The sequence below is a fragment of the Paenibacillus sp. BGI2013 genome, assembly GCF_002843485.1.
GTDB lineage: Bacteria > Bacillota > Bacilli > Paenibacillales > Paenibacillaceae > Paenibacillus > Paenibacillus amylolyticus.
The window spans coordinates 519,044-634,386 of the sequence record NZ_PJFA01000003.1 but is presented as its reverse complement, the minus strand read 5'-3'; the positions used below and the strand labels follow the sequence as shown (position 1 = coordinate 634,386).

The window sequence follows — 115,343 nt, the reverse complement described above, 5'->3', positions numbered from 1 at the left end:
AAACAGGACAACAGTCGCTCCTCCGAGGACAGCACTTGGAATAATGGTTGCAAAAGCAGCTACTTTGGGAATAAGTCCGAGAAAGACCAGTATACCTCCGGCTGCAACAACAACATTGGTCGTTTTCACTTTGGAGAGCTGAACCAAACCAACATTCTGAGCAAATGTATTATATGGAAAAGCATTAAAGATGCCGCCAAGGACAAACGCAAGACCTTCTGCGCGATATCCCCGTGCCAGATCGTTTTCGTTGATCGGTTGATCACAGATTTTGCTCAAAGCCATAAATACACCTGTTGATTCGATGATAACCACCGTACCTACAATAATCATTGTAATAATGGGGCCGATTTCGAAGGTAGGCCATCCAAAGTAAAAGGGTTGAGGTAAATGGAACCAGGAGGCTTCCTGTACAGAGGCAAAATTCACTTTTCCCATGATGGCTGCGATGAGGGTTCCCACAATAATACCAAGGAGAACAGCCAGGGATTTTACAAAACCGCGAGCATATCGATTCAGGATTAGAATGAACAGTAATACACCAAATGAAAGCGCCAAATTGTCCAAACTTCCGAAATTCTCGCTGTTTGCTCCACCCGCCATGTTTTTAATGCCGGTTGGGATTAGCGCAAGACCGATAATGGTTACCACTGTACCGATCACAACTGGCGGAAACAATTTGACGATTTTGCTAAAAAATACGGCAAAGATGACGATAAATAACCCGGCTGCGATGATCGACCCATATATGGCAGGAATTCCGTATTGCGATCCAATCGCAATCATGGGTGTCACCGCTACAAAAGAACTTCCGAGCACCGCTGGCAAACCTATACCCAGATACTTCCCTTTCCGAGCCTGAAGCCATGTTGCAATCCCACACGTTAACAGGTCAATGGATACCAGATACGCCAACTGCTCTGCAGTCAGATTTAGTGCTCTGCCCACAAGCAAAGGCACCAGAATTGCTCCCGCATACATCGCGAGTACGTGCTGAATTCCCAGTGAAAAAACTCTCATCTTTTTGGTTTCTTTCATCCCACGTTGCCCCCCTGAAATTAGAATCAACCAAACCGCTGCAAAATCATGTTATGTTGATTCACATTATATAAACTATTCAGGGAAGTTCCATGATTCATAACATAGAATTGTGATAAGAGATAAAGAGCCCAACTAAAATTGGGCGTGTTATACAAAAGGTACTCTCAAACCGTTTGTATCGTGTTATATTAGTTGACGCAGAAAAACGAAAGTACTCTTTACACTCAGAAGCAATGAAACATGAACGTGAGAGGTAACTTCAGTGATTCATGTAAATTCATGTTAATGCATAATGTCAGAACATCATTTCTTTCATATTCTCAGCTTGTCGTGTTAAGAGGTTTGATGTTAAAACGTTGCTCCATTACCTCTCCGTTCTGGTGAACCCTCTCCGTAAAAAACACTTCTTCTCTGTTCATCAGAACAACGGATGAAGCTCTGGTCCCATAGTCGAATTTCTCACTTCTAACAAAGATGGGAGAAAGCAAACGTTCCCACTCCAATGGAACACCTGTATGGGGCAAAAGCTCATCCACTGAAGGGTCTGCCATTTGCAGCAAACCTAATATTTCTTCTGTCAGGGTAGCTTCGTCCTCCCCTTGGATGATTTTCTCCAGCCCTTCTTTTCCACGCTTCACCTTGGGCCAATCCGTATTAATCAAGTGATTACTAATCCCGTATATTCCCGGTTTCAACTTCATCACAACATTACCTACATTAGAATAATAATAGAGGTCGTCAAGATCACCCACTAACAAATTGTAGCCAGGATAATCATTTCGGCTTTGCTCCGCATGTTGCATATACTGCTCAGGTGTGGACGTTCCCTTTAAAAAATCAGCAACCAGATCTCCTCTTGAGCCCTTGGCATGTACATCTTCATTCGGATCACGATAATTCGTGGTAGCAGCCAGACGCCCCTCTGTGGTTACGCCCATCCAGGTTCCCATTTTCGACAAATCCCGGCCAGCCAATATATGAGGATGATCTTCCCAATAGTGTGCTTGAGCCGTAGGTCTGTGATAGAATTCATCCCTATTTGATCCCAATATAAGCGGATACTTTGGATCCATGTTGTAAGCAAATAAAATTAAACACATGGGAATCTTCAACTCCTATATTCGTTAAACCTCTGATTTCGCGCCTTTATATAGCATAATCAACTACAATTACATCTTCCACCCAACCATCGAGGGAAGCTACAAATGCCTGATGAGCAGGATGTGGACCATAGGCGCGCAATGCCTCCTGATCTTCAAACGTCACTCTCAATCCAATCGTGTAACCTTGGATACGATCCGTTTCTTCCGTTGCATTGATCCCTGCGGTCAGCCCGACAATCCCCGGGATTTGTTCCTGTAACGTGAGCAATTGATCCACCCATTCCTGCTGTTTAGCTAGTGTGGTTTTATCGTTAAATTTAAAAACAACCAAATGTTCAAACATCTTGTTATTCCTCCCATATCCATCCGAATATTAATGCAATTTCGTTAAATGAAGTCAATTCAACAATTCCAATCCACCCATCATATAAGGGACCACTCTGTTGGCTAATTCAGCCGGAGATTCCTGCCCGCCTTCAATATTCCATCGATACGTCATTCCATAGATCGACCAACTTAGTGTGGTTGCCGTAATTTTCAGCGTTTTGGGATCTACATCACCCGCTACTTTGCTCAATAATTCAAGAAGGAATTGCTCCAGTTGAGTCTTGATGTTCTCTTCAATAATTGGTGCAACTGTCTCATATTTTTTGATGCAACCATTACTTGAGACGTGATAATCACATAATGAAAATATAAGCTGCTGTATGGTTTCGGCTGATAACCGGGCATCCGGGTCCACTCTTTTCGTCACGTATTCCATAAAAGCATCCGCTAAAAAGGCTTCAAGCAGTGCATATTTATCCTGAAAATGGGCGTAGAATGTAGCCCTGTTAATTGTGGCTTGTTCCGTAATGTTTTGAATCGTAATGCTGTTGAAATTTTTAATATTCAATTGGTTTAAAAACGCATCAAGAATTAATTGACGCGTGCGGATTACACGCGAATCATTCGAGTTTGGAGACAATACACCAGACATGTCCCAATCCTCCTTTGTACACAAAATATTTGGTTAGACTCCTTCATTATAGATAAGTGTTATTTGTTCAACAAGTGAAAGTAAGTGCAAAGACACCATACAATAATCCGTGTCTTTCGCTTAAGCAACAAAATGCTTCGATTGTTGGTTGAGCATGCCTATACACCTTGTTAAGATTGCACTCGTACCCGCTTGAAGGTGCATAATAATGGAGGTGCTTAGTTTGAGTAATCAACAACATAACGTTATTTCTACAGAGTTTCTGTTCCAACCATACACTGTTCAAAAGTTAACCCTATCCTCGCGCATCGTCATGTCCCCCATGGCTCGTGCCTTCTCCCCGGATGGTGTGCCAGGTCCCGATGTAGCTGCATATTATCGTAGGCGTGCCGAGCATGGTGTTGGACTCATTATTACCGAAGGTGCGACCATTAAGCATCCATCTGCATCAAGTGAGCCTAGAATCCCTCATATGTATGGAGAAGCAGCTCTTCAAGGCTGGGCTGAAGTGGTCGAACAAGTCCATGAAGCCGGCGGCAAGATTTTTCCGCAGATTTTACACATGGGAATCGTTCGCCCTTCCGAATCTCAGCCTCACCCCGAGGCTGAATCACTTAGTCCATCGGGAGTTGATATGGAAGGTACTCAAGTAGGTGAGTCAATGACGGAGGCAGAGATCGCAACTGTGATTCAAGCTTATGCCGATGCAGCAGCCAATGCACAAAGCATTGGTTTTGACGGAATTGAGCTTCACGGTGCACACGGTTTTCTGATCGATCAATTTTTCTGGAAAACAACGAATAGGAGAACAGACCGCTATGGCGGTGACCTACAGAAACGAACTCAATTCGCGGTTGAAGTTGTAATGGCAGTTCGTGCTGCGGTAGGTCCTGATTTCCCTATCGCGATGCGGATTTCCCAATGGAAGATGAATGATTATCAAGCCAGACTGTTCGACACCCCCGAACAACTGGAACAATTCCTTCATTTGCTGGTTGACGCAGGTGTAGATATCTTCCACTGCTCGACACGACGCTTCTGGGAGCCCGAGTTTGAAGGATCTGAGCTTGGATTTGCAGGTTGGGTGCGAAAGCTAAGTGGTCAAACCACCATTACCGTCGGTTCTGTGGGTATGCCAGATGAGCCTGAAGCAGGAGCAGATAAAGCAACACATCCAGGTATGAGCGAGCTTATGAAGCGTTTCGATCAACAGGAATTTGATCTGGTGGCTGTGGGACGTGCGCTTCTTGGTGACCCGGCATGGGCAGTTAAAATACAGGAAGGCCGCGTATCTGAAATTCACCCTTTTACACCTGAAGTACTCGCTACGTTACACTAAGAACAATACCTTATTGTTCCAGAGATTTTTTCTCCACTATATATAGGTTTGAACTCATGAATCAACTATACTTAGCAAAGGGCTCGCTTTCCCTCCGGGATTGCGGGTATTTTGTTTTTAGAGATATCTGTCCGACCAAACACTTCGAGCAATAGCAATATCATTCAAGAAAATTCCTTCTTTGCAACCTATAATGATCTTAACTTACCAGAAAGAAGGTGCATCATGACTCGGGAAGTCCGGACTGTCGTATTTGATACCGATCTACAGCTAGAAGCTTATCAATTTGAAGGCATTATGCAGAAGTTTCCCAATCATTTTCATGACTATTATGTCATTGGATTCATTGAGGAAGGCAAACGACACCTCGTCTGCAACAACGAAGAATACATTCTGAATAGTGGTGACATGATTGTTTTTAATCCACATGATCCTCATGCCTGCGAACAGGTCGATGGCAGAACCCTCGATTATCGCTGTATCAATGTCCAGCCTGAGGTTATGCGAGAGTATGTGAGAGAGATTACCGGACAAGCTTACTTGCCACGGTTTACATCCCCCGTTCTCTACCAAAGTGAACTTGTGGGTTCCCTGCACGAGCTGCATCAGATGATTCTGGAAGAGCAATCGGATTTCTGCAAAGAAGAATTGTTACTCTTACTACTGGATCAATTGCTGCGAGATTATTCGGATGCTGAACCACCTGTTTCCACACAGGATGTTACCTTGGAGATCAGACGCATATGTGATTACATAGAAGCTCATTACATGGAGAGCATCTCGCTGAACGAGTTAGCCGATTTGACGGAGATGAGCAAGTACCACCTGCTGCGTTTATTCACCCGCCAGAAAGGAATATCACCTTACCGTTACCTGGAAACGATTCGCATTAATCAAGCCAAACGTCTGCTGGAACAAGGTCTGCTTCCGATTGAAGTAGCTGCACAGACAGGATTCAGTGACCAGAGCCATTTCACGAATTTTTTCAAAAAACTGATCGGCCTGACACCCAAGCAATATAGACGTATCTTCAATCATGATTCAGAGTTGAAACGAACCACCACTAACATCGTATGACAAGTCATCTTGATCATCAAAACACTAAAGCCTCTACCGGACATCTACTCGCTTTGTTTACTATACTGATCTGGGGAACTACCTTTGTCTCGACCAAAGTTCTGCTGATTGACTTTACTCCAGTGGAGATTCTATTTTTCCGTTTCCTGATCGGGTATTTGATACTGTTATTGATCTATCCACGTTCACTGCGGATCGCCTCATTCAGAGAAGAATGGTTATTTATTGGAGCAGGACTATGTGGGGTGACGTTATATTTTCTTATTGAAAATATTGCTCTGGTGTACACAACAGCTTCCAACGTGGGTGTTATTGTCTCCATTGCCCCGTTCTTCACTGCCGTGCTCGCACACTTCTTCTTAGATGGTGAGAAGTTAACTCGCCGCTTCATTATCGGATTCGGGATTGCCTTGAGCGGCATCCTACTCATCGCACTGAACGGCAGTTTCATTCTGCAACTGAATCCGATAGGTGATCTGCTTGCTTTCATAGCACCTGCGGTATGGGCGATCTACTCTGTGCTAATGCGGAAAATTGGGCAGCTTCGCTATCACTCCATTGGTGCGACTCGCAAAGTGTTCTTCTATGGCCTGATCTTCATGCTGCCAGCTCTTTTCCTGTTTGAATTCCACTTGGAACTCGGACGCTTCACAAACATGACCAATCTCTCCAATATTCTCTACCTCGGTCTGGGTGCCTCCGCGTTGTGTTTCGTGACCTGGAACCGGACTGTAAGTCTTCTTGGAGCTATTAAAGCGAGTGTATATATCTATCTCGTGCCTGTCATTACTGTTGTGTCATCTATACTGATTCTTCAAGAGCAGATAACCTGGGTGATTGTACTCGGTGCGTTCTTAACCCTATTTGGCTCTTACATTTCAGAACAAAAAGGACACAAGCATAACAACAAAAACACTAATCCGCATAGCGGTTAGTGTTTGCTTCATTTTTCACTGATATAACTGGACATCGTGGTTGACCACCGTTAACATGCAGCAGAAGTCATTCATTTTATCTTATTCAATTGAGACAGCAGAATCTCCAGTTCCTCTTGCTCCAGATGACGCCATTGCCCCCGCTCCAGTTGATCCAGCGTAATATTCATAATTCGTACACGCTCCAGCTTCAGGACTCGGTACCCCAAGGCTTTGCACATTCTGCGGATCTGCAGGTTGAGACCCTGTGTCAGAATAATACGAAATACATTGTCACTTTGCCTATACACTTCGCAGGGCTTGGTCACCACGTCCAGAATTTCAACGCCTTCAGACATGGACTTTACGAATTCGTCAGTTATGAGTTTGTCTACAGTCACTACATATTCTTTATCATGATTATGCTCCGAACGCATCATCTTGTTCACAATGCCTCCGTCATTCGTAAGCAAAATCAACCCCTCAGATGCCTTATCCAGCCTGCCTATCGCAAATATGCGAGAAGGATAATTCATATATTGAATGATGTTCCCCTCCACATGTTCTGCTGCTGTGCAGACAATACCGATGGGTTTGTTCAGAGCAATGTAGACAGGTTCGCTGTCATTACGAGGAATCTCCTTCCCATCAATGAGTACCACATCGTGAGGTTCAACTTCGGCCCCTTTTTCACATACCCTGCCATTGATCGTTATTCGTCCGGCCGCAATTAAACGGTTCGTTTCCCTGCGGGAGCAGAATCCCGTTTCACTTATGTATTTGTTAATTAACATGTGTCACCGCTTCTCATCTATAGTATTGCCACTGGTGCTTAGAGTACTGGTACGTTCATTCGCTTCGTGCAATCAGTTAGTACCTTGTACTGATTTTCATTCCACATCATCTCATTTATACTGAAACGAAGCAATGATTGGTTATAAAAAACACATACAACGTTACATAGGAAAGCCAAATTACACTCTGGAAGGAGTTTCTCATGTACAAAGTTACTCGATTTACAGTTGACCCCGATGATCCAAACCAAGACTCTGGCATGTGGATTGGTGGAGAAACTGCATACATTTCCGACTGGCCACTCAACCCTGAGGGGCAGCCTTTATTACATCTGTTCTCCATCAATTGCAATACACTTTCACAGCAGGTCCATATCCCTTCTTTACCACAAGATAAATATATCTCGGTCTTCTCGACCTACTCCGCTTCCGAATACTTTCTGGATCAGGTAACCTATACGGGAGATGAGCTGGAATGGAACGAGAATATTGTTGCCGGATGCACTTATGTCTCGGTATCTTCGCATCCACTCACTTCCGTATGTCCCGTTCCACCCATTCCGTTAAGCGGCGTACATTTGATTGAAATGGAGTTAGACGATCATGAGTTCCCTGCATTTTCATTTTTCTCTCCCACTGTAACAAACTGTGTGAAAGGAATTGACCATTTGCTAGAAGAACATCAACTGGTTTGTCAAATATATTCCGGAGATTTTCCTGAGCCTTATCGGGATATATTGGGTCTTCCCGATGCAAACGGTTATTTATTTTTGCGAAGTGGTCCCGCGTCTGCGCACGCACCATTCGATGGAATTTTCTTTGTGCAAACTGCTTAATGGCGATTCGTTGAGGTCAGGTATCATCATATAAAACGGCTAATCAGAACGTTTCCCGTCTACTCAGACAGGGAACGTTTTTTATATATGCACGTTTTACTATCCTCGATCAATACAGATGGAAAACCCTGTTAAAAGGTCATATGAATTAAATCATATCTACCCTTTCGACACGAAATCGTTTTAGAAAAAATTTAGTACAAGAAATATTTCTCTTCATCAAAATTTAACATTATTTTACAACAAAAAGCATGTACATTTGGACAATTATGGTATAAGTTATATATGAAATAAACATAAATTACATAATATAAAATTTATATCCAACTAGGAGGCAGGCTTTTGAAAAGAATATTCGCTCTAAGCTGCGGTTTTTATCTGTTAATCGGCATAACCAGCGTTGTGCTCGGTGCACTTCTTCCTGTTTTATTGTCACATTATGAGCGCGGTTACAGTGATGGCGGATTTTTGTTATTTCTGCAGTTTCTTGGATTTCTTGTCGGTGTCATCGCAGCTCCTGCCCTGACAGCCCGTATCGGAAGAAAAGCGATGCTGACCCTAGCTCTGATCTGTATTGTAGCCGCCTATATAGTACTCGGTTTTCTGCCATCCTGGTCTGTAGTTCTTCTTCTCACAATTATCGTAGGTTTCGGTTCAGGTATCATCGAACCCTCTGTAGGTGCATTCACGATCGAATTCACTGAGAATCAAAAGGCGGTCGCCATGTCCAAGCTGGATGTCTTCTTTGCTCTTGGAGCACTTCTCATCCCGGCTGTCGCTGCTTTATTCATCTGGATAGATCTGTGGCATCTTACTTTTTATACGGTGGCCGTGTTGTCACTAGTTCTCATGCTGCTGTGGATTACTATGCCCCAGCCAGCCGCACTGTATCTGGAACAGGCTGGCGAGAATACAGTGGCACATGCAGCAGGTAAAGCCCAATATTCGAGAAAACATCTGGGTCTGCTGACAATCTTCGTCATCTTCTTTTTCATCTACATGGGATTGGAACTGGGATTGATGAACTTCCTGCCCTCCATTCTCGTAGAACGATTGCACCTTCAGGAATCTGTCGCATCGCTGAGTGTCTCCATCCTGTGGATTGCGATGATCATCGGTCGTCTTTTCTCCGGGAAAATAGCGGAAGCCGTCAACTATATGCCATTCCTGATCTGGAGCACGGTTGGCACGCTTTTGTTTACTGTCGCTATGGTATTTGTAACTGGACAGTGGGCAACGTATGTGCTGATCTTCGGAACCGGTCTGTTCATGTCGGGGCTGTTCTGTATCGCACTAGTCTACGCAAATGTTCTGATTCCCGGTATGACCGAGCGGACAACCAGTATCATGATCGCATCGGGTGGTATTGGAGGTGCCATCTTGCAGTATGTGACTGGATGGAGTATGAGTACAGGGCCTGTCGTGAATACGATCTGGATTTTGGCCGGATTCTGTCTGATCTTGCTGCTCACATTGATGGTCTCTCATCTATGGACTGTAGAAAATAATGCAGTACGTACTGCTCTCGCACAACATAGTAAGGAAATGTAAACATCGTTTCTTAAGGGAGGTGATGCCCGCATCATCCGGATTGTTGAGCTTCGTTCGAGCTAGTACACCATTATATTGGAGGAAATCGTATGCAAACTTTAACCAACAACCGCTTCATAGCCGGAAAAGGGATTAAGTTGATTGACGATTCAGGTGTTGAATACCTGGATGGCGTGTCGGGAACATTCAATCTGTCACTGGGCTATAATCACCCACATGTTGTCAGCAAAATTCAGGAACAAGTCGGCAATCTGACGCATATGTCTTCCTCCTTCACCGAACCGTACGTAAATGAAGTACTTGATCACTTAATCGAATATGCTCCAAACGACATTAATGCCGGATGGATGCGGGATATCACTGGTTCAACTGCCAACGAATGTGCAACCAAAATTGCACAGAAGTATACCGAATCAACAGACATCATCAGCCTGTATCTGTCCCATCATGGGCAGACCCAATTTGCCACTGGGATTTCGGGGAATGCCTTTAGACGGAAACGCTTCCCCAATTCGGCTGTGGCTAACGCTGTCCATGTACCTGCCCCATACTGTTATCGTTGCCCATTCAAATCCTCAAATGGAGACTGCGGCTATCAATGCGTTGAAGCTATATCTGATGCGATAGAATATGCAAGTTCCGGCTCAGTCGCCTGCATGATTATCGAACCCATTCTCGGAAATGGCGGCAATATCATTCCTCCTGCCGGATATTTCAAACGACTGCGTAAACTGTGTGATGAGTACAATATTATTCTCATTGCTGACGAAGTACAGACAGGAATCGGTCGTACCGGAACCATGTTCGCCAGCGAACTGTTTGATATCCAGCCTGATATGATTACCCTTGCAAAAGGTCTTGGCGGGATCGGCGTACCTGTTGCTGCGGTGTTAATGCAATCCCGGCTGAACGTGCTCGAAAAGCACGAACATTCCTTCACCTCAGGAAGTAATCTGATCTCCGTAACTGCTGCCAAATCCACCTTGGAAGTGGTATCCGAACCCGGGTTTCTGGATGCGGTGAAACGCAAAGGTGAAATTTTGGGTGAGTTGCTGCATGAATTGGCTATGAAATACCCAAGTATCGGTGAAGCTCGTGGTGTCGGGTTAATGTGGGGGTTGGAAATTGTAGGTGACGGTAATGAACCGGATACGCTCAAAACCAATGCCATTGTTGACCGTGCTTTTACAGATGAGCATCTGATCTTGAGAAGTTCAAGATATGGATTTGGCAACGTTGTTAAGGTTCGGCCTTCCCTCACCACAACTGAAGACGAACTGGTTGAGATTGTAGAGCGGCTGGATTCGGTGCTTGCCAGCGTTCATTAGTGAGTAATTCATATTACACTCGAACACTACGCAAACAGAACAACCTTTCGATCGCTGTTATCCCCGGATTTTTTGATTCCCCTTTTCCCAAGGGAAAAATCCGTTGATAAAGGCGAACGCTCCGCTTCTACATGTTTGTTCTGTTCTCTTCGTTATCGTGTAATCTGAAATACAATTTTATTACTATAAGGAGGTTATATCATGCTTGCATTGGTATACAAATCGGCTTGGGATGTGGCGCTTGAGGATCGGCCTGTCCCGGAAATCACAAGAGATAATCAGGTGTTGGTTCGTATTCGAGCAACTGGTGTATGCGGTACCGATCTCGGTATTGTAAGCGGCAAATATCATGCGGTCCCTTCTGTCATTCTCGGTCATGAGTCTGCTGGGGAAGTCATTGAAGTTGGCTCTGCGGTTACGACATTACAACCGGGCGACCGTGTTGTAGTCGACCCTACCTATTATTGCGGACAATGTGACATGTGCAGAACAGGCAGACAAAATCATTGCACACATAAGTCTGTTACCGAGACAGGTGTGAGTGCTGACGGAACATTTACAGATTATTATGTGACCGAGGATCGTTTTTTGTACAAATTGAAGGATCATGTGAGCTATGAAGAAGCAACTTTGACGGAACCACTCAGCTGTATGCTGACCGGGATTAATCAGATTCATTTACTCCCGAATTTCAGAACAATCATCCTCGGCGCAGGCCCGATTGGCATTCTGTACAGCTACGCGCTCGCCTCTAAAGGGGTTACCGGCTGTCTGGTCGACATCTCCGAAGAACGCTTGGCTATTGCCGGTTCCATTGCACCTGATCGTTGGGAAGTTCATTCATCCTTCGAAAATGCCATAGAATCACTGTCACCCGAAACCCAGCAGGTCGATATGATCGTTGATACAACGGGCGTTGTGGGCACACAAGTACTTTCCCAACTCGCCAGCGGCGGTTACCTGATGCTGGTTGGTCTGAGAGATGGAAACACATCCTTCAATCCCAAGGAAGTTGTGGACCGCAGTCTGAAAATTATTGGTTCCATCGATTCTCTGGGAACATTTGCAACCGCACATTATATGATTGAACAAGGGATTATTCCGGCAAAAAAAATCATCACCCACTCCTTCCCGTTGGAGGATTACGAAGAAGCATTCCGCACACTTGGCTGCGATATTCAGGGACGCACACTTCAAGCCTCATCACATGCCATTAAAGTTGTGCTGCAATCCAGCGGTTCCAGTTTCTAAAGTGGAAGGTTAACCATGAATGGATTACATTAGAGATATATGTATACACAATCCTGGAGGAGGAATACAACATGGCAGCGAACAAAGAATCTAACGGACTGGGAGCCCATGATATCATTCAAGCGGTCATTTTTGACATGGATGGTGTACTAATTGACAGCGAACCGATTTATTTCGAGATTGAGCGCAGCTCTTTTACCCATTTTGGAGCAAGGGTGACTGATGAAGAACATCATACCTATGTTGGAGTTACGCTGGAATCCATGTGGCAACAAGTATTGGACAAACATCAGCTGACAGCTACGCTGGAAGAAATATTTGCTTATCATCAGCATAATGTGATGCAAACCATGCTTGCCCATCCGAATCTGACGGCAATGCCTTCCGTGGAACGCTGGTTAAGCTGGCTGCATGAGCAACACATTCCCATAGCCGTAGCTTCTTCCTCTCCACGTGCACTGATCGATCTGATCATGGACAAAACCGGACTTGGGCAATACTTTGAGGTGCGAATGACAGGTGAGGAAGTTACAAACGGCAAGCCGGCCCCAGATATTTTCCTGACCACCGCTGAGATGATTGGTGCATCCCCTTCAAATTGTCTGGTGATCGAGGACTCGCGCAATGGTGTCCAAGCCGCCAAAAGTGCAGGCATGCGCTGCATCGGATATCGTAATCCGGGATCAGGCAATCAGGACTTGTCCAAAGCCGATCTTCAGATTTCCAGTTACGATGAGTTATGGACATTGAAGAATACACTGCCCTTTGAAGGCAGATTGCCAAGTTTGTCAAAGTTTCGCTGAGAAGATCGTAATTTCGGAATGAGGATTTAGAAAAAAAAAAATCCAAACGGCTTCAATTCATTTGAATTGGAGCTGTTTGGGATTTGCTTGCTGCAATGGGTGTTACATAAGAACACATGCTGTAATTTCAACTAAACCGAAAGATCGAGACTTCTACCCAGATTGGGATGAGGAGCAGGTATTGACTTCAACATTTCCGCCATCTGCTGGCCTTGCTGCTGTGCCATGTCTTTTGTAATCGACATCACTTGCAAGCTTGCCGACTGCACTACTGAAGCTTGGCTCATCGCCATTGATAATGCTGCAATATCCATGTTCTGCACTCCTTTCACTTTCTGATTACATAGATGTACTTATTATATATCGGTTAGAAGGGAGGAATTGTTAAAAGGTCGATCAAAATGTTGATCCGACCACGTAAGAAGCTTTATTTCTCCATCTACAGTAATTTTCCAGCTATCATCATTAACGGAGCATAAAAAGGGGATGCCATAAGTCATGAGCATGACTGAGGACATCCCTTATTAAAGTTATTTTATTCTAATGAACCTGGCACACGCTATTCGCTCAGATTTGCACAGGTCTGTGGTGTAACGAATCACAGAGACGTTATTTCGTCGATTGGGTTGTTTTTTAGGTTCTGACACCCTGATATGATGAAATAACGTTACTGAGGTTCGTTTAAGTTTGCCATTCACATCGAATCTACCTATTAATACGCGTCAGATTCGTTAGCGCTTTGAGTGAGGTGGAAACTCACTTTGGAGCGGCCCATTACTTGTGCATTAATAACTGTTCGACGTACTCAACGCAAGTTTGTTTATTTTAACTTCCGGGTTACTTACCACCTGTTGAATCATGGAAATAAAGTGTTTTTGAATCTGTTCAACGGTAGATGGGTCATACACATTGGCATTGTACATCAATATGATCTTCATATTTTCATGAGGCTTGATGATCAAAGTAAAATCAAAACTATTGTGTTCTGTACCCCCAACATTCATAATCTCAAGCGGTGTTTCACCTTTCTGACCCAGACTCTCCATTCGGTTCTCTACCGGGAAGTTCTGATACACAACAACATGGTTAATCAGAGATTGTTTTTGCTTGGTCAGATTTTGAATATCATATAACGAATACGTATCATATGCATGTGACTCCACAGCTTGTGCCTGATTCCTTTTCATTAGAGATATAAATGACTCATCTGCCTTAGCCTGGATACGAACAGGAATCGCATTAATAAATAATCCAATCATGCTTTCGATCCCAGGAATGACAGGTGGTCTGCCCGATACCACACTTCCGAATACAACATCGTTGCTTTCATTGTATTGCTGCAACAATACACCCCAGGCAGTCTGCACTAACGTATGGAGAGTTACATGCTGCTGTTCTGCAATCTGTTTCATTTGCTCGACCAGTACATCATTCAAATAACAGTTTAACGTTCTGGAATCCTGTCTTTCATGTTTCGGTTTGATTTTTTCTCCAGGCAGTTTCGTTTGCCCCTTATAACCATCCAAGTAATGACTCCAATAGGTTATTGCACCTTGATGATCTTGCTGTTCCAACCATTCAATGAATTGACTATAAGGTGTTAATAGAGTCACTTGAGGCTTTCTATTCTCCCGAATCGCAAAGTAATTCTCGAATATTTCCTTGCTTACCAGAGACATACACCAGCCATCCATCAAAATATGGTGAAAACTCCATATGACGCGGTATTCCTCAGGCTTTGTTAGTAAAACAGACATACGTATTAGCGAATCTCGTTGTAAGTCAAATCCTCTTGCCTTGTCTTGCTCGATATACTCGTCAACATACGTTTTACGTTGTAGCTCACTTGTGCCAGCTACAACTTCATAGTTAAATTCAAATTTCTTCTCTTGATACACGATTTGAAGAGGGATATCCACGAAATCACTGTAAAAATTAGTTCTTAATATCGCATGCCTTTGCATTAATTGATCCAAACTTTGCGCAAAAGAGGTAACATCCAAATCTCCACGCATATCAAACATGATTTGTACAAAGTAAGCGCCCGAAATTGGATTCCGTTCACTTTCGTACAACATTTCCTTCTGTAATGGTGTAAGTGGATACACATTTTCGATTCGACCGATGTGCCCAGTTTGTTCCACGATTTGATCCAATTGATCAATGGTTAATGACTTGCATGAAATATCACTTGGGGTAAGCTCGGTTTGTCCCTTCGTTACACAATGTTCAACGACTCTATTAAGACCTTCCTTATAGAGACAAGCCAATTGCTCCATCGTTTCCCGGCGATATTGTTTTGAACTATAGTTAATGGACAGCGACAACCGGCCCTCTCTAACAATGCCATTGATATTAAGAACAAAAGGTCTCTTGTTGTTTTCACTTACGGAGGGCCCGCTGGAATAAGGCGAAAATTTAATGCCATCTTGGCCCGAATCCTGATTCACCTGTCCCATATAGTTGAAACTAATTTCGGGATTTTTCTCTAACTTGAATGCTTCATATCCATGTGACAAATACCTCGAAATCCCGTAACCAATGCCCTTGGTTGGGATCTTGCGCAGTCCTTCCTTGACGGTCTTAATCTTCCTTGATAAGTCAGCCCCGGACTCCATCGTAATCATAACGGGGTACATACTCGTAAACCATCCCACTGTACGCGTAATGTCCAGCTCCGGCAGGATGTCTTCTCTACCATGGCCTTCCAGATTTACGAGGATTTCTCCCATGCCTGTCCACTCATGAACAGCCATTCCTAATGCCGTTAGCAATATATCATTAATTTCCGTATGGTACGCATGATGTGTTTGCTTTAATAATTGCTCGGTTTCCGTTGCTGTCCAATGAATGGTAATCGTTTCACTATCTTTGCCAATCGTCTCATCACAATCCATATCTTTAGGCAGCGGGCTTAGCTGGGCCTGCTCCACACGACTCCAGTATGAATTCTCTTGCTTCATCGAAGGGCTGTCTGCAAACGTAGACAATTGTTCTGCCCATTGTTTAAACGAGGTCGTTTTTTGAGGAAGCCGGATTTCTTCACCTCTTAAGAACTGGTCTTGCCCTGTCTGGATATCTTCATATAAAATACGCCATGAAACCCCGTCTACCAACAAATGATGAATGGCAATAAGCAGGTGATCCCCTTCAGCACATTGGAACAACCCAAGTTTGATCAAAGGTCCGTGAGACAGATCCATACCACTCTGAATTTCTTTTGCTTTATTTTCAATGAACGATGCAGGATCTGCTTCTGTTTTGAGGTCAACGATTTCAAGGCTGTATAATCCTTCTTCGTCTGCCCCTCGGTTCCACGCTTCATATCCGCCTTCAGGAGCTTGTCGATAAAGGATGCGGAGAGCATCATGCTGTTTCACGATCTTATCCATGATGCTGTGAATAAAGCGAACATCAAACCCTTTTTCACGAAAAAACATCATTTCCTGATTGTAATGATGTGCGTCCACCATATTTTGATCAAAGAACCAGCGCTGAACAGGTGTCAGCATCACTTGCCCCGTAACTTCCCCTTGGTCAGAAATAGTGCTCACAGATGTCACGTGTTCACTCAACTCCGCTACTGTCGGATAGGTGAAGAAATGCTTCATTTCCACTTTATACCCTGCTTGAAGCAGTCGTGAGGAAACTTGAATACATTTAATCGAATCGCCCCCGAGTTCAAAGAAATGATCTGATGTGCTAACCTTTTGAACACCAAGCACAGCTTCCCAGGCAGCGACGATTGCTTGTTCTACAGCGTTCTGCGGCGCCATATACTCGGTCCCTTTTTGCATATGTTCTTGTGGAGATGGCAATGCCTTACGGTCAACCTTCCCATTGGAAGTTAACGGTATATACTCTAATTGAACAAAATAAGACGGGATCATATAATCCGGAATTTCATGAGATAATGCCATTCTGATTTTCTTCGCTGTCAGTGAGCTGTCGCCTTTCCAATACGCACACAACTGCTTCGAACCATCCTCATGCTCACGGGCAATAACGACTGCTTCCTGAATGGAGTCTATTTGCAAAAGCGCAGTTTCCACTTCGCCAAGCTCAATTCGGTAACCTCGAATTTTCACTTGATGATCGATTCGTCCCAGATATTCAATATTTCCATCCGGCAGCCATCTTGCGGCATCTCCTGTGCGATACATCTTCCCTTTTGTAATCCAGGGATGATCAACAAATTTCTCTGCGGTTAAATCAGGCCGGTTCAGATAACCTCTGGCAAGGCCCTCACCTGCTACAACTAATTCTCCCTGAACACCGATCGGTTGAATGCGTTGATGTTTATCCAAAATATAGGTCTGCAACGTCGGGATTGGTTTGCCAATATTGCTCTTTCCAGCATGTATTTCAATGTCGGTTATTTCCTTATACGTTACATGAACCGTTGTTTCGGTTATCCCATACATATTAATTAACTGGATAAATGGATATTTCAGCTTCCATTCCTTCAATAACACGGGATTGAGGGCTTCTCCTCCAAAAATCACTTTTCTTAATTTCAGATCTGTTGCATGACCTGCCAGTTCTTCCTGAAGTAGATGATAGAAATACGTTGGCGTTTGATTCAATATCGTCACTTGCTCGTTTTTTAACAATTGTAGAAATTGTTCCGGACTTTTTGCCGTCATTTGAGGTACGATAACCAATTTTCCGCCATAGAGCAATGCCCCGTACATTTCCCATACCGAAAAATCAAAACAAAAGGAATGGAATAATGTCCATGTATCTGATGCATTAAAATCAAACAAATTTTTACTATTGAACAACAATCGCACCACATTTTTATGTTCAATACATGTCCCTTTTGGTTTACCTGTCGTTCCTGAGGTATAAATTACATATGCCAGGCCTGTCGGTGTAGCAGTAATTCCTAAATTGGAATAATCTTCATGATAGGACTCAGGTAGATCCAGGCAAACGACCTCTCCTGCAAAAGAGATGCGTTCTTGCAAATGACTTTGCATTAATAATACATGTACACCCGAATCCTCAAGCATGTAGTTTATACGATCCTCCGGATATTCAGGATCAATCGGCACGTATGCGCCACCCGCTTTCAAAATCGCAAGGATTCCTACAACCATGTCTAGCGAACGATCAGCGATGATCCCGATTAACTGATCATTTTGAATGCCTTTAGCCTTCAACGTTCTTGCCAATTGGTTGGCTTTCTCGTTCAGCGTTTGATAGGTTAAATGTCGATCATCATATACAACCGCAACGTTTTCGGGAGTTCTTACTGCTTGTTCCTCAAACAGTCCATGAATTGTCTTGTCCATTGGATATTCAGCCATAGAATCATTAAACTGTTCCAAAATTTGTGTTTTCTCCTGTGTTGTGGTCAAGTCAATGTCATGGATCGGAATATTCTGATTGTTGACCACTTGCTCCAACATCTGAATCAAGTGACCTTGAATGCGTTCTACGCTTGCCCGGTCATAGACATTAGCATTGTAATAGAACATACATTTCATGGATTGGCCTGGTTTGATAATCAGGTTAAAGTCATAATTTGTTTGTTCATCTGCTTCTACATTCGTAATCCGAAGAGCTGTCTCTTCCTGATCCCCAAACTGTTCCATAATGCCCTGTACAGGATAATTTTCGAATATCAGGATATGATCAATCAAATTTTGCTTTTGCGATGTTTCCGCTTGAATCTCGTATAACGGATACGTGTCATGTGGATGCGAAGCGACAGCTTGTTCCTGATTCCGCTTCATAACCGCTGCAAATGTCTCGTTACCTTGAGTCTGAACGCGTACAGGAATGGTATTGATGAATAAACCAATGATTCGCTCAACTCCAACAATCGCCGCAGGTCTGCCCGACACCACGCTTCCGAATACAACATCCTCACTGCCGTTATATATCTGTAGCAACATTCCCCAGGCTGTTTGCATAAACGTATTCAGCGTCACCTGATTCTGACTGGCCACTTGTGCGATTTGTCCGGTTAATTCCTGACTTAATGTACAAATCATATGCTCTGAATGATATTCATCACTCTTCGTAATCGAATGTTCTTTTGGCAAAGTGGTCTGCTCATCATAACCTTGCAGATAGTCACGCCAGTATTTCAGGGATTCTTCATGATCTTGGTTGTCCAGCCATTCAATATAGTGTTTGTATGGAATCGTACTCTTTGCCTCCAGTTTTCGTTGTTCCTGAATAGCAAAGTATCCATCAAACAACTCCTGGATTACAAGAGACAGGCACCAGCCATCCATCAAAATATGATGATAATTCCAAATGAAACGATAGGTTTGGTCATGCGTTTGCAAGATCGAAATACGCATTAACACATCCTGAGACAGGTCGAAACCTTTTATTTTATCTGCTCTTGTATATTCTGCCACGTATGCTTCACGATCTTTTTCATTCATCTCACGCAAATCTTCGTATGTTAGCCCATTCCGTTTATGACGGTATACCACTTGCAGAGGTCCATTATTCCATTTGCTATGAAAATTTGTTCTGAGAATCGAATTACGCTGCATCAACTGATCCAGACTCTTCGTAAATGCTTCCACGTCTAACGGACCATGAAGATCCAGCGTAGTTTGAAGGAAATACGCTTCAGACTTTGAATGAAGCAAATGATGAAAGAACATCCCATTTTGCATCGGTGACAAAGCATATATATCTTCGATTTCACCAATGTGTTCCGATTCTTGAACAAATCCTTCTAATTCTTCAATGGTAATTCCTTTTAACGTTAGATCACTTGGTGTACATTCCCGCTTCTCTTTTGTCACACAATGCATCACGATTTCTTGCAGATGATCTCTAAAATATGTTACCACTCGCTCCATCGTTTCTTTTTGATATTGGGTGCGACTATACCGAAGTGACAACGTCAATTTGCCTTCCACAATTAAGGCATTCATATCGATAAGAACATTTCTTCTGTGATTGTCGCTTGCTGTTGCTCCGCCTAGATAGGGAGAGATCTGCATCCCGCTATTCTGAAGATCCTGATCAAATTGACCCAAATAGTTAAAACTAATTTCAGGATTCAAGGTAAAGGGCGTTTCTTGCTGATGTGCACTTAAATATCGTAAAATACCATAACCAATCCCTTTTTTAGGGATTTGACGAATCATTTCTTTGTTTGTTTTGATGAAAAGAGACATATTTGAACTTGCTTCCATATCAAGTACAACCGGATACTGGCTCGTAAACCATCCGATCGTTCGTGTAATATCGAGATCCGGTAAAATTTGTTCTCTTCCATGTCCCTCCAGATTGACCAGTACTTTATCCATGCCCGTCCATTGGTGAATAGACATGCCTAATGCATGGAGCAGCAAATCGCTAATCTCCGTTTTATACGCGCGATTCGCTTGTTTTAATAATTGTTCCGTTTCTGCCGCTGACCATTCCATCGTGATTACTTCGCTGTCTTTTTCCAGTGCATGATCCGCTTTAAAATCTGTAGGTAACGGCTTATAGGTTGCTTGTTCAACTTCATTCCAATATGCAATCTCTTGCGTTATCGCATCACTGTTCGCATACAACTGAAGCTGTTCTGCCCATAATTGGAATGAAGCCGTTTTTTGCGGTAGTTGAATCGATTCTCCATCACTTAATTGTTCATATCCTCTGGATAGGTCTTCAATCAAAATTCGCCATGAAACCCCGTCGATGACGAGGTGATGAATAACGATGAGTAAATGATCTCCGTCTGCACATTGAAATACACCCAGCTTCATCAAGGGTCCACGTTCCAACGTAAACGCACTTTGCATTTCATTTGCCTTCTTCTCGATTTCTTGAGACGGATCTGCTAATGACTTGAAGTCCATCACTTCAATTGTATATAAGGATTCCCTTGCCAACCCTTCATTCCACGCTTCATAACCCTGTTCTGTAAGACGATATACTGTACGAAGTGCATCATGATGCTCACTCAATTTATCGAATACACGGCGAAGTGTGACTTCATGAAAACCTTCTTTCCGATACAACATCACGGACTGATTATAATGATGGGCGTCTACCTTGTATTGCTCAAAAAACCAATGCTGGATTGGAGTCAGCATCACTTTTCCAGTGATGCTTCCCTGTTCTGACATGGTACTTATGGGTTGAACATAGGGAATCAAGCTTGCTATGGTTGGATTTTTAAACAGATGCTCCATCTGCACCTGGTAACCTGCTTGATATAACCTCGAAGAAACTTGAATGGATTTAATCGAATCTCCTCCAAGCTCGAAGAAATTATCCAAAATCCCAATGTTCTCTACCCCAAGTACCTCTTCCCAGATCGATACAAGTTGTTGTTCCACCATCGTTCGGGGTGCTTCGTACTCCATGCCCTTCAACATATGTTCTTGGGGAGCAGGCAAAGCTTTGCGATCGATTTTCCCGTTAGACGTGAGCGGCATCTGATCCAGCTGTACAAAATAGGACGGAATCATGTAGTTTGGCAGTTGCTGGGACAGCGCCTCCCGCAGTTCCCCGATCGTGATTGCATCCTCTCCTACCAGGTACGCACATAATTGTTTGGTTCCCGTTTCATCTTCTCTGGCTATGACGATGGCCTCTTTTATCTGGGTACTATTTAGAAGAGCCGTCTCCACTTCACCAAGTTCAATCCGGTGTCCACGAATTTTCTCTTGATGATCCACCCTTCCTATATACTCTATGTTCCCATCGGGCAGCCATCTTGCGAAGTCACCTGTCTTGTACATTTTTGCTTCCGAAACAAATGGATCATCCACGAATTTCTCCGCAGTCAGATCTGGACGGTTCAAGTAACCTCTGGATAGCCCTGCTCCGGCTACACATAACTCTCCCTGAACTCCAATAGGCTGCAATTCATTCCGTTCTCCTAAAATGTAGACTCTATTGTTCGCAATAGGCTTCCCAATTGAGATATTTTGATCTGCCGACTTGATCGACAGAACTGTGGATACAACACTATTTTCGGTTGGACCGTATTCATTACACACTTCGATGCGTGGATTGATGCGCTGCAATTTGTGTATTAAGGCAGGAACAATCTTCTCTCCCGCAGCCACCACATTTTTCATGGATGCCCAATCTTCCGCGTTGACTTGTTCCAATAGAGTCATCAAGAAACTGGGTGGACTTTGGATGTGCGTGATTTGCTGTTTTTTGACCATCGTATTGATGGCTATAGCATCTTTACACTGTTGCTGGTTTAACAAGTACACTGTCGAGCCAGATATCATCGGACCAAAGAAATGAGTAATAAATGAATCAAAAACGAAAGGATTCAGCATTAATACCCGATCATTTCCGGTAAAATGATAAAAATCCGATTTCCATTGCAGGGAATTCACAATGCTGGCATGTTCAATCATTACGCCTTTGGGATGACCTGTTGTTCCAGACGTGTAGATCATATATGCCAAATCACTGGAGATCGCTCCATCGTCCAAATTTAAATGATGGTCATGGTGATTTATTTCAGAATCCAGAATGACACATGTCCCCGCATAATGTTCCGGCTTTTGTATATGACTTTGATGCAGCAACCAAGCCACTTTTGAATCCTCAAGGATATAGTGAATACGATCTGCCGGATATTCCGGATCGATTGGGACATATGCCCCGCCAGCTTTTAGAATACCGAATAAACCTATGATCATCTCAAGTGAGCGCTCTGCCATAATGCCAACGAACTGACCCGCCTGCACCCCCTTAGCTTGAAGCGATCGGGCCAATTGGTTGGATTTTTGATTTAACTCTCTGTACGTTAACTGTCTATTCTCAAATACGACTGCCGGATGGTCCGGTGTTCGTTCCACCTGTTCTTCAAATAATTGATGCATTGTTTTGTTCTGTGGATACTCAACCCTTGTATCGTTAAAGTCATATAACAGCTTGTTTCGATGAAACTCTGATAACATATCAACTTGACTTAACTCCAGATCAGGTTGGTTTAGAACTACGGAAAACAATTGGTCAAGATGCTCTACAATTTGTACCATATAATCGCGATCATAACGATCATCATCATAAACTAATCTTAACTGAATGGAGTCGTTCTCTAGATCAAAGTGGAACATTGTCGCCGCTTTTACGTGATTTTCATCAAGTGCAGGATGAATTTCATTCAACGAAACCAAGGTATGAATTAGAGGTACATGGTTCGAATCATACTGAACATTTAAACGTTCAACCATTTTTCTGAAAGGGATTCGTTGATGCTGAATGGCTTCGGTTAAACTGATCTTCACTTGATTAAATAAGGATTTGAATGACATCGCTTGATTGATATTATTTTTTAAGACAAGAACCTTATTCGAGAGCGATAGATCAGTGTTCTTTTCTTCCATCGTTGGTATACCAATAATCATCTTGGTTTCATTCGTGTATTTATATAACAGACACTGAACTCCCGTTAATAAGATCGTATATATCGCCATAGGAGCATTTCGCGACATGGACTTGATTTTATATGAAACATCGGCTGACAAAGACTTATATATATCATTCTGGTGCTGCGTATCGTCTGGGTGTTTGGAGGTTGTCTTGCAATAAGGCAAATGAACAAGATGATCATCATCTTCAAATCGGCTTGCCCAATACGATTCCTGTTTCTTAAAAATAGACATACGGCACCCCGATCACTTTATATTTTTAGGTTAGCTTAGAAGAAATCTACTTCAATTAGATCAGCCAGCGTATCCCCATCTATTAATTCTTCAACCAATTTAATCTTCTTGATTTCAATATAAGGGTCGTTGGCAATGGTTGTTAATATGACCAATAGATTTTGTGACATCGCTTCAATCGTTGTTTTCTCAAATAAAATCGTACTGTATTCAAAGGCCACTTCTAACTTGTGTTGCAATTCGGTAACATACAACGTTAAATCGAATTTGGATACTCTCGTATTTGGAGCATAAGGCTTACAGGTTACTCCATCCATCTGAATCTCTGAAGCATCTGTATTCTGCAATACAAACATGGTGTCAAACAACGGATTCCGCCGAGCATCTTTGGTTACATTTACTTTCTCAATCAATTCTTCAAACGGATAATCCTGATTCTCATAAGCGTTCAACATATTTTCTTTCACTTCCAGCAGATACTCCGTGAATGTTTTATCCGCAGCAGGATTATTTCGAATAGCCAGTGTATTCACAAACATCCCCATGACCGGCTCCAGCTCAGCATGTGTCCTGCCTGCAATCGGTGCGCCTACAATGATATCTTCTTGTCCGCTGTATTTGGACAACAGAATGGTATAGGCGGCTAATAGAATCATATATAACGTTGTTCCTGTCCGTACTTCCATGTTCCTTAAGCCTGGAAGGATGTCTTCCTCCATAACAATGTCCAATACCTCTCCAGCATAGCTTAGCGTTTCAGGTCTCTCATAGTCTGTTGGCAGATCCAATAGCGGGATACTCTCACCAAACACAGTAAGCCAATACTTCTCCTGCTTTTTCATCCGCTCACTATGAAGCTGTATTTGCTGCCATTCAGCATAGTCCTTATATTGAATTCGAAGAGGAGATAGCTCCCCTCCCTTATAGAACTGGCTAAGTTCAGTCATGAGAAGATGTACAGATAGTCCGTCTGCAATGATATGGTGGAGATCTACCAGCAATACATGACGCTCCTGCTGAAGTTCAATAAGTCCCACCCTCATAAGAGGTGCTTGCCCGAGATCAAATGTGCGAACAAACTGTTCAATTCGATCTTCTATCTCTTCTTCCGTTGACTCGATCAATTCAATTCCAAAGTTAACTTTAGGGTATACGATCTGTTTCGGTTCCCCGTGTATGACTTTGAATCCAGTCCGAAGCGATTCATGACGATGAATCAATTGTTGGAATGCTTCTTCCAATCTGATCCGATCAAGCGATCCTTCCAACATAAACATACCTGACATGTTGTACATGAGTTCCTTGCCGGCTTTGATGCTCATAATGTACATTCTCATTTGCGCTGAAGAAATAGGATAATATTCTTTTTCCTCCACTTGAGGAATGGACACTGATACTTCCTGTTCCATTTGTTCAATAGATTGAGCCATCTGTTCAATGGTCTGCCATTCAAAGACGTTTCTTACCGATATGTGGATATTCAGCTTTTGATTGATTTTGGCGGCCAGCTTGGTCGCACGTAAAGAGTTGCCTCCTACATCAAAAAAACTGTCTTTTACACTGATTTTTTTCACGGCAAGCACATCCTGCCAAATAGGCAGCAACTGTTTTTCCACCCCAGTTTGGGGTTCTATATATTCACTTCCCGTTTGTATGTTTTCTTCTGGACTCGGAAGCGATTTGCGATCGATTTTCCCGTTCGCTGTCAGAGGCATGTGATCCAATTGTATAAAGTAGGCTGGTACCATGTAATTCGGCAACACCTTAGAGAGGCTTTGTTTTAACTCTCCCACCGTCAGCGTGGAATCCGCTGTAAAGTATGCACATAATGATTTGTCCCCGTGATCATCCTCATGTGCAACGACGATAACTTCTTTCACACACTCTAGATCTAACAGCGCTGCTTCGACTTCTCCTACTTCGATCCGGTATCCGCGAATCTTAATTTGGTGATCCATTCTTCCCAAATACTCGATATGGCCATCGGGAAGCCATCTCACCAAATCTCCCGTTTTGTACATTGTCGCTCCCTGGACAAACGGATCACGTACAAATTTTTCTGCTGTCAGCTCAGGTAAATTCAAGTATCCTCTACCAACCCCATCACCAGAGATACATAATTCTCCTACGACGCCTACAGGCTGAACTTTGCCATGTTTGTTCAATACATACAGGCGATTATTTCCTAGTGTTCGACCAATCGGTAGGTGAGCTCGTTGATTCGCTGTATCCAGGTGTTCTGGAAGTACACGGTATGTCGCAACATCCACACAACATTCTGTTGGACCGTACACATTAATTATGGTTGGAGGCGTTATATGATTGAGAGCAAATAATGATGTGATTTCATTTACACTTTGCTGAGAAAGAGCTTCACCGCCAATGAGCATATATTTTAGCGATATGCCTTGAACGTTTTTTGCCTTCGAAAGCAATTTCAGGTGCGCAGGTGTTCCGTCTGTCAAATCAATTTGGTGGTGCTGGTAATAATTCATTAAATCTTGTCCATCCAGTACCGTGTCCTTGTCTACAATAAACAAAGCATGTCCTGACAGCAGTGCGCCAAAAATCTGCTTCACAGATGCGTCGAAATAGTAAGGCGCAAGTAAAGCGACATGCAAACCGCTAAGCTGATCATCTATAACTTGACTGTACAACGCTTGAACCAAGTGATGAACCTGACGATGTTCGATCATTACACCTTTTGGCATGCCTGTTGTGCCTGAAGTATAGATCATATAAGCCAACTGCTCGGAATTCCCTTCCGTTTCCAGATTCGACAGATTAGCTGCATAGGTTTCTTCATCGTCCAAATCAATCATTTTTCCATTAAACGATACCAACTGCTTCAAATGCTTTTGCGTGACTAACAACGTTGCCCCCGAATCATGTAGGATGTACCGGATACGCTCTTCAGGAGAATCCGGATCAATCGGTACATACGCCCCGCCTGCTTTTAGAATGCCAAAGATGCCAACGATCATCTCAATCGAACGATCTGTCAGAATACCTACAAATTGATCCTGCTGCACTCCCTCAGCTCTAAGCGTATATGCCAACTGATTCGCCCGTTCATTCAATTGACGATACGTCCATTGCTCATTTGCAAAACTAACAGCCAATTGATCAGGTGTCCGTTCCACCTGTGCTTCGAATAACTCCTGAATGGTCTGATCCCGGGAATATTCTAAGTTGGTATCATTAAAGTCATATAAAAGAACGTTCTGCTCATGTTCAGACAGCATTTGAATATCGGACAAGGCAATATCAGGTTCGATCACAATGTCTCTGAGGATGTTGAACAGATGTGTTTTCATTCTGTCGATGGTATCCCGTTCAAACAGCTCCGTCTTGTAATTAAAGTGCATTTCCAGACACTCATTATCATCCTCAACGATGAACATCAGATCATATAACGATACACCGACATTTAATTCTCTAACTTTAAAGCTGCAATCCTGTTCTTGCCGTTGATTCAACGCGGTATTTAAGAAGATATACATCGTATTAAAAAGTGCTGTCCCAGTGGTATCCCGATGTGTGTTTAATTTCTCTACAAGATTGTCAAAAAGATAGTCCTGGTTATCCAATGCATCCAGGGATTGTTTTTTAATTTCTTCGAGATAGGATCGAAACGACTTATTCCCCACCGGCTGTGAGCGAATCGCTACCGTCTGGATAAAGACACCTATCATATTCTCGACATCCGGATGGTTTCTTCCTGATGTTGGCGTGCCTACAATCATATCTTCTTGTGCTGTGTATTGATGAAGCAGCACATTATACGCTGCCAATAACACCATAAACATCGTAGTTCCCGTTTGTTTCGCAAGCTTTTCCAGCGACTGCTTCAAATGCTGATCCAACACAAATGACAATCTTGAACCTGCCGAAGTCAAATGAGGTGTCCGAACAAAATCAGTAGGCAGATTAAGGTTCGGGAGTTCTCCTTTGAATTGATCCAGCCAATATTTTTCTTGCTGCTTATAAGACTCCCCCGCCAGAAATTCTTTCTGCCAAGCTGTAAAGTCTTTGTATTCAACCTCAATGTCCGACATGCTTCTTCCGTCATACACATCGATCAGTTCATTCGCAAGAATGCCAACGGAATATCCGTCCGATATAATATGATGCATCTCGATGAGAATCTCTGCATGATCATCGTTTACACGAATGAATTCGGCACGTATTAATGGCGCTTTGGAGCAATCAAATGGTTTGGCAAACGCCTTAACATGTTGTTCGAATGAAGCAGAACTTTCCTGAGATCGTTTCACTTCAAAATCAATCGTTGGAGCAATACGCTGGTAAAGCTCTCCATCCATCAGATGGAAACTGGTGCGAAAAGCTTCGTGACGGTGCACGATTTGTTCCAATGACGAAATCAATTTAGCTTCATCGATATTTCCTGTGACCGTAATATGGCCGCACATGTTCTGAAACACACTATTCGGCTCAAATTGATCCAAAAAGTAGATCCGCTGTTGTGCAGATGATGTCTCATAGAATTCCTTGACGTCCAATGCCTTAATCGGAATGAATGTTTCCTCGTTCTCGCCTGTAATCAGACTGGCCAGCTGCTTCAGACGTTGATTTTGGAAGAATTGAACGATTGAAATTTTGTGTTGAAACTGTTCATGTACCTTGGATAGCATTACTGTCGCCTTGAGCGAGTTACCTCCGAGATCAAAAAAGTGATCATGTCTCCCCACTTGATCGAGGGATAATACGTCCTCCCAGATCAAAGCCAGCTTTTTCTCCACGTCATTGACTGGAGACTCGAATATGGCTGCATGATTAACGTGAGGAAGACGCTCCGTAACAAACCGATTATATATTTCCTGTAATTGGTCCTGTTGCTCGGATGAGAACAACGTCAAAGACGAAATTTCAGCCTCTGGATGACTCACCATTTTTTGCAGCAAACCCTTAAATCCTTCAGACCACAATTTCATCATCTCAGGTCCAATAAGCTCGGTATTGTAATCAAAATCCAGGTACAATTCATGGCTAACATCCGTAATATTAAGAAATAAATCGTAAGAAATATGTTTGATCGGATACGACATGAATCCAGTCTTGATATTTTCAAATTGGAGATGATGAATCGTTCTGTCCATATTAAATAAAATCCGGGTATCCGGTGCAGGCATATGAGCAAGCTGTTCGGATACGATGGTCAATGGAACATGCTGATGCTTCATGACTAGAGCCAGCGTTTCCTTGAGCTCAAGGACATGGTCTACAACGGATTGCTTCGTTAACAAGGCATGGTGAACAGGTACAATGTTGACACAGTTGCCAATCAGCGCATTTTTTCGCATATGAGACTGACCCGCTGTAGGCACGCCGATGACAAGGTGAGACTGCCCTGTTAGTTGATGCAAATATAAATGAAACGCTGCAAACATCGTTACAAACAAACTGCTCTTATTATTTATACTTAACGTTCGCAAAGACTCTGTTAATTGATGATCTAGCTTGATGGAATATCTTTCACCGTCATATCCCTTGGGCACATCATCGGACGGTGCCGTTGGAAGTGTAATGTTGGGATAGGATAAGGAAAATTGTTCTTTCCAGAACTGGACTCCTTCGGTAAATGACCCTTTTTCATGTTCAAGTCGTTGCCATCTTAAATACGCTCGGAATGGAGTGGCTTCAGGTAATTGAACCGGAACTCCTCGGACCAGAGCAGAATAGGTATGTTCCAACTCTTGAATGAATACAGCAATAGACCAGCCATCTACAACAATATGATGAAATGTCAGCACCATAAGGTATTGATCAGTTGCCTTTTTAAGCAAGGTGATTCTAAATAGAGGTTCCCCAGACTGTAAATTGAAGGCTTCATTTGCATCGGCAGATAACCAATTGGAAATTTCCCGTTCTTGATCCTCACCCGCATATGCCGAGAAATCCAACCATGTACATTGAAATTCCATTACGGATCTGATTTGTTGTGTTTCACGATCGGCATGAATGACTGTTCTCAGGGCTTCATGACGCTGTGCGATCTGATTCACGGCCTGATCCAGTGTGGAAGGCTTGATTCCACCTGTCATTTTTAAAATAACACTCTGATTTAATGCAGCATTTGCATCTTCCCCATGTAATGAAGTTAACAATAATTGTTTTTGCTCTAAAGAGAGCGGATATTCCGAAACAGGCGATTCACCAGGGATAAACCCCCACTCGCGTAGTTCATGGATCGTCTCTTTTACGATTCTGATTATCGTATCCATGTCACCTATGGAATGCACAGTTGATATAAAACAGTTACGGCCTTCCCAAATATATAAACCTTTATAAATTAAATGGTAGAAGAATAATTCCATATCTCCAAATGATATAAATCGAAATAAAGATCCATAGTTCACCATTTGCATCGGTACATTCGCTGTTTTGAAAAACGCATTTAATTCTTTTACAAGATAATCTGTTTTTTCATTTAATTCCTTATATAAGGTTTCTGCTTCAGATTGAAGATACTGTAATACCGTTAACATCACTCTCATCGTAAGAGGGTGTGTACAGAAGGTTCCACCGACAAACGTTTTTTTATCTGCATCGGAAGGGTAAGAATCATCACCAAAGTTCCAGGTTCCACCATCTACCGGATTCATAAATTCAGCTTTACCCGCGACTATACCAATAGGCAGCCCACCACCGACCACTTTTCCATACGTAACCAGATCTGCTTGAACCCCAAACCAATCCTGTGCTCCACCCAGACCAATTCTGAATCCAGTGATGACTTCATCGAAAATAAGTGCAGTCCCAGTTTGATTTGTTATTTCTCTAAGTTCCCGTAAGAATTGTGTTGGCTGCATATCAGGTCTTCGACTTTGCACCGGCTCTACAAGCACAGCAGCCAATTCATCACCCAGGTTCTGAATCATATCCAGTGATTGCGGATGGTTATAATTAAGAATAATCAAATCATCTATAGCGCTATTTACAATACCAGGAGCCATAGGCAGCGCAGACGATAAAGCATCCCCAGGATTCGCTACACCCAACACGCCGTCATGTGTACCGTGGTAAGATCCTGAAAATAATACAACTTTGGAACGCCCCGTTGCTGCCCTCGCTAAACGAAGTGCAACCATGACAGCTTCTGTTCCTGAATTATAAAATGCGACACGCTCTACACCCGTTAGCTCGCAAATTTTAGCTGCGACATCTCCTGCCAAGTCTGACATAGGGCCCAATGGAGGCAATTGTTCCTGGAGGCTGTCTGCTATTACATTTTGAATAAATGCTGGATTATGACCAAATAGATTTACTCCAAATCCCATCGTCAGATCCAAATACTCATTCCCATCCATATCCCATAACTTAGATCCCTCTGCACGCGTTGAAATGATGGGATACACCATTTCCTTCCAATACGAACGAAATCCAGATACATTGCGATTATTCGCATGAACCAAACGTGTTTGGCCTGTTTTTAATTTGGAGCCTTTGGTTCTTGCGGTATACTTTGTTACAAATTGTTCAACATACTGGTTCTGAAGCGGTGATAATCCACTCTCTTCATGAATCTTCAACGATTGATACGGTATAAAAGGTTTTTTTTCTTCCTTCGATTCCGAATCCGGTTGGATCTTTTTGGGTTCATTGGTTTTATTGATTTCATTCATTACCGGTGAAGCTTGAACTTTTGGGGTTTCATGATGTTTCATCTCCAAAAGAGGCGATTGAACAGCATTCATTTGCTCGCCTAACAGCACATTCAAACTTTTTAATTGGGACTCCATAAGCTGAATGGCAGACATCACAATTTGTTCCGACACATTCCCTGAGGATTTTGCCGTGTTTATATTGTTCACAGATGCCAGATTTCGTTGTTCAGTATGCTCCTGAACTGTTTGATTGTTTATATTTTCAGATACATCATGATGCTTTATATTCTCTGACACATATTTAACTAAGGAATTGATATTTGTAAGGGTTTCAAAAAACATTTCCATCGGGATATTCAAACGGAACAGCTCTGAGATTTCCTTCTGAATTTGCACAAGAATAATGGAATCCAATCCCATTTGGAGAAAATGAGCTTGATGATCCAGCTCTTCCAACTTCAAACCAGATGCACGACTGATGCTTGTTTTAATCTTTAATTCAATATCGTTTGTATTCATCTCCATTTGAACCTCATTCCTCTCTGACCTATGGCCCGCTGGTATCGTATGTTTGACTTCAATCCAACAGCGCTTCTGCTCAAATGGATATAGAGGCAATGGAATTTTCCGAATGACTTCATGATTATAAAACCTTTCCCAATCAATCACTGCCCCCAGTGTAAATAACTGACCGAGTTCATTTAAAGATTCTGCCTTTCCCTGAACATAGAGATGATCGCTAACAAGCGTTTTGTCTTTTTTGGCATAACCAAAATAAACATTTGGCAGTTTACCCTCTCCGCTTGCAATTCGTTTCAATTTTTCATGTAATTCTTGTGTACTCGTGACTACGATGGCAAGCCGATAATCCAGATTAGCCCTTCCCGTACTGGCTGTATAACAGATTTGTTGAATGGAAACATCCGTGTGATCGGTTAGATATTCATGATACGTTCTAACCAATTCATCCAGCGCCCGTTCCGTGGCAGCAGACAGAACAAATAGATGAGGCTCTTGGGACATTCTTTTATCTACGGTTGGGGAAGGAACATATTCTTCGAGAACCACATGCGCATTGGTACCACTGAAACCAAAAGAACTAACCCCGCATCGTAATGGACCCTCTTTTTCACCAAAAGCCATTAATTCCTGATTCACATAAAAAGGTGAAGCTTCAAACTTAAGCATGGGATTAGGCTTGTCAAAGTGAACCAATGGTGGAATCTTTCTATGTTGAAACATAAGAATAGATTTAATTAATCCAGCGATCCCCGCCGCTTCAAAACCATGTCCAATGTTAGCTTTGGCAGATCCGATTGCACAAAATTGTTTCCGATCCGTATATTTCTCAAAAGCTTTACGCAAAGCATTGAACTCAACTGGATCACCTAATTTTGTCCCTGTTCCATGTGCTTCAATAAAGTTAAGCGTATCAGGAGAAATGCCGGCTTCTTTCCATGCCTGTTCGATCACATTGGTCTGAGACTCCGGGTTAGGTGCTGTGATTCCTACCGTCTTGCCATCCTGATTAATCGCACTTCCCTTAATCACACCATAGATATGATCCCCGTCCTTAATCGCTTGCTGCATTGGCTTCAACATGACCGACCCAACACCTTCGCCAAATCCCGTGCCGTTGGCATCTTCGCTAAACGTTCTCGTCAATGCATCTGGAGATTCCATATCCAGTCCGATACTTATCGGTAATAATGCCGTTCGAATGCCTCCTGCGATTGCCATTTCACAGTCTCCTGCGAGCAATCCTTTACATGCCATGTGAACAGCAACAAGTGAGGAGGAACAAGCGGTATCAATCGTTAAGGCCGGGCCTTTTAAATTCAAGAAATATGCAATTCTGCTCGCCAGTACAGATGGTAAATTTCCAATGATATAATTTTTGAGTTCTGCGGGGTAACTCGCCGTCACGAGCCGTTCGTAATCATACCCAACTTTGGAATACCCCACGTACACGCCCACATTTCTTCCATTGATTCCTTCCCCTGCATACCCAGCGTCTTCAATCGTATGCCATGCCGTTTGCAAGAACATCCTTTGATTCGGGTCCATAAATTGTGCAGTTTTTGGGGTTATGCCAAAGAAAGAATAGTCGAATTGATCAATCTGATCCAAGTAACCACCCTTGATCCATTGAACTTCGCTCATTTCACTTCGCATGGATTGTATATAATCCGCTGCGTCTTTTATCCGACTTTCCGGGTAGTCCCGAATGTTATGCGTTCCATTTTCCAAAACACGCCAAAAATCGCTTGCATTTGATGCACCAGGGAGATTCAAAGACATACCGATAATAGCAATATCTTTGGATGGCGTATGATCCTCTTGAGTTTTGTTGACTTGCATGGTCTCGCTGTAGCCTCTAGCCAGATATGCTGCCAATTCAGTTATCGAGGGATAGGTAAAGAGGTCCGTAACAGCAAGCTCTTCTCCGTATTTTTGTTCTATACGTTCAGCGATTTGGGCCAGCTGTAATGAAGTTGCACCCATATCAAAATAGCTATCCTCAAGTTCAACCTTTTTCCCAACCAGCACTTCAGAAAATAGTGAAGTTAATTCACGTTCTATGACTCGAACCGAAACAGCAGCCTTTCCCTTTGCCTTGTCATTGTCATTCTTGATCCAGTCATGGATGAATGCAGATTCTGTTGAGAATTTGCCTGCTTCATACTGCTTGGCTAACTGATACCGCTGGATTTTCCCACTTGTTGTTTTGGGTAATTTTTTGATGGGCAGTACCTCTTTGACACTCCATCCCCCATGTTTATATAGATGTCTTTTGATTTCTTTAACAAGCGTCAAGAAGTGTTCGATCTTTTTTTTGTACACGACAAACACAATAATTTCTTCACTTTGACTATTCGAATCATACACACCACAAGCAGCAACTCTTCCGAGTTCAATATCATCTAATTGTATGGCGACACGTTCAATGTCATGGGGATATACATTTTTACCATTGATAAAGATAATGTCTTTTTCCCGCCCTGTTACAACCAGTTTTCCATTCATGATGAAACCCAGATCTCCTGTATTCACCCATCCGTCGTGCGTTAATAACTTCTCCGTTGCAAGTGAATTGTTATAATAACCTTGGGTGACGTTATCCCCCTTGATTTGAATTTTTCCAATAACCAAATCGGGAACACTGTTCATTTCCTCATCGCAAATTCTAACATGGCAATAATCAATTGCTTCGCCAACGGCAACAAATGATGCTACATGTTCAGCATGTTTCTCGACTTCGATGACACGCTCCCCTAAGTTCAGATGATCCCGGTGAACGTACACCGCAGTAAATTCTTCTTCTACCTTGGGAAAGGAGACGGCAACAGAGGCCTCTGCTAATCCATATACGGTAAACATGGCTGTTTTCTTTAAGTGATATGCTGACAATACATTTAGGAATTCATCACACACTTCGGGTAATATAGGTTCCGCCCCATTATAAATGACTCTGACAGATGACAGATCCCATCCCTCCGCTTTGTCTTCGCGAAAGAAATTCAGGAAGTATTTATAACCAAAGTTAGGAGAAGACAGTATGGTTGCTTTGTGTTCATTTACTTTTTTCATCCATAGAATCGGTTTACGAATAAATAATTCCGTTGGGAGCAAGTACTGATGAATTCCTGCCACGAGGGGTACGAGATGAAATCCAATCAAACCCATATCATGGGTAAGGGGCATCCAGGAGAGAAAACTATCGTTTGAACTAATTTGTGTGCCATTAATAGCAGCACAAGTATTATAAATCAGGTTTCGATGGGTGAGCATGACGCCTTTGGGATCACCAGTTGATCCAGAAGAAAATTGAATAAATGCCAAGTCATCAGACTGAGGTTCAACTATATTATTAATAGATTCATAATGGTATATGGTGTCTTGGATCAGATCCGTTCTGACTTCTAATTGATGATGGAAATCAAGCATGTCATGTTCCAAAACAAATCTCTTCATTTTATCCAGCACCTTCTCAGATGCAATCATGAAAGGGTTATTTAGCAAATTCCAAATACGGCATACTTTCAAGTTTTGTTCTTCATCTTCACCAATACTTACAGGGATAGGGATCATTCCACCGAGTATACAAGCCCAGAATGCGACTAAAAACCGTTTGTTTTCTTGAATCTGAAAAATAATCTCTTGTTTAGGTTTAATTCCGATGGCTTGTAGATAACCTAAATACCCTTGTGCCTCAGTAAATAATTGATGATAAGATATAAAAGTTTCACGTTTGTCCGCATCGATAAAACGAATACCGCGGTCGGTTATTTTACCTCTGTCGCGGATAATATCCACTAGTGTTTGAAACTGATTAGTATACATATCTCTCCTCCAAATGAATCATCTCTAACATGCTTATCTAATTATTTACACATATTTCAAGCAAAATTTTACCATAGAAATATATGTAAAATCAATCAGTTTATTGTTACTATATGGTAAAAAATAGAGATTGATTTGTGGGTTATTGACATATTTATTACCAAATATCTGAAGCTTCAACAAGTTCAGATGCATTAAAGGACAAAAAGACTACCTTATAAAAAGGCAGTCTGTTGCTGTAATATAGATCTTGCAAAAGCACAGATCGAGTACTAGATTGCATCAATCAACGCGGTTCCATCCAATGGAATATTTTTTGCTATAATAATGGAATGACATACCTGTAGAGCATCATTTATCTCTTCTTCACTAAGTTCATATTCATTGTTGTTTACTTGTTCCTTTGCCCGTTGTAATTGGTGAAACAATGGCTCAACCGTTTGGGTATAGGATATTGAATCTGTATTATAATTCCTTGAAATGAGTGCGGTTACTATTAGTTCTGATAACAACTTTTTACGAATCGTTAACCGCTTATTTTTCCTTTCTTGTGTATTTGTAAGCATTAGTAAATCAGAAGGCTGACTTAGCGAGTACGGTACAATACGCTTCGTTATTTTACTCATAAGACTAACTAACACATGTTTAGAACCCAACTCTATAACTTCAGTGACTCCCTGTTTAATCAAATAGTTCATCGACTCTAACCATCTTACAGGCATCGTCATCTGCATGTTTAAATAATCCACGACAGATCGATCAGACTCATAGGGTGCTGCTGTAACGTTGGAAATAACCGGGTATTTTGCATGGGCATATTGATATTGATCCAATTCAACTTTGAATTGTTCTGCTGCGGTTTGCATCATGGGAGAATGATAGGGACCACTTACATTGATATACGAATGTTTCGTTCTCAGGGTTTCTGTCCTTTTAATAATTTCTTGTATAGAGTGCCGATGTCCCGAAATGACAAACTGCTGGTTAGCGTTCACACAAGCCACACAAGCAGGGCGCTCGATCGTGGAAACTTGTTCACATATGTTTTGAAGTGTATCTAAATGAATACCTGAAATGGCGGCCATGGTACCTTTCTGATCCGGGTCTGCATTGTGCATAATGATACCCCGTTGTCTTACCAGTTTAATGGCGTCATGAAATGATAGAACACCTGCGCAGACCAGAGCCGAATATTCTCCCAAACTATGCCCAGCCAAATAAGCGGGTTCCATCCCTATTTCTTGCATATACACCTGATATGCTATGACACTAACAGTCAAAAGTGCAGGCTGAGCATTCATCGTCATTGTCAAATCATCCATGCTACCTTCAAAACATAACTTTCTCAAATCGAAAGAAATGGCATCACTGGCTTCTTCAAATAACTTCTTAGCCACATCAAAGTTATTCCAAAAGTCTCTACCCATCCCAACCATCTGAGAACCTTGTCCAGGAAACAACAGAGCTACATTACTCATCCAGCATCCTCCATGTATCAACTTTATATTTCATGCACTTCGACAATCAAAACCAATAAATTCCTTGTTTGCAAAATTTATAATAAACTTTCATTAGGAGTTATGCAATAATAAAGTCAAAAGGAGGGCCATCTATTTCTATGAACGAAAAAAAATTCGTGGTTCTTTTTTGGCTCCTTGTTGGCCTTTGTGTTGGAACATTTAGTGCTGTTCTTTACTGGATCTTGTCTGTAGTCTGAGTACTATGCAAATAAAATAGACACCTCCAATGAGAAGATGCCTGTTCCATTCTGATCTGATCATTCAAGACTCACGATTCTCCTTACCTGGAATCCTAACTTGGCATACAGAATTTTCTTTGTTCATGGTGATCAGCTGCTCCATTAAGTCTGATGCCGTTATAACTTCTTTCATCCGAACCCCCTCACCTTTCTACGGATTTACACCTACTGCGAACGGACGTGCCCCCACCGGAATAGTAGCAATCACCGTATTTGTTTCGCCATCGATCACAGAAATGGTATTGTCATCTTGATTGCTTATATAAACTCGATTGGTTAACGGATTGGCGCCCGCTCCGTTTGGATTAATTCCGACAGGAACAGTTGCAATCACCGTATTGGTTAGTCCACTAATTACTGAAACATTATCCGTGTCTCGATTGGGTACGTAAATGGCGTTTGTGGAGGTATTAACCGCTACTTCAGCTGGCGTAACGCCGACTGGAATGGTATCAATGACGGAATTCGTCAATCCATCAATAACGGAAACCGTATTACTGGTAAAATTCGATACATAAATACGGTTGGTGGCTGGATTGACCCCTACACGGAATGGATTAACCTGAACGGGGATTGTAGCAATCACTGTATTGGTTACTCCATCGATTACAGAGACAGTATCAGAATTAAAATTAACTGCATAGATCCGATTGGTTAAGGAATTGATGCCTATACCCGTTAAAAAATTGAGTCCAGGAATAGTGATCGCATCAATCACCGTGTTGGTTAATCCATCAATAACGGTTACATCTTCAGTTGTATCCAATGAATTAAAATTTGCCGTATAAACGGCATTGGTTGCTATATTGACCCCTACGTCCCCTGACTCATTCCCAACCGGAATAGAAGCAATTACCGCGTTGGTTACACCATTAATGACGGAAATGGTATTACTGCTTCTGTTTGCGACATAAATACGACTCGTTAATGGATTGACATCAATCCCTGCAGGATTCGTCCCCACAGGTATCGTAGCAATCACCGTATTCGTAGCGCCATTAATGACGGAAACATCGTTACTATTAAAATTGGCTACATATATGCGGTTGACTGACGTATTATCCCCCTCTATTTCAAGTTCGGAAGAAACTAATCGATGTGCAGCAACAAGCTGGCCGGTTTCATTTTTGCCCCACACGGAAATCTCCGTCTGCTCTATAGCTACACCTTCAACTGTAAAGACAAATTCAAATGCATCAAGATTGGCAAAATAAGTTCTTGTCACTACCTGATCCGGATCAATTGAAATCTGCTCGCTGACATATAAAGTCCTCGTAGAGGTCAGATTATACCCTTGTATCAAAACAACGGATCCATCCAGAGAATTCCTGTTATCAATTTTAACGGTAACTTGTTGTGTTGGCCGTACATCACTGACGGCATTATTCTCGATAGGTCCGGTTGATAGAATGGCCATTTCGATTCTCTCCTTCACTTAGATGTTATGGTTTGATTAGAATCCTTTTGTAAAAATATAAATTGATCTGTTTAAACCAAAAAAAGACCCTGCAATAATATATGCAGGGTCTAAAATAAGGTTTGGGACAAAGGGTGTACGTATTAACTGTTTTCCAGATTGCCTCATTTCTTTATCCCTCAATCAATCCATACTTCACAAAACTATGATACAATCCATCTTCCTCTACTGTTCCAGTAATATCATCTGCAATGGCTTTCAGACCTGGCTTTGCATTACCCATGGCAATTCCGGTGTTACAAAATTCCAACATCTCGGCATCATTCATGCCATCACCGATGGCAAATGTATCTTCTTGGGACATGCCCAGATGATTCAGCAGATCGGCGATTGCAATGGCTTTGTGAATGCCAGGGATCATCAGTTCACCACTTCCTTCACCAAAGATCGGCACAGTGCACTGAATGACTTCGAATTTCCCTTCAAACTCTTGCTTGATCCGCTCAAACGGGATGGCTGAGCTCTCCAAGAAACATACCTTATTCACATCATCCTTATACAGGTCGGCCTCTCCATACGTTAATCCGGCAATAAACGGGTGCGGTTTCAGTTCCTTCTTCTCTCTGGCTACAGGGTCATTCTCCACATCACCATAGATACGGCGTTCCAGGTGAGGTTGAAGATTGCTACTCGCATACAATGCCGAATTAGATTCAAGGTAAAAGTCAATGCCGTTTTCATTGAAAAAATCGACCATATGTCGAACATCTTCCGCTGTTACCCTTTTGTGATATAACACGTCCTTGCCAAACTCCACATAACCCCCACCTGCACCAATCAGACCATCGAATCCGACATCCCAGATGGAATCATAAATTTCTGCTTTGGATCGGCCTGTACATAAATAGAGCAGATGTCCGTTCTCTCTGGCCTGTTTACAAGCCTTCTGTGCTGACAACGGAATACTTCCGTCATCGTCGACCAATGTGCCATCAATATCAATAAAAACAATTTTTCGCTTCATTTCTTGCATCTTCTTATGCCCCCATCATGTATCTCGTATATGTCTATGTTGTTGTATACAAGAGTTATAGTATCATCAATCAATTTTTCCAAAATGTGGTCAGAATTTCGGTTCTGTTACAATGGTTACTTACATGCCAACTTGTCCATATGTACGGTTTGCCAGTCATCATCCTGCTCAGCAATAACCGTAAACCCTTGGCGTTTCCAGAAATCTACGGCTCCTGCCAAGAAGCGATGTGTATGCAAATACAGCGTCGTATAGTGCATATCCTTTACCACGCTCTCCAGTTCGTTCATCAACATCGAGCCAATGCCAAACCTACGATACGCGGGATCTACATAACATTTTACTATTTCGGCAGCCGATCGAGCTGCATATCGACCTTCCACAGCTTCGATGCGTCCATCATAAGGTAATATTCCAATAGAACCGACGATGCCCGCATCCTCCATCATTGCAACAAGAAAGATCGAACCATCGGAGTGCAGATAATGTTCTCTGAACTGCTCGAAGTCCACAGGCAATTTCGTATGATCCATCATCGGAAACACTTCTCTGCGTACACGCATGGCAAAATCAATGGCGTCATGAATCTGGTGTGCCTGAACTGGTGTGACTGTCGGTATACTCTGAAGTTGTGTCAATAAAACCACATTCCTTATCCTCTGTATTTAGGAGTTACCTCTCGGCCCTGCCTTAAATCTTGTTCATGCCAAAGTGGTTCTCTTCATATCATCTTACCGAATTTATCCCTTCCTATCAATCTATCTACACTACTATCCAAATTGCAAGAGTGCCCGCGCAGTCTGATAGAGTTCGCATACGATAAGGCGTGTCACAAATCATATTGGAGGGATAAACGCTCATGTGGTTATGGTTAGGTGTTTTTGTTTTCATTTTGCTAGTAATCGGGTTCATGTATCGTTATCTGGACCAACTTGCCGAGAGCAAGTTTCATCCGCACGCTCCCAAGCAGCTCTTCGTCAAATTCAAGGAAGGTACAACCGAGGATGAGATGCATACCCTTCACAAAAAAGGGAGATGTAAGGTCGCTGAGACCTATGAAGATTTAGGATGGTACCGTGTGGAATCCCGCAAAAAAATGCACCGGATGCTGAAACATTACAAAGATCATGAGCTTATTGAACATGCAGAGCCGAATTACCTCGTTGAGGCTTCCTTCACTCCTAATGACCCTTTCTTTCCTTATCAGTATAACCTGTCCAAAATCAATGCACCCGCTGCATGGGATATTACTCAGAGTAACAACTCTGTCAAAATCGCCATTATCGACACCGGTGTACAGCTAAACCATCCAGAATTGGCCTCCAAGCTCCTCCCCGGTTATGATTATGTTGATTATGATAACATCCCTGAGGACGGGAACGGCCACGGCACCCATGTAGCCGGGATCGCTGCCTCCGTTACCAACAATGGAGTGGGCATCGCAGGCGCTGCTCCACTCGCATCCATCGTTCCGCTCCGGGTACTGGATAACAAGGGGCAAGGAACGATAGGTAATGTAGGTAACGGGCTTGTCTTTGCTGCCAACAACGGTGTACAGGTTGTTAACCTGAGCCTTGGTGGGCCGATGGGGAATGCTTTCCTTCAAGCTGCCGTACAGTATGCTTGGGATCGAGGAACTGTGATTATTGCCGCAGCCGGTAACGACAACACTTCATTCCCAATCGTACCCGCATCGTATCCCAATGTGATTGCTGTCGCTTCAACCAACCCTTCCGATCTCAAATCCAATTTCTCCAACTATGGTTCCTGGGTGGATATGGCTGCACCGGGTGATACCATTCTTTCCACATACCTGGGTGGTTCCTATGCCTACCTTAGCGGGACATCCATGGCTGCCCCTCATGTGGCTGGAGTGGCTGCACTTCTCGCTGCACAAGGGAAAACAAATGCTCAAATTCGGGACGCGCTGTGTTTCGCTTCTGATCCGGTATCAGGCTCCGGGATCTACTGGACATATGGTCGACTGAATGCTTATCAGAGCTTGCAGGTGCCATAATACACCTACTATTGCTCATGATTGCACACAGGGCATATCCTTTCCATTTTTACACAAATAAAAAAACGAAGGGGCATCTGTAAGTAAGATGCTCCTTCGTTTGGTTAAAAAGTATTCGATGTTACACTTTTGCTGCCCAAAGCTCTATTTCAATTTTTATCTCTGGTAGACCTAACGCTGTAATGTATCCAATCGTCATTGCAGGATAATCCGTACTAAATAATTGTCCCCACTCGGCATATAAGAAATCCCAATCGATTTCCTCGGTTGCCCATACGTTCACTTTGATAATATGTTCAGCATCTAAGCGCTCAGATTCGAGCACTGTTTTAATATTATTAAATGTATTCGTGACTTGCTCATTCAGACTCTCTGGAAAAAGTCCATTGCGATCTGCTCCAATTTGACCCGAAGTCACAAATAACTCTGCATTTCTCGGGATTCTTGTAATATGCGTGTACTGACCTACAGGAGCTGGCATATTTTCTGGATTTTTTCTAGTAATTTTGTCAATATTCATTTGGATTACCTCATCATTCTTAAGATTTTTCTGCGTTATTTCCTAGTTTTATTCCGATTTTGGGCAGACTTCACCCTTGGAATAGATTCTAGAAAAAGACAGCAGTGGAGTATCCATATCCCGAAGATATAAACGCAAGTGATTTTTTCTTCATGAGTGGATGCTCCTCCCTTCTTAAGTGACAAGATTCTCTTCATTTCTTTATTATATCTGAAAGCCACATCAAGGGTCAAATTCATCCCCTCATAGACAAAGAGCAATCCCGTAATAACGAGACTGCTCTTTGTTTATTCTATAGCGTTGGACCCCTTGTATCAGAAATATTGTGCGCCATTACTCGCAATGACATCTTTGTACCAGTGAAAACTCTTCTTTTTCACTCTGCGAAGTGTGCCCGTACCATCATTATTTCGGTCTACATAGATATAGCCATAACGTTTCTTCATCTCTCCGGTACCCGCACTGACCAGGTCAATCGGTCCCCAGCTTGTGTAACCTATGAGCTCTACACCGTCTTGAATCGCTTCAGCCATTTCGGCAAAATGACTATTCAAATATTCGATGCGATAGTCATCTTCAACGGAGTCATTGTCTAACAACACATCGGTTGCTCCAAGTCCATTTTCTACGATAAACAAAGGTTTGCCATAGCGGTCATGCAGTTGATTAAGCGTAATTCGAAGCCCCTTAGGATCAATGGTCCACCCCCACTCGGAAGCTTGCAGATAAGGGTTCTTTACTGAACCAAATACATTGCCTTCTGTCGAATCTTTCAAAATCTCAGGGTCCGTACTGGTGCACCGGCTTGCATAATAGCTAAAACCGATATAATCGACCGTGTTCTGCATCAAGATCTCTGCGTCTTCCGGTTGCATGTCAATCCAAATGTCATTTTCTCTGAAAAATCTTTTCGTATAACCCGGATATGCTCCCTTCGATTGTACGTCGATGAAGAAGAACGATTCACGATCTTTCTCCATAGCCTTCCATACGTCATCCGGGTTAGAGCTGTATGGATACACCATTCCAGCGGCTAACATACATCCAATCTGTGCATCCGGAATGATCTCATGACAAGCCTTAACAGCAAGTGCACTCGCTACCAATTCATGATGTGCTGCCTGATACAGAATCTGATCTTTGTTTTCACCATCCTGAAGGACAATGCCCGCTCCAATATACGGAAGATGCAGCAACATGTTGATCTCATTAAACGTCATCCAGTATTTCACTTTATTCTTGTATCGATTGAATAGCGTCGTCCCATATTTCTCAAAGAAACCAATCATCTTGCGGTTCTTCCACCCGCCGTAAGTCTCGACCAGATGTACAGGTACATCGAAATGGCAGATCGTCACGACAGGTTCAATGTTGTATTTTAATAACTCATCAAAGACATCATCATAAAATTGCAAGCCTGCTTCGTTTGGCTCCGCTTCATCACCATTAGGGAAAATCCGTGCCCAGGCTATGGAAAGCCTGAGGCACTTAAATCCCATTTCTGCAAATAACGCAATATCTTCCTTATATCGATGATAGAAGTCAATGGCTTCATGTGAAGGATAGAATTCCCCTGTTTTTGGTTCATACGAATCCAGGTTACCCAGAGCAATATTCCATCGATTGGCACCAATCGGAATCAGATCTACCGTTGTTAAACCTTTGCCACCTTCCAGATAAGCACCTTCCAATTGATTCGCTGCGGTTGCTCCTCCCCAGAGAAAATTCTCCGGGAAGGCTGTAAACTTTTCATTCATTGAGGAGTTCCTCCTTAACCAGCCTTAGTTTGAATTAGCTTAATACCGTGATCAATTTATCTTTCTCATGAACGGATGCATCTTTTGTTCCTACAACGTCCAGATAATTTGAAGTATTAGTCACAATGATCGGTGTAACCGTCTCATACCCTGCATCCTTAATGGCTTGCAGATCAAACTCAACAATCAGGTCACCTGCGTTAACACGGTCTCCATCTTTCACATGGGTTGTAAAATGTTGACCTTTCAGTTTGACCGTATCCTGTCCAATATGGATCAGCATCTCTACACCATCATCGCTAACAAGACCAATGGCGTGTTTGGTACGATATACGGTTTGAACAACACCTGTGATTGGAGATACCACTCTACCACTGGTTGGACGAATTGCAATCCCTTTACCCATGTGCTCTCCTGCAAACGTTACGTCATTAATTTCGTTCAGTGCAACAACTTCACCAGCCATTGGGCTGACGATTTCGTATCTGCTGTTCGGATTTGGATCAAGTACTGGTGCTGGAGCTGGTGTAGCTTCTACTTTGTCTTTAAATCCAACCACGTATGTCAGAATAAAACCAAGGATGAACGCGATACCACATGCAACCAGAGCCATATAGAATCCGGAATCAACGCCTGTTGCCTTATTAATGAAGCTTGGGAAACCGAACACACCCAGTCCACCAAAGATGTATAATTTTGAACCGGCCAATCCCAAGATACCGCCACCGATACCACCTGCAATACAGCTCATGATAAACGGTTTTTTCAGTGGAAGTGTCAGACCGTAAATTGCTGGCTCCGTTACACCGAAGATCCCAGAGATGAAGGCCGGAATACCTAAAGATTTCAATTTCGTATTTTTGGTTTTCAGTATAACCGCAAGTACAGCACCAATTTGGGCAAAGGAAGCAGCGAAAGACATGGCAATTACCGGATCAGCCCCAGAAGTACTCAAGTTAAGAAGCATGACTGGTACGAGTCCCCAGTGGAGCCCAAACAGTACAAACACTTGCCACAAACCACCGATAATCAAACCTGTAACAACTGGACTTAAATCGTAGATGCCTGTTGCTCCTGCACCAATCAACTGTCCTGCCCAAGTGGATACTGGACCAATCAGAATGAATGTTGCCGGAACGATAACGAGCAAAGTAAAGAATGGAACAAGGAACGTGCTAACGACTTTAGGAATAATATTTTTAAAGAATCTTTCAATTTTAACAGCGAAGAATGTAGCAATAATGATTGGAATAACCGATGTTGAATAACTCATCAGAATAACTGGAATACCCAGGAACGTAATGTGAATCGGTGATTCAATTAACGTACCTGCAAACAGGGTGTACAATGGATCTCCAGCAGTCAGGCCGGACAGCGTAGGATAAACTAATGAAGCACCTATCGCCATACCCAGGAATGGTGAACCGCCAAATTTCTTGATTGCCGTGTAACCAAGGAAGATCGGGAAGAAGTAGAACAGACAGTCACCCGTTGCATTCAACAGTTGGTACGTTCCAGAAGTGTCTGTAATCCATCCAAAGGATAAAAACATGGCTGTGAAACCTTTGATCATACCTGTGGCAGCCAGCAAACCGAGTAACGGTGTGAACACACCGGAGATCATATCGATAAATCGGCTGAACAACCCTACTTTTTTGCCTGAGTTGTCAGTTTCCTCTTCCATTTGTCCTTCACTTGGGAAATTCCCTACTTTAACAACTGCTTTATATACATCCGGCACTTCGTTGCCGATAACAACTTGATATTGTCCACCACTTTGCATGACGGTAATAACACCTGGCAGATTTTTAAGTTCTTCCGTTTTGGCTACGCTTTCATTTTTTAGTTTGAACCGCAGTCTTGTTACGCAATGGAATACACTGTTTACGTTCTCGCGACCACCTACACGTGACAGAATGTCCTTAGCTAATTGATCGTAGTTGCTCATTGTAATTCTCCCTCTCTAAGTAGACTCCCCATGACTTTTGAAACAAATAAAACCTGAACCACTGAACATACACAACATACCGGATCGTCCGGAAATCAGTCGTGTTATTCAGCAATTCAGGTTTTGCCCTTAACGGTTGCAACCCTGTAAGGCTGTACACATTGGTATTTAATTATTTGGATAACGAAAGTAAGTTACATTCCATACCCTCTGAACTGAGGATGGTCGGCATTGCCTGATTGAACAGTTACAATCCGATTGATGTATGCGCTTACTTCTTGAACTCATCATAGTACATCTGAACTACGTTTGCAACACTTATTTTTATTAATTTCACAAATACATTTGAGTGACCGAAAATGAAAAACAGAGACCACTTCGAAAACTTCAAAGTGGTCTCTATAGAGCTAATGCTCAGATTAATAAAATACGCACTAAAGCAGAATTAACCAATAACCGTAACCAATTTATCCTTTTCTTGCACTTCACGACTTGTTGTAGCAACCACGTCCAAATAATCAGCCGTATTAGTTACAATAATCGGTGTTACGGTCTCATATCCCGCCTCAATAATGGCCTGCAGATCGAATTCAACGATCAGATCGCCAACACTCACACGATCTCCATCTTTCACATGTGCAGTGAAATGTTGACCTTTGAGTTGTACCGTATCCTGACCGATATGGATCAAAATCTCTACACCTTGATCATCTACAAGACCAATTGCATGTTTGGTACGATAAATCGTCTGTACCACACCATTAATCGGGGATACAACTCTCCCACTGGTTGGGCGAATAGCGATCCCTTTACCCATATGTTCACCAGCAAATGTAGCATCATTAATTTCTTGCAAAGGAACCACCTCACCCGTCATCGGGCTGGCAATTTCGTAGCGATTGTTTGGATTAGGCTCAAGTGCAGCCTTCTCTTCTTTTACTGGCTCTGGAGCCTGTTTGGCAGCCTCTGGATTAGCAGGATCTTTGAATCCTACAAAATAAACGAGAACAAAACCTAGTACAAAAGCAATGATAGTGGCAATCATGGCCATCCAGAATTCATAGTTGACTCCCTCTGTGGGACTAATCAGCGCTGGAACACCAAAGATTCCTGAAGCAAATACAAACATTTTGGAGCCAGCGAAGCCAATAATACCACCAGCGGTTGCAGAAGCAATACAACTCATAATAAATGGTTTCTTCAATGGCAAAGTAAGACCATAAATAGCAGGCTCAGTTACACCAAAAATCCCGGACACAAAGGCAGGAACACCCAGTGATTTGAGTTTGGTATTTTTCGTTTTAAGCATAACGCCAAGAACGCCACCAATCTGAGCAAAGGAAGCAGCAAACATCATAGCCAGAATCGGGTCTGCTTTCAGTGTGGACAGATTCAGCAGCATAATTGGTACGATACCCCAGTGTAACCCGAAGATCACCAACACTTGCCACAATCCACCAACAACAATACCGGTTACCAACGGACTCAAGTCATAGATGCCCGATACCCCGGCACCAATCAGCTGACTTGCCCATGTTGCGATTGGACCAATCAAGAGGAATGTTACAGGTACAACAATCAGAATCGTAAAGAATGGCGTGAGGAACGTTCTCACAACAGATGGAATGATCTTTTTGAAGAACGCTTCTACCTTTGCTCCAAAATAAGCAGCAATAATAATCGGAATGACGGATGAGGAATAACTCATCAAGATAACGGGAATACCCAGGAACGTGATATGAATCGGTGATTCAAACAATGTGCCTGCAAACAGCGTATAGAGCGGTTCCCCACCACTAAGACCGGATAAGGTCGGATATACAAGTGATGCTCCGATGGCCATCCCGAGGAATGGAGATCCACCGAATTTTTTCATAGCTGTGTAACCCAGGAAGATCGGGAAGAAGTAGAATAGACAGTCACCTGCCGCATTCAACAATTGATATGTTCCTGAAGACGGGTCCAACCATTCGAGAGAAGTAAACATGGACAGGAAACCTTTGATCATCCCTGTTGCAGCTAGCAATCCGAGAATTGGTGTAAAGACACCTGAGATCAAGTCGATAAACTGACCCAAGAGACTCTCTTTTTTACCGGAAGATTCTGAATCATCACTTGAGACCGGTTCGTCCGCATTCATATTACTCACCTGTAACAAGGCTTTATAAACATCAGACACTTCGTTACCCACAACTACCTGGTATTGCCCCCCGCTTTGCATTACCGTTATGATTCCAGGCAGATTTTTGAGTTCGTCTGTTTTGGCATTATTGTCATTTTTTAATTTGAAACGAAGTCTGGTCGCACAGTGCACCACGCTGTTAATGTTCTGTTTTCCACCAACGCCAGACAGAATGTCTTTGGCTAATTGCTCGTGTTTCATGAAGTCTTTTCTTCCTTTCTGGCTAGACACGGATTCAAAGCATATTGGAGAGAATAAAAAAACCTGAACATCTGAATGTATGGAACACCCGGTTAACGGTATGTTCAGTCATTCAAGCGTTCAGGTTTTGCCCTAGTGGTTGCAACCCTGCAAGCTGATCTATGGGATTATTCAGAAGTTGCATTCACAACTCTCTCAATATGAATCGTTAAGTACATCAATTCTTCGTCAGTTAGTTGATACGTGTAGTTGCTTTCAATGAATTTCTTGATTTTCTCCGAGCACTTGTGCGCTGCTGGATACTTTTTCTGAATCATCAGGAACAATTCATCATCGTTGTTGCTCTTGTAATGTTTTCCCTTCACCAAACGTTGGGCGAAAAACTTCAAATGCGTCACAAAGCGATAAAATGTCAGTGAGTTCTCATCAAAATCAATCTTGAAATGATACTTGATGATTGTCAAGATTTCCTGCATGACCTGCGTCATACTCTTGATGTTGGGCATTTCCTCGTTCAAAGCTGCATTAACAAAGTGAAGTGCCATAAAACCGGCTTCGTCCTCGGGCAAGATCACACCAAACTGATCACAGATCATATTGAGCGCTTCCATTCCGACTTCATATTCCTCTTTGTATAACTGCTTCGTCTCCCAGATTAAACCGTTGCGTATGGGCAGATTCTTGCGATACCGCTCAATGGCAAAGTGAATATGGTCTGTGAGATGTAAGTAAATGCTCTCATTTAATTTCTTGCCAAGTTTTAATTTGGCGTAAGCGATGATTTCCTCGGATACTTTCATGTATTCCAGAGGAATGCTTGAGATTAATGCCTTGAAGTTTTCCTGAATATCTTCATTCTGTAAAGTAAATATCTTGTCGATATGCTGCTCGGAAACCATATCACCCGCCCGCTTCTGATAAGCAATCCCCCGGCCAATGATAATAACTTCCTGTTCGTCATTCATTGCAACTACAGCATTATTGTTCAGCACCTTCTCGATTTTCACTTTATCACTCCAATATACAGAAAAAGACAAACCAATCCCTTTTCTCAAGGTATACGGCTTTGCCTGATTCAACAGTTACAACCCGATATGTTGTACGCGCTTCCCTCATAATATTACAAATTTCTACACAGTGCAACAAAAAGTTAATATCGAATTAGCATGACTCCTGATCTAGGTAAATATACTCACAGGAGTGAGCAAATCAAGAATTATTTTACAGGAATTCACGGTTTATTGTTTTTGCTTTCTTTCTCCAGTTCAGCTTCAATTCTTCGATTAATCATGTTCATTTCTTCTGAATCCAAACGATCAACTTGAGTGTATTCTTTATCCAACTCGTACTCTTGCGCCTCGCCTTTGTTCATTAACCCCAGATGATTCTTGATGTCTCGGATATCTTCACGCATATGTATCGTCTGACGGTATTGATCTACAACAAGTGCAAAAATAATGCCCCCAGCCACTATTGGACCAAATGGGATCAGATAACATAAAACAAGTCCTATGAGCAAAAATAAAACAAAGTACATGATGTAATGCCCCTCTCATATAAAGTATCTACTTTGCTAAGTTAGACGTTTCTCAGATTACAAATTAAAGCGTTCCTGGATTAACTGTGCCACTTCATCCGGACTCTTGTGTGTGTTATCAATCCGTATGTAGTGCTCATGCTTGATTTCTCCCGGTTCCGAATTCAATCGATATAGCTTCATCGTATCAAGCAAATCTCGCTCAGACCACGCGATGTCTCGCTTGGTTGGCTTATGCAGCAGCCGATGCGGACTCTTGTTACGCTCCAGTCTTTCTGATGCATCAGCCTCCAGTTCCACATAACAGACCTGTCCTCCATTAGATTCGAATAACTCGCTGATTTGACGAATGTACTCTCCGTCTTGCTTCAGGTCAAAAGCCCATACAAATGTAAAAATCAGACCCGGTAGGTCACTCTTCGCCACTTCTTCAAAAATCTCCTGACGGAACAGATTAACCAGTCTTTTGCCTTGTGGTGTACCATAGCTGAAATAAGGAGACACCAATTCAATGGTCATATGGTTATGAAACAATTTAAGCTTTGTTATCTTCTCCAGTTCTTGCCCAACCGTCATTTTGCCCACAGCCTGCGGACCAAAAATAATCACCAATTTCATTTGATCACTCCTGACAAGGTGGTGTTCATTCCATTAATTCAATTTTATGGACATTAAACTCTATAATACCTTCATTAGGGCAAATAAAAAAGAGGTTTCAAGTGATTCCCTCAACGCGTGGAGGGCTTGAAATCTCTTATCTTAAATTACATATGTTTATTTATACTTACCGTCCGATCAGTACCCATCCCCACTTCATCCGGCGCAAACCCATCGCACAGATCCATGAGATCAGGAGCGCCACAATATAAGAAAGTATGATGCCCACGCTGAAGTGCCGAGCCAGGTCATCTGTGAATTCACGTCTCCAGAAGAGCAGTACGAGTGGATGCATTAAAAATACACCGAACGCAACTGTACCCAAGGAGTCCAGAATACGCGTAGCTTTTCGAACCTCGGTATGTTTTCCTGTGCCCATTCGTTCACTGAAGATCAACAGGAGCAAGCAGGCTGACAAGGTAAACAGATTACGGAACAGGAACAGCACGGTATAGGTTATAACCGGGTATGCAGCAAAAGCGGTTTTGATATAAGCATTACCATATATAAAAATGGCACCTCCACCTATCAACGCAGCTATGAGCACATAACGGTGAGTATACAGTTTGTTCAATGCCCACTCAAAGTTCAACCCAACCCATGCGCCAAATCCAATCACGATCAGATAACTGGGTAACAAACTTCCTGTCCGTTCGAAGTGAAACTGCAAATGTAGTGCATAGAAGATCGCTTGGCCAGCAATAAAGAATAATGGCAAGTACCGATTAAACAAACGATGGCGTATAAGGGACAGAAGCCATGGAAAAACGATATAGAATTGAAGAATAATCAGAAAAAAGTACAAGTGCGTATGAGCGGTTCCCATCACTAATTGTTTGGCAAATTGAACACCATGGGTCAAAGGTTCTTTGCCCGCAAGCAACTGTTTAATGGCAAAGTAGATAAGGGACCACACCACATAGGGTACAAATACATTAAATAAACGCTTCTTATAAAAAGCGAGCATCCAACCCTTTTCATTCACCTTGGAGTTGTAGTTGTAGAACAAGACTAGGGATGACAGAAACAGAAACGCTGGAACGGCAAATTGCAAAAACGTGTTCCAGAAATAATACACATCATGATCTAATGTATGCTTGGGGTAATGCGCAACTGCTGTTGAAGTTGCATGAATAGCTACTACTGCCATGATGGCAAAAGCACGATAGAGATCCAGATACTCAATACGCCGGGGCCGATTAACCGGTTGATTCATAAAGATAACCTCACTTGTGCCTGATATGGGATGATAGTTTCCGGCCGCAATCCAGATTCTATGCTTCATTTTAATCAGCACACGAGGGTAATACAATCATAATCCATATTATTTTCGTTTTATTTCATCATTATTCTGCATTATTCGACATTCTCTATCCAGAATCGTTCAACAACGTTGCCATTGGACTCCACATAGTCTTCATCCCGAATGCCACCATTTCGAAGGATAACCCTTCTGGAAGGCTCATTAACCGCATCACATACGATCAATACTTTGGTGATTCCAAGCTCTCTCGTTTTCTCCAAAGAAAGCCTGAGAATTTCGGAACCATAGCCATTGTGCCGCTCTCCTGGACGAATACCATATCCAATATGTCCTCCACTGTTGAACAATTTATCGTTAAGCTCATGCCTTATATTCACAGCACCCACGATTTGTTGACTCTCCGTGACCAGCCAATATGTACTGTCTTTGACCCAGCCCTCCGGGATGTCGATCCCTTGTTCATTGCGTTGCAAAAATGCCAACATCTCATCGAACGCATAAGGATCTTTGGAAATGACCCAAGGTACCATCAATTCTCCACTTCTGACCCAGTCTTCATAAAATGCCAAATACGCTTCCTTATATGCTCGTGATGGTTTAATTAATCTAACGTGTTCTTTCCCCATTATCATTACACCCTCCCAACAGATATTGATATTGCCACGTTCTCTCTTCCAAGACACGACGTTCTTGTTCTTCCATCAGAGAGTCATAAAAGATAGCTTTCACTGCATAGGTTGCGGCATGTACCGCATGGCCTTTGACATGGGCCGTTGCAGCTGCGTGTCCCGCCGCACGAGAGGCAGCAGAGGCAGCGACATGATCGGCTTCCCGTGCAGCAGCATGAGCTGCAAAAGCCGCCTTTCGTGCATCAACCATGGCAATCTCTCCACGGATCCAACCTCTTCCTGCATCAATGGCATCACGTGCGCGGAGATCCTCCGTCTTCTTCTCAAATATATACAAGACACGTGCCGCACACTCCGCAGCCCAACAGGCCAATGTGTGGTGATCCTGTTGCTTAGCCAAATCCTCTATTTCACTACGTAAAGGTGCATCTTTGAATGCAGGTTTTGCCATGGTCATGCTCCTTTCATTGTTCAAATACTACAAATTTACTCTCAACAAGTTCGAAAAAGGACCTGCGTGTGTGCAGATCCTCTTCAAGTGTACATCTTACCACTTATTCTATCATTATACGGACTCTGTCAATGTAGCCTCCTGAACATCCCGATCCTTTTTCGCATCCGTGTCTTTGTACGTAAATTGGTAACTTCCAGATCCAAGTGTGACTTCAACATCGTCTCCAATGTTTTGAATATCCTGAACTCCACTTATCTGATCCAACTGATCCAACGGTTTCCCTTGTTCCAGAACGATCTGTGCACCTGCTCCAGGAAGACGTACCGTACCTCTCGTGTTGGCGGGAATATGCACCCGTATATCCATTTTACCATCCGCCAACCGGTGCCAGCTTGAAGCAACATGACCATACATCGTCTCCAGACTCGCTTCCACCCAATCCAGTCCAGGTCCGGGTTGCGGCTCGATATGCACCATTCGGAATCCTGGCTGATGTTCATCGGACCGAATGCCGGCAACATAACGATACAACCATTCTCCAATCGCTCCGTACGCATAGTGGTTAAATGAGTTCATATCAGCACTCCAGAGACTTCCATCCTCTTTGATCCCATCCCAATGTTCCCAGACAGTCGTTGCGCCTTGAGTCACCTGATATAGCCAGGACGGATAATCTTCTTGAAAAAGTAATGTATAAGCCAGGTCGTGAAGACCCGCATCACTCAATACCGGATTCAGATAAGGTGTACCCACAAAGCCTGTAGTAAGATGATTGCCCGCCTCTTTCACGAGTTTTGCCAATTGATCGACAGCACGAGTTCGGGCAGTGGCGTCCAGCAGGTCAAATTGGAGCGCAAGAACATGTGCTGTTTGCGTAGGAACAGCAATTTTGCCGGCTAGAGTCACGAATTCATTTCGAAACGCATGAACAATGTTTGTATGCAACTGCTTGTAATATTCAGCATCATCTGTCTTTCCAAGTGCCTCAGCTGCCTTTTGAGTTAACGACACCGAATAGGCATAGAATGCTGTTGCCACATAATCTGTGTCCGTTGCGCCAACATAACTATCAGGCTTGGAGTCCAGTCCCAGCCAATCGCCAAAGTGGAATCCCGTGTTCCACAGGTACGGATTGTCACCCTGCACGTGAATGTATTCGACCCACCGCTTCATACTCTCATATTGCTCGGCCAATAACCTGACATCCCCATACATCTCATAGATGGTCCAAGGACAGATGACTGCTGCATCCCCCCAAGCGGCGGAGGAATGACTGGTGTCTCCCCACCCTTCTGAGGTGGAACTTCTCAGATCCGGAACGAAGAATGGAATACCGCCATCTTCTCCCTGATCCGCTTCCAGATCCCGCAGCCATTTGGTGAAGAAGGGAGCCGTATTCATCAGGTAGGAGGACGTTCGGACAAACATCTGTGCATCCCCGGTCCATCCGAGCCGTTCATCCCTCTGTGGACAGTCTGTCGGCACATCAAGGAAATTCCCCTTTTGCCCCCACAATATATTGTGATGCAGTTGGTTCACCAGTGGACTGGAGCATGAAAACTGACCTGTTGGCTCCATATTCGAGTGCAGTACGATTCCGGTGAATTCATCCAGACAAACGTGTTCCGGAAAGTTAACCAGCTTCACATAGCGAAACCCTTGGAACGTAAAATGCGGTTCAAATGTTTCCACGCCATCCCCCTTGCAGGTGTAGCGAATACACTGCTTGGCGGCGCGAAGATTATCGGTGTAGAAGTTGCCTTCATGATCCAATATCTCTGCATGATGCAGCTCAACCGTATGACCCGCCTCACCTTGAAGACTGAATTTCACCCATCCCACCATATTCTGCCCCATATCTATTACACGATCTCCCTGTCGGGTTGTTAACAAAGCGATTGGCTGTAGCTGTTCTACTTGGGTGACGGGTACATTCTGCTGCGCAACGATGATATCTTTGGGATGCTCCAGTACGTTCACGGGTGACCAATTCGTCTCAGATGAATCCGACCAATCGGACTCCATTCGTGCATCATACGTCTCCCCCATATAGATGTCCGACATACGAATGGCACTTGGAGCAGCCGTCCAATCCCCGTTGGATAAAATACATTCCTCTGATCCATCTGCGTATTTCATATGCAATTCCAGCAGCAATGCGGAAGTCGAACCGAATATCTCCCGTTCTTTGTTCCAGCCGAGATACCCTCGGTACCAGCCATCACCCAGATAAGCGCCTAATATGTTCTGCCCATCCTGAAGTAGATGAGTTACATCATAGGTTTGATATTGTAATCGCTTACGATAAGAGGTCCAACCAGGTGTAAAATAATCTTCTCCTACTCTTGTGTTGTTCATATGCAACTCGTATAATCCAAGTGCTGTCACATATATTCTGGCAGAAGTAACAGGTTGTTTCACATTAAACTGCTTGCGCATACGCGGGCATGACGTATCTCCATCATCTGATGGTTGAGCTGTGATCCATTCTGCTTGCCACTTGTTATGACTATCCATAAGTCCCATCTCGAAATAAGCCGTTTCGGACCAGCCCGAATCACTTCCTGCATCATCCCATGCCTGAATTCGGTAGTAGTATCGCGTTTGCGGGGAAGGCTGAAACTGGTTTAACTCCACATGTATGGATTGATCCGTACTTATCTCGCCAGAATCCCATGCAATTCCATCAAAATCTTCTGACAGGGACAGCTGGATCTGGTATGCAGATTGCATGCAATTTCGACGATCGGATTGCAGCTGCCAACTTAAACGCGGTGATTTGACATCAAGGCCTATCGGATTAATTCTATACTCACAGCGAAGGTGACTAACGTTGAACATTAGCGTATCGTCCTTTCCATCTTGGCTTCCCATTCGGGGTTACGATATAATTATATCGATCCTGTTGCCCTAAATACCCGGTAATCAGGACTATTTCATCCGGTGATTCAGCCATCTGTGCGAGGAGGTTGCTTGTGAATTCATCTGTACAACTCATGAAAAGTGAATACTTTCTGCATAATCATCTGCAACTTTTTGTCAATCGTTGCTCTGAAGATTTTGTGCTTCCTTTTCACGCACATGATTTTATTGAATATAGCTACGTTGCCGAAGGAAAGGGCTTTCATCATATCGGTGAAGATGTCATTCCGGTGACGAAGGGGATGCTGTTTGTCATTCCTGTCGGCGTTCCTCATGTCTTTCGTCCTGTCAGCACCAACGTAACCGAGCATCCGTTAATTCTATATAATTGCTTATTTAATGCTGAATTGATCCACACGCTGACAGCCATCATTCAGGAAAAAGAAATCATTCAACATCTGATGGATCTGGCACAAAATCAGGTTCCTTATATATCCGTTGTGGATCACAACGACCGGATTGAAGAACTAATGGTGAAGCTGTACCGTGAGTCCTCCGTTCCGGGAATCGGTTCGTCTACCATGTTATACACCTTGGTAAGCCAGTTGGTATTGATGACCTACAGACAACTTTATCAAAAGGATCATGATGAAGAGCATCATTCCACCGGTTTTGATTACATCCTTCACTATATCAAGGAACACGTGAGCAACCGTATTCGAATGTCTGATCTGGTACGTGTATCGGGCTGGAGCGAGAAGCAAATTGGGCGAATGTTTCTGCGACATACAGGACAGACCTTTAGCGGCCACCTGCAACACCTCCGTATACAAAAAAGCTGCGAACTGCTTAAGAGTTCACAACACAAAGTCAGCCTGATTGCAGAGCTGGTTGGATATCGGGATATGGATTCATTCTATGCTGCATTCAAAAAAATAACAGGCGAAACACCTCTCGCCTATCGCAAAAAATCCAGAGCACAGCACTCTGGACAATAAGGTTAACTTTCAGACACCAACAACTTGTAACACTTCATCTATGTATGCCTTGGCCTCTTTCCATGAAGACATCAACGGAAAGTTGTATCGCTCACGCTCCTGTATATTCCACGGATGTGGAATACAGATGACCTTTTTGCCGTCTTCATGCGCGGGGATCAGGTTATGTGCTCCATCATCAATGAGCAGATCAAAAGCGAGCAAGTTTTTTCTTTTGCATGTAATAAACTGTTCTGCGGTTATAAAAGGCATATGTCGCTGAAGCCAGTTCCACTTCTCAACGACTGTTCTTGGTTCTGCTGCCGTCACAACAATCACATCATAAGCATCGTTCAGCTTTCGCATCTCATCTACAACATATTCGTCGTATAACTCCAATTCCTCGAACAGACCCGGCCGACCATAAAATACATCATGCGTGCTCTCTGGATGACGCAAATGGGATGTATCCCAATGAATCATATCCTCGTAGCGCAACGGATGGGTCGGGAAGTTGAGGTTGTTGTGATATATAGCCCGCTTGACCAGATGACATATCGTGTCATCCATATCTACAGCAATAATAGGCTTCTTCATGGTTATCCCTCCCCCAATACGAACACAGTATACCATCCAGAATGTTATGTAGTCATCTTTTTTACCTTGAAATGCCAATAGCGTTGATGATTTCTACCTGATTATATTAAAAAGGCGCCCCGGCGCCGTAATACCAGCTACGCCCGGGGTGCCTATATAGATTAATCTATTCCAAGTTCTCGCCATTCGAGGCAATGACTTTTTGGTACCAGCCAAAGCTCTTTTTCTTATACCGATTCAGTGTGCCTTGTCCGTTGTCATCCTGATCCACGTAGATCACGCCATAACGCTTGGACATTTCCGAAGTGGATGCACTGATGATATCAATCGCTCCCCAGTTGGTATATCCCATCAGGTCCACACCATCCATAACGGCTTCTTTCATTTGTGTAATATGTTTTCTCAGATAATCAATCCGGTAATCATCGTTGATGGAACCGTCTGCTTCAACGGTATCTTTGGCACCAAGGCCGTTCTCTACCACAAACAATGGCAGTTGATAACGGTCATACAGCTCTTTCAGTGCAACGCGCAGGCCGATCGGATCAAGCTGCCAGCCCCACTCCGTACGCTCCAGATTCGGGTTCTTAATTGTACTGTACAGGTTACCTCCAGTTACTCCATATTCCTCTGGGTTCACTGCGGACACCAAGGATGTGTAATAACTGAATGAGATGAAATCAACCGTGTGCTCACGCAGGATCTGCTCATCTCCTGGTTCCATGGCAATGGTAATCCCGTTCTCTGACCAGTACCGAGCCATAAACGTTGGATAACTACCACGAACTTGTACATCTGTATGCAGCAGGTTCAGCTGATTATCGATCTGTGCTTGCAGCACATCCTCTGGCTTCGACGTCGCCGGGTAGTGAATCATACGCGCAAGCATACATCCGATCTGGAAGTTCGGGTTAATCTGACGTGCCTTTTCTGTTACCAGGCTGCTGGCTACAAATTGATGATGAAGTGCCTGATAAGAAGCCTGCATTGTGTTCTCAACTCGGTCTTCAATAATACCGCCACCTGTGAACGGTTCAATAATGGTTGTATTAATCTCATTAAACGTCAACCAGTATTTAACCTTGTCCTTGTATCGGTTCATCACAGTTTCGGCATATCTCACAAAGTGTCCAATCACTTCGCGACCAGCCCAGCCGTTATATTTCAGGACAAGTGCCATAGGCATCTCATAATGCGAGAGTGTTACCAGTGGTTCGATATCGTATTTCCGGAGTTCATCGAACACTTCGTCATAGAAACGCAGTCCCTCTTCATTGGGCTCGGCATCATAACCATTTGGGAAAATACGCGGCCAGTTGATGGACAGACGGAATGTCTTGAAGCCTAGCTCAGCGAACAGCGCAATATCCTCTTTGAAACGGTGGTAAAAATCAATCCCGTAACGCTTCGGATAACCTTCTGCACTGTGATGTGCCATTGCTTTCTCAACCGTTGCACTGGTAACATGCATCAGTTCTCTAAGGTTGGTGTAGTCCTTTTTCTCAAAATAAGGAACCATGTCTGCTGTCGACCATCCTTTGCCGCCAGCGTCGAATCCACCTTCAGCCTGGTTGGCGGCAATAGCGCCGCCCCATAGAAAACCTTCCGGAAACCCTTGTCGATTAATCATTCGTATCTCTCCTTCTTTAGTTGATATTGTTAGTCCTAAGACGGACAGTTTAAATCTCAGCTTTCAAGACGTCTTCACCCATCGTGATTTCGCCCAATTTCACAGGTAGAACCTGCTTGTAATCAGCCGTATTGGTAACAACCATAGCGGTTGTGATGTCGTATTCTTTTGCAATCTCGGCCAGTTCAAATGTAAGCAACTTGTCTCCAGCCTGTACACGTGCTCCTGTAGCAACATGTGCATCAAAATACTGTCCACGCAGCTTCACCGTGTTAATTCCAACATGAATCAACAATTCCATTCCGTTATCACTGCGGACAACGATCGCATGTTTTGTTTTGAACACATTCATGATGGTACCTGTCACTGGAGAAACCAATTCACCCACCGTTGGAACAAATGCCACACCTTTACCCATCAATTCATCACCAAATGTTGGATCGTTGACTTCTTTGAGCGGGATGGATTTACCTGTCATCGGTGCAACAGCTACTGCATCACTCGTTGGTGTTGGATCACCCATGTCGTCTACATTTACGGTTGCAGCATCGTTGGAAACAGCTTTCGCTGGTGCTGTAGAAACACCCGGTGAGAATTGAGCCAACGCCTCAGCGTCTCCTTCTTCTTCTTTGATACCAAATATCGTAGACATGATTGCACCCACGATAAAGGCCAAAATCATACCCCCAAAGGAATACCAGAAGGTTTGTCCGATCAGGGAAGGAAGTCCTGGGAGACCACCGTTACCCGCAAGTACATACGCTTTCGCGCCAAAAGCAAGGGCGAATCCGCCACCCACTGCACTACCAATCATCGCTGCGGCAAATGGTTTTTTATACTTCATGTTAACCCCGTACATAGCTGGCTCCGTTACACCCATGAGTGCGGTGAAACTCGTTGACAATGCCACGGTTTTGAGTTTTTTATCTTTTGCCCGGAAGAATACGCCGAGTGTTGCACCAGCCTGACCCATATTGGAGATAAAGGTTAATGGTAAGAATTTATCAAAGCCCAGTGTAGCGATATTACTCAGGATGATCGGCACAAGTGCATAGTGCATTCCTGTCATAATAATGAGCGCCATCGCGCCGCCAAGAACAATACCTGCAATCAATCCGCCTTCATTCAGCAGCCAGTTGATGCCGCCAGACAATCCACTACCTACAAATGTACCCAATGGACCGATCGCAATCAGCGTTACCGGCACCATTACAAGCAAGGTAATCAGCGGCACAAGCAATAGCTTGAGTGCAGCAGGGATAACGCGGTCAACCCATTTCTCAACATAGGACATCAACCATACTGCAAGAAGAATCGGGATAACCGATGAAGCATAACTTACTGCTGTAACCGGGATTCCCAAAAATCCAACCGATTCGCCGCTAGATAACAATGCTGTCATGTCTGGATACATGAGTGCCGTACCTAGTGCAATCGCAACAAACGGGTTACTGCCGAATTTACGAGCAGCGCTGACTGCAATCAGTAAAGGCAGGTAGTGGAATACGCCGTCACCAATGGCTGAAAGAATACGATACGTATCCGTTCCAGCAGACATCCAACCTACGGATACAAATAGTGCAAGTAATCCTTTGAGCATACCTGCCGCAGTAATCGCTGGAAGCATTGGAGCAAAGACACCTGCAATTGTTTCAAAAATTTTCAGCACGACATTTTGTTTTTTATCCGACTTTGGCTCTTTATTTTCTGTAGTTTGCTGGATTGCCGGATTTTCCTTCACCATGGCATCGAACACTTTTGCTACATCATTACCGATAATGACTTGGAATTGGTCGCCCGAAATATTCGTTCCCATGACCTTGTCCAGTTTCTTGAGTGAGCCGTTATCAACTTTCTCGTTGTCTTTCAGATCAAAGCGCAAACGTGTGACGCAGTGATAAACTGAGTTAATATTGTTTGTTCCCCCAACGGCTTTAATGATTTCCTGCGCCGTTTCCTGATGTTTCATGATGTTTTCCTCCTCATTTTTCCAATAAAAAATACCCGAACGAATCTAGCGCATATGGATGGCGCCATCTCATTCGGGTATTGCCTGATTGAACAGTAACAAGCCCATAGGATATCCAGTTGTAATTTGATTCTATTGCGTGGACTTCTCGTCCCGCTTGGTTTTCATCAAACGTTCCAGATGGAGCGTTAGATATAACTGCTCAGAGTGAGTCATGTCATACTGATAGTTCTTATGGATAAAAGTCTCGATCTTGCCAATACATTTGAATGTCTCCGGATAGTTTTTCCGAACCACTTCATATAAATACTCCTCAGCATCATCATGTGAAGAATGTGTAATGACACGCTGACAGAAATATTTCAAATGGGTGATGAAGCGGAAATAATTGACGCTATCTTCATCCAATTCGACGTTGAAGTGATATTTGATGATATTCATGATCTCCTGCAACAGCTGCATCAGATGGGTGACATCGTTCATGGAATCATTGACTTCCGCATTGATGAAATGTAAGGCAATATTACAGATTTCATCTTTGGGAAACTCAATATCCAGCCTTTCCTTCAGCAAGGTCAGTGCTTCTCTGGCCACATCATACTCCGCCTTATAGAAGTGCTGAACTTCCCAAGAAAGTGGATTACGAGTAATCATTCCTTTTTCCAAGCGTTGAACAGCAAAATGAATGTGATCAGATAACGAGACATAGATCCCGTCACTGATGGTTTTGTTCAATTGCGTTCGTGCCAGTGTCACAATATCATCTGTTGCCTGCAGAATCTCAATCGGCACTTCAGCTACGATGGATTTGAATTTCTCATAAATCGATGCATCCTGAAGACGAAATACCTTCTCAATCCGCTCTTCATCAATCTCATCGCCTGCTTTGAACTTAAATCCGATACCCCGGCCGAGGATCAGTAGTTCCTGATTTTTGTCATCCACGGTACTGACAATATTGTTATTAAATATCTGTTTAATAATCATTATGGACCCACCTGGTTTTTTTTGAGGAATAAAAAAGGGCAAAACCAAAACAGAAATAATAAAATCATTTCCATAGTGGTTTTGCCCGCATTACCGGTAACAAGCCTCGGATATAATTTATCATAACCTGAAAACGGTGTCAACCCAAAAATACTACCGCTCTATTCCACTTTTTTAGATCATATGAAACATTTACCTTTTATGTTATTTTGAAATGAGATATAACCTTTGATATTTAATAATATGACCCAAACTAATCAGGAGGATTCACTTTGAAAAAAATCCCTTCGTTTACCGCCGTCATTGCTGCCATCTCGCTATTGTTATCAGCGCCGCCCACCTTGGCCGCAAAATCCAATGAACTCTCGTTAATAGAGAATTACATGTCCGCTGACCAGCTGGATCGGAAGACACAAAAACTTTTGAATGATGAAATAGTTAAACTCGTGGGGAAACAGAACATTCAATTCATCAAAATAGACACATCATTTGATCCGTGGGTCATTAACGGAACTATAGATGGAACTGGATTCGCAGATTTCACACAAAGATACGATCCTGATACAAATCATGTCGCGTCCACCCTTATCATGTATGATACCGCTGATCTCAATAAAGTCATGGATAATGCGCTGCGCCTGAAGCTTGATGCCTTCTTAAAAACATTTGAGGATGAAGATATCTTCATTAAAAGTGGTTTTTGGCGTTTCAAAGCCAATGATCAGGACCATGGACATTTACTCCAAAACTACTGGGTCATCTTTGGACCAAGTCAACAACTTTACATCGATGTGGACAAAGATAATCAAATGTCGGCAATTCTGCAATATAAAATTGATGATTCCTATGCCTGGATGACAAACATAGCACGAAATTCACTCAAAACACTTGGAATACCCTCAGTAAAAGCTTTTGATTACACCTTATTTACCGTAGAAGGAAAAGATATGTTATGGCAGTATAGGGATGACGACAATCTAAATTACGTACATATCGGCAGCAAGACCGGAAAGGTATGGAAAGTCACCAACGAATTAGGTATCAACTGGAAAAATGATGTTGATTTCAAAAAGTCTTTTGCCAAGCCCAAGCTCAGCAAAAACAAAGCACTATCTATCGCTGTACCTACAGTCAGATCTATATTTGGTATTGAGCTAAAAGGTTATTCCGTTCGTATCCAAGAGAACGAGTACACCTTCACGAAAAAAGGAGCCACAACGCTTATCGGTAAAATCAATACAAAAGGCGCATTTTATTCGTTTGAAGCCATTCCTTCAAAAGGGGTAAGAAACTAACTTACATAATAAGAAACAGGCGGCTTGAAGCGCCGATTTAAAATTGCATAAGAAATACTCCGCTTTATGACGACAGTAGATTTAATCTTGTCATCATAAAAGCGGAGCCGGTATCATCAATCTACGCTTGACGTGCTTATTAGGCAGCCCTTCTTTCGAAGGGCCTTTCATCATTGCTGGAACGTCACATTAATCTGTACAATCTCCGAACGACTGCTAGTACGAATTGGTGGTCCCCAGAAGCCAAATCCTGAGGTTACGATGGAGTGCATAGAGCCCTTTTGCAAATAACCCCAATCGTTCTCATAAATGGCCTGTGTGATGAACTGAGCCGGTGCGATCTGACCACGATGGGTGTGACCAGATACGACCAGATCTACATTATTCTGCTCCGCAATATCCAGATCATACGGCTGGTGATCCATCATAAGTACCGGTTGGTTCAAGTCAGTACCTTGCATTAAAGTAGCTACTTCTGCCCGATCCTTCTCTGTTCGGTCTTTCCGACCAATGAGGGTGATCTTGTCATTCAGCACGATCTTGTCATCGTACAAAACTTGCATGTTGCTCTTCTCCAGCGCAGCAATCAGATCTTCAATCGGACCATCGAACTTATCGTGATTCCCGAGTGAAGCATAGACGCCGTATGGAGCCTGAATGTCACTGATAATATCGGCGATTCCGCTATTGAGGTACATATCCAGATTGTCATCAATAATATCTCCTGGGTACAGCACCAGATCCGGCTTCAGAGCATTAATTTCCTCCACCATGCGTTTGGCATGTGCAGGTCCAGACAGAAGTCCGAAGTGCATATCGGCAGCCATGACAATGTTGAGCTTGTCTACACCTTCTACTTTTTTATCAATCTGGATATTATATGTTCTGACTACAGGGCTGTAAGCGTTAAAGATTCCATAACCCATTGTGGACACTAATAACACCAGCGTTACGACTCCCGCCCATTTCTGTGTGTGATGTCTTGGAATACGGGTTAATCTCAGCAACCACATCGTGAGGTGAACGACGGGCAGGATCAACAATAACAACGAGAAGATTGCCAGCCAGTAAGAACCGATAATACCGAGGAACGAGATGCTTCCAAATACCCGTGCCAAAATGAAGGAAACGGCAAGGAATACAAGCGCTATAATATAAAACCATCGAAATCTGGCGGACACAACTGGTTTCATCCAACTCCAACCGCTCCAACCTATGTAGAACACTAATAAACCGTATACGACCAAAAACAATATACCTGCTAATACAAACATGCCCGGTCTAACCTCCACGTCAATAAGTTGTATTCTGAATTTTCATCACGGACACAGGTCCGTCTGAACAAGTATAACGTAGTTGAAGGGTCAGTTCATCTGTTTGCCAAACCCAGATTCGTACATTTTATTACAATTTGATGATATTCAAATTCGAACCATTAACGAGAAAAAGCATTCCCGCTGCCGCCCTGAATAGCTAAATTCAAGGGCAACTGCAGGAATGCTATATTTTCGGAATTAAATTTACTCGTTTGTGTCCATCCATTGGAAGTGGAATGAACCTTCTTTGTCCACACGTTTGAATGTGTGAGCACCGAAGTAGTCACGTTGTGCTTGCAGCAAGTTTGCTGGCAGACGCTCTGTACGGTAGCTGTCATAGTAAGACAGTGCGCTGGAGAAACCAGGTACTGGAATACCTTGTTTTACAGCAGCCGCTATAACTTCACGCCATGCGCCTTGATAAGATTCAACGATGTTTTGGAAGTAAGAATCCAAGAGCAGGTTTTTGAGTTCTGCATCTTTGTCATATGCTTCTTTAATGTTTTGCAAGAACTGCGAACGGATGATGCAACCACCACGGAAGATCATGGCAATGTTACCGTATTTCAGATCCCAGCCGTATTCATCGGAAGCTGCACGCATTTGTGCAAATCCTTGTGCATAGGATACGATTTTACTTGCAAACAATGCTTTACGCACGTTCTCGATGAACGCTTTCTTGTCGCCGGAGAACGCTTCAGTCGCTGGTCCATTCAGGATTTTGCTAGCTGCTACACGCTCGTCCTTCATGGCAGACAGGAAACGGGAGAATACGGATTCCGTAATCATGGACAATGGAACGCCGAGATCCAGCGCACTTTGGCTTGTCCATTTACCTGTTCCTTTTTGTCCAGCCGCGTCCAGAATAACGTCAACCATTGGTTTGCCTGTTTCTGGATCGTATTTGGAGAAGATATCTGCCGTGATTTCGATCAGGTAGCTGTCCAGCTCCCCTTGATTCCACTCGGTGAAGATCTCATGCAACTCTTCAACGGAAACGTTCAATACGGATTTGAGCAAGTGATAAGCTTCACCAATCAACTGCATATCTCCGTACTCGATACCGTTATGCACCATTTTCACATAGTGTCCGGCACCGTCTGGTCCGATATATGTGCTGCAAGCGTCATCGCCAACTTTGGCAGAGATCGCTGTCAGGATCGGTTCTACCAACTGATAAGCACTTTCCTGACCGCCTGGCATGATTGCCGGGCCTTTCAGTGCGCCTTCTTCACCACCGGATACACCTGCTCCGATGAAGCGGAAACCTTTTTCTTCCAGTTCTTTACTGCGACGTTGTGTGTCAGGGAAGTAAGCATTACCTCCATCGATAATAATGTCGCCTTGATCCAGATGAGGAAGCAGTTGCTCGATCGTTGCATCTGTTGCTTTACCTGCTTGGACCATGATCAGAATTTTACGCGGAGACTCCAGGGATTCCACGAATTCTTCAATAGTGAACGCACCTGTCAGGTTTTTACCTTCTGCTTCTTTCAGAAGATCGTTCGTTTTCTCCGGGGAACGGTTAAATACCGCTACCGAGAAACCTTTGCTTTCAATATTCAAAGCCAGGTTTTTACCCATTACTGCCAATCCAATAACACCAATCTGTTGTTTACTCATTATGTCCTCCCAATACTCCATTATTTATATAGTAAGTTGAAACGAATGAATGGTTATAGATTATTGTACTGTTTTTTTCCAGTCCGCTGCAAATTTGTCCATACCTTGATCTGTCAGCGGGTGTTTGGAGATCTGTTCAATGACGGAGAATGGAACAGTAGCAATATGTGCTCCAGCCATCGCTACACGTGTAACGTGATCCGGATGTCTTACAGAAGCCGCAATAATCTGTGCATCCAGGTTATGTGTACGGAACAATTCAGCAATTTTGGTAACCAATTGTACGCCATCTTCTGAGATATCATCAAGACGTCCCAGGAATGGGGATACATATGTCGCACCAGCACGAGCAGCCAGAAGCGCCTGGTTCACCGTGAAGATCAACGTTACGTTGGTTTTCACGCCTTTTTTGGTCAAGTAACGGCAAGCTTCAAGTCCTGCAAGTGTCATTGGCAATTTGATCGTGATGTTTTTGTCGCTGTTGTTAATTTTGATCAATTCGTCTGCTTGCGCGATCATTTCTTCAGCAGTAAGGGCATCTGGTGTCACTTCCGCAGAAACGGACTCCACTTCAGGTACCAAACGCAAGATTTCTTCAATACGATCTTCGAATTTCACGCCTTCTTTAGCTACCAAAGATGGGTTTGTTGTTACACCAGACAATACGCCGATTTTGTATGCTTTTTGGATATCTTCCACGTTAGCTGTATCGATAAAAAATTTCATGATTAAATTACCTCCAGATATATTTTTTATTTTGGTTTAGAGATTTGCATTAACCGCCAAGGGTATGCTATTTGTAACTACAGACTCCTGATCCGCCGGCTCATCAAACCACCAGTGGTGACCATCTTCTTCAAGCATAACATCTGATTCAGCCGGTCCATAACTACCCGCAGGATACAGGTGAAGTGGCAACAGATTTTCCTGGAATGCATCCAGAATTGGCTGCACCCATGCCCATGACAATTCTACTTCATCCCAGTGGGCAAAGAATGTTGGATCACCCAACAAAGCATCACGAATCAGATTCTCGTAAGCTTCCGCGAGGTCACCTTTATCCGGAGAAAGATCGATGTGAACCGGTTTGAATTCACCTTTATTCTCAGGATCACTTGCATTCAGTTGCAATGTCATGCTCTGATCCGGACTCATCTCAATGACGAGAAGGTTTGGTTTGGAACCCTTGTTTTTCAGCACATTTGTCTGTCCTGAAGGTTCTTTGAATTCAATCACGATACGTGTTGATTTCTCCTTCATTCTTTTACCCGTGCGAATGTAAAACGGAACACCACGCCAGAAGAAATCATCAATTTGCAATTTGGCAGCAATGAATGTGTCATTCATCGTATTCTCGGCTACACCCGGTTCAGCAGTATACGCATTAACCGGTTTACCTTGAATGTTGCCTTCTGCATACTGTCCACGGATGATGTTTGCGCCCACCGTTTGTTTTTGTAACGGCTGGATCGATTCCATAATGTGTTTTTTCTTCAATCCAACTTTTTCGGAAGTACTGTTGTATGGAAGCTGAATCGCCATCATCATGAGCAATTGCAACATATGATTCTGGAACATGTCTCGCACTGCACCAACATGATCATAATAGGATGCACGTTCTTCGACACCTACAGTCTCATTCGCCGTAATTTGCACATTGGAGATGTAACGGTTGTTCCATAAAGCCTTCATGATTGGGTTACTCTGATGCAACGTCTCCAGACGCTGTACCATCGGTTTGCCCAAATAGTGGTCAATCCGATAAATTTCTTCCTCCGTGAACGATTCGCTTAATTTGCGATTAAGGTCTCTGGCGGACTGCAGGTCGTGACCAAATGGCTTCTCGATGACGAGACGTTTCCAGCCCTCTGTGGAACCCAGTCCACTTTCTTGAATGTTCTCGGCAATCGGTTCGAAGAATTCCGGACCAACCGAGAGATAAAACAAGCGATTGGACGGAATGCCAAGTTCAGCTTCTCTTTGTTCAACTAATCCCAACAGCTTTATATAATCTTCCTTATGGCTTATATTCAATACACTGTAGCGGAAAGCTTTCACAAATGACTTCACAACTTCAGGATCAGCCTGGCGTCTGGAAAATTCATTAAGTGATTTTTCCACTTGTGCCTGAAAGAATTCATCAGACCAATCTCTACGCCCCAGACCAATCAATGAGAAGGTTTCAGGAAGCTTCTGCTCAAGATATAAGTTATATAAGGCAGGATATATTTTTCTTTTGGCTAAATCGCCCGTAGCACCAAATAAAACAATGGTAGTTGGTTCCATCTCACCGTTCTCCTTCCAAGTAACTCTGGTTTCTTTGTTGTAGTTACACTATAATACGTTTTATAGCTATACAAGTAATTAATATATTTCACAGGAGCTATAGACCACATCTATGACAACAAATTACGAACTATATAAAGTCTTTTATTGGGCCGCCAAAACGGGAAGTTTGACACAGGCTGCGAAAGCGCTGTATATCACTCAACCCAGCGTCAGTCATGCCATTAAGCAATTGGAAGAGAGCTTTGGTCTTACCTTGTTTTATCGAAATTCCAAGGGTGTCGCGTTGACACAGGAAGGTGCCAGTCTATACTCCTATATTGAACAATCCCAGATTCTGATCTCACTTGCGGAAGAAAAAATGGCCGCACTGAAGAATCTCGACAATGGTGAACTCCGGATTGGTGGCAGTGACTCCCTGTTCAAGCATTACATGCTGGCGTATCTAGAGGAATTCCACACCTTGTACCCTAACATCAAGCTACATCTGAGTCATGGAACTACCCCGGAAGTGATTACCTTTCTGAAAGAAGGCAAGATCGATCTTGGTGTTGTTCGGATGCCCATTGTTGATCCACAGCTAGAAGTCAGGGAAAGTATTCAGTTGAAGGACTGTTTTGTAGCCGGGGAACGTTATGCTCAGTTGAAGGGTAAAGTCATGACACTTGAGATGCTTCTTGAGCATCAACTGATCCTCTTCTCCCGGAACAGCCGTGTTCGGATGGCTATAACCGAGTTGTTTAACAGCTATAACTACACGTTGAAACCTGAGATTGAGGTTGGTAGCGTTGATCTGTTAATTGAGTTTGCGCGTCGAGGACTGGGGATTTCCTATGTTACACGTGAATTTATATCCAAAGAGCTGGAGGAAGGTTCTCTCTTCGAAATTCAGCTTGATGTCCCGCTCCCCCCTTCCCATGTGGGGATTATGACCAAACGCAATATGCCGATTTCTCTGGCTGCCAACCGGTTTATGGATCTCATTTTCAAATCCTGAGTGGTCACAATGTCAAAAGGTACAACAAAGAGCCCCACCGTCCAGTTATGGAGGATGAGGCTCTTTGGCCTGCATAATGTTTGTGTTTATCTAACGATTAAAGACTCACCAGATAGGACGCATCCAATATAAGGGCAACCTTACCATTACCGAGGATTGTTGCGCCAGATAGATGGTTCATCGCTCCCAGATACGTACCAAGCGTCTTAATAACGACTTCCTGATTTCCTATAATCTCATCTACTGCGTAAGCTGCAATTTTATCAACAGAACGCACGATCACCAATGGAATAGTTTTGGACTTACGGTCCGTTCGTGGATAGTTGAGCCTGTCGCACAGTCGGTGAAAAGGTACAATTCGCCCATGATTCAGGATCGCTTGTTGCCCCTGAATCATCTGAATATCTTCAGGTGAGATTCGAACAATCTCAGCAACATTATACATCGGCAAGATCAGCACACGGCCCGACACTTTGACTAACAAACCTTTAATAATCGCCAGTGTGAGTGGTAGACGAATCGTAAACGTGGTACCCACACCAACCTCCGTATCAATATCAATGATACCGTTGAGTCGCCCGATCTGACTACGCACGATGTCCATTCCAACGCCGCGTCCTGATACTTCACTGACAGAAGAAGCCGTGGAGAAACCAGGCTCAAATATGAGATGGACAGCTTCCTGTGTTGTTAGGCGTGCAGCCTGTTCCTCACTAATGATACCTTTGCCCAAGGCGGAAGCTTTGATCTTCTCACCATCGATACCTTTGCCATCATCCGAATAACGAATGACAACATGATTTTCTTCATGAAATGAAGTTAAGGTAATTCGTCCTTTGGACGGCTTGCCGAGCTCCGCTCGAATCTCTGCACTTTCAATGCCATGATCTGCACTGTTGCGGATGAGATGGATCAGCGGGTCACTCAATTCTTCAATAATCATCCGGTCAAGCTCAGTCTCTCCACCTTGGATAACCAGTTCCAGATCCTTACCCAGCTTCTGTGATAGGTCACGAACCAATCTCGGGAAGCGACTGAATAGTTGATCAATAGGTAACATCCGTGTCTTCATTACACCTTCTTGGAGTTCCTTGATTACCCTGCCCATATGATCGGATACACCACTAATACTCCGGATGAGTGTTGAAGACTCCTTACGCGCACCCGTGCCACTCAGATCTGCAAGGGATGTCTGATCAATTAACAGTTCACCGACCAAATTCATCAAATGGTCCAGACGCTCAACACTCACACGAACTGTAGGTTGAGCAGCTTTCACTTTCTCATCTGGCCCAGTTGTATTCACGGTAGGTAAGCTTTGTTTCGATTGCTCTGTTTCAGAGATTAATTCAAGTGGTGCAGAAGTCGCTGCAACCTCATTGGATTCCAGCAGATATGGATCTATCTCCAGCATATGAATATCCGAGTCTGAAGACAGCTCTGCCTTAAGCTGCTGTGGGTCCTTCGACGTTGCTACGATGATGATGAACTGACCATAATGATCATCTTCATTTTGCGCGCCCGGTTGACTCTCCATGAGCGCAGTAGCGACAACCGTACCACAGATGTCCTCGATACGTTGTCGTAAAATATGATATCTGGCCGCTTTCATCATGCACTTCTGCTCCAGCACAACATGAATGGACAATAACTGCTTGCCTGACACAATAGCTACCTGTGCCACAATCGATTCTGCTGGTTGCAATTGAGGTACTTTAAGTTGCCCGACTACTGCCGGGGTCTGAATTAAATCCTTTATTTCTCGTACTACCGCTCGAAAGTCTGCATAGGCTTCCCCACGGATGTACTGATCACGAAGCACCTTCATGGCGTCCAAAGAGCGGAACAACGTATCAATTAGCTCCGAAGTCATCTCCGGTTTTTTCTCCCGGACCCATTCAAGAGCATACTCCACTTCATGCGTAAGGTCGCTTAATTCACGGAAATCCATAGTGGATGCCGATCCCTTGATGGTATGGGCTGCCCGAAACAGCGTCTGAACCAGTTCTACAGAAGGTGAAAGCTCCAATGCCAATAAAGACTGATCCATACGTTCCAGTTGATCATTCAGTTCTTCGATAAAGATGTCACGGTAGGCAGACAAATCCATCATTCGTGTATTCCTCCCTAACCGCCCAATATTTCGTCCAGTTTCAAAATGCCCACAAGCTTGTCTTCCTGTTGACCCACACCATGGAATAAACCTTCACGGTTACGACCATATCCGCCGGTTGGCGGATGTATTTCGGAATATGTGGTTACCTTGTTCACGCGATCCACGATCAAACCAATATATTCTTCCTGATGTCGAACTACGATAATACGCGTCGCTCTGGTGTCCGGTTCATCCGGCATACCCAGCAGATTACGAAGGCTCATTACACATACAACCTTGCCGCGCAGATTAACTACCCCTTTGATCTCTGGACGGCTAAATGGAATATCTGTGATGCTAAGCATTTTAATAATTTCGTGAATTTCTTCGATTCGAATGGCGCAAGTCTCTGCACCTACAGACAGTTCAATATATTGTTCCTTCTGAAGTGAAGACATCAATTCACCCTCAATTCAATTTTATTAATTTGTTTTGAAGGCTGCTGCAGAATTTGCCAGCTCTTCCGCCAGACGTGCCAGAGATTGGCATGTTGCCGCCGTCTCTTCAGACGCTGCAGCGGATTCCTCACTGGAAGCCGAAATGGATTCAACAGAGCTCATCACCTCTGCGGCTTGGGCTGCTTCCTCTTCACATGCTGCAGCAATTTCGTTTACTTTCTGTGAGGAGTTATTGACCATATCAATGATCTGATCAAACGCCTGTCCAGTCATGGAAGACTGCTCAACACTGGCTGCTACAGCCTGTACACTTTGTCTCGTATTTTCCTGCATTGCTTTGATGATGGCTGTAATTTCTTTGGTCGCCTCGCCACTTCGTTCGGCAAGCTTCCGGACTTCATCTGCTACTACGGCGAATCCTCGTCCTTGTTCTCCGGCACGTGCCGCTTCAATTGCAGCATTCAGCGCTAGCAGATTGGTCTGCTCAGCAATATCGTCAATCACTTCAATGATGTCACCGATTTTACGAGAATCATCTTCAAGTTTAGTCATTTTTGTATTAACAGCTTGCATACCTTCCAATGAAGTCTGTACAACAAGTCCACCTTCACGAGCAGTCTTCACCGTATCGTTGGACAGTTCAGCCGCTTCTTCTGCACTTGCAGCGACGGAGTTAATGGCTAGTGAAAGCTCCTTGAACAATTCGGAGATATTTCCCGCCTCACTGGATTGGCTTGTGCTGGTGCTCGCAATTTCCTGTGTGCTGGCTGAGATCTGTTCCGAAGAAGCTGCAACACTTTGGGAGTTCATCACGATATTGTTAATTAACTCTTTCAGATTATCGACCATCCGATTCAGTGCCGCGGCTAGTTGACCCACTTCATCTTTGCTGGATATGTCTGACTTAAGGGTGAGATTTCCGTTGGCAACTTCCGTAGCTAGACCCAGCATAGCCATGAGCGGCTTCGAAATGGAGCGAGAGATGATATATCCAATGAGAATACTGAAGAGTACGGACAGAACCACAAGAATTATCGTTACTTTAAATGCTTGTGAATAGGCAGCCTGAGATTGTATATTCGCCTGTTCAGCCATACTTTCATTAAGGTCGATCAAATTGGTAAGGAGTTCTACAATCCTGTCTCCTTGTGGTTTAAGCTCAGATTTAAGGAAGGTATTAAAGGTACTTTGATCATCTGCGACAGCCAGATTAGTTGCTCGTTCAAACATTGTTAAATATCCTGGATATTCCGCATCAAAATTACGGAGTAACTCTATTTCTTCAGGGGTTGTTGCAAGCGGACGATAGATGGTCAGGCGATCATTCACACTCTGACGGATCGAAGCGATGTTCTCCGTGATCCGAGTTTTTTCGGTTTCAACGGTTTCGAAGCTCAAATCACGCACGTTCACACGCATTCTTTGATAATCAATCTGAGCAGAGGATAATTCTTTCACAGAGATTAGATTGTTGTTATACATCTCTTGCATTCGTTCATTCGTACTTCTCAATGTTACTACAGAGTAGACGCCAAGCGCCGCAAGGATTATCGACACAACTAAAAACGCTGAGATAATCTTTGTTGCTGTTTTCAAATTTCCAAACCACTTCATGTAATCTCCTCCTAGGCATCGTAGTGTCCAGTTATGTATATAACGCTTGGTAAACCCTTCTCTTGGTCGCGCTCCAGACAACTTACGATCTATTTCGACATAAATATATTAAAACTGAATAGGAGATTTTTATTTCTATAAATTTGCACTATTATGAATTTTTATTTCAGATATAAAGAATCTTCTTTTTAATATAAATTATACTTTTTACCTATTAAATTGTTTTTTTCATTTACATATATACGTATAATCAACATTCTGCATTGACTTACACATACATCTCCACACAAAATTTCATGTGACATGATCTTCTTTTATTTATACAAGAAGTTATATAGTTCTTACGTCTAACAAATATCATTTTCCACACAAAAAATTATGTATTTTTTCTGTACACACTCAACATTTCAAGACCTAAGTCTAATAAATGATTACTTATACTGAGTCCATTTTCCCATAAAAAAAACCAAACCCGAATCAACAAAGTTTGGTTTTGAAGCGAAAAAATACACTTTAAATTAACATTAAACCCGTTTAAAACTAATTACTTATGTGTTATATAGCTGCTCCAGTTCCATTAAGCGGTCCTTAATCCTGTGCGGAATAATTCCAAACAGATTATCCCACGTCATGAACATCTCCGGTTTTAGTAAATATTCTTCGAACTCCATGGTAGGTACAAACGCTTTGGTCTGCAGATAACGCTCTACCTGATCATCGATCTGTTCATTTGTTTCAAAATAATCTTGAAACAACTCATTCACAAGTAGCCCATCACATCCAGCTTCGGCACCTGCTGCACTATACAGATTTGGCAATAACTCAAATACAACCGGAAGTGGTGAGAAAGCATGTTTGCCAGGCTGTGAGTACAGACATACATGATGTCCAACCACATTGACCCGTTCCTTCAATAATCCGCGCAGCACCTTCCCATGAAAGCTGGCTTCACAGTCTACTACCTCTCCGTCATGACCCACATAAACCCATACATGCTCCATTTCATACAAATGTCCAATCTCATAATCCCACCAGATTGCATATTCAATTACATATTGTACTACCTCGGTCGGAAACTTAATGTCCCTTCTGAACGATGGTGAAGGCCCAGATTGATGCAACACAGAAATGCCAACAAAATCAGGATAAAAGGGTTCGGCTCTGTCAAACATCAAAATAGGTGCATAACTCATTGCAGTTTCAAGCGTATCCATTTCTGACATGTTCATTTATGAGTCCTCCGTTTTTGTTGGATGTTCATACTATACTAACAGAGAACGTAACACACTGACTCAGGCATTATGAATTTTCTCTAATATAATACCAACCCCCTCCGTGACTTCTTACGATTATTACATCGACACATAAAAAAAACCTGCAACTGTTATTCTCCAGTTACAGGCTGTGTACTTTGATAATGAATAAGGAATCTTGACTTAAGATTTCAGCTTATTGGATGGTGACACGGACGTCTTGGAAGGTGAGGTCGATTGATCAGAAACCTGCGTATCACACCCTATTGGAGGGCCAAGAATCGCATCATTTTTAATGGAAGCAACAGCTCTCGTATATGCCTCTTCATCCAAACAGTACGCGCGGTGAGCCACCTCCGGCGGTGTAGCTGCCAAGAAATCCGCTCCAAACACAATATCAGGCGTTGGTTGATCAAAGATTGTTAAGACATATACATCATCTGTCTCAGCGACAAACCAGTGAAACCAGCCTTTCGGAAATACAACAACCTGACCTGGTTTCAGACGATATGTCAATCGTTCACGCGTAAACGGATTAAAGACTGACGCTGTAATTTCACCGGTGATGACCACAACCATCTCCGTGACATTGGTGTGCCAGTGTGGCTGCACAATGATTCCTTTGCTTAAGTACACGTTGAAGAACCCATTTGCAATGGTCGGCAGCTGTTCTCCAAACAACTGGGTTACATAGTTGCGTGAATCCCTCTGATAATTGACAACCGCATTGGAATCGGCTGCCAGCGGAACATTCGGGGCTTGTAAAATCGGATTCATCATACGATCATTTCTCCTCCTTGGGCATACATCTCATTGTTGTACTGTATGCCGGAGAATAGAAAGATAATACCGTTGACACATGTTATATATTGTTTTTAATCCTGAACTTTAGGTTTCTTAGAATCTTGTATAAACAAACTAGACTTTACCAGGGAATCTGCCTCCGGCTGCAATGCCTTGGGGAGATATGTGATCTATCTGGTTCATCTCATCATCCGTAAGCGAAACCTGTAGCGCCCCTAAGTTCTCGTGAACTCTTTCCAGGTTGCGAGTCCCCGGGATCGGAACGATATGTTCTCCCTTTCCAAGTAACCAGGCCAGAGCAAGTTGAGAGACCGTGCATCCTTTTTGCTTAGCCATCTCTTGGATCAATCCAACAACCTCCAGATTTTTCTGAAAGTTCTCACCTTGGAAACGCGGATAGTGACGACGATAATCATCTTCCGGGAGATCGTCTATAGAACGGATCTGACCTGTCAGGAAACCACGTCCCAATGGGCTGTATGGAACCAAGCCTATGTTCAATTCATGCAGGACAGGCATAATCTCATCCTCAAGCTCTCGACTCCATAATGAATATTCGGTCTGCAACGCTGTAATCGGATGAACAGCATGTGCACGCCGAATGATCTCTACTGGCGCTTCGGACAGACCAATATATCGAATCTTCCCCTGTTGAACCAGATCGGCAAGTGTGCCTACCGTCTCTTCAATAGGTGTATTCGGATCAGGACGATGTTGATAATACAGATCGATATAATCCATTCCCAAGTTGTAAAGACTCGCATCTACTGATTTTTTGATGTAGGCTGGATCTCCCTTGGGGCCCTGCGTGTGTGTTATACCAAATTTGGTGGCAACGATTGCCTTGGATCTTCGACCTTGAAGCGCGCGTCCAAGCAGTTTTTCATTCCCTCCAAATCGCTGTTTTTCATACTCTCCGTATAGATCCGCCGTATCAAACATGGTAACTCCTGCATCCAGCGCACCCTGAATGGTATGTACCGCTTCGTCATTATCCGGCATCATCATCACACCCAGGCCGAGCGCAGATATTCGTAATTTATCATTTCCCAGTGTTCTTGTTTTGAGCATGAGGCTCCCTCTTTTCATCTTGAAATAGAAACGTTAACTAGAAACGTATGAACTTGAGTTCATTCTATTTCACTCCCGAGACCCCAACCACACTCTGTTTATGCTAGTAAAGAAATTACCAGTTTGATTAACTTTCTATATGGCAACAGGAACGTAAATACAACAATGAATGCCTGATTGGCTGTTCAGATTATTCATGGAAAAGATATCGTATGCATGCACAACGCCATCTGCCCGATCCGTCGTTTCAAGCAGGACACAATTGACTTGTTTTAACTCAACTTGGTGCAGGTTCCAGATCGTTCGGAAGTCTACACTTTCGTCAATCAATTGTTTCACGATTCTGCTAAATTCGGGGTCACTCGGATACTTGTCATAATACGTACGGAATACGGCTACCGAGTGCCGCGCGAATTCATCCCAGTTGTGCATACGCTCCCTGAGCGCTGTATCCAGAAATAAAATCCGCATCATTAAACGCTCATTCACATTCATCGACGAGAAGTTGAAAAGGTTCGTATCTGCAGCTTCATTCCAGGCAAGTACCTCAGAACGTTCATTGGTAATAAAGGAAGGATGAGTCAACTGGCCAATAATACTATGCCACCCTGGCTCCAGTTGCGAATACGAAGCAAGGAATTCATGTTCCGTATTAGGGTCCCATAAGTCAAACAAATGACTCTTCTCTTCCAGGGTTAAACGGAGCGCATCCGCTATACTCTGCATCACTTCTCGTGAAGCCGCCAACTCCCTACCCTGTTCGAGCCACGTGTAATACGTCGCACTGACACCAGCCAATACCGCTACTTCTTCCCGCCGTAGACCGGGTGTTCTTCGCTGTCCATAAGATCCTGACAATCCAACCTGTTCCGGTTGAATGCGGCTTCTCCGTGATTTCAAAAACTCACCCAGTTTTTTGTTACGGCTCATACTTGTATCCATAAACATCGTTCCTTTTTATAAAAGTATTCAAGCCTATTCGGCTCTATCCCAAAATGGTAGTCTCTGAATGACTTTGATATAATTCATCTATTATTAGTTCTGTAGAATACTTGGTTTACAAGTAGCTTAGCATCGATTGATGCAGAACGAAAGGAGCATAACATGATCCCCAATGTTGGAGATGTGTACTGCGTGTATGTCGAAAAATTACAACAATATACAGCCTGCCAGGTAACTGGACTGAACGAAACGGAGGGTAAAACTTCCAACACGCTTGCCTCGGTCCTTCAGTTGGATTGGACTGGTGATCAACTGCCTAATGAAATGCAGCTTCATCAGATGAAACCGTTGATCTGTAACTTCTATTTCTGGCATGATCGACTTGCCCATAGTTTCGTGAGTGCTAATGTTCCTTCACAGTATGTGCTTGCAGGCAATATCCCTCCTCTCTACACCGAGGAAACAAATACGTATGGCGGAGGCTGGCCGATCGGAGAAAGTCTCTATCTCCAGCGTGAATGGGAAGGTATCGATGCGATCCGAAGAGCGCAGTTCAAACAAGCTGCGGATGATGACAAAGAAGTGATGGTTGGCGATCGTGTAATGCGGCGCAGTACGAGTACACTCCGCGATTTCAGCCCTACATCTGCGGAAGATGTAGCCGAACTCGCAAAGCTACCTTGTCTGACACATATTGAAATGGATGGATGTACGGAATCAATCTTTCCATTTATAGAGGACAACCCGTTCATTAATGAACTTCATATCATACATCATGGTCAAACGATGCTCGATATCAGCAACAGTCACCTGACCAAACTTATTGTGGATGTCAGCGGGTTGAAGGAGTTAATTTTGAACACAAAGATGAAAAGTCTGAATTTCACAGGTGAGCTGTCTCCTGATCTGCGTATCGCGGCTTATGAAGACGGTAAATGCATCACTCTCAATGTTCCATCGGACCTGCCGCAGGTTACGGGTATCTCACGACTTGAAGCTCTGTATATCAGAGATATCACGGAACTCAATCTGGAGCCACTTGTGCAGTATTATCCTGAGCTTTCAGAGTTACGATTGTGGGGTAAACCCGGCAATGTATCCCATATAGAGTCGATTCAGCATTTGGCAAATTTGCAAACCTTCACTACATATGACCTGTTCGGCTTCAATGGTGAAGAATTCCCTGGTCCAGAGCAACTTCCAAAATTGGCTACGCTGTGGCTAACCAGCCTGCCTGCCGATGCAGCCAAATCGATCAAAACAAGATATAAAAAATTCGCTGCCGCCGGACTTGATATGGACATCACCAAAGCACGCAAACCGGAATGGCTTGCGGAGAACCTGAACAATCCGTTTCGGGATTGGGATGGGCGGGACCACATCAAGGCAGCTCACGCAAAAAAAGCAGCTCAATTGTACAAGCAGTGTTTGAAGGAAATACGTCAGTTAAGTCAAGATTTTAACAATCAGGAAGCTATGCACAAACAACTCGTCTCCATGGTTGAGAACTACACACAGACCTTCAACAAGATGGATGCCAAGACCGGCTTTATTGAAACTGTTGAGCGGGAAGAGATTTATGTTGTTCTAACGGAGTTGCTGGATCAATTACAGGAGCATTTGGAACTGCGTCAAGATGATTTGGTTAAGGTTAATCACGAGGAATTATATGAGGTATTTGATCGTTTGAGGGATTTTTAGTTTACGCAAAAAGGGTCCTGTTATGAAAATGGCAAGACCTTTTTTTTGCATGAATAGAATTTCTTGCACTCTATTTTCAAAAAGACGACGTGACTCGGGCAGAACCTTGGGTCGCTCGATCCTATGATAAGCCACACAAATTCAAGTAATTCAGGATCGATGCGGTATCATCAATGGAGGTGCGCAGGGCGATGTAACCGTCAGGACGAATCAATACAAGTTCTTTACTTGCGACATCGTAAACTCGATAGGCATTCCCTGCAGTGTCTATTATGCCTTCCGCCCCCTCCACCTTAAATGGAAGGATATAATGCAAATGGAGTGCATCGTTGGTGAAGTTCTTCAGAGAAGGATCAATGTAGTTTGCAAAAGCCAAAAGCGTCCAGTGTGGGCCGCGCAAGAGGTCAAAGACACTTCCTGCAAACCCGACGCCTTGCAGTCCCGTAGCATTAGGAGCACGATCTCCAGGAAGTAAACGGGTAGCATTTGTTCGAGCAGACGGACGGGTAAGCGAACTTGAACGATAGGAAATGAGAAGCCCGCTCGTCAGATCGTCGGATATGGTGCTCAAGGATTGGGACAACCCTCCGCCTTCTGTCGCCGTTCCTATGACGCCTCCCATTTTCTTTGTGCTGTCTTTGAGCACGGCTTGAGCCACTGGGCGGCGCTCTTCATCGTACGTGTCAAGTAAGGCGGTGTCCGCTCCGCGTATGACAGCCGCCAGCTTCCAGCCGAGGTTGTATGCGTCCTGTATTCCCGTATTCATGCCTTGACCGCCGGCCGGCGAATGAACATGAGCCGCATCACCGGCAAGGAAAACCCGGTTGTTTCGGTAACATTCAACCATACGAACGTTGACCCGGTAGATGGACAACCAAGAAGCATCCGTAAGCCGAACACGTCCGGACCCGGCGCGACGGTCAAACATGGCTTGATACGCCTCTAGCGACGGCTGCTCTGGTTCATCGATGTCTGCCGGAATTGTAGCCTGCAGTTGCCAAATATCGGTTTTTGGCAGCGGCGTCACCCCGACCATCCCCTCCGAAGAAGTCCAGATATGGATATGGTCACGATCTAACCCTTCCAATCGTACATCGCCAAGATACCATCGCTCATGATCATGTGTTTCCCCAACCAGCGGTAAGTGAATAAATTTGCGGATATTGCTTTTGCCCCCGTCAGCGCCGACTACATAACGAGCACGAATTTGCTCTTCTCCTTGTGGTGTTTTCACGGTTATCGATACACCATCCACATCCTGAACAAGCCCTACAGCTTCCATGCCCAACTCAACTTGACCGCCAAATACTGCATATCGGTCGCGCAACGCTTTTTCCACATCAAATTGAGCAATCCAGACCGGATCACGATAGGGTGTCTCAAGTTCGGCGCTGGCTGCAACGGTAATACTCGGCTTGTCCACACTTCTGCCATCTGCGGTATAATAACGAACAGGCAAGTCCACAACACCTGTATCAACAATGTAGTGAACGGCTTCCAAATCATCGATGACTTCAAGCGAGCGAGGCTGGATTCCTTTGGCGCGAGATGCAACGTTATACACGGTGCTTCGTTCAATAATACGATGGTTGACGTTTCGACGGGCAAGGTCGCAGGCAAGTGTAAGCCCTGTGGGTCCGGCCCCGACGATAAGAACATCAACAACAGACGGTATGGTATTCATGGACAAAAACCTCCTTGAGCATTGATTTGATACGCTACATTTGTTACACTACACCGTACAGTATAGTTTGTAAAGCAGGACTCTAATCCATTTCTTAAATATACATATAAGGGGGGAAACGTAAGAATGGATCATACGGAAAACAAGAAAATCCGCAAAGGCTCTTCAGACAAACGAGCTAAAATAATTACGGCGGCACGAGAGCTGTTTCTTTCAGACGGGTTTGATCGTTCCAGCGTCGATGCGGTCGCAACTAAAGCGGGAGTTTCCAAACGGACAGTTTATGATTATTATGGCGACAAACAGAATCTACTACTTGCCGTTGTGGAAGAATCCAGTTCGGCGGTTCTGGTCATGATTGAGCAAGGGATATCAGACCACCTCTGGAAATTCGAAGATCTTGAGCAGGCGCTCATCTTATTTTGTGAGCAAATCGTAGCTTCTGCAAACGGTTCGGCAGATTACAAGGCTTTGATCCGTCTGGTTATGGTGGAAGCTGCCAACCTGCCAGACTCGTTTTTTGAAAGGCTCGATAACGCAACTGAAGAGGGGATTATCAGGAGGTTTACAGCGTTTGGACAAAACGGACTGCTCGATGTGATTGATCCTAAAATGGCTGCAAAGCACTTCGCTGCATTAACGTTTTTATTGGTATTCAATCAACCGGGAAAAATCGGGACATTAGATGAGGAACAAAATAAACATATCATCACTGAAGGCGTACGCGTCTTTCTTTGCGCTTATGCCCCACAACGTAAGTCTTAAAATCGCCATTGTAAATGCCTTGTCTTTTTCCGGATAAATTCAATAATCTAATCGATCTGCGACTTCATTATCAGTGGTAAACGCAAAAACGGAACGAAGCATGCTGATACCCTGCTTCGTTCCGCCCATCTTTGTATCTTCGTCCCATTTCGTTAGTGATCTTGCTCTAATCTAAAGCAGCCCTTCATTGAATGGAAAACACTTCTTTTTTCAATAATTCTTCTGGCTTCTGCCCTATCACATCACTGTGAAAATAATCGCGGATAACGCCATCTTGAAGATAGTTGGCGATCGACACCATAATCATCCCTTGATCCAGTGCCAGATAAGCTTTTGCAAGTTCTCCCGTTTCAACATTGACTGAGTCATAGAACCCATATTTGCCAAACATTTTGAAGTTCTTTAAAGCTTTAATGTTCTTTCGAACTGCTTCAGGGGCATAATCCAGAGCAAGGAATGTTGCGTGTGCTGTTACCGTTGCTCCATCTTTGTAACCTGAGGTACCTAACGGTGTTGCTGCAAACTCAGTGTAACCTGTCGGAGTGGCAGAAGGTGAGAAGCCCCATGCGGCATACCCTTTTTCTTTGGCATATTCGATTTGCAATTCGACATGACGCTGGTTGTTCAATCCCAAAGCTTGAGTACCCAGGTCTTTTTCCTTTATGACCATACCGGGCATAAGAGCTTCAAACATACTACCTCCCCAGCTTGGTACGAACTTTTTATCCTTGTATACATAACTTCCTTCAAACACATCCACTCCATCGTACTTAACGGATTTGCCTTGAGGAATCTGAGCTTGCCAATCCCATTCTTGAGGTAATGTGCGATACATCTTCCACCAATGATCTTGAGGAACGTCACCTTTCCCAATAGCAATATAGCTGCCTACACGTGGTTCCGTATAAAACATCCCATAATGGTGGTCCGTCAGCGCGCCTTTAGCCACATCATAACCGCCGCGGAATTGGCCGACTTCAGGATCATATAGCGGAGTATAATTCATATTTGTAACCAACTTGCTTGTTTCCCCATGAAGTTCTTCATAGGCTTGCCCAACAACAATTAAACCAGCGGATAACCAGCCATTATCGACTTGGGAAATAAATTGGCCCCAATCTTTCTTCACCGAACCGTCATCCGTGTTATACCAGTTATAAAATAGGCCGTTCCACTTTTCTAACTTCTCGAGGGAATTTATAGTTGTTTGCAGGCGATGTACAGCTTCTTTCTTTGAAATAATGCCCAATTGTTGCGCTGAAACGGTACTCATCATATACATTGCGATGTTTGTGGGCGAGGTACGTTTAGCTTCTTCTATCCCGTTTTCACTGTGTCGCACTTCATCGTAAGTCAAGCCCGTGTTCTGATCCGTATAGTCCTCAAAAAACGTGTAGGTCTTATATGCAACCGCTTTCAATTCTGCTCGAAATCCAATTAAATTGCTTGAGTCACCTGCTGAAGCCATAGGAGTTAAAGCTAGATTAGCTAACAGACAAAAAGTTAAAATGAAGCTGAATTGTTTTACTTTTTTCATGATTTTCTCCCTTCAAATGGATTCGAAACGTTTCGTGTATATGTTATCATAAATTTCCCATTTTCGTAAACAATAAAATAGAACGCTTACAAATACTGATTATTATGCGGTTTATTAATAAATGTAAATTCGAAACGTTTCATTAAAGGGACTACATTAAGGCAACTCACGTGGAATTATATGACGATTTGATCGTTTGAGGGTCTTTTAGAGATTCTAAATTGAAGAGGTAAAAAGCCTGACTCCATAGGAATCAGGCTTAACCCTTTCTCGTATCCATTCTGAACCGTTCTAATTTGCTACAACTGTTGTTCCGCAATACTCGCAGTCCGTTGATTGCTTAGGAAGCACTTTTGCCTTCGCCCCACACCCCGGGCAACTCACTGAAACAGGCCTTTGTGGCTCTTCAACTTTTTCATCGGCTTTCTCTTCAGTGTTTTCCTTATTTGAAAAATTGATCTCTGTATAGTTAATTGTATTATGACTACTGTAACTCACGGTGTTGCTATTGTAACTTGAATAAGTATGTGGATTTGCATTTTCGCGATCAAGAGAACCTCCATAGTCTCCCCCATAAAAATTTCGTTCAGGGCCACGCTTTTTCTTAACACGTTTTTTCCTAAGCAATTTAATACCAAAAAACAAAAATAAAAATTCAACGATAATAATTTCAACTACAAGAACTATATTCAATTGATCTAAGAAATTCTCTTCCATAAGTAATCGTATGGGTATAGCAATGGCATAAAACATAAAAAAGAGTCCAAATAACTTCCTTAACAACACGATTCCTCCCAGAAACAACACTCTATACCTAGCGGTATACACTACAGGTATCTGTAAAAGCTGTTAAAGTGTATTTATGTTAGCTACAACTACGAAATCCTCATTGTCGTTCCGCAATACTCACAATCCGCAGACAAAGCAGGATATACCTTTACCTTGGCTCCACACCCTGAACAATTCACGGATACAGATTCTTGAGGTTCATCTTTCTCTTCATATTTCTCATTATGCTGATCTTCGTAATATTGATTATCATTAGAATTGTGATGGTATTGATCAGTGTTAGAACGAGATTTAGGTCGACCACACATTTTAATGCCCGTAACAAGTACGATAACCCCAGGGATAAAAAGAATTATCGTACTGATAATGGCTGTTTCTGTTCCCTCGGATATTAATATTAAAGATAACAAGATCGTCAGAGACGAAAGGATAATGAATATAATTCCAAAAAATCTTTTCACCGCGTTTCCTCCTGCAATTTATGATTTGCTTGTCATGATCTGTTGATTGCGCTCTTTCAAACGGAACTTTAACTGGGATAGTTGCGAAGCAAAACGTTCACTATTTACCAATTCCCCTGCTTCGCACTGATTTGCAAGCTCACTGTTCATCAATTCAATGTCCAGCAAGATCTGGCGGTCATTTTTCTCAAGGGAATCCGGAGTGATTGGGTCACTATACTTTACAAGTTCAATTAATGACTGAACGGTTTTGCGCTCCTCTTCCACAGTTAGGACGGGTTGTTGCACCATGGTATGAAGCAACTGCTGTAAGGCTTTTTCGATTAATTGTAAGTTTGCGATTTTTGTATGTTCATCTATTTCATGACGGCGCGCACTCTGAATATAGATCATAATGATTCCGCACAAAATAATTGCGATCGCAATCGTTAACGTGTGTAACAATACGAACCAGCGAAGCGCATGATCTGCTGAACCTGTTAACAACGTGTAGATCATCACACAAATCAGATAAATACCTAATACTACACCTAAAGCTGTGTAACCTGGAACAAACCGTTTAAACCGATCCATATTTTGCATGATGAACCGCGCGTAGATCCAAATAGCCGTAATCGCTACATAAGAAGCAACGAGATTCATCCAAAAAGAAAACGACAGAAGCGCATGATTAAACAGCGTAAAAGAAACGATTGATGATACTAACATGCATATTAAATAGACGACATCCAAAATCAAGAGATTGCTCCGTTTTACCATCACTATGCCTGTCCTCCTTCTTGCAGATTGTTTCCGCAATCGAGACAGAACTTCTGGCCGGGTTTTACTTCATGTTGGCACCGACTACATTTCAAGCTTAAACTTGTGCCACAGTTGCCACAGAATTTTGTATGACCGGAATTCATATGGTTACAATTTGGGCATGGGCTAGGCATCGGTTGATGACATTGGATGCATTCCAATGCGTTCTCCGCATTATCCGCCCCACATGAAGGACATGCATGGTATTTGTCACCACAGTTAGGACAGAATTTGGTTCCCTTTGGCAAGGCATGTCCACAATTGTTGCAATCTGTTGTTGCTACCGATTTTTCGGCTAATGAATTGCCACATTTGCTGCAAAAAGAGCTGTTCTCCTGATTCGGATGATGGCACTGCTTACATATACTTACTGCAGGCGTTTCCTTCGTAGACATCACTTTAGACATCTGGGACATCTCGCCACTGAAAGAACCACCCAGACCAACCCCCATGCCCATACCAAGCCCTGCGCCCATGATGTCTGACTGCATGCTTCCTTCATTCTTCGCTGCACCTTCAAGCGTATCAAACGAACGTTCTTGCTGATATGTGTAGCCAATGATATCCATCTCAGCTTTGCGTGCCAACGCTTCTCTTAATCGAATGACGGAAGGGTCTTCTTCGGGCAGATTGACATTGTGAATATACAGGTTGATTAACTCAATACCAAATTCTTCAAAAGTAGAAGCTACCGTATCTGCAAAATGTCGTGATATCTCGGCGATATATGCATTGATCTCCAAAACACTTACTTTTCTATGTATTAGATATGATGACAACATGGAGTTAATATTCATGATAATCAACCCACGGAAGTAATCAATCATATTAGCTTGGTTAAACTCAGGCAGTGTTCCCACAAGCTTGACCAAAAATTTTCGTGAATCCGAAATTTTAATTCCCATTTGTCCAAATGTTCTTACGGGAACAATAATATTATACTTGGGATCCTGGATCTGAATCGGATTCGCCGTTCCCCATTTAACGTCCAATGCGCTCACTTGATTGACATACCATACTTCTGCTGCAAAAGGTGACTTTCCTCCGAACGGAAGGTTAACGAGACGGTTCAAGATTGGGATATTCGCTGTACTCAGCGTATGCCTTCCGGGTCCAAACATATCAAGCGCTCTTCCATCCTTGAAAAGAATTGCTTGTTGAGATTGATTCACAATTAACTGAGTCCATGTTCCCAATTCAGTCTCGGGATGTTTCCAAGCAAATACATCAGGTGAGCCATCATACTTAATTACGTCAATAATCGCCATGTTTAATTCCTCAATTCAGTATTAGATTACTATAATTTACTATAAAGTTTTTTTGCTAAAACACTGATTCTACACTATTTCCTATATTTAATTATCTTTCATCTACTTGTTCCATGTTTAGGCATTGATATTTTACCATTTCTAACCTTAATACGCACTAACATAGTTCATTTTTCATATGATATTTTTCCTATATTAGCTTGTGAAACCACTCTCGATCATAATCAACGTCCCAATTTTGAAACCACTCGCAAAAGCCTCTTTTGAATGCATGGAGTGAACTTGATCCATCATATCAAACAATACCTCCAACTGTTTAAAGTCATCCTCCGAAAGCTTTTCCTGAAATTTTTCGATATAAGCTGTAATCTCCTTATTAATAGATCGATACTCCGAATCTTGAGGAACAATATTCTCCTCTGGTCTCAGGTTACCATAATATAATTCTTCTATTATATTTCCCACATCACAGACCCCTTTCTCTTATACATGTCTGGTACTCTTCTCATGACAATTATATAAGATTGACAGACAATGCTGGGAATTTATGCGATATTCGCATGTGATTCTTATAGCTTTCATAGGATATCGCATTTTGCATGCTTGCTTTGACATAATAATGTAGCGCTTGTTGAGCCCTACCTCGGGAGTATGCTAAGATAATGGACACCTATTTCTACAAAATCCTATAACAAATCAACCGTACAGAAAGGACACTATGAATCCTTCATCACTGTCACCCAAATTACAACAGATCGTTCCGCAACTGGATCTGCGAAGCTGCCTCGTCAGCATACGCGGTGAGATTATGTACGAACACTACCGCAACCACGAGGCTGCGACTGATATTGCAAAAATCAATTCATGTACCAAGAGTGTGCTATCCGCCCTCATCTGTATAGCGATGGATAAAGGCTTGTTGCCAGAGGCATCAGCCCCAATCTCTACTTTTTTCCCACAGTTGACATCCGATCCTGACCCGCGCAAACCAGCGATCACACTGGAACAACTGCTCACGATGACAGCCGGATTCAACTGGGACGAGTTCGGCGGGCAGAATTCATTCCCTCGCATGACCCGCACCGATCATTGGGTGGATTTTGCGTTGGAACAACGCTTAAGCCATGTACCGGGTACATATATGGAGTACAACTCAGGAGTATCACAGATCCTATCCGCCATCCTGATGCAAAATGCAGGTATGAACGTAGCCGAGTTCGCAGAGCGTTATCTTTTTGACCCGCTCGGAATTAAGCATTACGAATGGGAAAGTGACCCTCAAGGTGTTCATACAGGCGGATTCGGTCTTAAGATGTTACCCGTAGATCTGCTCAAATTCGGTCAGCTGTTTCTACAGCAAGGTATGTGGGAGGGTGAGTCTCTCATTTCAAGTGATCTCGTATCTCGTTCGACGCAGCCTTTTATTACAGTCACTCCACCGAATCACGGCAGCTATGCTTGGCATTGGTGGGTGGATGTCTATCCGAACGAAAGGTCTGACTCCGAAGGTATTGCTGCTGAAGACGACCAACCCAATCTCCATTATTATTACGCACGAGGATTTGGTGGTCAGTATGTATATATTGTCCCTGAGCTAGAGCTCGTTACCGTGTTAACCAATGACAAACGAAAGAAAGAGAAACCTCCGCTGGATGTTTTCCCTCGATTAATCGCCCCTGAGCTATGGAAAATGTTATAAACGGAGAACAATCCTTCTATCCTGTTCAACAATGAACCCCCAACCTTTTGGCCATAACCTGACCATTGGTTGAGGGTTTATTTGTCATGCCAAAGCTTCTTCGATAGCAATTGTTATTGGATAAGGACCAGACTCTTGATTAGAGACCACAACCAGTTGTAGATCATAGTCCCGATACACGGAAGACATGAACGACACTCCTGGATCAAACCCCATGACATGAAATTTGAAAATGTCTTCCTCTTTACGGTCGATCCAGATACCCTGCCCATAATACTCTTCATCCTCTTGATGAGCATGTGGAGTTAATAACTGCTGTGTCGCCTCTTCATTCAACAATTGGTGACCCAGCAAAGCACCCCAAAATCGAATCATATCCGGTGCCGTAACATAGGCTCCACCATCTGATCCACCTTTGACAGGAATGGAGAACATATTAGTATTCCAAGAGCCATCTTCATGATCGATATACCCTAAAGCTGTGTTACGCGGGAGCTGATCTGTTACGAAATAACCGGATTCCTTCATGCCACACCTTTTGAAAATGTGCTCTTCCACATAATCTGTAAATGACAGTCCTGAATGTTGTTCCACGATAAGTCCCAGCACAATAAAACCCGCATTGTTATAATGAAAACGTTCACCCGGAGCAGACTTCATTGGCAGATGCTGAAACATGGGCAGAAAGTCACTTAAACGCCGCATCGCGTAGACGGGTCTGTCTTTCCATAATTCTGAAAAGTCATCCATCACTTCTTCATCGAAATAATCAGGAATGCCTGACGTGTGTGTTAACAACTGCTGGATGGTGATCCCTTTGTCCCACAGTGGAAACTCCACATCCAATACATCCGTAAGCTTGGAATCCGCAGACAACTTGCCCGCTTCAATTAGTTGGCATATACTCACTGCCGTGAAAATCTTACATCCTGATGCAATCCCAAAGCGTGTGTCCACCTGATTGGCTAGCTCTTCGCTACGATTTGCATAACCACGTTTCATATTCAAAAGGGTTTTCCCGGCTTGCTGGAGTAATACAACACCCGAAAAATTCACGCGTTCCATGACTTCTTCTACTTTTGTTGTCAGCTCTACTGCATTCAACATTTTGTTGTTCACCTACTTGTCTATGTATTCATTACATTCTCATTCTTAATTCTTCGTCATATCCTGCATACCTGCCATATTTTCATAAAAAGAAGGATTACTCCCTTATAAAAGGAAATAACCCTTCTTCAGACAACGTAAGATTAAGTTTGACAAAGCATGCTAAAGTGCTGTTCAATCACTTGTTCCACTCGTTTTACCGTAAGTCTATCTGGCTGCATTAACATATGTATTGCGAGCCCATCCACCAGAGCATATAACTTCTCTATCTCCATCTCGGCATCCAGTTCAGGATGTGTCATCCCCCGCTTGTGCAACTCCTGTATTACCCATTGAACCGATCGATACATCCCTTGATGCATCTGATCACTTAACTTTTTTAATTCGGGGTACACCAATAATTTGGCTGTAAACGAAAACCAGACCTCCATTTCCATCATTCTGTCTTCGTCCAACGGGAGAAATTGCAAGAGCAGATTCTTCATATCCAGCAGTACAGATCCACTCATCTGTAATGCCTCCACCCTTTTCTGTACCCGTTCTGCAAAAAGATTCATGCAAAAGGTGAACAATTCAGCCTGTGTGGCAAAATAATGACGCATGGAACCTACAGATAGTCCCGCTTCCTTTGCTATATTCCGAACGGTAGCATGCTCAAGTCCATGCTCTTGAATGACCCGGATGGCTGCATCAGCAACGATTTTCCTTTGAGCTTCATGATCTACGATTTTTGGCATGACAACATTATACAACAAACTTCTCTTTTTGTAATACACTGTGCTATAATCTTTTTAATACATTGTACTAAAATATAAAAACAGCTGTAGGAGAGGAATTCATAAGATCATGCATACAACTACCCCAGCCTCAACACGCAAGAATTTCAGAGTTTTCACCTTCATAGTAAGGTTATTCTGCACAATACTACTACTGATAGGTGCCGCATTCCTCTATGAGTGGTTTGCTTCCTCGCAGGCCAAAAAGGACTTTCCACCTCCAGGTACGTTAGTTCAAGTCGGCGGTTACCAACTACACATTCATAAACAAGGCAATGGTTCACCGACCATACTTATGGAGGCTGGAAGTGGTGAAACCAGTTTGTCGTGGAGAGACATTCCTGTGGAACTAGCCCAACATGCAACGGTGGTCACGTATGATCGCGCAGGATATGCCTGGAGTGAATCTGCACCCACAGAACGTACAGGTGCAAATATCGTCAAAGATTTACATGCTGCTCTGGAGAAGGAGAACATACGCGGCCCTTACGTTATGGTAGGTCATTCTCTTGGGGGTATGTATGCTAGACTCTTTGCACAGACCTATTCAAATGAGGTTCAGAGCCTTGTCCTCATTGATGCGCGACCTGAGGATGATGAACGGAACACAAAGGTTTTGTTGGAACAGGCTCAGTTTCAGGGAAACCCGCCTGCCTCCTTGTTATCTTTACTGAAGGTATCTGGAGCTTTCAGATTATTTCCAGACTTTATGCTTGATGGTCTGGTTGCCAAGCAAGATCGGGATACTTTTGTTAATGTGATTGCTACCCCTTCCTATTTTCACGCCAAAGAAGAAGAAGCCCTCCACGCCCATTCAACAGAAGATGCCATTCGTGGCCAAAGTCTTGGATTAATCCCTGTACGTATCATTGCACGCGGACGTCCTCAAGACTATGCTAGTGCAGGGATTCCGGTTGACATTGGGCAGAAGCTCGAATCCATATGGCAATCGGGGCAACGGAACATGTTGAATATATCGAAGGATAGTCAGCTCATTGTGGCCACCCGCAGTGGGCATATGATTATTCACGATGAACCTGAACTGGTTGTGAAAACAATCCTTGAGTTAATCACTGATAAGTAGAGGTATTTTTATTCAGAACATCCTCCGCTGGATCCAATGTTAAAGGGCTGTTCCAATAGCCATGGGTATGACTTGGAACAGCCCTTTAAGCAATATACATTAAGATTAGATCTAATGAGTTCGGCCTTAAGAAAACATGAGTTAGCGTAACGCTTGCAGGTCCGATTCGGGACTTCCTGCACTCTTCTTCTTTTCCCGTGGAGCCCTCGTATTGATCAGATAATACAATGTGGCATAGATTGTAGTGATAAACGTGCCAAAAAACAGGCAAAACGCCAGAGACGGACGGCTTACACTTTCGTGCATCAGTTCAATCAGCATCTCGCGATTCGTCAGTGCATCCCAGCTATTCAGTCGATATACACGTCCAAGCAATACCCCGTAACTTCCCAAAGCACAACCTGCCAGTACAAAGATCCAGGATGCCCAGCGTCCAATTCGGTGATAAATCACTTCCTGAAGCTGATACATCGACAGGAATCCAAGCAGGAGTCCAGTCCAGACAAACATTAATACAACACTTAAGTCGTACCAATACGTATAGTCCACCCCATTCCCACCATAATACCGGGAACTTCTCGCTGTCAGATGAACCAGATCCGTAACAATGTAAGAAGAGTTCGGGAAAAATAACAACCATAGCAGACCACTTGCGACTGCAAGCCATGCGGCACCTTTCCATTTCACATCACTTAGAAGATAGGCTGCATAAGAGAACACAAAAGGAATCCAGCCCAAGAACAGATTCCAGATCAGGAAGCGGAAATAACGCTGATCCAGCCTATCAGCAGCTACATAGTACAATCCAAGCGTTACTATGGTGACCACACTAAGGAAAATAAATATGCGAATATAATTCAGTTTTCTCAATGATTCTGACCTCACTTGATAAAATTCAATTAGTTTCGAAAATAGCGGATGATTTCTTCCTTATTCTTTTCCACACGCAAATTCAATCCTCGTTTATCCTTTAATCCATACTGCTGTAATTCATGCCCTGGATCAAGCACCAACGGTTTAGTCGCCACATCAACCAGCAAATCCATCGTCAGTTGATAGGTTTCCCGTAACTTGTCCATCGGCAGAGAGGATTCATACCGTTTGATCAGCTCAATCAGACGTTCAGCATACACGAGACGAACCATACTGTCCGCACTCTTCAATTGTCTTGAAGCAAATGCTGTAATAGCCTTAATTATACTTGGTTCTGTTCGATGTTTGGCAATCAACGCAAGTTCATCCACCGCATCCCAATTCATGATAGACAGCTCGGAACTTAATTGTTGAATTCGCTCCCCTATCCATTGTTCCTCTAACTCTTGGGGTACGTCCCATCGCTTATAGTCGGCATACACGCCTTCTCGATGCATCTGTATAGCGCTCCCATAATGTTTGACGAACAAATCCTTTGCTACACCCCAATCGGTCTCTTCCATCCTTAACCACCACCATGCCTGTTCCTATTTGTGCGTATACTCCTAACACTTTACATAAGTTTACTACTTTCCAAGCATACTATAGAAGTTGAACTATACATTTGCACGAGAACGCAGAGGACAGAAAGAACCTGAAGAAGTGAAGCGTTCGCTAAAAGCTTTCTACAAGAAAGCTACTTCGGAAGCATAAGCTTATCACCGGATTTTCACCTTTGTAAAATCGAATTAAAAATCTGGGGATAACAGCGATCGGAAGGTTGTTCTGTCATCGGAGTGGCAAGTGTAAATATTCTTTCGTTCAACTTATATAGAATCATACCATTTACCAAAGGAGAATCAAATTTACAATGAATCCAAATTCCATGAACCCTCAGAATGTAGTACAACCCACATTGAACACCAATCCAAATGTCACCCCTAACATGAATCATGGCGGCCATGAGATGTTCGATGTGCATGAGATTCTGTCCTCCACCATTAACGTGCTGGATCAATACATGATCTTTCGTACTTTTGTGCAGAGCCAGGAACTGATTGGCATTCTGGACCGGCAGTACAACTTCATATTATCCCAGTACAATCTGACAGCAGAGTGTTTTGCATCCGGACAGAAGCCTCATCAAGAGACAGCTACCTATATGATCCCCAACATGGTACCACCGGTATATGGCCTTAAGCCATCAGCACCGAAAAAACCAAACCAGAGCTTAGCTGATGTAAAGGATGCCGGGATTAGCGGTCATATGCTGGGACTGATCAAGTCACATGCGAGTCTGCTCGGCATGTCCTGTAGCGAGATCACAAATGGAACGGTTCGCCGAGTCATCGCTTCGCAGATCCAGCATTTTATTGAGATGGCCTATGAAATTTTCATGTTCCAGAATAAAAACGCCTATTATCAAGTACCTCAACTCACTCCAAGTGATACACAACAGATGCTTCAAGCATACATTCCAGCAACCGGAGCACCTCAGATGCCTATTAACAATAAACCACTTCATTAATTAGAAAATAAAGTCCGATTCCCCAGAACAGTCTCTTCAACCCATGCGGGCTATAGGGGCTGTTCTTTCATTATTTGTAATCATTTTCCTACTGAAGACACTTGATTCGCTTACCAGAAACTGGTTTAATCAAAGACAAACCCGTACATATTCAACTTACGGATCATACATATAAAATAGGGTGAAATGCCGTTATACGAGAATTCAAATGGCTTTTTCTTCATTAATGGGGAGGTATACAAATGAGATGGAAGCAACCTGCTAAACTTGGTTTACTGGCTATGGCTCTTGGCTGTACTGCCATTGGCGCAACACTCACACCTTCAACAACACTAGCTGCACCTGTCCCCGCTTCCAAAGCGGTGTATCATCAATTCCAAACCTATCGAACAGAAGCAGTAAAGTCCACAGAAAGTCTGGTTAAAGCGCGTAAATACCTGATGAATCATATCGATAAAGTCGACCCTTGGCAGGCCACACTAATGACGCTGCAACTGGAGAACATGCAGAACGTGAAATTGGCTAATATGGACTACCAAATGTATACGGAACAATTTCAACAGGCCATATCTCAAGCCCATGAACAACTTGGTTACGAACAGAAGCTTACATATAGTCGTCTGCTCAAAGAAATTAAAGATCCGACCGTGAAGAAGCTTCTGCAGGAAGCATCAGATCTCGGGTTCAAACTGGAAACCAGTGAAGGCTTGTATTACCCCATCATCAATTATGAGATATACCAAAAGTTCAAGCCTTTTGTAAAGGCTGATATTGCTGCGTACATTGATATTATGGCTACCGAGTCCAACCAAATGACAACTTCAGATGGTGGCATTATCATCTCTTGGAACGAATTAATCCAGCGTGCATTGGAGAAAGAAGCCTTTTTGAACAACTTCCCGAATTCCAATCGTACATCAGCAGTGAAGCAAGGGTTATTTGTGGATTATCTGTTTTACGGAAGTGACAACACGCCTGCTTATGATTGGTACACGGATGAAGAAATTCGCACCATGGACCCTGTGGTGAAACAGGCTTACGAGAAAGCTTTGGCTTACCGGGAGCCCGATACGCAGAGTGTTCTTCTGGACACTATGGAAAAGATTTTACTGGTTCTCAATCAGAATAATGATGAGCTTACACCTGAAGTCAGAGCAATCATTGAACCTGTTCAACAACAATTTGCCCGTGAATAATCGGATGCTGAATCGCAAAATGTGAATGCCAAAAAAGCGGCAATCCTCGTGACAGAGGTTGTCGCTTTTAAGTTTATATATCAAGTCGTTACGTTTGGATCAAAGAGTTGAAGTGTCTATTGATGTAAGTTTGTTCGGATTTACAACGAGATACACGCCCTCAATCCGCTCTCCGGAAGCGTCCAACTCCAAACAGAGTACCTCGGACAACTGCCCTTCTTTCATCAACGCGAGTTGAAGTTCGCCATTGATCCACATCGGTACCCATTCCCTTTCACGCAATCGCGTAAGGACTCGCCGTGAGGTCAGGAGTGCAAGCACACCTTTGTGAACGTTCATTGTTCTCATAACCGTATGCACAACGCCACCGCCATCTGCTGTAAATACAGGCTGATCTGCCAGTAATTCCAGCATGGCAGAGACGTCATAACGAAGGAATGCCGTTGTAAAACGGCTCAGCAATTCACCTTTGGCTATCATATCCGCATCACTCTGCTCGATCGGCGGAAGTCTTTCGGGCAGATTTCGTCTGGCGCGGCTAAAGATTTGACGGCAGTTACTCTCCGTTTTGCCCAGCCAATCCGCTATTTCGGAATAATCATATCGGAACGCTTCACGAAGTACAAAAACAGCCCGTTCCATGGGCGATAGACGCTCCAACATGACCAGATAGGCGTAGGAGATCAACTCTTTTTTCTCCATCGTTTCCTCTGGCATGTTCGCCTCTTCACTGCCACCCATAGGCTCCGGCAGCCACTCACCAACATAACTTTCCCGCTGATTACGGGCGGAATTTAGCAGATTCAAACTTCGATTCACAACCAATTTGGCGATGTAGGATTTGGGATTACGAATATCCTGAGCAGACGTGCTCTGAATCCCCGCAAAACAATCCTGCACAATATCTTCAGCTTCTACCACACTGCCCAACATGCGGTAAGCTATTGAAAATGCATATTTTTTATAACGAATATACAACTCACCAACATCCAGAGAAGACACTTCTGGCTCATTGGCGTGGAAATTAGAATTCATAAGAAGCCTCCTCTGGCATGGTGCGTGTATTTTTAGTTAAAGCAACCCGGATACATCCCAGTTGTGATCGCAATCCGGTTCCAGTTATTAATCGTGTTAATGGCCAGGATCAGATCCACCAGTTCGGATTCACTGAAATGTTCACGGACCTTATCGTACAACGCAAGTGGTACACCATGTTCCGAGATTCGGGTCACCGCCTCAGCCAGCTCCAGCATAACACGTTCTTGATCCGTGAAGAAAGGCACTTCACGCCATACACTCAGCAATAAAATATGATCCGCATAATCTCCCAGTTTCATCAGATCTTTGGCATGCATATCAAGACAAAAGGCGCAGCCATTAATTTGGGACACTCGGATTTTTAACAGCTCATACAATACTTTATTTTCAAATTGCCCAGAAATATATTGCTCCATTGCCATCATCGCTTTAAATGCGCCTGGATTCGCTACTCTGTAATTCGTTCTTAAATTCATTTTTCATTCGCCTCCGTCATTTGGTTTACATACTGTAGACAAATGACGGCCGAGATCTGTGACATTCTTTGCGAAAATCTTTTTATGCCCACAAGAATGGTTGCTCAACTAACGAATATTCACACTGCAAATTCTAAACAGTAAACCTCCATAAAGCCATCAATCAGTAGAAGAAATAACATACTGAATGTCTGTCCTCATTCTATAAAATTAACATCTAATGTAAGAAAAATCCGCGTTTTTCCGTATTCATGTACGGTTTTTGCTGTAGCGTTTGTGCTTTCAACCAAAAGTAGGTTGGATATATTGATATTTTGACCAAAAGAGTAGTAACATACGGCTAATTAAGTTAACTTTTCTAACATAAAAAGAGAATCGTTTATTCATATCGGCAAGGAGTGTTTCCTATGATAACTTCCAATGCAAACCGTAATGTGACGTCCGAATTGCCTAGAGGCTGTACGTTCACCGCCGAAGACTGGCATGTATTATCCCAATATTGGTACCCGGTAGCCCAAGCAACCGAAGTAACAGACAAACCCCTGGCTGCTCAATTACTCGATGTGAAGCTGGTTCTCTACCGCAGTAATGATCAGGTTGTGGTAGCCAAGGATCTTTGTTTTCACCGCGGGGCTCCACTTAGTAAAGGCTGGGTAGAAAATGGCGAGATTGTCTGCCCTTATCATGGTTTCCGTTATAATTGTGAAGGAAAATGTACCGCAGTACCTGCGCACCCAAGCTCCAAGATCTCGCCTAAGCTCAAACTTATCGTGTACCCGGCAGTCGAACGTTATGGCTTGATCTGGACCACTTTGGCGGGAACGGAAGAACAGATCCCCTCCTTCCCTGGATGGGATGATCCGGATTATATCAATATTTTGCCACCCAACTTTGACATTGCTGGTTCCTCTGGACGACAAATGGAGGGATTCCTGGATGTATCCCATTTTGCCTATGTGCATACCGAAACGTTTGGTGACCGAAACAACACAGAAGTCCCCCAATACAAAGTGAAACGCGAAGGTAATGAGTTACTGGCGGAGTACTGGAGTACTGTAAGTAACTATGGCAAAGGGCAAGATCTTGTTGCACCTGAAGGTTTCCAATGGCTGCGCGAGTTTCGAGTGTTCCCACCTTTTGCGGCTTCTCTTACGGTACATTTCCCAGGAGACGACAAGCTGAATATTCTGAATTGTGCTTCGCCAATCTCTGCCCGTTATACACGTTTATTCTGTCCAATCACACGCAACTTTGACAAAGACGCTCCGATTGAAGACACAATCAAGTTCAACTTGCAGGTATTTGAAGAAGACCGCGAGATGGTCGAGTCACAGAAACCGGAGGATCTGCCCCTTGATCTGCATGCCGAGGCCCATATTCCCGCAGACCGTACTTCGATTGCTTATCGTCAATTATTGACGGAGCTTGGCTTGGGACGAAATTACACATCGTAAATAGATAGAATATAAGTTCAACTAATGAATATATTTACACTGACACTCCGATGGCAGAATAACTTTACGATCGCTGTTATCCCCAGATTTTTTTATTCCATTTTTTCATAGGGAGCATCCGGTGATAGCGTATGCTTTCGATGTAGCTTTCTTTTAGAAAGCTTTTAGGCGAACGCTCCGCTTCTTCAAGTTATTTCTGCCCTCTCCGCTATTGTGTAAATGTTTAGTTGAACTTATATAGGTGTTCTTCAATCTCAGGCAAGCTATCGATGATGGATGTCGCGCCTAAAAAGTCTTGAAGTACTATCCTGCGGTCTCTGGGGAATGGGTTGAAAATTTTCTTAGGAACTCAGGACATCTTATTTGGCCTCTAGGTCCTCAGTTAAAATTGTAAGGAACCTCAGACTCGTTATTTCCCAAAATCCCCGATAAAAACACTTCATACGGCTGTTTATTCTGATATAACGTGTCTCAGATTCTTTAGATTTTTGGGCACGCCTTAAATCCTTGATTAAGACGCCTACGATTCGTTAGCACTCCATGCTCCGGACACGTTCAGGTATGCATCGGCTTTCAGCAGGTTTGAAGACAACTTTAATCAACAAAAGAAGCGTTCCTTTGCGGACGCTTCTTTTGTTATACCTAATTTAACTGAAATACTTATGTGTATTAGATAAACCTCGCCTCAGGAACGTCATCTTTCCTCTTGATTATTCGTATTCATAGGAAGCTCTCTATAATACGGACAGCCCGGCTCATGAATAATACGTGGATCAACCCAAGTGCCCCAGTACGGAAGACGGTTTACGTAAGGTTGCATGTTTGGTTGTACATTGGGTTGTGTGTTTGGTTGTGTGTTGGGTTGCATGTTTGGCTGTACATTGGGTTGTACATTAGGCATTACGTAAGGCTGATGATTCACATTTGGAGCACTGTTAGAGGCAGGAGCAATTGAAGGCTGGCAATCTGCCGGCGGGCCAATAATCACTGTTTTTTGAATGGGAGCAAGTGCTTCTTGAACTTTTTTCTCATCCAGACAGTACGTATAAGCCAAAAGTTTTGCAGGTGTAAGACGTAAGGTGTCTGAGCCAAATATCGCTTCAGGAACCGGAGCATCAAAGATTGCGAGTAAGTGCGTGTGATCTGCAGTGGCCACTTCATAGTGCCACCAGCCTTGAGGAACGTTAGCCACCTGCCCCGGAGTAATCGGGAAATGAAGAAGCTCGTTGGTAAATGGATTAATGAGGGAAACAACTGCCGCACCGCTGATGCAGTATACCAACTCCGTTGCATTCTGATGCGTATGTGGTTCAACCACATTGCCCGTGTTGAGGAAAATATCCAGTAAAGAAACATTGCCCAGTGTGTTTAACTGCTTGATGGAAAGAGCGTTAATATAGTTGTTCTCATCCTTCTTGAATAACGGGTTATTGCTCAAATCGTAAGTAAATTCGGTGGTTGGTAAAGTGTAATCCATGTATGAGGTTGCCAAAATAAAACGCCTGCCCTTCGCTCTCGGTTTAGGTCATAACCTATATGCCAGCTTATGCCCAGCGCCCAGATACGTGAGCCCATTTCCGCCAAGTTTTCCTCGCATAACAAATATCCCTGACTCGGACATCCCGAGCAGGGCTCTATTTGTTACATGTTCTTTTTCATTTCCCAGACTTCTTCCCAATGGGTTCCAAATGGAATATTCATTAAGTCTACATACTTCAGCCAATGCATTCTTGTGACAACATCCGGAGTTCCCTCAATCAGTGCATTTGTCACCAGTAAAGCACGCAGATTCTTCAGTTTTTCCAACTCCGGGGGGAGCTCACGTATACCAGAATATACGATCTCCAAATACTTCAGCTCACTTAATTCACCAATCTCAGGCGGGATACAATTTAATCCCAACTCAGTTTGTGGTTTGGGCCTCCAACCAGGTGCAGATTCAAAAGGACTGCCACAATAAATTCTTAACTCTTGAAGTTGCTTCAATTTCCCGATTTCTGCCGGAATACACTCCAGATCCAACGTTGTAATGACCAATCTTTCCAATGAAGTAAGTTCAAACAGACTTGCAGGAAGTGAGTACAGATTCTGCTCAAAAATCGTCAACTCCTTCAAGTGCTTCAACTCCCGAATTCGTTCGGGAAGCTCACTTAAACCATGTAAGCTGATATCCAGCTTATCGGTCTGATGCCTGATCGCATCGTCCAGAAGATGATCAATTTCCTTATGACGGTCCAATTCAAAGAACAACCCTGGAATCCGCTCCATAAGTTCACTCGCTTCTTTGTATGTAATCCTCATGCCATACATATGCTCATGGGCAACCGAGAAAAAATAATCATTTCCGTCTTCTGTCATAAAGCAAAGATCGTCCGGCAATGACGGGTAACACCAATCATGAAAACGATTGGCTTCTTCTTTGAGCACTTGACCCGATTCCGGCGTACAGCGATATGTATAATAGGTGCCTTCGGAATAATAGGCTCCGCTTTTCAGCATCATCTCTTCCATCGTAGCACGTTCCACAAGATAGGGCTGCAATCTCTCTAACACACGAACTACTTCCGGTATCTCATTCTCTTCGTACCTTTGTCTGTCTACAAGCATAAAACGATCTGCCTTCTCGATCAATTCGTCAATCAACAGTTCATAGGCAGTTCCTCTTGGATCAGTGTGAAAAGCTACGGCTACCATATGTTCCCCCTCATTACTCATTAATCTTCAATCTGCTGTATCATCTGAAACCACTGTGGCATAGGCTGATATCATCAATCCAGTCATTGGAGGCTTATTACATGGCATACGGCCCTGGTTCAGTTTCATCCCCGCAATCTGCTGGTTATCCTTACCCTTATTATCCGTCACCCCCACCGTATCCTTACCCTTATCCCTATCCCTATCCATACCCGCCCATCGTTCCTGTTCCACTATATCCGATCGGTGGTCCTTGGTGGCATGGTGGATATTCCGGCGGTGGTTACCCCGGTGGACACCCTGGTCATTTCCCAGGAGGTGGCTATCCAGGCGGACCTCATGGAGGCGGGCCGGGTGGTCCAGGTGGACACGGAGGACCTCCAGGCGGAGGATTTCACGGACATCGTTTCTTCCAGTGGTAATCATTAGACTCATTCAAAGTACTTGTTCAGATAAAGGAGCTGCTTCGGCAGCTTCTTTATTATTGAAGGAATTGTCTAATCGTGCAGGATTTTAATAGGTGATCTCATCCATCATCTTCAGATTACGGTTCGACATGCTGAGGAGATCCGTGAAGGTAGGTGTAAGGTAATAAACAAAGTCCGGATCGTGCACGTACATAATAATCTGCCCATACGTGCCTTCCGCCGTTGGATCAAAATCGAGCATCAGATACAGCGAACCTCCCGCAATTGTTGCAAAAGGAATCCATGTTTTATGGAACAAATATGGTTTGATCTCCGGGTCCAGCTGGCTGATCTCTTCGGCAGAATAATACTCTTCAAGCTTCTCATCCACTTCACAGAAGTATTGTTTGGTCTCTCGAATCTCTTCCAATGACATCAGATAAAAGGGGGTACATCTGCCCGTCTCGGCATCACCCGAGTACAGCACATGCAACCCGTAGCCACTGCCGTCTTTCCTTTGGTAAAAGGCACGAAAATCGCCAGGCAGCCGGACGCCATACTCCTTTTCGAATAGATCCAGACTTTCCTCGGATGCACCTTCCCGCTGTTGATATTCTTCAAACAATTGCCGAATCTCTTGATCCTGTATTCTCTCATCTAACAAGTGATTCAGCTCGTCCATTAGCACGTTTAATGATACATTCGGCTCCAATCTCACCACACCTCCCCTACCTCAGTTCTTCTCTTCTTGTAGATACTGATGATATTCCCAAAACGCTTCTTCCTCTCCGCCGCCTTCAATTAGAATCATGACTGCGTAAGATAACAAATTAAGCCATTGTTCCATCAACGCCACCTGTTCGTCGGAAATGAGGTTGTTGCTGCGAAGCATGCCTTCGGGTTCAACGGCCCAAGCACGGGCCATATGAGTAATTCCCCATAGACATGCCATGACTTCCCGATCCAGTGAAGGCCGTGCAAGTTCGGACGCCAGAACACGCAGTATCTCCATCAACTCATGAAAATTCTCCTTAATCAAATGTCCACGGAAAGGCCGCAGACTGCCAATAAAACCGTTCTCCATCTTGGGATGACTCAGATCATCATAAAAAAAGGAGTGACATTTTAATAACATTACTGCCTCTTCACGTTCCATCCCTTCACCCCTAACTAGGTCAAAATGCTACCTCACCAGCGCAGAGGTTCTTCTCCACGCCACAACACATACCGCTCCAACTCACGAAGAGTGCCTGTACCGATCCCGTACTCGTCCATTTCTGTGGAACGAAGATCCATCACATGCAGCATGCCACCATAGGTACCCACTGCCAGCTTGGACTGCTCTGGCGATACGGCGAGAGAATAGATCGTACTGCCCACAAAATGACGCCACACTTCCTTCCCCTCGCCATTCACACAATACAGATAACCGTATGCATCTCCAAGCACCATGCCTGCCTCTATTTCAACCGCTGCATACACACGTGCATTCTCATCCATCACTGGCCAATCTTCCTTTGTTTCGTTGCCTGCAATTGATTCCAGCGGAACCTGTATGGTGACCCCGTTATAGAAATGACATGCGTTAAACCAGACAGTCTGGTTATCACTGGTGAATGCTGCATAATGAGGGTAGCTCGATTCTGGATAGAGAGAGTATGTCTTGTTCAGTTGGCGGTCCATCACCATATGATTGCTTCCTTGGCTACCATAGGCAATCCATCGACCATCCCGAGATACCGCTGCATGCCCCATATCTATCTGTGTATCCTCTAGCTCATATTCTTCGATCTCTGCCAGATCGGGATGAAGCAAGGTCAATTTATCTTGCGTTACAAGATATATCCCGTATCTTGAATGTATAAGTAGTGCTTTGCCTTCATCTATAGGTATAAGTCCTTCAAGTGTCCGTTCGGGATGCTCACAGTCCGCAAGTGATTCAATCCGAGGTAATGCCGACTGTATCCGGGCTTGAATATCTTCCCATCGATATGTCGCTATCTCCTGTCCTTCCAACTTGCGATCTGGCTGACGAATAATACGAATCCCATCCCGTCCTGCAAGCGCAAAGTCAAGTCCATCCGATGAACAACCTGCAAAAGTATATGGAGTGATCAACTGCCATCCGTGCTGATCCATCGTATATATCTGACTATTCTCCGTGAAAATTCCCGTATTACATACAATCGTTTCCTCGTTCAGATAACCTACAACTTTGACCGCTTGCATGGAAGCCTGAAACGCCTCGTTCAATGGCCACGTCGCTGCGGGTAGCTCACGTCGAAGCATCTCCAAGTCACCGTGGAGATTGGCCTGTCTCACCATCTGGAATACTTCAGTACTCATTCCGCTTCTGGAGTCTCCCTCCAGCTCTGATTCATCCGGTTGCTCTCCACACATACTTCTCCGGACAAATGCATTAACATCCCTTGCATAACGCTTGCCTTCATTGCGCCATTGTTCCGCAATGTCTTCCTTTAACCAACTCATAGGTTTCCCTCCACTCAAGCCCTATTCATATGCCGTACAATGATGTGCTTGCAAAAACAAACTGATTTCGTTATCCGTCGCCTCCTCCGCACCATTCTTTTCTTCATAGAACAGGGCAACTTCTCTCCCAGCAGCATAGTTAAATCGTAAATATCCTCCCATCGACACCATGAACATCTTGCACATGTACTCATTCTCCAACACAGCGTCCCACTTAAATTCTGTTTTGCATGTATCGGCGAGTTCCTTCATGGAGCTTCCATGTTCCGTCCCTGAAAAATGGTAAAACGTATGTTTCCGCAGCTCATTCCACGGCTCAAAGTAAAGTGGCGTTATTGGTTTATCCTGATGGTAATACCCACAATAGATCCGGTCCAGCGTTTCGCCAAATTCAGTCTCCGAGCATGTCCATAAGGTGATATTTTCATCATGACGCGGTAGCCACAACAGCCCCTCAACTTCCGGATGAACAGCAAGGAAATCTCCATCTACAGAACTGCCGATGGAGATGCACTGCTCAAGTTGATGCTGACTTATAGGCGAATCATCCGTATGTATCCAAAAATCATATTCAACAAAAGGCTTCAACACTTCTGGGTCCGGTCTCTGCACATTCATCCACCCCGTATATGTACCTTCCCCGTAGTGCTCAATCCAGGTGCGGTATGATAAAGGCAGCGAGATGCCGTGCTGTTGTTCAAAGTGATCCAGTTCCTCTGTTGGAACCGGCTTAAGTACACGGGATACAATATACATTTGTCGACATCTCCCATCTCAGTTTGGTTCATTCGTTTTCAGGATCTAAGCCAGTTCTTCCTGTACAATTTCAGTCCATACTCCTTTACGATTCAGAATGCGAACGGCAAAGGCATCATATCCATCACGCTTGACCTGATCAAAATGCATGCGCTCTCCCGTAATCAGTTCATATGCACCATTTTCATCTACATCTTCGCCAAACTCTTCATCCCAAGGCACATTGTAGTAAGCCGTCAACTCTACTTCAAATATGTCCTCACCTTCAACATCCAGGTAAGGACGAAGGGGTCTGTCATGTAGTGCGTCTTCCGAATAGGTCTCACATAACATAGCATCATAGCCGTGCTTGGCGGTATCAATGAGCAGATAGCGCTCACCCGTGACCGTATGCTCCGCATATACAAGAAGAGGTGTCGAATCATGCCAGGTAATCAGATCATCTTCAGTCAAGTCACCATAATAAAAAATATGGAATTTATCATGACCATCACTCATTTGAAGTTTGCCTTTCCACTCCACTTCATCGGACTTTATGTTCTCTTCCTTCCTAATTAATCCTTCCAGATAAGCAGGTCCCTGTTGTACACCATACTCATTCATCATCTCGCCTCCGATTTGTTCATTCGAATGGTAACCACTTTGTGTTCCTCATCCACCGTCAGTTTCACATCGATGTTCAGCTTGTCACGGAATAACGCCGTAATATTGATATACGGATCGCGGGCAGCTTCGCTACTACCGCCACTATTACGGCTCATTCCCTGATGAATGATGGATTCTACCAGCTGTTTATCTCCCTTGCCGGTGTTATTGTAGGTGTAGATCACCTGCCCATCCTGATCATACAGATTCAAAACCGTTGTGAAATCATTGGCGTTCTCATACTGTCTCTCGGTCTGTACATAGTTGTGATCTGTACGTTGATAGTTTACAGTACCAGCCAGATACGGATTGTCCCCGCCTGGCTTCACATCATACTCCTTATAAGCCAGATTAAACAGGTATTGGATATGATTCATATCAATCCGGTAATAAAACTGACGGTTATCTTCCTCTTTGTCCATCGCTGCAAAACTGTTAATCAGCGGCCAGGCCCCATAGGACTTCCCATTAACATCAACGGCGAGAGCATAGTCAGATAATACTGTCTCTTTTTGAAATACACCAAATGTCTGTAAAATAAAATAAGCCGGAATCATCAACATACCCAGAATGACTGCAAAAATAGTAAGTTTAACTCGTAGTTTCATTTCTTCTCTCCTTGCGGCTTTAACTCTTCAATTTCAGTCTCATCCAGTCTTGTGCTGAAGCTTCGACAGTGTACGAACAACCACATCCCTGTTCTTCGCATCCTTGATATAAGCCGGAATACTATGTGAAGCCGTTCGTATAGGCATATTTCCGTATTTTACACGCAGATCTGCGGAGACATAAGCGATGAGATAATTCAGATGCTCCCGATTCACAGCCCATATTATTTTTCCTCTGAAATTATCCAGGAAGTATAATTCCAGCCCAAACACAGGATCTTTCCCTGCACAAATCTCGGAAAAACACCTTTGGTATGTCGGCTTGGCGTGTAATTCAACCTGATTAACAGAACTACAATGCGGACATTCCACATGCGTCGATCGGTGAGACGTCTTCTTCTCGTCCATGACTTCCACGTTAAACCAACGTTCACATACAGCACAATTCCCCTTGGCTTTATATTGATATACTGGTTCTTCAAAAGCTTGAGCGTAACATTCGTAACACTTCCATCCCAGTTGACCATTCCGTTGATCAATCGAAGCGTGCCCACCGCATTTGGGACATTTCACATCAATCCGCTCTCCCCGTCGAAGGACCGAATAGAAACTATACTTATACGCACCTTCATCTTCGAAACGTTTCATCCTGTATCCACCTTTCTTCTGAAACTACGACATACACAGCGTCAAAATACTCAACATTTACCAATCCATCTCTCTAAAATTATATGAAACTCCGTTGCTCAGCACAACAATTGAAGACAGATTGTTGGAAATGCCTCTAATACGACATACCCAAGTGTGTGCCTCATCACACCCGTCTACACCTCAATAACGTAATCTATAACTAAATAACTACTGAAATGAAAGAAAACCTGCTTTTTATATTGTGAAAAATATCACTTGAGTAAAGGTTGTGCAACTATGTTCTCCTTACTGAATGTATATAAATGGTCTCTCGTATTCGCTATATTCACAGCAACTCTCTCTCACTGTAGTTCAACCGATACGGTTAAACCTGTTCACCACGATGAAGTCTCCTCCTCTGCGGTCAGTCAACCCCCGGTGGACCCGATCATTCGCAGAGAAGGTACTAAGGTATATATTGAAATGACGGCCCAGGTTACAGATGTCGAAATCTCCGAAGGAGTGATATACAACGCTTGGACATTTAATGGTACCGTTCCTGGACCCGTCCTCCGAGTGACCGAAGGAGACACCTTGGTTTTCACGTTAAGAAATAAAGATTCCAGCCTGCCTCACTCCATGGATTTTCACGCTGTACATGCTGCTCCCAGCAGCAAATTTATTGATGTGATGCCAGGCGAGGAAGGCACGTTCACCTATCCCACCTCCTCACCCGGTGTATTCATGTATCACTGTGGAACCAAACCGGTTCTTGCCCATATCGCCAACGGGATGTACGGCATGATTATTGTGGAACCCAAAGCTGGATACCCTTCCGATCACTTGGTTGATCGTGAGTATACCCTTGTTCAGAGTGAATGGTACAAAGAACATGATTATGAAGCTTTTTTGAACGGGGAACCGAATTATGTCGTATTTAACGGCAATGATTATGGATTAATAAAACATCCCCTGTTAGCCAAAGGAGGAGATACGGTGCGAATCTATGTCAGTAATGCAGGACCCAATGAAGTCTCATCCTTCCACGTTGTGGGTACCATTATGGACCGTGTGTATACCGATGGGAATCCACGCAACATCCAGTATGGAATACAGACGGTTATGCTTCCCGCAAGTGGTGGAGCTGTCGTAGAGTTCACCGTGACCGAAGAAGGTGATTATGCGATTGTAACCCATCAGTTCAACCATGTAGCCAAAGGCGCTGCCGCTGTTCTGCGTGTGACCAAGGATGGAACTGATCATGGTGGACCCGCGATGTCTCACTGAGACATGACAATAGATAATGGCTATACCTATCCTGAACCATTCGAGGTGATTAAACGATGATCTGTACACACGAAGCGAAGGATGCCTGTTTCTCCAAAGTATCTCTGTTCCAGCATCTTGATCCATCCGAAGCTGCCTTGTTGATTTCCCTTCTGCATACCCGCAAATATAACAAAGGCGAAGTTGTCGTCCAGGAGGGAGAACGCTCCGATACGCTTTATGTGGTTCATCAGGGATGTGTGAAGTTATCCAAATACAATGAAAATGGCAAGGAACATATTATTCGGTTTCTGTTTCCCGGTGATTTCTTCGGACAAGATTCCCTATTACACCAAAAACCACATGTCGCAAACGCCGAAGTTCTGGAGCCTTCGGCCATCTGCTCTATCAGCAAGCATGACTTTGACCAGTTACTCGAACACGATCCGAAGCTTGCTTATCATTTCCTGCTTGCCATTACCAAGTTGCTCCGTGAAACAGATGAATGGAACAGCTCGCTAAGTGCGATGACAACGGAACAGAAGATTGCCAAGTTGCTTTTGTATTTTCATACCCGCAATCATGCAAAACATGAGATCCGCTTGCCTGTTTTCAAAAAAGATATGGCTCTGCTACTCGGGATTACACCCGAAACACTAAGTCGCAAACTTACTATGATGCAATCTCAGGGACTGCTTCAGGTTACAGGAAACTGCATCCTTATTCTTCAACTGGAGCAGCTTAGGGAAAGAATTGAACCGCCTGCCCGAAGCCAATGAATTAGGTAAGAAAACTTGCGAATGCGGAGGAAGCTGTTTTGGCAAAAAAAGAGTATCCGATCAGAAACCACTCTTTTCGGATACTCTTTTTATATAAATTCAACTCAGCGATCGGAAGCTTGTTCTGTCATCTACAGATCCAACAACAGCGACACAAGCAATCCCATGGATGCAATCAAACCCACTACAGGTCCGCCTTCTTCAAATGCCTCCGGCATCATCGTCGAGCAGATCATGGCAATGATTCCGCCACCTGCAAATGCACCAATCGCTGCACCCATCTCCTCTGGAAGCTGCTCCAGAAACAGATATCCACCCAGTGCTGCAATCGCGGAGATCAATAGTACACTAAGCCACATTAATATGATTTTGCCACGACTGTATTTGCCCTGTAGTCCAACCGTACTGGACAGACCTTCAGGAATGTTGCTGACAAAGATCGATACTACCAGGACCACACTGACACCGTTACCGTCCAGCAAGCTGGCACCAAGCATGATGGATTCCGGGATAGCATCCATTACTGTTCCTGCAAAGATCCCAAGCCCGCTTTGGTTCGAGTCTCCCGACTTTGCCGAACGTTTACGCCCCGCCCCTCCCTTTGCAGAAACGAGCAAGTCAAACAGCGTGTACACGACGGCACCCGCCGTAAATCCAATGGCGGTAGGTATTATTCCTCCATCATTCAGCGCATCTCCGAGAAGTTCAAAGGTCGCTGCACCAATTAATGTTCCTGTCCCAAAAGCCATGATCCATCCAATGACTCGTTTGGGAATCTTCAGAAACAAGGCTGCGAGTGCGCCAATGACAACCGCTGAGGCAGAGATGCCGCCCCACATGAATGCAGTCCACATCCGGGCCGACCCCTCTCTTGTTTAATCATATTCTATCATTCCATTAACCCAGGTTGAGTAATCAAAAACAGTGATGTGGCTTTACGGTGATCTATATCACCTGATGTGTTCAAAAATCACGTTATGATAAAATGATGTCGTCGTTCAGAACTATGAACACAGAGAGGAGAGATTCTCATGAGTAGGGTAAACAAAGATACAGCAGGGGAGTTTCTACAACAGTTTCCCATCTTCCAGGACCTTAGCCCCGAGGAATTAAAGCAAGTCGAAGATATCGCCATTTCCAGAAGCATTCAGAAGAAATCGGTTATTTTCAGCGAAGGAAGCGAAAAAGAAGCTGTCTTTTTTATCCGTACCGGCATTGTAAAGGCTTATAAAACCGATGAGAACGGGCATGAACAGATTGTCTCTTTCCTCAAAACAGGAGATATGTTCCCACACACCGGCTTTTTTAATGCGCACCCTTACCCGGCTACGGCAGAAGCCATTACCCCTACCGAACTACTAGCCATACCTGTCCGACTTTTCGAACGATTAATGCTGAGCACACCTTCAATTGCGATCAAAATTATGCGTGTGCTCGGTGACAAAATAAGAGAATTACAGGATAAATTGCAGGTGCTTTCTGGTCAGGATGTACGCAATCGTGTACTTTCCTTCCTTCTTATGCTCGCAGATCAGCATGGACAAATGCATGGAGACCAGATTATCATCAACCTGCCCATGACACATCAGGAGTTTGCCAACTCCATTGGAACTACAAGGGAAACAGCGAATCGGCTCTTAAACCAGCTTACAAAAGAGAATTTGCTCGAAGTGGATCGCAGCCGGATCATCATTCATGATTTGCAAGCTTTGAAGGAACAAAGGGATACGTGACCACCCTGCACCCAGCTACACTGTTTTCTCCCACGCTATTACATTACACTGTGTGTGCACAAAGAGACCTTAACGACCTTAATCGATGTTAAGGTCTCTTTCGCATGCGCAATTAGCAATATACGTATCAGGATATTGTTATTTTTGGCTTGCCCATGGCACTTTTTCCATACAGGATTCTGACTCAAATAAGGCGAGACTATGACATTAAAAAATGTGTGAGCAGGCTCACACAGCCCCCTCCTCACGTTTTCTATAATCAAATTGCAACGCCACACTATCCCATTTGGAGGAATGACACATGAACACATACGCAGCAACCATTAATGCCACGGAGTATCCACCGCATTTGAAACATAAAGTTATTTTCGAAACGTTTGATCAGTTGCAACCACAGGAATCCATGTTGCTCATTAACGATCACGATCCTAAGCCCCTACGATTCCAGTTCCAGTCCACACATCCCGATGGCTTCAACTGGGAGTATATTGAGCAGGGTCCTACAACCTTCCAGGTCAAAATCAGCAAATTATAGATTGGAGCTGAACCGCTATGGCGCACGTTGAAATCATTGACGATACTACACTCCGCATCACGCTGCGGCTGGAAGACGCTACAACCATGGTTCAAATGGCACAGCGTGAGCAAGCGGAATATGCGCAAGAGATTATCACCATTTACGAAATAATGCCTGTGTTCGAATATACTCATTTCTGTTTTTACGCCTATGACAGTGCAAGACTTTTTGAGCGTGTGCTCGGCATGGACCCCAAAGCCTACCTGTCCTTCTCCCTCGATGCGCCGGAGTCATTCTTCTATGCGCTGTACGGTGGAATGGCCGCCCTGTATGAATCAGCGCTACAGTTGGTACAGCAGGCGGATGCAGCTAGTGCAGGATCGGATGTGAACGCACATGTCTCCATCTGATGTCCATATTGTTGAATTGGATGTGCGTCCTCATCTGAGTAAAAAGTTAGAGCCGTTTCAACTGATCATGGACACGGTCAAAGGCCTTCAGCATGAAGATGTCTTTGTACTTCATGCTCCATTCAAACCAACGCCTCTGCTCGGTATTCTCAAGATGAAAGGGTACTCCAGCACATCGGAACGAAAGGGTTCAGATCACTGGGTCACCACGTTTGTGCACAAAAAAAACAAAACCGGTGCCAAAGCATTATCTGCAATGGTTTTATCTGGATCGGAAGTCGATTCTAAGCCCGGTTCAGACGAAGAATCAGCTTCATGCAATGGCCATCCAGAGGAGCAAGCTGTTGCGATTGAAAACTTTGAATCCCTACAGGCGCCCACCGTTATACTGGACAATCGCGGATTGGAACCGCCACAACCCATGATGCGAACACTTGCCGCACTGGAACGTTGCAAACCTGGGGAAGTCGTACTGATTCATAATGACCGTGTGCCAGTCTTCTTGATTGAAGAGTTAAACAATCTCGGTTGTTCCTACACCGTTGAGGATCAAGCCGATGGTACGGCCAAAGTGAGAATTGAAAAAGGGTAAGGAGGCAAAGGCCATGTCCAGGTTGCCGTTTCTTTTTATCATCACGGGCATCTTTGGATTTGTAATGTATCACGCATTCTCCCTGCTCTCGCTGACAGGCTGGCTTGGTGATGAACTCAGAGGACCCGAAGGCTGGTTTCATGCCCATCTGTTTGTGCTAGGGTGGGCAACCATGCTGGCTATGGGTGCCGTTTATCAGTTGATACATGTTATTTTGCAATCCAATATTTACAGTCTGTTTCTTGGTTATTGTCATTATTTCTTGTTCAGTATCGGAATCGTGGGCATGTTATACGGCTTCATCCGTGCAGATGTCATCTGGATTGCGGGTTCTGCTACACTCGCTCTCTCTGGCATTCTGTTGTTCGGATGGAATATGGCCGTTACCCTCATCCGTGCCTCACAGTGGAATCCGGTAACGATCAGTGCAGCTTGTTCCTGTCTTTATCTGGTTCTAACCGGGCTTTCCGGTATGCTGATGGGTCTGAATTTTGCCTTTGGTGATTGGAATGGTCTGCATGAACGATTATTCGGTGCACATATCTGGATGGGAACACTTGGCTGGTTTGGCATGTTAATTACCGGCTTCAGTTACAAAATGCTTCCGATGTTCTACCTGTCCCACGATTATTCCATTCGACTGCAAAAAGTGGTCCTGGTTCTGTGGAATGCAGCTGTAGTTACAGGTGTTGTCGCATTTCTGACAGGTATTAAGGGAGGATTGCTCTGGCTTGCGCTCTTACTTCTAACAGCAGCCCTTCTCTTCTATGTGTATCACTTGGAGCAAATTCAGGAGAAACGGCACAAAAGTAACCCAGGTCCGGGCATTCGCTGGTCTGTGTATGTAAGCCGTGCGTTTGCTGTATATGCTGTTGCACTACTGATCTATTCCTCGCAAGGGACTGAGTTGCTGCTCCATCCACGTGTTGTTCTGCTGTCTGGATGGGTATATCTCGGGGGCTGGGTGTCTCTCACCATACTTGGTTATGCCTCCAAAATCGTGCCTTTTCTATGGTGGACCCACAAATATGGCAAGCAGGCCGGCAGACCCGGAACACCGCTGATGGCAGGTATGTTGAATGAACGGTATGTCAATTGGGGTATGCTCGCCATGGTCGCTGGAAGCCTTTTGCTTGTCAGTGGAATTCTGATTAATCTGGCTGAGGTCATGATGGTTGGAGGAACGATACTGTCTCTTGTCTCCATCATTTATATAACAAATATTGCTTTGGTATTCAGACGTTAACATAAATAAGGTGGACTGGAGAGTGAACATGATGGAACAAACCACGCATTTGCTAGAATGTCTCAAGGAAGTGTATGACCCTGAATTAGGTGTCAATATCGTTGACCTAGGTCTGGTCTATGAAGTAAGGGAAGAGCCTGAACGGGTTCATGTACGAATGACGCTGACTACACCAGGTTGCCCGCTGCATGATACAATTGTCGGAGCGGTGAAATGGGTTTTGCAGGAAAATACAAATAAGAATGATATTGATGTTCAAGTCGTGTGGGAGCCACAATGGTCTCCACAGCTGATGTCAAATGAAGCCAAGGAAATGCTGGGATACTTCTAGGCAGAATGACTATAGACCGGATGAATGAACAAGTTGCTAGCGGAATACAAAGAAGCGTACTTAAGATCTGATGTTCTCAGACCCAGGTATGCTTTTTGTTTTGCGATGGAAGCCACACTTGATATACACCCCGGAGATTGCTAGAAGGACGAATGTTGGAGCAGAGTATTCTTGAATAAAAATAAATAAGGAAACTCCAGAATAGAGTTCCCCTTATATTGGTACCGATCAGTGAATCATTCTAACGATTCCTTGATCTTAGATGTCCTTTGCATACGATGCTGATGGTACTTTATTTAACACCACGAACAAACGAACCTCCTGATCTCCTGTATTATGGAATGCAAACTCCACTTCACCGCCGCAATGAATTACATCCTCTTGTTTCACCTCTTGTTCTTTTCCATCCAGCATAAGTGTGCCTGTGCCTTCAACCACCAGCAAAATAACGTCTGTGCCTGGATGTTTATGAACGGGAAGCTGCTGACCTGGCAGAAAATGAAGGACAAAGGTCACTCCACCACCCTGTTGGAATAAAACTCGTTTCGTGAAACGGTCCTCACTGAATGTTTTGACTTCTTGCAATGACGTGATACTCATGATAATCGTCCTCCTCGATATTATAATCTGTGAATACATTCATCTTATCGCAAGAAAGCCCGCGTTTCCTTGATCTGAATCAAGAAATGCGGGCAATGAACAAATCATGGGTCGGTCCTCATGACCGCTTGTTTCTAAGATGGTCACACCATCATTTTACGCAAAGAAGCGATATATCTCGAACGTATAATGATAAAATAAAACGTCTGTGCAAGTACAAAGGCACCAAATACAGTCAACACGGGCATCGTATAATTGGTAATACCGAATTCAGTCAGGAATGGCTTAACCACCACCAAAGTTTCAATGATAGCTACTCCGATCGGTAAAAAGAACAAAATGGCAATCTGAACGGTGGATGATCGTTTCATCTCCTGGAAACTGAGACCCATTTTCGAAAGAGAATGCACCATCTTTCCATCCGCTTCAAGATCGGTATGCAGTCTGAAATACAAAAAGCTTGCAGAAGAGATCGAGAAGATTAATCCGATAAATATGCCCAGGAAGGTAAAGAGTGCTGTACCCTGTCTGAATCTTTCAAAATCACCGTACCGTGTACTCAGATATCCAGACTGGTTATCCGTTGAAGCGTTGCTGCTTCGGATGGAATCCGCGGAGGATAGAAGCTGATCGCTAACCATGGCTTCCGAAGAGTGGCGATCAGGTACAGCATGACCCCATGCAGGGATCTGATACAGGTATTTACCAGATATCATATTATCTTTGATCTGTTGGGCAATCTCTTCATACTTCTCATCCGGTAGGACAACTACACCTGTAGCATAGAGTAGGGTTCCAAACTGTGGATCGATATCTGTATCCGTAACCCTAACTTCCAGCGGACTAGCATTCAGACTCAACGTCAACTTGTCTCCCTTCGCATAATTACGAAATCTGTTGCGCTTTATCTGATCCTGACCCTTCTCATTGCGGGTATCCACAAATACAGCGGACCCGGTATCCAATTCGAACATCTTTCTCCCTTGTGTCAGATTGTATTGGTTGTATTGACTAAGCGGCATAACCGAGACTGCACTCTGATCTGCATCAGACCAGAAATATTCAATATAGACTTGCTGATAATCCAAGCCTGCGGCTTCAAGTTTCGAATCAATAGCACTCATATCCAATTGCTCTGTTGGTCTGAATACGTTGTATTGAATTGCAAAATCGTTGTTTGTAAACTGCTCCCGGTTCTCCTGATCCAGTGACAAAATTACAACTGCACTCATTGAAGCAATCGCAATCACCACGGTCACCATAAAGAGCATGCGGGCATTATCCTTCATTTTATAACTCATCTCTGAGATCCACAACAGACGTGTACCATGCCATACCGTTTTACGATTACGCTTCAATAAACGGATGATGAGCACGGAAAGTTGTGAATAGAAAAAATACGTCCCGGCTATCCCTGTTACTGCTGCAATCATGATGGTTCCGCCATTTAACCCGTTACGGAGTACCACAAAACCTACTGTAAGTAATGCAAAACCCAGAATTGAGAAGAACCATGAAGCTTTCGGCTCTTTTTTAGGTTTGTTGGTTCCCGTTAGAAGTTCTAACGTCCGTTTATTTCCGATAAAAACCAGTGTGAAGAGTGAAATGCAGAAAAAT

91 protein-coding genes (2 of these 91 running past the window's edge) are annotated in these 115,343 nt (G+C 43.6%); 28 read left to right on the top strand and 63 right to left on the bottom strand.

What is annotated here, in order from left to right; genetic code table 11:
• The 4 genes from CXK86_RS10175 to CXK86_RS10160 form a co-directional block, all read right to left on the bottom strand.
• A protein-coding gene (locus CXK86_RS10175) for a nucleobase:cation symporter-2 family protein (RefSeq protein WP_076250143.1) crosses the window boundary here: on the bottom strand, positions 1-1,038 show its 5' portion. It extends 279 nt beyond the left edge of the window; 1,038 of the gene's 1,317 nt are visible here — the first part of the coding sequence; its start codon is at positions 1,036-1,038; its stop codon lies beyond the left edge, outside the window.
• Between the two features lie 323 nt (positions 1,039-1,361).
• Positions 1,362-2,141 carry an NRDE family protein gene (locus tag CXK86_RS10170; RefSeq protein ID WP_076250141.1) on the bottom strand — a complete coding sequence of 260 codons (780 nt, stop codon included), beginning with the start codon at positions 2,139-2,141 and terminating at the stop codon, positions 1,362-1,364.
• Between the two features lie 46 nt (positions 2,142-2,187).
• The gene (locus tag CXK86_RS10165) at positions 2,188-2,487 is read right to left on the bottom strand and encodes a Dabb family protein (RefSeq protein WP_076250139.1); all 300 of its coding nucleotides are present in this window, start codon (positions 2,485-2,487) and stop codon (positions 2,188-2,190) included.
• Between the two features lie 54 nt (positions 2,488-2,541).
• Positions 2,542-3,123, bottom strand: a complete 582-nt coding sequence (locus tag CXK86_RS10160) for a TetR/AcrR family transcriptional regulator (RefSeq protein ID WP_076250137.1) — start codon at positions 3,121-3,123, stop codon at positions 2,542-2,544.
• 223 nt (positions 3,124-3,346) lie between these two features.
• Between CXK86_RS10160 and CXK86_RS10155 the strand changes: the two genes are divergently transcribed.
• The 3 genes from CXK86_RS10155 (at position 3,347) to CXK86_RS10145 (ending at position 6,474) form a co-directional block, all read left to right on the top strand.
• Positions 3,347-4,462 (top strand): NADH:flavin oxidoreductase, encoded by a 1,116-nt coding sequence (locus tag CXK86_RS10155; protein WP_076250136.1) that lies wholly within the window; start codon positions 3,347-3,349, stop codon positions 4,460-4,462.
• A gap of 225 nt (positions 4,463-4,687) precedes the next feature.
• Positions 4,688-5,539, top strand: coding sequence for an AraC family ligand binding domain-containing protein (locus CXK86_RS10150; RefSeq protein ID WP_076250134.1), 852 nt, complete (start codon positions 4,688-4,690; stop codon positions 5,537-5,539).
• A complete protein-coding gene (locus CXK86_RS10145; RefSeq protein WP_076250132.1) occupies positions 5,536-6,474 on the top strand; it encodes a DMT family transporter in 939 nt (312 codons plus the stop codon). Before CXK86_RS10150 ends, CXK86_RS10145 begins: the two co-directional genes overlap by 4 nt.
• A gap of 71 nt (positions 6,475-6,545) precedes the next feature.
• Here the strand turns inward: CXK86_RS10145 and CXK86_RS10140 are convergent, their stop codons facing one another.
• Complete coding sequence (locus CXK86_RS10140; protein ID WP_076250130.1) at positions 6,546-7,247, bottom strand: pseudouridine synthase; 702 nt, start codon at positions 7,245-7,247, stop codon at positions 6,546-6,548.
• Between the two features lie 203 nt (positions 7,248-7,450).
• Between CXK86_RS10140 and CXK86_RS10135 the strand changes: the two genes are divergently transcribed.
• From CXK86_RS10135 to CXK86_RS10115, 5 genes are all read left to right on the top strand, one after another.
• On the top strand, positions 7,451-8,083 hold the full coding sequence (locus CXK86_RS10135) for a hypothetical protein (protein ID WP_076250128.1): 633 nt from the start codon (positions 7,451-7,453) through the stop codon (positions 8,081-8,083).
• A gap of 342 nt (positions 8,084-8,425) precedes the next feature.
• On the top strand, positions 8,426-9,634 hold the full coding sequence (locus tag CXK86_RS10130; RefSeq protein WP_076250127.1) for an MFS transporter: 1,209 nt from the start codon (positions 8,426-8,428) through the stop codon (positions 9,632-9,634).
• 89 nt (positions 9,635-9,723) lie between these two features.
• Positions 9,724-10,962, top strand: a complete 1,239-nt coding sequence (locus CXK86_RS10125; RefSeq protein WP_076250125.1) for an aspartate aminotransferase family protein — start codon at positions 9,724-9,726, stop codon at positions 10,960-10,962.
• 201 nt (positions 10,963-11,163) lie between these two features.
• Positions 11,164-12,213 (top strand): zinc-dependent alcohol dehydrogenase, encoded by a 1,050-nt coding sequence (locus CXK86_RS10120; RefSeq protein ID WP_076250123.1) that lies wholly within the window; start codon positions 11,164-11,166, stop codon positions 12,211-12,213.
• A 71-nt stretch (positions 12,214-12,284) separates the two neighbouring features.
• Positions 12,285-13,016 carry an HAD family hydrolase gene (locus CXK86_RS10115; protein ID WP_076250122.1) on the top strand — a complete coding sequence of 244 codons (732 nt, stop codon included), beginning with the start codon at positions 12,285-12,287 and terminating at the stop codon, positions 13,014-13,016.
• A 131-nt stretch (positions 13,017-13,147) separates the two neighbouring features.
• Here the strand turns inward: CXK86_RS10115 and CXK86_RS10110 are convergent, their stop codons facing one another.
• The 7 genes from CXK86_RS10110 to CXK86_RS10080 all read right to left on the bottom strand — a co-directional run bounded on the left by CXK86_RS10110 (position 13,148) and on the right by CXK86_RS10080 (position 40,442).
• Positions 13,148-13,330 (bottom strand): YjfB family protein, encoded by a 183-nt coding sequence (locus CXK86_RS10110; protein ID WP_076250120.1) that lies wholly within the window; start codon positions 13,328-13,330, stop codon positions 13,148-13,150.
• 471 nt (positions 13,331-13,801) lie between these two features.
• On the bottom strand, positions 13,802-23,623 hold the full coding sequence (locus tag CXK86_RS10105; RefSeq protein WP_101313666.1) for a non-ribosomal peptide synthetase: 9,822 nt from the start codon (positions 23,621-23,623) through the stop codon (positions 13,802-13,804).
• A gap of 35 nt (positions 23,624-23,658) precedes the next feature.
• Complete coding sequence (locus tag CXK86_RS10100) at positions 23,659-35,595, bottom strand: non-ribosomal peptide synthetase (RefSeq protein ID WP_101313665.1); 11,937 nt, start codon at positions 35,593-35,595, stop codon at positions 23,659-23,661.
• A gap of 272 nt (positions 35,596-35,867) precedes the next feature.
• Positions 35,868-37,073: an ACP S-malonyltransferase gene (gene fabD / locus CXK86_RS10095; protein ID WP_101313664.1), complete on the bottom strand. Its 1,206-nt coding sequence runs from the start codon at positions 37,071-37,073 to the stop codon at positions 35,868-35,870.
• Between the two features lie 432 nt (positions 37,074-37,505).
• The gene (locus CXK86_RS10090; RefSeq protein WP_101313663.1) at positions 37,506-38,771 is read right to left on the bottom strand and encodes a YncE family protein; all 1,266 of its coding nucleotides are present in this window, start codon (positions 38,769-38,771) and stop codon (positions 37,506-37,508) included.
• Positions 38,772-38,943: 172 nt separating this feature from the next.
• Positions 38,944-39,804 (bottom strand): Cof-type HAD-IIB family hydrolase, encoded by an 861-nt coding sequence (locus CXK86_RS10085; protein ID WP_179087837.1) that lies wholly within the window; start codon positions 39,802-39,804, stop codon positions 38,944-38,946.
• A gap of 116 nt (positions 39,805-39,920) precedes the next feature.
• Positions 39,921-40,442 (bottom strand): GNAT family N-acetyltransferase, encoded by a 522-nt coding sequence (locus tag CXK86_RS10080; protein WP_083684390.1) that lies wholly within the window; start codon positions 40,440-40,442, stop codon positions 39,921-39,923.
• 221 nt (positions 40,443-40,663) lie between these two features.
• Here CXK86_RS10080 and CXK86_RS10075 point away from each other — a divergent pair, with 221 nt between their 5' ends.
• The gene (locus tag CXK86_RS10075; protein WP_076250112.1) at positions 40,664-41,821 is read left to right on the top strand and encodes a S8 family peptidase; all 1,158 of its coding nucleotides are present in this window, start codon (positions 40,664-40,666) and stop codon (positions 41,819-41,821) included.
• A 121-nt stretch (positions 41,822-41,942) separates the two neighbouring features.
• Here the strand turns inward: CXK86_RS10075 and CXK86_RS10070 are convergent, their stop codons facing one another.
• The 11 genes from CXK86_RS10070 to CXK86_RS10020 all read right to left on the bottom strand — a co-directional run bounded on the left by CXK86_RS10070 (position 41,943) and on the right by CXK86_RS10020 (position 55,811).
• Positions 41,943-42,341, bottom strand: a complete 399-nt coding sequence (locus CXK86_RS10070; RefSeq protein WP_076250110.1) for a RidA family protein — start codon at positions 42,339-42,341, stop codon at positions 41,943-41,945.
• 314 nt (positions 42,342-42,655) lie between these two features.
• Positions 42,656-44,098, bottom strand: coding sequence for a 6-phospho-beta-glucosidase (locus CXK86_RS10065; RefSeq protein ID WP_076250109.1), 1,443 nt, complete (start codon positions 44,096-44,098; stop codon positions 42,656-42,658).
• Positions 44,099-44,132: 34 nt separating this feature from the next.
• The gene (locus CXK86_RS10060; protein ID WP_076250107.1) at positions 44,133-46,046 is read right to left on the bottom strand and encodes a beta-glucoside-specific PTS transporter subunit IIABC; all 1,914 of its coding nucleotides are present in this window, start codon (positions 46,044-46,046) and stop codon (positions 44,133-44,135) included.
• A 445-nt stretch (positions 46,047-46,491) separates the two neighbouring features.
• Positions 46,492-48,429 (bottom strand): beta-glucoside-specific PTS transporter subunit IIABC, encoded by a 1,938-nt coding sequence (locus CXK86_RS10055; RefSeq protein WP_076250105.1) that lies wholly within the window; start codon positions 48,427-48,429, stop codon positions 46,492-46,494.
• 167 nt (positions 48,430-48,596) lie between these two features.
• A complete protein-coding gene (gene licT, locus CXK86_RS10050) occupies positions 48,597-49,436 on the bottom strand; it encodes a BglG family transcription antiterminator LicT (protein ID WP_036613486.1) in 840 nt (279 codons plus the stop codon).
• A 224-nt stretch (positions 49,437-49,660) separates the two neighbouring features.
• On the bottom strand, positions 49,661-49,966 hold the full coding sequence (locus CXK86_RS10045; RefSeq protein ID WP_076250104.1) for a hypothetical protein: 306 nt from the start codon (positions 49,964-49,966) through the stop codon (positions 49,661-49,663).
• Between the two features lie 57 nt (positions 49,967-50,023).
• Positions 50,024-50,584 (bottom strand): DEAD/DEAH box helicase family protein, encoded by a 561-nt coding sequence (locus CXK86_RS10040; RefSeq protein WP_076250102.1) that lies wholly within the window; start codon positions 50,582-50,584, stop codon positions 50,024-50,026.
• Positions 50,585-50,750: 166 nt separating this feature from the next.
• Positions 50,751-51,908 (bottom strand): acyltransferase, encoded by a 1,158-nt coding sequence (locus tag CXK86_RS10035; RefSeq protein WP_143781230.1) that lies wholly within the window; start codon positions 51,906-51,908, stop codon positions 50,751-50,753.
• A gap of 71 nt (positions 51,909-51,979) precedes the next feature.
• Positions 51,980-52,519 (bottom strand): GNAT family N-acetyltransferase, encoded by a 540-nt coding sequence (locus tag CXK86_RS10030; RefSeq protein ID WP_076250098.1) that lies wholly within the window; start codon positions 52,517-52,519, stop codon positions 51,980-51,982.
• Positions 52,494-52,967, bottom strand: coding sequence for a putative immunity protein (locus CXK86_RS10025; RefSeq protein ID WP_076250096.1), 474 nt, complete (start codon positions 52,965-52,967; stop codon positions 52,494-52,496). The genes CXK86_RS10030 and CXK86_RS10025 overlap by 26 nt, the downstream gene beginning before the upstream one ends.
• A 114-nt stretch (positions 52,968-53,081) precedes the next feature.
• Positions 53,082-55,811: an alpha-L-rhamnosidase gene (locus tag CXK86_RS10020; RefSeq protein WP_101313662.1), complete on the bottom strand. Its 2,730-nt coding sequence runs from the start codon at positions 55,809-55,811 to the stop codon at positions 53,082-53,084.
• Positions 55,812-55,945: 134 nt separating this feature from the next.
• On the opposite strand from CXK86_RS10020, the gene CXK86_RS10015 reads away from it, so the two are divergent.
• Positions 55,946-56,830, top strand: coding sequence for an AraC family transcriptional regulator (locus CXK86_RS10015; protein ID WP_101313661.1), 885 nt, complete (start codon positions 55,946-55,948; stop codon positions 56,828-56,830).
• A gap of 9 nt (positions 56,831-56,839) precedes the next feature.
• Here CXK86_RS10015 and CXK86_RS10010 read toward each other — a convergent pair whose 3' ends face one another.
• The 4 genes from CXK86_RS10010 to licT (CXK86_RS09995) all read right to left on the bottom strand — a co-directional run bounded on the left by CXK86_RS10010 (position 56,840) and on the right by licT (CXK86_RS09995) (position 61,992).
• Positions 56,840-57,406, bottom strand: coding sequence for a 5' nucleotidase, NT5C type (locus CXK86_RS10010; protein ID WP_101313660.1), 567 nt, complete (start codon positions 57,404-57,406; stop codon positions 56,840-56,842).
• 166 nt (positions 57,407-57,572) lie between these two features.
• On the bottom strand, positions 57,573-59,036 hold the full coding sequence (locus tag CXK86_RS10005; protein ID WP_101313659.1) for a glycoside hydrolase family 1 protein: 1,464 nt from the start codon (positions 59,034-59,036) through the stop codon (positions 57,573-57,575).
• Between the two features lie 49 nt (positions 59,037-59,085).
• Complete coding sequence (locus CXK86_RS10000) at positions 59,086-61,005, bottom strand: beta-glucoside-specific PTS transporter subunit IIABC (RefSeq protein ID WP_101313658.1); 1,920 nt, start codon at positions 61,003-61,005, stop codon at positions 59,086-59,088.
• A 132-nt stretch (positions 61,006-61,137) separates the two neighbouring features.
• Positions 61,138-61,992 (bottom strand): BglG family transcription antiterminator LicT, encoded by an 855-nt coding sequence (gene licT / locus CXK86_RS09995; protein ID WP_036613466.1) that lies wholly within the window; start codon positions 61,990-61,992, stop codon positions 61,138-61,140.
• 272 nt (positions 61,993-62,264) lie between these two features.
• Here licT (CXK86_RS09995) and CXK86_RS09990 point away from each other — a divergent pair, with 272 nt between their 5' ends.
• A complete protein-coding gene (locus CXK86_RS09990; protein WP_101313657.1) occupies positions 62,265-63,287 on the top strand; it encodes a hypothetical protein in 1,023 nt (340 codons plus the stop codon).
• A 170-nt stretch (positions 63,288-63,457) separates the two neighbouring features.
• Here the strand turns inward: CXK86_RS09990 and CXK86_RS09985 are convergent, their stop codons facing one another.
• From CXK86_RS09985 to zwf, 4 genes are all read right to left on the bottom strand, one after another.
• The gene (locus tag CXK86_RS09985; protein ID WP_101313656.1) at positions 63,458-64,561 is read right to left on the bottom strand and encodes a metallophosphoesterase; all 1,104 of its coding nucleotides are present in this window, start codon (positions 64,559-64,561) and stop codon (positions 63,458-63,460) included.
• A 246-nt stretch (positions 64,562-64,807) separates the two neighbouring features.
• Positions 64,808-66,226: an NADP-dependent phosphogluconate dehydrogenase gene (gene gndA, locus CXK86_RS09980; RefSeq protein WP_101313655.1), complete on the bottom strand. Its 1,419-nt coding sequence runs from the start codon at positions 66,224-66,226 to the stop codon at positions 64,808-64,810.
• A 60-nt stretch (positions 66,227-66,286) separates the two neighbouring features.
• Positions 66,287-66,952: a fructose-6-phosphate aldolase gene (gene fsa, locus CXK86_RS09975; RefSeq protein ID WP_036613461.1), complete on the bottom strand. Its 666-nt coding sequence runs from the start codon at positions 66,950-66,952 to the stop codon at positions 66,287-66,289.
• Positions 66,953-66,988: 36 nt separating this feature from the next.
• A complete protein-coding gene (gene zwf, locus CXK86_RS09970; protein ID WP_101313654.1) occupies positions 66,989-68,512 on the bottom strand; it encodes a glucose-6-phosphate dehydrogenase in 1,524 nt (507 codons plus the stop codon).
• A 112-nt stretch (positions 68,513-68,624) separates the two neighbouring features.
• Between zwf and CXK86_RS09965 the strand changes: the two genes are divergently transcribed.
• A complete protein-coding gene (locus CXK86_RS09965; RefSeq protein WP_036672843.1) occupies positions 68,625-69,509 on the top strand; it encodes a LysR family transcriptional regulator in 885 nt (294 codons plus the stop codon).
• A 97-nt stretch (positions 69,510-69,606) separates the two neighbouring features.
• Here the strand turns inward: CXK86_RS09965 and CXK86_RS09960 are convergent, their stop codons facing one another.
• From CXK86_RS09960 to CXK86_RS09930, 7 genes are all read right to left on the bottom strand, one after another.
• Complete coding sequence (locus CXK86_RS09960; RefSeq protein WP_101313653.1) at positions 69,607-71,622, bottom strand: chemotaxis protein CheA; 2,016 nt, start codon at positions 71,620-71,622, stop codon at positions 69,607-69,609.
• A gap of 14 nt (positions 71,623-71,636) precedes the next feature.
• Entirely contained in the window at positions 71,637-72,062 is a 426-nt protein-coding gene (locus CXK86_RS09955) for a chemotaxis protein CheW (RefSeq protein WP_017687852.1), read from the bottom strand.
• A gap of 24 nt (positions 72,063-72,086) precedes the next feature.
• Positions 72,087-73,676 (bottom strand): methyl-accepting chemotaxis protein, encoded by a 1,590-nt coding sequence (locus tag CXK86_RS09950; RefSeq protein WP_101313652.1) that lies wholly within the window; start codon positions 73,674-73,676, stop codon positions 72,087-72,089.
• Between the two features lie 548 nt (positions 73,677-74,224).
• Entirely contained in the window at positions 74,225-74,905 is a 681-nt protein-coding gene (locus CXK86_RS09945) for a hypothetical protein (RefSeq protein WP_101313651.1), read from the bottom strand.
• Positions 74,906-75,112: 207 nt separating this feature from the next.
• Positions 75,113-75,709, bottom strand: a complete 597-nt coding sequence (locus CXK86_RS09940; RefSeq protein ID WP_076250084.1) for a cupin domain-containing protein — start codon at positions 75,707-75,709, stop codon at positions 75,113-75,115.
• 138 nt (positions 75,710-75,847) lie between these two features.
• Positions 75,848-76,804, bottom strand: a complete 957-nt coding sequence (locus CXK86_RS09935; RefSeq protein WP_076250083.1) for an aldo/keto reductase — start codon at positions 76,802-76,804, stop codon at positions 75,848-75,850.
• Between the two features lie 135 nt (positions 76,805-76,939).
• Positions 76,940-77,746, bottom strand: a complete 807-nt coding sequence (locus CXK86_RS09930) for a helix-turn-helix transcriptional regulator (RefSeq protein WP_076250082.1) — start codon at positions 77,744-77,746, stop codon at positions 76,940-76,942.
• Positions 77,747-77,908: 162 nt separating this feature from the next.
• Here CXK86_RS09930 and CXK86_RS09925 point away from each other — a divergent pair, with 162 nt between their 5' ends.
• Positions 77,909-79,447, top strand: a complete 1,539-nt coding sequence (locus CXK86_RS09925; protein WP_076250081.1) for a leucine-rich repeat domain-containing protein — start codon at positions 77,909-77,911, stop codon at positions 79,445-79,447.
• 121 nt (positions 79,448-79,568) lie between these two features.
• Here the strand turns inward: CXK86_RS09925 and CXK86_RS09920 are convergent, their stop codons facing one another.
• Positions 79,569-81,131 (bottom strand): FAD-dependent monooxygenase, encoded by a 1,563-nt coding sequence (locus CXK86_RS09920; protein ID WP_076250080.1) that lies wholly within the window; start codon positions 81,129-81,131, stop codon positions 79,569-79,571.
• 126 nt (positions 81,132-81,257) lie between these two features.
• Between CXK86_RS09920 and CXK86_RS09915 the strand changes: the two genes are divergently transcribed.
• On the top strand, positions 81,258-81,896 hold the full coding sequence (locus tag CXK86_RS09915) for a TetR/AcrR family transcriptional regulator (protein WP_076250079.1): 639 nt from the start codon (positions 81,258-81,260) through the stop codon (positions 81,894-81,896).
• A 184-nt stretch (positions 81,897-82,080) separates the two neighbouring features.
• On the opposite strand, the gene CXK86_RS09910 is transcribed toward CXK86_RS09915, so the two are convergent.
• From CXK86_RS09910 to CXK86_RS09885, 6 genes are all read right to left on the bottom strand, one after another.
• Positions 82,081-83,433, bottom strand: a complete 1,353-nt coding sequence (locus CXK86_RS09910; RefSeq protein ID WP_076250078.1) for a glucoamylase family protein — start codon at positions 83,431-83,433, stop codon at positions 82,081-82,083.
• A 291-nt stretch (positions 83,434-83,724) separates the two neighbouring features.
• On the bottom strand, positions 83,725-84,216 hold the full coding sequence (locus CXK86_RS09905; protein ID WP_076250077.1) for a hypothetical protein: 492 nt from the start codon (positions 84,214-84,216) through the stop codon (positions 83,725-83,727).
• Between the two features lie 92 nt (positions 84,217-84,308).
• Positions 84,309-84,683 carry a hypothetical protein gene (locus CXK86_RS09900; protein ID WP_076250076.1) on the bottom strand — a complete coding sequence of 125 codons (375 nt, stop codon included), beginning with the start codon at positions 84,681-84,683 and terminating at the stop codon, positions 84,309-84,311.
• Positions 84,684-84,701: 18 nt separating this feature from the next.
• Positions 84,702-85,391, bottom strand: coding sequence for a hypothetical protein (locus tag CXK86_RS09895; RefSeq protein WP_179087836.1), 690 nt, complete (start codon positions 85,389-85,391; stop codon positions 84,702-84,704).
• A 53-nt stretch (positions 85,392-85,444) separates the two neighbouring features.
• The gene (locus tag CXK86_RS09890; RefSeq protein ID WP_101313650.1) at positions 85,445-86,752 is read right to left on the bottom strand and encodes an SPFH domain-containing protein; all 1,308 of its coding nucleotides are present in this window, start codon (positions 86,750-86,752) and stop codon (positions 85,445-85,447) included.
• 195 nt (positions 86,753-86,947) lie between these two features.
• Positions 86,948-87,217, bottom strand: a complete 270-nt coding sequence (locus CXK86_RS09885; protein ID WP_076250074.1) for a DUF6809 family protein — start codon at positions 87,215-87,217, stop codon at positions 86,948-86,950.
• A 253-nt stretch (positions 87,218-87,470) separates the two neighbouring features.
• On the opposite strand from CXK86_RS09885, the gene CXK86_RS09880 reads away from it, so the two are divergent.
• Positions 87,471-88,451, top strand: a complete 981-nt coding sequence (locus tag CXK86_RS09880) for a serine hydrolase domain-containing protein (protein WP_076250073.1) — start codon at positions 87,471-87,473, stop codon at positions 88,449-88,451.
• Positions 88,452-88,535: 84 nt separating this feature from the next.
• On the opposite strand, the gene CXK86_RS09875 is transcribed toward CXK86_RS09880, so the two are convergent.
• Positions 88,536-89,558, bottom strand: coding sequence for a serine hydrolase domain-containing protein (locus CXK86_RS09875; protein WP_076250072.1), 1,023 nt, complete (start codon positions 89,556-89,558; stop codon positions 88,536-88,538).
• Between the two features lie 143 nt (positions 89,559-89,701).
• Positions 89,702-90,295 carry a TetR/AcrR family transcriptional regulator gene (locus CXK86_RS09870; RefSeq protein ID WP_076250609.1) on the bottom strand — a complete coding sequence of 198 codons (594 nt, stop codon included), beginning with the start codon at positions 90,293-90,295 and terminating at the stop codon, positions 89,702-89,704.
• 109 nt (positions 90,296-90,404) lie between these two features.
• Between CXK86_RS09870 and CXK86_RS09865 the strand changes: the two genes are divergently transcribed.
• Complete coding sequence (locus tag CXK86_RS09865; protein WP_076250071.1) at positions 90,405-91,418, top strand: alpha/beta fold hydrolase; 1,014 nt, start codon at positions 90,405-90,407, stop codon at positions 91,416-91,418.
• 141 nt (positions 91,419-91,559) lie between these two features.
• Here the strand turns inward: CXK86_RS09865 and CXK86_RS09860 are convergent, their stop codons facing one another.
• Positions 91,560-92,288 (bottom strand): DUF1361 domain-containing protein, encoded by a 729-nt coding sequence (locus CXK86_RS09860; protein ID WP_076250070.1) that lies wholly within the window; start codon positions 92,286-92,288, stop codon positions 91,560-91,562.
• A gap of 29 nt (positions 92,289-92,317) precedes the next feature.
• Entirely contained in the window at positions 92,318-92,854 is a 537-nt protein-coding gene (locus tag CXK86_RS09855) for a hypothetical protein (protein ID WP_076250069.1), read from the bottom strand.
• A gap of 362 nt (positions 92,855-93,216) precedes the next feature.
• On the opposite strand from CXK86_RS09855, the gene CXK86_RS09850 reads away from it, so the two are divergent.
• On the top strand, positions 93,217-93,858 hold the full coding sequence (locus CXK86_RS09850; RefSeq protein WP_076250607.1) for a spore coat protein: 642 nt from the start codon (positions 93,217-93,219) through the stop codon (positions 93,856-93,858).
• Positions 93,859-94,100: 242 nt separating this feature from the next.
• The gene (locus tag CXK86_RS09845) at positions 94,101-95,054 is read left to right on the top strand and encodes a hypothetical protein (protein ID WP_076250068.1); all 954 of its coding nucleotides are present in this window, start codon (positions 94,101-94,103) and stop codon (positions 95,052-95,054) included.
• A 99-nt stretch (positions 95,055-95,153) separates the two neighbouring features.
• Here CXK86_RS09845 and CXK86_RS09840 read toward each other — a convergent pair whose 3' ends face one another.
• Together CXK86_RS09840 and CXK86_RS09835 are read right to left on the bottom strand one after the other, a co-directional pair.
• Positions 95,154-96,089: a sigma-70 family RNA polymerase sigma factor gene (locus tag CXK86_RS09840; RefSeq protein WP_036613388.1), complete on the bottom strand. Its 936-nt coding sequence runs from the start codon at positions 96,087-96,089 to the stop codon at positions 95,154-95,156.
• Between the two features lie 32 nt (positions 96,090-96,121).
• Positions 96,122-96,568: a carboxymuconolactone decarboxylase family protein gene (locus tag CXK86_RS09835; protein WP_036613386.1), complete on the bottom strand. Its 447-nt coding sequence runs from the start codon at positions 96,566-96,568 to the stop codon at positions 96,122-96,124.
• Between the two features lie 407 nt (positions 96,569-96,975).
• Here CXK86_RS09835 and CXK86_RS09830 point away from each other — a divergent pair, with 407 nt between their 5' ends.
• The gene (locus CXK86_RS09830) at positions 96,976-98,022 is read left to right on the top strand and encodes an aromatic ring-hydroxylating oxygenase subunit alpha (protein WP_047843487.1); all 1,047 of its coding nucleotides are present in this window, start codon (positions 96,976-96,978) and stop codon (positions 98,020-98,022) included.
• A 694-nt stretch (positions 98,023-98,716) separates the two neighbouring features.
• Here CXK86_RS09830 and CXK86_RS09825 read toward each other — a convergent pair.
• Both CXK86_RS09825 and CXK86_RS09820 read right to left on the bottom strand, forming a co-directional pair.
• The gene (locus CXK86_RS09825; protein WP_076250067.1) at positions 98,717-99,514 is read right to left on the bottom strand and encodes a cupin domain-containing protein; all 798 of its coding nucleotides are present in this window, start codon (positions 99,512-99,514) and stop codon (positions 98,717-98,719) included.
• A gap of 149 nt (positions 99,515-99,663) precedes the next feature.
• Positions 99,664-100,737, bottom strand: coding sequence for a leucine-rich repeat domain-containing protein (locus tag CXK86_RS09820; RefSeq protein WP_143781228.1), 1,074 nt, complete (start codon positions 100,735-100,737; stop codon positions 99,664-99,666).
• 80 nt (positions 100,738-100,817) lie between these two features.
• Here CXK86_RS09820 and CXK86_RS09815 point away from each other — a divergent pair, with 80 nt between their 5' ends.
• The gene (locus CXK86_RS09815; RefSeq protein ID WP_076250065.1) at positions 100,818-101,138 is read left to right on the top strand and encodes a hypothetical protein; all 321 of its coding nucleotides are present in this window, start codon (positions 100,818-100,820) and stop codon (positions 101,136-101,138) included.
• Between the two features lie 91 nt (positions 101,139-101,229).
• Here CXK86_RS09815 and CXK86_RS09810 read toward each other — a convergent pair whose 3' ends face one another.
• The 7 genes from CXK86_RS09810 to CXK86_RS09780 are packed head-to-tail and all read right to left on the bottom strand — an operon-like array spanning position 101,230 to position 106,270.
• Positions 101,230-101,835 (bottom strand): SMI1/KNR4 family protein, encoded by a 606-nt coding sequence (locus CXK86_RS09810; RefSeq protein WP_256719982.1) that lies wholly within the window; start codon positions 101,833-101,835, stop codon positions 101,230-101,232.
• A gap of 21 nt (positions 101,836-101,856) precedes the next feature.
• Positions 101,857-102,279 (bottom strand): hypothetical protein, encoded by a 423-nt coding sequence (locus CXK86_RS09805; RefSeq protein ID WP_076250064.1) that lies wholly within the window; start codon positions 102,277-102,279, stop codon positions 101,857-101,859.
• A 32-nt stretch (positions 102,280-102,311) separates the two neighbouring features.
• The gene (locus CXK86_RS09800) at positions 102,312-103,613 is read right to left on the bottom strand and encodes a hypothetical protein (RefSeq protein ID WP_076250063.1); all 1,302 of its coding nucleotides are present in this window, start codon (positions 103,611-103,613) and stop codon (positions 102,312-102,314) included.
• A gap of 21 nt (positions 103,614-103,634) precedes the next feature.
• Entirely contained in the window at positions 103,635-104,369 is a 735-nt protein-coding gene (locus tag CXK86_RS09795; RefSeq protein ID WP_076250062.1) for an SMI1/KNR4 family protein, read from the bottom strand.
• 45 nt (positions 104,370-104,414) lie between these two features.
• Positions 104,415-104,972, bottom strand: coding sequence for a hypothetical protein (locus tag CXK86_RS09790; RefSeq protein ID WP_083684306.1), 558 nt, complete (start codon positions 104,970-104,972; stop codon positions 104,415-104,417).
• The gene (locus CXK86_RS09785) at positions 104,972-105,622 is read right to left on the bottom strand and encodes a hypothetical protein (RefSeq protein WP_036672890.1); all 651 of its coding nucleotides are present in this window, start codon (positions 105,620-105,622) and stop codon (positions 104,972-104,974) included. Before CXK86_RS09785 ends, CXK86_RS09790 begins: the two co-directional genes overlap by 1 nt.
• Before the next feature lie 39 nt (positions 105,623-105,661).
• Positions 105,662-106,270: a hypothetical protein gene (locus CXK86_RS09780; RefSeq protein WP_076250060.1), complete on the bottom strand. Its 609-nt coding sequence runs from the start codon at positions 106,268-106,270 to the stop codon at positions 105,662-105,664.
• Between the two features lie 279 nt (positions 106,271-106,549).
• On the opposite strand from CXK86_RS09780, the gene CXK86_RS09775 reads away from it, so the two are divergent.
• Together CXK86_RS09775 and CXK86_RS09770 are read left to right on the top strand one after the other, a co-directional pair.
• On the top strand, positions 106,550-107,539 hold the full coding sequence (locus CXK86_RS09775; RefSeq protein WP_076250059.1) for a multicopper oxidase domain-containing protein: 990 nt from the start codon (positions 106,550-106,552) through the stop codon (positions 107,537-107,539).
• A 56-nt stretch (positions 107,540-107,595) separates the two neighbouring features.
• Complete coding sequence (locus tag CXK86_RS09770; RefSeq protein ID WP_076250058.1) at positions 107,596-108,297, top strand: Crp/Fnr family transcriptional regulator; 702 nt, start codon at positions 107,596-107,598, stop codon at positions 108,295-108,297.
• Positions 108,298-108,428: 131 nt separating this feature from the next.
• Here CXK86_RS09770 and CXK86_RS09765 read toward each other — a convergent pair whose 3' ends face one another.
• Complete coding sequence (locus tag CXK86_RS09765; protein WP_076250057.1) at positions 108,429-109,151, bottom strand: ZIP family metal transporter; 723 nt, start codon at positions 109,149-109,151, stop codon at positions 108,429-108,431.
• 177 nt (positions 109,152-109,328) lie between these two features.
• Between CXK86_RS09765 and CXK86_RS09760 the strand changes: the two genes are divergently transcribed.
• The 6 genes from CXK86_RS09760 to CXK86_RS09735 all read left to right on the top strand — a co-directional run bounded on the left by CXK86_RS09760 (position 109,329) and on the right by CXK86_RS09735 (position 113,126).
• Positions 109,329-110,030, top strand: a complete 702-nt coding sequence (locus CXK86_RS09760; RefSeq protein ID WP_076250056.1) for a Crp/Fnr family transcriptional regulator — start codon at positions 109,329-109,331, stop codon at positions 110,028-110,030.
• 301 nt (positions 110,031-110,331) lie between these two features.
• Complete coding sequence (locus tag CXK86_RS09755) at positions 110,332-110,565, top strand: DUF2249 domain-containing protein (protein ID WP_036613358.1); 234 nt, start codon at positions 110,332-110,334, stop codon at positions 110,563-110,565.
• A 17-nt stretch (positions 110,566-110,582) separates the two neighbouring features.
• Positions 110,583-110,957 (top strand): hypothetical protein, encoded by a 375-nt coding sequence (locus tag CXK86_RS09750; RefSeq protein WP_051447303.1) that lies wholly within the window; start codon positions 110,583-110,585, stop codon positions 110,955-110,957.
• Positions 110,944-111,549, top strand: a complete 606-nt coding sequence (locus CXK86_RS09745) for a DUF2249 domain-containing protein (RefSeq protein ID WP_036613355.1) — start codon at positions 110,944-110,946, stop codon at positions 111,547-111,549. The genes CXK86_RS09750 and CXK86_RS09745 overlap by 14 nt, the downstream gene beginning before the upstream one ends.
• A 13-nt stretch (positions 111,550-111,562) precedes the next feature.
• The gene (locus CXK86_RS09740; protein WP_076250055.1) at positions 111,563-112,795 is read left to right on the top strand and encodes a hypothetical protein; all 1,233 of its coding nucleotides are present in this window, start codon (positions 111,563-111,565) and stop codon (positions 112,793-112,795) included.
• A 31-nt stretch (positions 112,796-112,826) separates the two neighbouring features.
• A complete protein-coding gene (locus CXK86_RS09735) occupies positions 112,827-113,126 on the top strand; it encodes a metal-sulfur cluster assembly factor (RefSeq protein WP_076250604.1) in 300 nt (99 codons plus the stop codon).
• A gap of 258 nt (positions 113,127-113,384) precedes the next feature.
• On the opposite strand, the gene CXK86_RS09730 is transcribed toward CXK86_RS09735, so the two are convergent.
• Together CXK86_RS09730 and CXK86_RS09725 are read right to left on the bottom strand one after the other, a co-directional pair.
• Positions 113,385-113,726, bottom strand: coding sequence for a cupin domain-containing protein (locus tag CXK86_RS09730; RefSeq protein WP_076250054.1), 342 nt, complete (start codon positions 113,724-113,726; stop codon positions 113,385-113,387).
• Positions 113,727-113,869: 143 nt separating this feature from the next.
• On the bottom strand, positions 113,870-115,343 hold the 3' portion of the coding sequence (locus CXK86_RS09725; RefSeq protein WP_076250053.1) for an ABC transporter permease. The gene runs 485 nt beyond the window's last position; only the last 1,474 of its 1,959 coding nucleotides appear in the window; its start codon lies off the right edge, out of view — the gene reads right to left on this strand; it ends in the stop codon at positions 113,870-113,872.

Excerpts from the sequence above, each read along its gene's own strand:
- CXK86_RS10170 (WP_076250141.1), bottom strand. The coding sequence starts at position 2,141 with ATGTGTTTAATTTTATTTGCTTACAACATGGATCCAAAGTATCCGCTT.
- CXK86_RS10165 (WP_076250139.1), bottom strand. The coding sequence starts at position 2,487 with ATGTTTGAACATTTGGTTGTTTTTAAATTTAACGATAAAACCACACTA.
- CXK86_RS10160 (WP_076250137.1), bottom strand. The coding sequence starts at position 3,123 with ATGTCTGGTGTATTGTCTCCAAACTCGAATGATTCGCGTGTAATCCGC.
- CXK86_RS10150 (WP_076250134.1), top strand. The coding sequence starts at position 4,688 with ATGACTCGGGAAGTCCGGACTGTCGTATTTGATACCGATCTACAGCTA.
- CXK86_RS10145 (WP_076250132.1), top strand. The coding sequence starts at position 5,536 with ATGACAAGTCATCTTGATCATCAAAACACTAAAGCCTCTACCGGACAT.
- CXK86_RS10140 (WP_076250130.1), bottom strand. The coding sequence starts at position 7,247 with ATGTTAATTAACAAATACATAAGTGAAACGGGATTCTGCTCCCGCAGG.
- CXK86_RS10135 (WP_076250128.1), top strand. The coding sequence starts at position 7,451 with ATGTACAAAGTTACTCGATTTACAGTTGACCCCGATGATCCAAACCAA.
- CXK86_RS10125 (WP_076250125.1), top strand. The coding sequence starts at position 9,724 with ATGCAAACTTTAACCAACAACCGCTTCATAGCCGGAAAAGGGATTAAG.
- CXK86_RS10120 (WP_076250123.1), top strand. The coding sequence starts at position 11,164 with ATGCTTGCATTGGTATACAAATCGGCTTGGGATGTGGCGCTTGAGGAT.
- CXK86_RS10115 (WP_076250122.1), top strand. The coding sequence starts at position 12,285 with ATGGCAGCGAACAAAGAATCTAACGGACTGGGAGCCCATGATATCATT.
- CXK86_RS10110 (WP_076250120.1), bottom strand. The coding sequence starts at position 13,330 with ATGGATATTGCAGCATTATCAATGGCGATGAGCCAAGCTTCAGTAGTG.
- CXK86_RS10105 (WP_101313666.1), bottom strand. The coding sequence starts at position 23,623 with ATGTCTATTTTTAAGAAACAGGAATCGTATTGGGCAAGCCGATTTGAA.
- CXK86_RS10100 (WP_101313665.1), bottom strand. The coding sequence starts at position 35,595 with ATGTATACTAATCAGTTTCAAACACTAGTGGATATTATCCGCGACAGA.
- fabD (WP_101313664.1), bottom strand. The coding sequence starts at position 37,073 with ATGAGTAATGTAGCTCTGTTGTTTCCTGGACAAGGTTCTCAGATGGTT.
- CXK86_RS10090 (WP_101313663.1), bottom strand. The coding sequence starts at position 38,771 with ATGGCCATTCTATCAACCGGACCTATCGAGAATAATGCCGTCAGTGAT.
- CXK86_RS10085 (WP_179087837.1), bottom strand. The coding sequence starts at position 39,804 with ATGCAAGAAATGAAGCGAAAAATTGTTTTTATTGATATTGATGGCACA.
- CXK86_RS10075 (WP_076250112.1), top strand. The coding sequence starts at position 40,664 with ATGTGGTTATGGTTAGGTGTTTTTGTTTTCATTTTGCTAGTAATCGGG.
- CXK86_RS10070 (WP_076250110.1), bottom strand. The coding sequence starts at position 42,341 with ATGAATATTGACAAAATTACTAGAAAAAATCCAGAAAATATGCCAGCT.
- CXK86_RS10065 (WP_076250109.1), bottom strand. The coding sequence starts at position 44,098 with ATGAATGAAAAGTTTACAGCCTTCCCGGAGAATTTTCTCTGGGGAGGA.
- CXK86_RS10060 (WP_076250107.1), bottom strand. The coding sequence starts at position 46,046 with ATGAGCAACTACGATCAATTAGCTAAGGACATTCTGTCACGTGTAGGT.
- CXK86_RS10055 (WP_076250105.1), bottom strand. The coding sequence starts at position 48,429 with ATGAAACACGAGCAATTAGCCAAAGACATTCTGTCTGGCGTTGGTGGA.
- CXK86_RS10045 (WP_076250104.1), bottom strand. The coding sequence starts at position 49,966 with ATGTACTTTGTTTTATTTTTGCTCATAGGACTTGTTTTATGTTATCTG.
- CXK86_RS10040 (WP_076250102.1), bottom strand. The coding sequence starts at position 50,584 with ATGAAATTGGTGATTATTTTTGGTCCGCAGGCTGTGGGCAAAATGACG.
- CXK86_RS10035 (WP_143781230.1), bottom strand. The coding sequence starts at position 51,908 with ATGAAGCATAGAATCTGGATTGCGGCCGGAAACTATCATCCCATATCA.
- CXK86_RS10030 (WP_076250098.1), bottom strand. The coding sequence starts at position 52,519 with ATGATAATGGGGAAAGAACACGTTAGATTAATTAAACCATCACGAGCA.
- CXK86_RS10025 (WP_076250096.1), bottom strand. The coding sequence starts at position 52,967 with ATGGCAAAACCTGCATTCAAAGATGCACCTTTACGTAGTGAAATAGAG.
- CXK86_RS10020 (WP_101313662.1), bottom strand. The coding sequence starts at position 55,811 with ATGTTCAACGTTAGTCACCTTCGCTGTGAGTATAGAATTAATCCGATA.
- CXK86_RS10010 (WP_101313660.1), bottom strand. The coding sequence starts at position 57,406 with ATGAAGAAGCCTATTATTGCTGTAGATATGGATGACACGATATGTCAT.
- CXK86_RS10005 (WP_101313659.1), bottom strand. The coding sequence starts at position 59,036 with ATGATTAATCGACAAGGGTTTCCGGAAGGTTTTCTATGGGGCGGCGCT.
- CXK86_RS10000 (WP_101313658.1), bottom strand. The coding sequence starts at position 61,005 with ATGAAACATCAGGAAACGGCGCAGGAAATCATTAAAGCCGTTGGGGGA.
- licT (WP_036613466.1), bottom strand. The coding sequence starts at position 61,992 with ATGATTATTAAACAGATATTTAATAACAATATTGTCAGTACCGTGGAT.
- CXK86_RS09985 (WP_101313656.1), bottom strand. The coding sequence starts at position 64,561 with ATGTTTGTATTAGCAGGTATATTGTTTTTGGTCGTATACGGTTTATTA.
- gndA (WP_101313655.1), bottom strand. The coding sequence starts at position 66,226 with ATGAGTAAACAACAGATTGGTGTTATTGGATTGGCAGTAATGGGTAAA.
- fsa (WP_036613461.1), bottom strand. The coding sequence starts at position 66,952 with ATGAAATTTTTTATCGATACAGCTAACGTGGAAGATATCCAAAAAGCA.
- zwf (WP_101313654.1), bottom strand. The coding sequence starts at position 68,512 with ATGGAACCAACTACCATTGTTTTATTTGGTGCTACGGGCGATTTAGCC.
- CXK86_RS09965 (WP_036672843.1), top strand. The coding sequence starts at position 68,625 with ATGACAACAAATTACGAACTATATAAAGTCTTTTATTGGGCCGCCAAA.
- CXK86_RS09960 (WP_101313653.1), bottom strand. The coding sequence starts at position 71,622 with ATGATGGATTTGTCTGCCTACCGTGACATCTTTATCGAAGAACTGAAT.
- CXK86_RS09955 (WP_017687852.1), bottom strand. The coding sequence starts at position 72,062 with ATGTCTTCACTTCAGAAGGAACAATATATTGAACTGTCTGTAGGTGCA.
- CXK86_RS09950 (WP_101313652.1), bottom strand. The coding sequence starts at position 73,676 with ATGAAGTGGTTTGGAAATTTGAAAACAGCAACAAAGATTATCTCAGCG.
- CXK86_RS09945 (WP_101313651.1), bottom strand. The coding sequence starts at position 74,905 with ATGAACATGTCAGAAATGGATACGCTTGAAACTGCAATGAGTTATGCA.
- CXK86_RS09940 (WP_076250084.1), bottom strand. The coding sequence starts at position 75,709 with ATGATGAATCCGATTTTACAAGCCCCGAATGTTCCGCTGGCAGCCGAT.
- CXK86_RS09935 (WP_076250083.1), bottom strand. The coding sequence starts at position 76,804 with ATGCTCAAAACAAGAACACTGGGAAATGATAAATTACGAATATCTGCG.
- CXK86_RS09930 (WP_076250082.1), bottom strand. The coding sequence starts at position 77,746 with ATGGATACAAGTATGAGCCGTAACAAAAAACTGGGTGAGTTTTTGAAA.
- CXK86_RS09925 (WP_076250081.1), top strand. The coding sequence starts at position 77,909 with ATGATCCCCAATGTTGGAGATGTGTACTGCGTGTATGTCGAAAAATTA.
- CXK86_RS09920 (WP_076250080.1), bottom strand. The coding sequence starts at position 81,131 with ATGAATACCATACCGTCTGTTGTTGATGTTCTTATCGTCGGGGCCGGA.
- CXK86_RS09915 (WP_076250079.1), top strand. The coding sequence starts at position 81,258 with ATGGATCATACGGAAAACAAGAAAATCCGCAAAGGCTCTTCAGACAAA.
- CXK86_RS09910 (WP_076250078.1), bottom strand. The coding sequence starts at position 83,433 with ATGAAAAAAGTAAAACAATTCAGCTTCATTTTAACTTTTTGTCTGTTA.
- CXK86_RS09895 (WP_179087836.1), bottom strand. The coding sequence starts at position 85,391 with ATGTTAGTATCATCAATCGTTTCTTTTACGCTGTTTAATCATGCGCTT.
- CXK86_RS09890 (WP_101313650.1), bottom strand. The coding sequence starts at position 86,752 with ATGGCGATTATTGACGTAATTAAGTATGATGGCTCACCTGATGTATTT.
- CXK86_RS09880 (WP_076250073.1), top strand. The coding sequence starts at position 87,471 with ATGAATCCTTCATCACTGTCACCCAAATTACAACAGATCGTTCCGCAA.
- CXK86_RS09875 (WP_076250072.1), bottom strand. The coding sequence starts at position 89,558 with ATGTTGAATGCAGTAGAGCTGACAACAAAAGTAGAAGAAGTCATGGAA.
- CXK86_RS09870 (WP_076250609.1), bottom strand. The coding sequence starts at position 90,295 with ATGCCAAAAATCGTAGATCATGAAGCTCAAAGGAAAATCGTTGCTGAT.
- CXK86_RS09865 (WP_076250071.1), top strand. The coding sequence starts at position 90,405 with ATGCATACAACTACCCCAGCCTCAACACGCAAGAATTTCAGAGTTTTC.
- CXK86_RS09855 (WP_076250069.1), bottom strand. The coding sequence starts at position 92,854 with ATGGAAGAGACCGATTGGGGTGTAGCAAAGGATTTGTTCGTCAAACAT.
- CXK86_RS09850 (WP_076250607.1), top strand. The coding sequence starts at position 93,217 with ATGAACCCTCAGAATGTAGTACAACCCACATTGAACACCAATCCAAAT.
- CXK86_RS09845 (WP_076250068.1), top strand. The coding sequence starts at position 94,101 with ATGAGATGGAAGCAACCTGCTAAACTTGGTTTACTGGCTATGGCTCTT.
- CXK86_RS09840 (WP_036613388.1), bottom strand. The coding sequence starts at position 96,089 with ATGAATTCTAATTTCCACGCCAATGAGCCAGAAGTGTCTTCTCTGGAT.
- CXK86_RS09835 (WP_036613386.1), bottom strand. The coding sequence starts at position 96,568 with ATGAATTTAAGAACGAATTACAGAGTAGCGAATCCAGGCGCATTTAAA.
- CXK86_RS09830 (WP_047843487.1), top strand. The coding sequence starts at position 96,976 with ATGATAACTTCCAATGCAAACCGTAATGTGACGTCCGAATTGCCTAGA.
- CXK86_RS09820 (WP_143781228.1), bottom strand. The coding sequence starts at position 100,737 with ATGAGTAATGAGGGGGAACATATGGTAGCCGTAGCTTTTCACACTGAT.
- CXK86_RS09815 (WP_076250065.1), top strand. The coding sequence starts at position 100,818 with ATGGCATACGGCCCTGGTTCAGTTTCATCCCCGCAATCTGCTGGTTAT.
- CXK86_RS09805 (WP_076250064.1), bottom strand. The coding sequence starts at position 102,279 with ATGGAACGTGAAGAGGCAGTAATGTTATTAAAATGTCACTCCTTTTTT.
- CXK86_RS09800 (WP_076250063.1), bottom strand. The coding sequence starts at position 103,613 with ATGAGTTGGTTAAAGGAAGACATTGCGGAACAATGGCGCAATGAAGGC.
- CXK86_RS09795 (WP_076250062.1), bottom strand. The coding sequence starts at position 104,369 with ATGTATATTGTATCCCGTGTACTTAAGCCGGTTCCAACAGAGGAACTG.
- CXK86_RS09790 (WP_083684306.1), bottom strand. The coding sequence starts at position 104,972 with ATGAATGAGTATGGTGTACAACAGGGACCTGCTTATCTGGAAGGATTA.
- CXK86_RS09785 (WP_036672890.1), bottom strand. The coding sequence starts at position 105,622 with ATGAAACTACGAGTTAAACTTACTATTTTTGCAGTCATTCTGGGTATG.
- CXK86_RS09780 (WP_076250060.1), bottom strand. The coding sequence starts at position 106,270 with ATGAAACGTTTCGAAGATGAAGGTGCGTATAAGTATAGTTTCTATTCG.
- CXK86_RS09775 (WP_076250059.1), top strand. The coding sequence starts at position 106,550 with ATGTTCTCCTTACTGAATGTATATAAATGGTCTCTCGTATTCGCTATA.
- CXK86_RS09770 (WP_076250058.1), top strand. The coding sequence starts at position 107,596 with ATGATCTGTACACACGAAGCGAAGGATGCCTGTTTCTCCAAAGTATCT.
- CXK86_RS09765 (WP_076250057.1), bottom strand. The coding sequence starts at position 109,151 with ATGTGGACTGCATTCATGTGGGGCGGCATCTCTGCCTCAGCGGTTGTC.
- CXK86_RS09760 (WP_076250056.1), top strand. The coding sequence starts at position 109,329 with ATGAGTAGGGTAAACAAAGATACAGCAGGGGAGTTTCTACAACAGTTT.
- CXK86_RS09755 (WP_036613358.1), top strand. The coding sequence starts at position 110,332 with ATGAACACATACGCAGCAACCATTAATGCCACGGAGTATCCACCGCAT.
- CXK86_RS09750 (WP_051447303.1), top strand. The coding sequence starts at position 110,583 with ATGGCGCACGTTGAAATCATTGACGATACTACACTCCGCATCACGCTG.
- CXK86_RS09745 (WP_036613355.1), top strand. The coding sequence starts at position 110,944 with ATGTCTCCATCTGATGTCCATATTGTTGAATTGGATGTGCGTCCTCAT.
- CXK86_RS09740 (WP_076250055.1), top strand. The coding sequence starts at position 111,563 with ATGTCCAGGTTGCCGTTTCTTTTTATCATCACGGGCATCTTTGGATTT.
- CXK86_RS09735 (WP_076250604.1), top strand. The coding sequence starts at position 112,827 with ATGGAACAAACCACGCATTTGCTAGAATGTCTCAAGGAAGTGTATGAC.
- CXK86_RS09730 (WP_076250054.1), bottom strand. The coding sequence starts at position 113,726 with ATGAGTATCACGTCATTGCAAGAAGTCAAAACATTCAGTGAGGACCGT.